This window comes from Bradyrhizobium sp., assembly GCF_030697065.1.
Lineage (GTDB): Bacteria > Pseudomonadota > Alphaproteobacteria > Rhizobiales > Xanthobacteraceae > Bradyrhizobium.
In genome coordinates this window covers 1-89,346 of record NZ_JAUYQU010000189.1, presented here as the reverse complement: position 1 = coordinate 89,346, position 89,346 = coordinate 1, and the positions used below count along the sequence as shown (strand labels likewise).

The 89,346-nt window shown below is 63.9% G+C and carries 95 protein-coding genes, 2 tRNA genes and 1 pseudogene; 42 read left to right on the top strand and 56 right to left on the bottom strand.

What is annotated here, in order from left to right; translation table 11 throughout:
• Positions 1 to 280 precede the first annotated feature (280 nt).
• From Q8R73_RS14950 to Q8R73_RS14930, 5 genes are all read left to right on the top strand, one after another.
• Positions 281 to 1,108, top strand: a complete 828-nt coding sequence (locus tag Q8R73_RS14950) for a universal stress protein (RefSeq protein ID WP_305720319.1) — start codon at positions 281 to 283, stop codon at positions 1,106 to 1,108.
• A 222-nt stretch (positions 1,109 to 1,330) separates the two neighbouring features.
• Positions 1,331 to 1,744, top strand: a complete 414-nt coding sequence (locus Q8R73_RS14945) for a translational machinery protein (protein WP_305720318.1) — start codon at positions 1,331 to 1,333, stop codon at positions 1,742 to 1,744.
• 31 nt (positions 1,745 to 1,775) lie between these two features.
• Positions 1,776 to 2,858 (top strand): efflux RND transporter periplasmic adaptor subunit, encoded by a 1,083-nt coding sequence (locus tag Q8R73_RS14940; protein ID WP_305720317.1) that lies wholly within the window; start codon positions 1,776 to 1,778, stop codon positions 2,856 to 2,858.
• Positions 2,855 to 4,090: an ABC transporter permease gene (locus Q8R73_RS14935; protein WP_305720316.1), complete on the top strand. Its 1,236-nt coding sequence runs from the start codon at positions 2,855 to 2,857 to the stop codon at positions 4,088 to 4,090. Before Q8R73_RS14940 ends, Q8R73_RS14935 begins: the two co-directional genes overlap by 4 nt.
• Positions 4,087 to 4,788 (top strand): ABC transporter ATP-binding protein, encoded by a 702-nt coding sequence (locus Q8R73_RS14930; RefSeq protein ID WP_305720315.1) that lies wholly within the window; start codon positions 4,087 to 4,089, stop codon positions 4,786 to 4,788. Before Q8R73_RS14935 ends, Q8R73_RS14930 begins: the two co-directional genes overlap by 4 nt.
• Before the next feature lie 21 nt (positions 4,789 to 4,809).
• Here Q8R73_RS14930 and Q8R73_RS14925 read toward each other — a convergent pair whose 3' ends face one another.
• The 3 genes from Q8R73_RS14925 to ftsH are packed head-to-tail and all read right to left on the bottom strand — an operon-like array spanning position 4,810 to position 7,412.
• Complete coding sequence (locus Q8R73_RS14925; protein WP_305720314.1) at positions 4,810 to 5,013, bottom strand: hypothetical protein; 204 nt, start codon at positions 5,011 to 5,013, stop codon at positions 4,810 to 4,812.
• Positions 5,014 to 5,041: 28 nt separating this feature from the next.
• Entirely contained in the window at positions 5,042 to 5,506 is a 465-nt protein-coding gene (locus Q8R73_RS14920; RefSeq protein WP_305720313.1) for a host attachment family protein, read from the bottom strand.
• Positions 5,481 to 7,412: an ATP-dependent zinc metalloprotease FtsH gene (ftsH, locus tag Q8R73_RS14915; protein WP_305720312.1), complete on the bottom strand. Its 1,932-nt coding sequence runs from the start codon at positions 7,410 to 7,412 to the stop codon at positions 5,481 to 5,483. The genes Q8R73_RS14920 and ftsH overlap by 26 nt, the downstream gene beginning before the upstream one ends.
• 256 nt (positions 7,413 to 7,668) lie before the next feature.
• Here ftsH and Q8R73_RS14910 point away from each other — a divergent pair, with 256 nt between their 5' ends.
• On the top strand, positions 7,669 to 8,355 hold the full coding sequence (locus tag Q8R73_RS14910) for a CBS domain-containing protein (RefSeq protein WP_305720311.1): 687 nt from the start codon (positions 7,669 to 7,671) through the stop codon (positions 8,353 to 8,355).
• A 5-nt stretch (positions 8,356 to 8,360) separates the two neighbouring features.
• Here the strand turns inward: Q8R73_RS14910 and Q8R73_RS14905 are convergent, their stop codons facing one another.
• The 6 genes from Q8R73_RS14905 to Q8R73_RS14880 form a co-directional block, all read right to left on the bottom strand.
• Positions 8,361 to 9,479, bottom strand: a complete 1,119-nt coding sequence (locus Q8R73_RS14905; protein ID WP_305720310.1) for an alpha/beta fold hydrolase — start codon at positions 9,477 to 9,479, stop codon at positions 8,361 to 8,363.
• 217 nt (positions 9,480 to 9,696) lie between these two features.
• The gene (locus Q8R73_RS14900) at positions 9,697 to 10,668 is read right to left on the bottom strand and encodes an oligopeptide/dipeptide ABC transporter ATP-binding protein (protein WP_305720309.1); all 972 of its coding nucleotides are present in this window, start codon (positions 10,666 to 10,668) and stop codon (positions 9,697 to 9,699) included.
• Entirely contained in the window at positions 10,665 to 11,639 is a 975-nt protein-coding gene (locus Q8R73_RS14895; protein ID WP_305720308.1) for an ABC transporter ATP-binding protein, read from the bottom strand. The genes Q8R73_RS14900 and Q8R73_RS14895 overlap by 4 nt, the downstream gene beginning before the upstream one ends.
• Positions 11,640 to 12,539, bottom strand: a complete 900-nt coding sequence (locus Q8R73_RS14890; protein WP_305720307.1) for an ABC transporter permease — start codon at positions 12,537 to 12,539, stop codon at positions 11,640 to 11,642. It abuts the gene before it with no gap.
• On the bottom strand, positions 12,536 to 13,462 hold the full coding sequence (locus tag Q8R73_RS14885; RefSeq protein ID WP_305720306.1) for an ABC transporter permease: 927 nt from the start codon (positions 13,460 to 13,462) through the stop codon (positions 12,536 to 12,538). The genes Q8R73_RS14890 and Q8R73_RS14885 overlap by 4 nt, the downstream gene beginning before the upstream one ends.
• 37 nt (positions 13,463 to 13,499) lie before the next feature.
• Positions 13,500 to 14,972, bottom strand: a complete 1,473-nt coding sequence (locus Q8R73_RS14880; protein WP_305720305.1) for an ABC transporter substrate-binding protein — start codon at positions 14,970 to 14,972, stop codon at positions 13,500 to 13,502.
• Between Q8R73_RS14880 and Q8R73_RS14875 the strand changes: the two genes are divergently transcribed.
• A complete protein-coding gene (locus tag Q8R73_RS14875; RefSeq protein WP_305720304.1) occupies positions 14,965 to 15,231 on the top strand; it encodes a hypothetical protein in 267 nt (88 codons plus the stop codon). The two genes, Q8R73_RS14880 and Q8R73_RS14875, sit on opposite strands and share 8 nt — an antisense overlap.
• 23 nt (positions 15,232 to 15,254) lie before the next feature.
• On the opposite strand, the gene Q8R73_RS14870 is transcribed toward Q8R73_RS14875, so the two are convergent.
• The 5 genes from Q8R73_RS14870 to Q8R73_RS14850 form a co-directional block, all read right to left on the bottom strand.
• Positions 15,255 to 15,331 (bottom strand) — tRNA-Pro (locus tag Q8R73_RS14870).
• Positions 15,332 to 15,397: 66 nt separating this feature from the next.
• Positions 15,398 to 15,829 (bottom strand): DUF192 domain-containing protein, encoded by a 432-nt coding sequence (locus Q8R73_RS14865; protein WP_305720323.1) that lies wholly within the window; start codon positions 15,827 to 15,829, stop codon positions 15,398 to 15,400.
• A 195-nt stretch (positions 15,830 to 16,024) separates the two neighbouring features.
• Positions 16,025 to 16,735 carry a cold-shock protein gene (locus Q8R73_RS14860; RefSeq protein ID WP_305720303.1) on the bottom strand — a complete coding sequence of 237 codons (711 nt, stop codon included), beginning with the start codon at positions 16,733 to 16,735 and terminating at the stop codon, positions 16,025 to 16,027.
• A gap of 199 nt (positions 16,736 to 16,934) precedes the next feature.
• Positions 16,935 to 17,696: a Sir2 family NAD-dependent protein deacetylase gene (locus tag Q8R73_RS14855; RefSeq protein WP_305720302.1), complete on the bottom strand. Its 762-nt coding sequence runs from the start codon at positions 17,694 to 17,696 to the stop codon at positions 16,935 to 16,937.
• A gap of 137 nt (positions 17,697 to 17,833) precedes the next feature.
• Complete coding sequence (locus Q8R73_RS14850; RefSeq protein ID WP_305720301.1) at positions 17,834 to 18,091, bottom strand: hypothetical protein; 258 nt, start codon at positions 18,089 to 18,091, stop codon at positions 17,834 to 17,836.
• Positions 18,092 to 18,276: 185 nt separating this feature from the next.
• Here Q8R73_RS14850 and Q8R73_RS14845 point away from each other — a divergent pair, with 185 nt between their 5' ends.
• Positions 18,277 to 18,474: a hypothetical protein gene (locus Q8R73_RS14845; RefSeq protein WP_305720300.1), complete on the top strand. Its 198-nt coding sequence runs from the start codon at positions 18,277 to 18,279 to the stop codon at positions 18,472 to 18,474.
• 77 nt (positions 18,475 to 18,551) lie between these two features.
• Positions 18,552 to 18,767, top strand: a complete 216-nt coding sequence (locus tag Q8R73_RS14840) for a hypothetical protein (protein WP_305720299.1) — start codon at positions 18,552 to 18,554, stop codon at positions 18,765 to 18,767.
• Between the two features lie 20 nt (positions 18,768 to 18,787).
• Here Q8R73_RS14840 and Q8R73_RS14835 read toward each other — a convergent pair whose 3' ends face one another.
• Positions 18,788 to 18,979: a hypothetical protein gene (locus Q8R73_RS14835; RefSeq protein WP_305720298.1), complete on the bottom strand. Its 192-nt coding sequence runs from the start codon at positions 18,977 to 18,979 to the stop codon at positions 18,788 to 18,790.
• A gap of 315 nt (positions 18,980 to 19,294) precedes the next feature.
• Here Q8R73_RS14835 and Q8R73_RS14830 point away from each other — a divergent pair, with 315 nt between their 5' ends.
• Complete coding sequence (locus Q8R73_RS14830; protein WP_305720297.1) at positions 19,295 to 19,558, top strand: sulfur globule protein precursor; 264 nt, start codon at positions 19,295 to 19,297, stop codon at positions 19,556 to 19,558.
• Positions 19,559 to 19,634: 76 nt separating this feature from the next.
• Here Q8R73_RS14830 and Q8R73_RS14825 read toward each other — a convergent pair whose 3' ends face one another.
• Complete coding sequence (locus tag Q8R73_RS14825) at positions 19,635 to 19,772, bottom strand: hypothetical protein (protein WP_305720296.1); 138 nt, start codon at positions 19,770 to 19,772, stop codon at positions 19,635 to 19,637.
• A 204-nt stretch (positions 19,773 to 19,976) separates the two neighbouring features.
• Between Q8R73_RS14825 and Q8R73_RS14820 the strand changes: the two genes are divergently transcribed.
• The 3 genes from Q8R73_RS14820 to Q8R73_RS14810 all read left to right on the top strand — a co-directional run bounded on the left by Q8R73_RS14820 (position 19,977) and on the right by Q8R73_RS14810 (position 21,050).
• Complete coding sequence (locus tag Q8R73_RS14820; protein ID WP_305720295.1) at positions 19,977 to 20,201, top strand: hypothetical protein; 225 nt, start codon at positions 19,977 to 19,979, stop codon at positions 20,199 to 20,201.
• An 84-nt stretch (positions 20,202 to 20,285) separates the two neighbouring features.
• Positions 20,286 to 20,471 (top strand): hypothetical protein, encoded by a 186-nt coding sequence (locus Q8R73_RS14815; protein WP_305720294.1) that lies wholly within the window; start codon positions 20,286 to 20,288, stop codon positions 20,469 to 20,471.
• Between the two features lie 126 nt (positions 20,472 to 20,597).
• The gene (locus Q8R73_RS14810; protein ID WP_305720293.1) at positions 20,598 to 21,050 is read left to right on the top strand and encodes a VOC family protein; all 453 of its coding nucleotides are present in this window, start codon (positions 20,598 to 20,600) and stop codon (positions 21,048 to 21,050) included.
• Between the two features lie 229 nt (positions 21,051 to 21,279).
• Here the strand turns inward: Q8R73_RS14810 and Q8R73_RS14805 are convergent, their stop codons facing one another.
• A complete protein-coding gene (locus tag Q8R73_RS14805) occupies positions 21,280 to 21,963 on the bottom strand; it encodes an HAD hydrolase-like protein (RefSeq protein WP_305720292.1) in 684 nt (227 codons plus the stop codon).
• A gap of 110 nt (positions 21,964 to 22,073) precedes the next feature.
• Here Q8R73_RS14805 and Q8R73_RS14800 point away from each other — a divergent pair, with 110 nt between their 5' ends.
• Entirely contained in the window at positions 22,074 to 22,721 is a 648-nt protein-coding gene (locus tag Q8R73_RS14800; RefSeq protein WP_305720291.1) for a glutathione S-transferase family protein, read from the top strand.
• A gap of 89 nt (positions 22,722 to 22,810) precedes the next feature.
• Here the strand turns inward: Q8R73_RS14800 and Q8R73_RS14795 are convergent, their stop codons facing one another.
• From Q8R73_RS14795 to Q8R73_RS14780, 4 genes are all read right to left on the bottom strand, one after another.
• Positions 22,811 to 22,963: a hypothetical protein gene (locus tag Q8R73_RS14795; protein ID WP_305720324.1), complete on the bottom strand. Its 153-nt coding sequence runs from the start codon at positions 22,961 to 22,963 to the stop codon at positions 22,811 to 22,813.
• A 29-nt stretch (positions 22,964 to 22,992) separates the two neighbouring features.
• Entirely contained in the window at positions 22,993 to 23,238 is a 246-nt protein-coding gene (locus Q8R73_RS14790) for a porin (protein WP_305720290.1), read from the bottom strand.
• Between the two features lie 96 nt (positions 23,239 to 23,334).
• On the bottom strand, positions 23,335 to 24,411 hold the full coding sequence (locus tag Q8R73_RS14785; protein ID WP_305720289.1) for a calcium/sodium antiporter: 1,077 nt from the start codon (positions 24,409 to 24,411) through the stop codon (positions 23,335 to 23,337).
• Between the two features lie 148 nt (positions 24,412 to 24,559).
• Positions 24,560 to 24,817 carry a PilZ domain-containing protein gene (locus Q8R73_RS14780; RefSeq protein WP_305720288.1) on the bottom strand — a complete coding sequence of 86 codons (258 nt, stop codon included), beginning with the start codon at positions 24,815 to 24,817 and terminating at the stop codon, positions 24,560 to 24,562.
• 304 nt (positions 24,818 to 25,121) lie between these two features.
• Between Q8R73_RS14780 and Q8R73_RS14775 the strand changes: the two genes are divergently transcribed.
• Positions 25,122 to 25,196 (top strand) — tRNA-Glu (locus Q8R73_RS14775).
• A 296-nt stretch (positions 25,197 to 25,492) separates the two neighbouring features.
• On the top strand, positions 25,493 to 26,260 hold the full coding sequence (locus tag Q8R73_RS14770; RefSeq protein ID WP_305720287.1) for an outer membrane protein: 768 nt from the start codon (positions 25,493 to 25,495) through the stop codon (positions 26,258 to 26,260).
• 462 nt (positions 26,261 to 26,722) lie between these two features.
• Here Q8R73_RS14770 and Q8R73_RS14765 read toward each other — a convergent pair whose 3' ends face one another.
• Complete coding sequence (locus Q8R73_RS14765; RefSeq protein WP_305720286.1) at positions 26,723 to 26,992, bottom strand: hypothetical protein; 270 nt, start codon at positions 26,990 to 26,992, stop codon at positions 26,723 to 26,725.
• A gap of 246 nt (positions 26,993 to 27,238) precedes the next feature.
• On the opposite strand from Q8R73_RS14765, the gene Q8R73_RS14760 reads away from it, so the two are divergent.
• Positions 27,239 to 27,583, top strand: coding sequence for a hypothetical protein (locus tag Q8R73_RS14760; RefSeq protein ID WP_305720285.1), 345 nt, complete (start codon positions 27,239 to 27,241; stop codon positions 27,581 to 27,583).
• A 156-nt stretch (positions 27,584 to 27,739) separates the two neighbouring features.
• Here Q8R73_RS14760 and Q8R73_RS14755 read toward each other — a convergent pair whose 3' ends face one another.
• On the bottom strand, positions 27,740 to 28,126 hold the full coding sequence (locus Q8R73_RS14755; protein WP_305720284.1) for a hypothetical protein: 387 nt from the start codon (positions 28,124 to 28,126) through the stop codon (positions 27,740 to 27,742).
• A 424-nt stretch (positions 28,127 to 28,550) separates the two neighbouring features.
• Between Q8R73_RS14755 and Q8R73_RS14750 the strand changes: the two genes are divergently transcribed.
• Entirely contained in the window at positions 28,551 to 29,783 is a 1,233-nt protein-coding gene (locus Q8R73_RS14750; protein ID WP_305720283.1) for a Zn-dependent hydrolase, read from the top strand.
• Between the two features lie 39 nt (positions 29,784 to 29,822).
• On the opposite strand, the gene Q8R73_RS14745 is transcribed toward Q8R73_RS14750, so the two are convergent.
• Positions 29,823 to 30,092, bottom strand: a complete 270-nt coding sequence (locus Q8R73_RS14745) for a DUF2061 domain-containing protein (protein ID WP_305720282.1) — start codon at positions 30,090 to 30,092, stop codon at positions 29,823 to 29,825.
• Positions 30,093 to 30,302: 210 nt separating this feature from the next.
• On the opposite strand from Q8R73_RS14745, the gene Q8R73_RS14740 reads away from it, so the two are divergent.
• From Q8R73_RS14740 to Q8R73_RS14730, 3 genes are all read left to right on the top strand, one after another.
• Positions 30,303 to 31,340 carry a PrsW family glutamic-type intramembrane protease gene (locus Q8R73_RS14740; RefSeq protein ID WP_305720281.1) on the top strand — a complete coding sequence of 346 codons (1,038 nt, stop codon included), beginning with the start codon at positions 30,303 to 30,305 and terminating at the stop codon, positions 31,338 to 31,340.
• A gap of 151 nt (positions 31,341 to 31,491) precedes the next feature.
• Complete coding sequence (locus tag Q8R73_RS14735; protein WP_305720280.1) at positions 31,492 to 32,064, top strand: HdeD family acid-resistance protein; 573 nt, start codon at positions 31,492 to 31,494, stop codon at positions 32,062 to 32,064.
• 254 nt (positions 32,065 to 32,318) lie between these two features.
• The gene (locus Q8R73_RS14730; protein WP_305720279.1) at positions 32,319 to 33,404 is read left to right on the top strand and encodes a 3-deoxy-7-phosphoheptulonate synthase; all 1,086 of its coding nucleotides are present in this window, start codon (positions 32,319 to 32,321) and stop codon (positions 33,402 to 33,404) included.
• 57 nt (positions 33,405 to 33,461) lie between these two features.
• On the opposite strand, the gene Q8R73_RS14725 is transcribed toward Q8R73_RS14730, so the two are convergent.
• Genes Q8R73_RS14725 through epmA form a run of 3 tightly spaced genes read right to left on the bottom strand, consistent with a single transcriptional unit; the run spans position 33,462 to position 35,932 of the window.
• Positions 33,462 to 33,713, bottom strand: coding sequence for a hypothetical protein (locus tag Q8R73_RS14725; RefSeq protein ID WP_305720278.1), 252 nt, complete (start codon positions 33,711 to 33,713; stop codon positions 33,462 to 33,464).
• Between the two features lie 54 nt (positions 33,714 to 33,767).
• Complete coding sequence (locus tag Q8R73_RS14720; protein WP_305720277.1) at positions 33,768 to 34,883, bottom strand: lysine-2,3-aminomutase-like protein; 1,116 nt, start codon at positions 34,881 to 34,883, stop codon at positions 33,768 to 33,770.
• Positions 34,880 to 35,932 (bottom strand): EF-P lysine aminoacylase EpmA, encoded by a 1,053-nt coding sequence (gene epmA, locus Q8R73_RS14715; RefSeq protein ID WP_305720276.1) that lies wholly within the window; start codon positions 35,930 to 35,932, stop codon positions 34,880 to 34,882. The genes Q8R73_RS14720 and epmA overlap by 4 nt, the downstream gene beginning before the upstream one ends.
• A gap of 138 nt (positions 35,933 to 36,070) precedes the next feature.
• On the opposite strand from epmA, the gene efp reads away from it, so the two are divergent.
• Both efp and Q8R73_RS14705 read left to right on the top strand, forming a co-directional pair.
• On the top strand, positions 36,071 to 36,637 hold the full coding sequence (gene efp / locus Q8R73_RS14710; protein ID WP_305720275.1) for an elongation factor P: 567 nt from the start codon (positions 36,071 to 36,073) through the stop codon (positions 36,635 to 36,637).
• A 16-nt stretch (positions 36,638 to 36,653) separates the two neighbouring features.
• The gene (locus tag Q8R73_RS14705; RefSeq protein WP_305720322.1) at positions 36,654 to 38,306 is read left to right on the top strand and encodes a M23 family peptidase; all 1,653 of its coding nucleotides are present in this window, start codon (positions 36,654 to 36,656) and stop codon (positions 38,304 to 38,306) included.
• A 3-nt stretch (positions 38,307 to 38,309) separates the two neighbouring features.
• Here the strand turns inward: Q8R73_RS14705 and Q8R73_RS14700 are convergent, their stop codons facing one another.
• Positions 38,310 to 38,789 (bottom strand): carboxymuconolactone decarboxylase family protein, encoded by a 480-nt coding sequence (locus Q8R73_RS14700; protein ID WP_305720274.1) that lies wholly within the window; start codon positions 38,787 to 38,789, stop codon positions 38,310 to 38,312.
• Between the two features lie 53 nt (positions 38,790 to 38,842).
• Between Q8R73_RS14700 and Q8R73_RS14695 the strand changes: the two genes are divergently transcribed.
• Positions 38,843 to 39,430 carry a MarR family winged helix-turn-helix transcriptional regulator gene (locus Q8R73_RS14695; protein WP_305720273.1) on the top strand — a complete coding sequence of 196 codons (588 nt, stop codon included), beginning with the start codon at positions 38,843 to 38,845 and terminating at the stop codon, positions 39,428 to 39,430.
• A gap of 56 nt (positions 39,431 to 39,486) precedes the next feature.
• Entirely contained in the window at positions 39,487 to 40,722 is a 1,236-nt protein-coding gene (locus Q8R73_RS14690; RefSeq protein WP_305720272.1) for a lytic murein transglycosylase, read from the top strand.
• Positions 40,723 to 40,845: 123 nt separating this feature from the next.
• Here Q8R73_RS14690 and Q8R73_RS14685 read toward each other — a convergent pair whose 3' ends face one another.
• The 4 genes from Q8R73_RS14685 to recJ form a co-directional block, all read right to left on the bottom strand.
• The gene (locus tag Q8R73_RS14685; RefSeq protein WP_305720271.1) at positions 40,846 to 41,655 is read right to left on the bottom strand and encodes an SDR family NAD(P)-dependent oxidoreductase; all 810 of its coding nucleotides are present in this window, start codon (positions 41,653 to 41,655) and stop codon (positions 40,846 to 40,848) included.
• A gap of 113 nt (positions 41,656 to 41,768) precedes the next feature.
• Complete coding sequence (locus Q8R73_RS14680) at positions 41,769 to 42,017, bottom strand: type II toxin-antitoxin system Phd/YefM family antitoxin (RefSeq protein WP_305720270.1); 249 nt, start codon at positions 42,015 to 42,017, stop codon at positions 41,769 to 41,771.
• Positions 42,014 to 42,307, bottom strand: a complete 294-nt coding sequence (locus Q8R73_RS14675) for a type II toxin-antitoxin system RelE/ParE family toxin (RefSeq protein WP_305720269.1) — start codon at positions 42,305 to 42,307, stop codon at positions 42,014 to 42,016. Before Q8R73_RS14675 ends, Q8R73_RS14680 begins: the two co-directional genes overlap by 4 nt.
• A 69-nt stretch (positions 42,308 to 42,376) precedes the next feature.
• The gene (gene recJ / locus Q8R73_RS14670; protein ID WP_305720268.1) at positions 42,377 to 44,218 is read right to left on the bottom strand and encodes a single-stranded-DNA-specific exonuclease RecJ; all 1,842 of its coding nucleotides are present in this window, start codon (positions 44,216 to 44,218) and stop codon (positions 42,377 to 42,379) included.
• A gap of 39 nt (positions 44,219 to 44,257) precedes the next feature.
• On the opposite strand from recJ, the gene Q8R73_RS14665 reads away from it, so the two are divergent.
• Positions 44,258 to 44,422, top strand: coding sequence for a hypothetical protein (locus Q8R73_RS14665; protein WP_305720267.1), 165 nt, complete (start codon positions 44,258 to 44,260; stop codon positions 44,420 to 44,422).
• A gap of 86 nt (positions 44,423 to 44,508) precedes the next feature.
• On the opposite strand, the gene Q8R73_RS14660 is transcribed toward Q8R73_RS14665, so the two are convergent.
• The 6 genes from Q8R73_RS14660 to Q8R73_RS14635 all read right to left on the bottom strand — a co-directional run bounded on the left by Q8R73_RS14660 (position 44,509) and on the right by Q8R73_RS14635 (position 49,963).
• A complete protein-coding gene (locus tag Q8R73_RS14660; RefSeq protein ID WP_305720266.1) occupies positions 44,509 to 45,228 on the bottom strand; it encodes a haloacid dehalogenase type II in 720 nt (239 codons plus the stop codon).
• Between the two features lie 107 nt (positions 45,229 to 45,335).
• Positions 45,336 to 45,785, bottom strand: a complete 450-nt coding sequence (locus Q8R73_RS14655) for a GNAT family N-acetyltransferase (RefSeq protein WP_305720265.1) — start codon at positions 45,783 to 45,785, stop codon at positions 45,336 to 45,338.
• An 8-nt stretch (positions 45,786 to 45,793) separates the two neighbouring features.
• A complete protein-coding gene (glpX, locus tag Q8R73_RS14650) occupies positions 45,794 to 46,792 on the bottom strand; it encodes a class II fructose-bisphosphatase (RefSeq protein WP_305720264.1) in 999 nt (332 codons plus the stop codon).
• Positions 46,793 to 46,869: 77 nt separating this feature from the next.
• Positions 46,870 to 48,189 (bottom strand): homoserine dehydrogenase, encoded by a 1,320-nt coding sequence (locus Q8R73_RS14645; protein ID WP_305720263.1) that lies wholly within the window; start codon positions 48,187 to 48,189, stop codon positions 46,870 to 46,872.
• A 78-nt stretch (positions 48,190 to 48,267) separates the two neighbouring features.
• Positions 48,268 to 49,488 (bottom strand): LL-diaminopimelate aminotransferase, encoded by a 1,221-nt coding sequence (locus Q8R73_RS14640; RefSeq protein WP_305720262.1) that lies wholly within the window; start codon positions 49,486 to 49,488, stop codon positions 48,268 to 48,270.
• Positions 49,489 to 49,672: 184 nt separating this feature from the next.
• A complete protein-coding gene (locus Q8R73_RS14635; RefSeq protein ID WP_305720261.1) occupies positions 49,673 to 49,963 on the bottom strand; it encodes a hypothetical protein in 291 nt (96 codons plus the stop codon).
• A gap of 269 nt (positions 49,964 to 50,232) precedes the next feature.
• Between Q8R73_RS14635 and Q8R73_RS14630 the strand changes: the two genes are divergently transcribed.
• Positions 50,233 to 52,038, top strand: coding sequence for an alpha/beta hydrolase (locus Q8R73_RS14630; protein WP_305720260.1), 1,806 nt, complete (start codon positions 50,233 to 50,235; stop codon positions 52,036 to 52,038).
• Positions 52,039 to 52,115: 77 nt separating this feature from the next.
• Positions 52,116 to 52,514 carry an MAPEG family protein gene (locus Q8R73_RS14625; protein WP_305720259.1) on the top strand — a complete coding sequence of 133 codons (399 nt, stop codon included), beginning with the start codon at positions 52,116 to 52,118 and terminating at the stop codon, positions 52,512 to 52,514.
• 52 nt (positions 52,515 to 52,566) lie between these two features.
• Here Q8R73_RS14625 and Q8R73_RS14620 read toward each other — a convergent pair whose 3' ends face one another.
• The 5 genes from Q8R73_RS14620 to Q8R73_RS14600 form a co-directional block, all read right to left on the bottom strand.
• Positions 52,567 to 53,157, bottom strand: a complete 591-nt coding sequence (locus tag Q8R73_RS14620) for a bifunctional 2-polyprenyl-6-hydroxyphenol methylase/3-demethylubiquinol 3-O-methyltransferase UbiG (RefSeq protein WP_305720258.1) — start codon at positions 53,155 to 53,157, stop codon at positions 52,567 to 52,569.
• Between the two features lie 12 nt (positions 53,158 to 53,169).
• On the bottom strand, positions 53,170 to 54,216 hold the full coding sequence (argC, locus tag Q8R73_RS14615) for an N-acetyl-gamma-glutamyl-phosphate reductase (RefSeq protein ID WP_305720257.1): 1,047 nt from the start codon (positions 54,214 to 54,216) through the stop codon (positions 53,170 to 53,172).
• Positions 54,213 to 54,899 (bottom strand): FMN-binding negative transcriptional regulator, encoded by a 687-nt coding sequence (locus Q8R73_RS14610; RefSeq protein ID WP_305720256.1) that lies wholly within the window; start codon positions 54,897 to 54,899, stop codon positions 54,213 to 54,215. Before Q8R73_RS14610 ends, argC begins: the two co-directional genes overlap by 4 nt.
• Before the next feature lie 316 nt (positions 54,900 to 55,215).
• The gene (locus Q8R73_RS14605) at positions 55,216 to 56,205 is read right to left on the bottom strand and encodes an MBL fold metallo-hydrolase (protein ID WP_305720255.1); all 990 of its coding nucleotides are present in this window, start codon (positions 56,203 to 56,205) and stop codon (positions 55,216 to 55,218) included.
• 196 nt (positions 56,206 to 56,401) lie between these two features.
• Complete coding sequence (locus Q8R73_RS14600; protein ID WP_305720254.1) at positions 56,402 to 56,932, bottom strand: DedA family protein; 531 nt, start codon at positions 56,930 to 56,932, stop codon at positions 56,402 to 56,404.
• Positions 56,933 to 57,214: 282 nt separating this feature from the next.
• Here Q8R73_RS14600 and parE point away from each other — a divergent pair, with 282 nt between their 5' ends.
• From parE to Q8R73_RS14575, 5 genes are all read left to right on the top strand, one after another.
• Positions 57,215 to 59,269: a DNA topoisomerase IV subunit B gene (gene parE, locus Q8R73_RS14595; protein WP_305720253.1), complete on the top strand. Its 2,055-nt coding sequence runs from the start codon at positions 57,215 to 57,217 to the stop codon at positions 59,267 to 59,269.
• Positions 59,270 to 59,486: 217 nt separating this feature from the next.
• Positions 59,487 to 59,945 (top strand): hypothetical protein, encoded by a 459-nt coding sequence (locus tag Q8R73_RS14590; protein ID WP_305720252.1) that lies wholly within the window; start codon positions 59,487 to 59,489, stop codon positions 59,943 to 59,945.
• 14 nt (positions 59,946 to 59,959) lie between these two features.
• Positions 59,960 to 60,322 (top strand): outer membrane protein, encoded by a 363-nt coding sequence (locus tag Q8R73_RS14585; RefSeq protein ID WP_305720251.1) that lies wholly within the window; start codon positions 59,960 to 59,962, stop codon positions 60,320 to 60,322.
• Positions 60,323 to 60,497: 175 nt separating this feature from the next.
• Positions 60,498 to 60,683, top strand: a complete 186-nt coding sequence (locus tag Q8R73_RS14580; RefSeq protein WP_305720250.1) for a hypothetical protein — start codon at positions 60,498 to 60,500, stop codon at positions 60,681 to 60,683.
• 125 nt (positions 60,684 to 60,808) lie between these two features.
• Positions 60,809 to 61,579 (top strand): SDR family NAD(P)-dependent oxidoreductase, encoded by a 771-nt coding sequence (locus tag Q8R73_RS14575; RefSeq protein WP_305720249.1) that lies wholly within the window; start codon positions 60,809 to 60,811, stop codon positions 61,577 to 61,579.
• A gap of 69 nt (positions 61,580 to 61,648) precedes the next feature.
• Here the strand turns inward: Q8R73_RS14575 and Q8R73_RS14570 are convergent, their stop codons facing one another.
• Entirely contained in the window at positions 61,649 to 62,908 is a 1,260-nt protein-coding gene (locus tag Q8R73_RS14570) for an FAD-dependent oxidoreductase (protein WP_305720248.1), read from the bottom strand.
• A 185-nt stretch (positions 62,909 to 63,093) separates the two neighbouring features.
• Positions 63,094 to 64,590 (bottom strand): caspase family protein, encoded by a 1,497-nt coding sequence (locus tag Q8R73_RS14565; RefSeq protein WP_305720321.1) that lies wholly within the window; start codon positions 64,588 to 64,590, stop codon positions 63,094 to 63,096.
• Positions 64,591 to 65,176: 586 nt separating this feature from the next.
• Between Q8R73_RS14565 and Q8R73_RS14560 the strand changes: the two genes are divergently transcribed.
• Positions 65,177 to 66,673, top strand: a complete 1,497-nt coding sequence (locus Q8R73_RS14560) for a DEAD/DEAH box helicase (RefSeq protein ID WP_305720247.1) — start codon at positions 65,177 to 65,179, stop codon at positions 66,671 to 66,673.
• A 128-nt stretch (positions 66,674 to 66,801) separates the two neighbouring features.
• Entirely contained in the window at positions 66,802 to 67,869 is a 1,068-nt protein-coding gene (locus Q8R73_RS14555) for a GGDEF domain-containing protein (protein ID WP_305720246.1), read from the top strand.
• Between the two features lie 113 nt (positions 67,870 to 67,982).
• Here Q8R73_RS14555 and Q8R73_RS14550 read toward each other — a convergent pair whose 3' ends face one another.
• The 8 genes and pseudogenes from Q8R73_RS14550 to Q8R73_RS14515 all read right to left on the bottom strand — a co-directional run bounded on the left by Q8R73_RS14550 (position 67,983) and on the right by Q8R73_RS14515 (position 75,636).
• Complete coding sequence (locus Q8R73_RS14550) at positions 67,983 to 68,402, bottom strand: TfoX/Sxy family protein (protein WP_305720245.1); 420 nt, start codon at positions 68,400 to 68,402, stop codon at positions 67,983 to 67,985.
• A gap of 164 nt (positions 68,403 to 68,566) precedes the next feature.
• On the bottom strand, positions 68,567 to 68,977 hold the full coding sequence (locus Q8R73_RS14545) for an iron-sulfur cluster assembly accessory protein (protein WP_305720244.1): 411 nt from the start codon (positions 68,975 to 68,977) through the stop codon (positions 68,567 to 68,569).
• Between the two features lie 69 nt (positions 68,978 to 69,046).
• Positions 69,047 to 69,445, bottom strand: coding sequence for an SUF system Fe-S cluster assembly protein (locus tag Q8R73_RS14540; protein ID WP_305720243.1), 399 nt, complete (start codon positions 69,443 to 69,445; stop codon positions 69,047 to 69,049).
• Complete coding sequence (locus Q8R73_RS14535; protein ID WP_305720242.1) at positions 69,442 to 70,689, bottom strand: cysteine desulfurase; 1,248 nt, start codon at positions 70,687 to 70,689, stop codon at positions 69,442 to 69,444. The genes Q8R73_RS14540 and Q8R73_RS14535 overlap by 4 nt, the downstream gene beginning before the upstream one ends.
• Positions 70,686 to 72,008: a Fe-S cluster assembly protein SufD gene (sufD, locus tag Q8R73_RS14530; protein ID WP_305720241.1), complete on the bottom strand. Its 1,323-nt coding sequence runs from the start codon at positions 72,006 to 72,008 to the stop codon at positions 70,686 to 70,688. The genes Q8R73_RS14535 and sufD overlap by 4 nt, the downstream gene beginning before the upstream one ends.
• Positions 72,009 to 72,028: 20 nt before the next feature.
• A complete protein-coding gene (gene sufC / locus Q8R73_RS14525; protein WP_305720240.1) occupies positions 72,029 to 72,781 on the bottom strand; it encodes a Fe-S cluster assembly ATPase SufC in 753 nt (250 codons plus the stop codon).
• A 122-nt stretch (positions 72,782 to 72,903) separates the two neighbouring features.
• Positions 72,904 to 74,385 (bottom strand): annotated as a pseudogene (gene sufB, locus Q8R73_RS14520) (Fe-S cluster assembly protein SufB).
• An 84-nt stretch (positions 74,386 to 74,469) separates the two neighbouring features.
• Positions 74,470 to 75,636 carry a cysteine desulfurase family protein gene (locus Q8R73_RS14515; protein WP_305720239.1) on the bottom strand — a complete coding sequence of 389 codons (1,167 nt, stop codon included), beginning with the start codon at positions 75,634 to 75,636 and terminating at the stop codon, positions 74,470 to 74,472.
• 314 nt (positions 75,637 to 75,950) lie between these two features.
• Between Q8R73_RS14515 and Q8R73_RS14510 the strand changes: the two genes are divergently transcribed.
• A complete protein-coding gene (locus Q8R73_RS14510) occupies positions 75,951 to 76,598 on the top strand; it encodes an alpha/beta hydrolase (RefSeq protein WP_159009389.1) in 648 nt (215 codons plus the stop codon).
• A 132-nt stretch (positions 76,599 to 76,730) separates the two neighbouring features.
• Here Q8R73_RS14510 and Q8R73_RS14505 read toward each other — a convergent pair whose 3' ends face one another.
• On the bottom strand, positions 76,731 to 77,432 hold the full coding sequence (locus Q8R73_RS14505) for a glutathione S-transferase family protein (RefSeq protein ID WP_305720238.1): 702 nt from the start codon (positions 77,430 to 77,432) through the stop codon (positions 76,731 to 76,733).
• An 83-nt stretch (positions 77,433 to 77,515) separates the two neighbouring features.
• On the bottom strand, positions 77,516 to 78,619 hold the full coding sequence (locus tag Q8R73_RS14500) for an anhydro-N-acetylmuramic acid kinase (RefSeq protein ID WP_305720237.1): 1,104 nt from the start codon (positions 78,617 to 78,619) through the stop codon (positions 77,516 to 77,518).
• A 164-nt stretch (positions 78,620 to 78,783) separates the two neighbouring features.
• On the opposite strand from Q8R73_RS14500, the gene tyrS reads away from it, so the two are divergent.
• Together tyrS and Q8R73_RS14490 are read left to right on the top strand one after the other, a co-directional pair.
• Entirely contained in the window at positions 78,784 to 80,037 is a 1,254-nt protein-coding gene (gene tyrS / locus Q8R73_RS14495) for a tyrosine--tRNA ligase (protein WP_305720236.1), read from the top strand.
• Positions 80,038 to 80,091: 54 nt separating this feature from the next.
• Positions 80,092 to 81,333: an MFS transporter gene (locus tag Q8R73_RS14490; RefSeq protein WP_305720235.1), complete on the top strand. Its 1,242-nt coding sequence runs from the start codon at positions 80,092 to 80,094 to the stop codon at positions 81,331 to 81,333.
• Between the two features lie 16 nt (positions 81,334 to 81,349).
• Here Q8R73_RS14490 and Q8R73_RS14485 read toward each other — a convergent pair whose 3' ends face one another.
• Entirely contained in the window at positions 81,350 to 85,072 is a 3,723-nt protein-coding gene (locus tag Q8R73_RS14485; protein ID WP_305720234.1) for a DUF3971 domain-containing protein, read from the bottom strand.
• A 202-nt stretch (positions 85,073 to 85,274) separates the two neighbouring features.
• Between Q8R73_RS14485 and Q8R73_RS14480 the strand changes: the two genes are divergently transcribed.
• From Q8R73_RS14480 to Q8R73_RS14465, 4 genes are all read left to right on the top strand, one after another.
• Entirely contained in the window at positions 85,275 to 86,138 is an 864-nt protein-coding gene (locus Q8R73_RS14480) for a redoxin domain-containing protein (protein WP_305720320.1), read from the top strand.
• Between the two features lie 104 nt (positions 86,139 to 86,242).
• On the top strand, positions 86,243 to 87,607 hold the full coding sequence (locus Q8R73_RS14475; RefSeq protein WP_305720233.1) for a M23 family metallopeptidase: 1,365 nt from the start codon (positions 86,243 to 86,245) through the stop codon (positions 87,605 to 87,607).
• 158 nt (positions 87,608 to 87,765) lie between these two features.
• Complete coding sequence (locus Q8R73_RS14470) at positions 87,766 to 88,212, top strand: SRPBCC family protein (RefSeq protein WP_305720232.1); 447 nt, start codon at positions 87,766 to 87,768, stop codon at positions 88,210 to 88,212.
• A 135-nt stretch (positions 88,213 to 88,347) separates the two neighbouring features.
• Positions 88,348 to 89,346, top strand: a 999-nt coding sequence (locus Q8R73_RS14465) for a carbamoyltransferase N-terminal domain-containing protein (protein WP_305720231.1), incomplete at its 3' end; no start/stop codon positions are given.

The window sequence follows — 89,346 nt, the reverse complement described above, 5'->3', positions numbered from 1 at the left end:
GGGGTCGTGGTTATGGCAGAGGCCGCGGCGTCATCATCGTGCCGGCGCCGATCGTGCGCCCCGGTTGCTACTATAGCCGCCGCTGGGGCCGCGTGGTCTGCCGGTACTGACAGCGGTTTGAACCGGCGTATCCGTTACGCCCGCAACGAGAGAGCAGGTGCGCCGGTCAGCCCGCGCACCTGCTTCTTTTTGAACGGATTGCGGAAGGCATGAGATAGATCAAGAACGCTTCGGTCGCAGACAGGCATGATTGGCTTCTGCAAACCGAGGGCGCTTCATCATGATGAACGATATCGCTGTCTTTCTCCCCGTCGATCGGCCTGCCGGCCCCCTGATCGATTGCGCCGCTGCGGTGGCGAGCCTGTTCGAATCTCACCTCGATGGCATCGCCTGCGCCTATCAGGCAGCCAATCCGATGATCGCATTCGAGGCCTCCGCCGTCGTCATGACCGCCCAATACGACGCCAGCCTGGAACAGGCCGCCGCCGTCCTCGACCAGTTCGAGATCACGACCAGGCGTTTGAACATTCCGCACGATGCGAGGAGCACGTTCAACGTTTCCTATGCGGCGATCCGCACCGCGACGGAACTGTCGCGGCTCTACGATCTGAACATCGTCGCCCAGCCGGACAGTTCCAACCCGAGCCAGACCGATTTCCTGGCCGAGGCAATCCTGTTCGGCTCCGGGCGGCCGATGCTGATGATCCCCTACATCAACCGCGGTACCTTCAGCCCGGATCGGGTGCTGATCGGCTGGGACGGCAAGGCGTCGGCGGCGCGGGCCGTCCACAACGCCGCGCCTTTCCTTCGGAAGGCCAAGGCCATCGACGTCGTGGCCATCAACGAGAACGAGGACGATGCCGGCGAAGCGTCGCTGTCGGCCCTGATCGCCCATCTCGCCCGGCGTGATCTGCCCGCGACCCCTCACCGGCTGACCGCCGATACCTCAAACATCCACAATGCCATCCTGTCGCTGGCTGCCGACAATAGCACCGATCTGATCGTGATGGGCGGCTACGGCCATTCCAGAGTTCGGGAATTCATCCTCGGCGGCGTCACGCGCGGCATGTTCGAGACGATCACTGTCCCTACATTGTACTCCCACTGAATTGGGACCCGGGAGCGCAGGTGCCAAACGCACCTGGCTCCGGGAAACGAACTGGCAAGCGACCTGGCAAACGACCCGCGGGTCTCGCTTCGGTTGACCTGAATCAATCGGCCAATACGCCGTTGCGGTAATCATTTTTCGGAGACGAGCCGCCCGCCTCCGCGGATCAAGCCACAACTTCAAACGACCGGCGAAGCGCTGCCGATCGATAAAGGATACGACATGCCTACCCACTTCCATGCGATCGTCTGGATCGATCATTCGCAAGCCAAGGTTTTCCACGTCGGACGATCGGGGGACGACGAGATCGTCCTGCACCCGCATTTGCCGATGCGACATCTGCATCACAAGGCCGGCTCGATCGGCAGCGGTCATGCCGCGCCCGACAAGGAGTTCATGGCCGGGGTGATGAACGCCGTGAGCGATGCCGGCGAGATCCTGATCATCGGCCCCGCCAGCGCCAAGACCGAGTTCGCCAAATATCTCCGCGAGCAACATTCGAAAATCGGCGATCGCATCGTCGCCGTCGAGGCCGCCGATCATCCCAGCGATCGGGAGATCGTCGCCTATGCCAAGCAATACTTCAAGATCGCTCCCACCCGGGTAGCCGCGGCCGGCGGGGCATCCCGGGGCTGAGGCCTCCCTGCTGCACCGGGCCTGATCGATCATGAATATGAGGGTAGCGCCAACCGAAGCGACGGAACCCGCAACCCGGCCGGCGGCGGGATATCGGCGCTCATACGCATGGAAACTGCTCGCGGCGGCGCTGGTGGCCGCCGCGCTGGCAGCAACGGCGTGGTGGCTATCGCGCGGACCGGCCATTACTGTCGCCCGGATCACGCGCGGCGCCGCCGCGGAAATCGTCTATGCAACCGGCTCGGTCGAACCCGAAACCTGGTCGCGTTCGACGCCGCTGGTACGCGGTCGCATCATCGAGCGCTGCCGGTGCGAGGGGAAGAGCGTCAGGAAGGGCGATGTGCTGGCGCGCCTCGATGACAAGGAGGCGCTGGCCACGCTGAACGATTTGCGGGCGCTGGAGGAGTTTCAGGGCCGGGAATTCGATCGTCAGTCGCAATTGCTGGCGCGCGGGGTCGCGACCTCGCAGGCCCATCAGCGCGCCGAGAGCGACCTTGCGCGGATCAAGGCGCAGATCGCCGCCCAGACCCAGCGGCTGGAATACTTCAAACTGGTTTCGCCCATGGACGGCATCGTTCTCAAGGAGGACGGCGAAGTCGGCGACATGGTCGAGCCCGGCACGATTCTCTACCGCATCGGCCTGGAAAAGCCGTTGTGGGTCGTCGCCGACGTCAACGAGGAGGATATCCCCCGCGTCCAGGTCGGCCAGAAGGCGCTGCTGCGCACCGACGCGTTCATCAACCGGGTGCTGCAGGGAGTGGTCAAGCAGATCACGCCGGCCGGAGATCCCGTCTCCAAGACCTTTCGCGTGCGGATCGGTTTGCCGGACGACACCCCTTTGCGGGTGGGAATGAGCGTCGAGGCCAATATCGTCAGCCGCGAGAAGCTGGACGTGCTTCTGGTCCCCGCCAACGCCGTGGTCAACAACAGCCTGCTGACCGTCGAAAACAATCGCGCCCGGCTGCGCAAGGTCGAGACCGGCATTCGCGGCACAGGCATGGTGGAGATCGTCGGCGGCGCCAGCGAGGGCGAACTGGTCGTCGCTCCCGCCACCACCAATATCAAGGGAGGATCGCGGGTGCGTCCGGTGCTCGCGGAGCCGGCCGTGCCGTGAACCTGATCCTGACCATAGCCTGGACCCATGTCCGCCACCGTGCCCGACAGACGCTGGTGGCGATCGCCGGCGTCATGACCGGTGTCGGATTCTCCATCATGATGGCGGCGATGATGGAGGGGTCACAGGAAGACTTCATCAGGACCCTGGTCGACGCGCTGCCGCACATCTCCATCACCGATGAACTGCGCGAGCCGACGCGGCAGCCGGCCGACATCGTCTATACCGCCGCCGAGTTCCATGGCCTGACGCCCGATATCCGGCGCCCCGGCATCAAGAATCCGATGGCCACCATCGCGTCGCTGCAAACCTGGGTGCCCGGAGCGCTGACTCCGTCGGTGCAGTCGAAGGCGGTGCTGCGGTTCGCCGGACGAAACCTGACCACCTCGATCATCGGTATCGATCCCCGCACCGAGGCCGAGGTCTCAAATCTCGCGACCCACATGAAGCAGGGAACACTGAACTCGCTGTATCGCGCCTCCAACGCCATCCTGCTCGGAGACCGGCTGGCGAACAAGATCGGCGCCCGGGTCAATTCCAATATCACGCTGGCCTCCGCCGAAGGCGCCAGCATGAACGCCACCGTCGTCGGGATCTTTCACACCGGCTTCCGCATGACCGACGAGACCACCGGCTATGTCCTGCTCAAGACCGCGCAGATCCTCGAAAGGCAGACCGGCATCGTCAACGAAATCCGCGTCCGCACCCGCGATCCGATGGCGGCGCGGCTGATCTCGGAGCGGATCGGCGAACAGACCGGTTACAAGTCGATCTCCTGGCAGGAGGCGCAGGAGGATCTGTTGTCCGCGATCACCCTGCGCAACGTGCTGATGTACACCATCGTCGGCGCCATCCTGCTGGTCGCGAGTTTCGGCACCTACAACATCATTTCCACCATCACCCACGAGAAAACCCGCGACATCGCAATACTGAAATCGCTGGGATTCCGGGACCACACCATCCGGGCAATCTTCATCGTCGAGGCACTGGCGGTCGGCCTGGCCGGCGCCGTGCTGGGCTGGATCTTCGGTTATCTCCTGACCCGGGGGCTGGCGTCGCTGGAATTCAAGACACCGTTCTCCGATTACAACCACCTCCCGGTGCTCTATTCGGTCAACCACTATCTGCTCGCTACCGGTGTCGCCCTGCTGTCGAGCATGGTGGCGGGCTACTTCCCGGCCCGTGCGGCGGCGCGGCTGCACCCTGTCGATATCATTCGGGGCGCGACATGAGTGAGGCCCTGATCGAGGCGCGCGCCGTCACCAAGGTTCTCGGCGGGATCGTGCCGGTTACGCTGGTGCAGGATATCGACCTCATCATCATGCCGCGTGAATTCATCGCCATCACCGGCCCTTCCGGCTCCGGCAAGTCCTCGTTGCTGTATCTGCTGGGCCTGCTCGATATTCCAACGTCGGGCGAAGTGCTGATCGACGGCATATCCACCAGCAGGATGACGGAGGACGCGCGCGCCGAGGTACGGCTCACCCGCCTCGGTTTCGTCTTCCAGTTCCATTTTCTGCTGCCGGAATTCTCGATCACCGAAAATGTCGCGCTGCCGATGCGGGCGCTCGGCAAGCTGCCGCCGCGCGCCATCATCGCGCGCGCCGAGGAGCTGCTGGAGTCGTTCGGGCTCGGCGATCATCGCCACAAGACCCCGGATCAATTGTCGGGCGGCCAGCGCCAGCGCGTGGCGGTGGCACGGGCGCTCGCCAACGATCCTCCCGTCATCCTCGCGGACGAACCGACCGGAAGCCTCGATTCCGTTTCCACCGCGCAGGTGTTCGGCATCCTGCGCGATCTGGTGGCGTTACGGGGCAAGACCGTGGTCGCGGTCACCCATGATCTCGATCTGGCAGCGCAGATGCATCGCCGAATTCACGTCGTCGACGGCCGGCTGGCGAACGACCATGCCGTCACCGCGCCGGCATGATCCGGCCGCCATGGCGTCCCTTCAGTTCTCGAACATTGGCGGGTCGGGCCGTTCGTGCGGCTTTGCGCCCTCGACCGGCTCGTTGTGATCCGTAGGGACCGCGCGCTCGACGTCGACCGACTCGTCTTCGATCAGGCGCCGCGCCTCGTCGACCTGTTCCGATGGCGTCGTTTTTCGCGGGGGCGATACCGCCCCGGACTGCTTGTTTCCATTCAAGTCTCGCATATTTCCCTCCGCCTGGCCGGCACAGGACTCAGGACGAATTGGCATCGCCGGTCAGATGCTTCTCGATTTCCCAGATCGGATGTTTGGTCAGGTCCTTGTTGATCTCGGCAATGATGCAGGCCTTCACATCGGAATGAAAGGCTTTGCGCAGATCGGCGAGCGTCCTCGGCGGAGCGACCACGACCATGGCCTGCACCTTCCGCGCGCGGATCACCTGTTCCAGCGCGGCGGCGACCTTCCGGGCAAATTGATGTTCCTCGATGTCGTGCCAGTCGGTCGGCTCGACCGCGCTTCGTTGACCGGTTTGCGATCCATTGCTGACACGGCCCGGCCGCTCGGTGCCTTGTTCGTGGCTGGATGGATTTTCCTCCTCAAAGACCTGCTCGGTCTTGAGATTCGGAAATTTCTCGTCGCCGTCATTACGCAGGAACAGGGCTTTGCGGCCATCGCCGACGAACACGAAAGCATTATGCGGAATCTTGAGCTTGTTCATGGTAGTTCTCCTGAAGACCTTTGTTCCCGGTGGATTCGCCCATCGATGGGGGTGGGCCTGGAATGGTTCGTCGCTCTGCCGTTTCCCGCACGACAACCGGACGCAGCGGCGCAAACTCCTCCGCGGTCAGCGTCTCCCTGGCGATCAGGAGGTCAACGCCGGCGTCGAGATCGCCGCGGCGCCTTTCGAGAATGGCCTGCGCGCTGGCGGCGCCGGCCTCGATCAGATCGCGCACCGCCAGATCGATCTCGCGCCCGGTCGCCTCCGCGGCACTGACGACCGTATCCTGCATGGATGGCAGGAAGGTCTGGGGCCGCGCCGCGTAGGTTCGTTGCCCCACTTTTGCGTCCATGCCGTATTTCGTGACCATCTCCACGGCAATTTCGGTCGCCCGCTGCAAGTCATCGGCCGCGCCCGTCGAGACGTCGCCGTCGAAAACCAGCCGCTCGGAAGCGCGGCCTCCCATCAACACGGCAATCCGATTCCTGAGCTCGCTCGCCGATAGAAGAAACCGGTCTTCGGTGGGCCGCTGCATGGTGTAGCCAAGCGCGCCGACTCCGCGCGGAATGATCGAGACCTTCTGCACGGGATCGACACCGGGCAGACTGGCCGCGACCAGGGCATGGCCCATCTCGTGGTAAGCGACCCTGCGGCGCTCCTGCTTGCCGAGCACCCGGCTTTTCTTCTCGATCCCGGCAACGATCCGCTCGATCGCAAGCGTGAAATCGCCGAACGAAACCCCATCGGCATTGCGTCTGGTAGCGGCGATCGCCGCCTCGTTGATCAGGTTGGCCAGATCGGCACCGGTGAAGCCGGTGGTGAGGGCTGCGATCTGATCCAGGTCGACATCGCCGCCGACGCGGATCTTTCGGATGTGCACCTTCAGGATGGCGACACGACCGCTCTTGTCGGGACGGTCCACCAGCACCTGCCGGTCGAACCGCCCTGCCCGCAGCAGCGCCGGATCGAGGATTTCGGGCCGGTTGGTGGCGGCCAGAAGGATAACTCCGGCACTGGGATCGAAGCCATCCAGTTCGGCGAGCAACTGGTTCAGGGTTTGCTCCTTTTCATCGTAGCCGCCGAAAGCGCCGGGCGAGCGGCTGCGGCCAAGCGCATCGAGCTCATCGATGAAGATGATGCAGGGCGCGGCCTTGCGCGCCTGTTCGAACAGATCGCGGACCCGGGCGGCGCCGACGCCGACGAACATCTCCACGAATTCAGAGCCGGAAATGGAAAAGAACGCGACCCCGGCTTCGCCGGCCACGGCGCGGGCCAGCAGGGTCTTGCCGGTGCCAGGCGGCCCTACCAGCAGGATTCCCTTGGGCACATGGGCGCCGAGCCGACCGTAACTCGTGGGATCCTGGAGGAAGGATACGACCTCCTGCAGTTCGAATTTTGCCTCATCGACGCCGGCAACGTCGGCAAAGGTCACCCTGGTGTCTTTTTCGACGTAGACCTTGGCCCGCGACTTCCCGATCGACATCAGGCCGCCGAAGCCCTGGCGATCGGCGAGCCTGCGCCCGAGGAAGACCCAGATCAAGTAGAACATCAGCCCGGGCACGACCCATGACAGCAGGGTCTGGAACAGCCCGCCCGACGGAACGCCAGTCACGACGACGCCGTTCGCCGCCAGCTTCTCGGCCAGCGCCGGATCGACCCGCGCCGTGATAAAGGCCGACTTGCCGCTCGGCAGCTTGATCTTCAGCTTGCCCTGGATGGTATCCTGGCCCACGGCGACCTCGTTGACATGCCCCTGGGCGACGAGCTGTTCGAATTCGCTATAGGGAATGGTGTCGACCGCATTATGGGTCGCCAGCACCCATTGCAGCAGCAGCATGCCGATGCTGGCGGCGAAGATATAGCCGATGGCAACGGTCTGCTTTCGTGACGACGGATCCGATTCCATTCTTTTCTCCGGTCCGCAGTTCGGAACGACGCAATGGCCGGACGAACGCCCGCATTCCAGTTAATCTAGCAAGCGCCGGGCACCGCCGATTGCTCTGGATCAATTGCGCGGGAGCCACGCGGAAGTTGGGCCGTTTCTCCCCCGGCCATCAAAACGCGGAGGGGGCCGAACGCGCCAGCATCCGCGGCTTGACCTGAATCAACGACAAGATGCGGGCTGCGGTCTTAGCTGAAATTCCAACGAGGAGAGATTTGCCATGCAAGCCCGCAATGTCATGGTTACGCCGGTCGTCACCGTCAAACCCTCCGCTACCGTTCAGGAAGTAGCGGCCCAGTTTCTCGAAAGAAACATCAGCGCCGCCCCGGTCGTTGACGACAACGGCAAGCTTGTCGGCATTGTCAGCGAAGGCGACCTGCTGCACCGCGTTGAGGCGGGTACCGAGCGACGACGCTCCTGGTGGCTGCGCGCCTTTGCCGATGCCGACACGCTCGCCGCCGAATATGTCAAGTCGCACAGCCGCAAGGTGGCGGATATCATGACCCGAACTGTCATCACGGCCGCTCCCGAGACCCCGCTGCACGAGATTGCCACCGTGCTGGAGAAAAATGCGATCAAGCGGTTGCCGATCCTGGAGAACGGTCAGATCGTCGGCATCGTCAGCCGCGCCAATCTCCTTCAGGCGGTTGCCAGCGCGCGCCAGGTGCTCGAAGCGACGCCATCCGACGAGGCCATTCGCGACCATATCCTCTCCAGCCTGCGGGCGGAGCCGTGGGCCCACACGGCGCTGTTGAACGTCACCGTATCCGACGGCGTGGTCGATCTCTGGGGACTTGCGGAATCCAAAGCCGAGCGGAAAGCCATCAAGGTCGCGGCGGAAACCGCGCCCGGCGTTCGCACCGTCAATGACAATCTGGCGACCTTCTCGGGCGGCGGGTGGGCCTGAGCTGCTCACATCACCGACGGCTGAGGCAGCGGCTCGTTCAGCCAGGCCGCGATCCTCGGCCAATATTCCTCAAGCGTCCGTTTGCCCATGAACAGGCCGAGATGATCCGAGGGGGCAACTTCCTCGCGAACGAATTCCGGCTGCGTTGACACCAACCCTGCCACTGCGAACAGTTGTTCCGCCGTGACCACTTCGTCGGCGTTTCCGGCGAGAAGGTAAATCGGCAGCCGCAGACGCGACAGTTCAATCCTTTGTCCGAGCGCGACGAATTCGCCGGCGGCAAGCTCGTTGCGCTTGTAGAACTTCTCGATGACTTCAAGGTAGTATGTCCCGGGCATGTCGATCGTCCAGGCATTCCAGCGCCGGAAGATGGCTTCGAGCCGCGCAAATTCCGGCGAACCGGCCGGCTGCGGCGTCTGCAGCGACTTCCTGATTTCGTCGGATTCAATGACGCCGCGTCGCCAGACCCTCGCAAGATTGCGGCCGATGACGCGGCCATCGCCGAGATTCACGAGGTTCTTGAAGACCGCCAGAGGAGTCGCCTCCGCCATCGCCGACAGTTTCGATTGCCGCGCCGCGACATCAACCGGCGTGCCGACCATCACCAGCTTGCGTACCTTGGTCGGGAACCGGGCCGCATAGATCAGCGACAACCAGCCGCCCTGGCAAAGCCCGATCAGGTCCACCGTCCCCCCGAGATGATCGACGAGGACGTTGAGCGCGGCAAGGTAATCGTCAATTCCGAGAAACCGCATGTCAGGGGTGGCCGACCGCCAGTCGGCCATGAACAGCCGTTCGATTCCGGCACCGCGGAGGGCGGCAACGAGGCTGTGTTCGGCGGCAAGGTCGGCAATGACGGCGCCATGCAACGCATACGGTGAACACAGAAGGGTAGGAACGCCGCATTCGACCAGGGAAAAGTCCCGGAGCCGGACGGCCTGCAGGTCGAGCACAAGCTCGCTTGCCGTCACCCCCTCCGGAGGCTGCGGCGCGCGACCGCCGTCGCCCAACATTTCCACAAACTGCGCCGACATCAACGACGCGGTCTCGCTGGCCGAGGCCGCGACAAGCGCCGGCCAGAAAAATGCCGCGTAGGGGAACTGGTCTCCGGAATCGCGCCCCATTTGCCTCTCCCCATCGTGATCGACAACGCCGTCGCATCGGGCAAGGTTCCCGTAACGGCTCGGACTGCGGAACGGGCATCGATCCCAGCACGCCTTCTATTTCAAATAAACCCAGAACGCCTCCCGCCTCCGTTGATCTATCTCACGCTGCCGTGCGCAAAAATCTCAATCTCCTCGTCTAACCGCCGAAGCGTGCGACCTTCTGACCCAGCAGGCCTCAGGCAGCCAGCTGCGTGCCACCATTGTGCAGATGGCATGCGACGAGCCCCTGCCCGTCACGGACCGGACGCGGCGGCTCGATCCGGCAGCGCGGACCCGCATCCGGACAGCGCGGATGGAAGACGCAACCCGGCGGCGGCGCCAGCGGATCGGGAAAACTGAGGCCCAACCCAACATCGGGAACGCCGAGACCAGGCTCCGGCGTAAGCACCGAAGCGAGCAGCGCGCGCGTGTAAGGGTGGCGCGGAGCATGGAACAGGTCTTCACGGCGGGCAGTCTCGACAATGCGCCCGAGATACATCACGGCGACACTGGTCGCGACATGCTCGATCACCCCGAGGTTATGACTGATGAAGATGTAGGTCAGGCCGAAATCGCGGCGCAGGTCGAGCAGGAGATTGAGGATCTGAGACTGCACCGAAACATCGAGCGCCGAGGTCGGCTCGTCGAGCAGCACGATTTCTGGTTCGACCACCAGCGCACGGGCAATCGCGACGCGCTGGCGCTGCCCGCCGGAAAGTTCATTCGGATAGACATCGGCGTGGCGCGCCGCAAGGCCGACGCGATCCAGCATCGCGATGGACCGCATCCGGCGTTCACGCGCCGTGCCGATACCCTGCACCGCGAGCGGCAGTCCGACGATCGACGCGACCGTGCGGCGCGGATTGAGCGACGAATAGGGGTCCTGGAACACCGGCTGAATACGCCGGGCGAGCGCACGGCGTCCGATCGAGGCCACGTCAGCGCCGCCGAACCGGATCAAGCCCGCACTGGGCTTGAGGATTCCAAGCAGCATTTTCGCCAGCGTGGACTTGCCGGAGCCGGACTCGCCCACGAGCCCGAGTACTTCGCCCTTTCCGACCGCAAGATTGACATCGACGACGGCGCGCAGGGTCTGGCTGGCGGCGAACAGCCCGCGCCCGACCGAAAAATTTCGCGACACACCGGAGGCTTCAAGCAACACGCTCATGCGGCCACCGCCTCGCCGAGGATACAGCGCCACTCATGCCCGCCATCGGAGCGCACCGGAACGGTCCGGGCGCATTCCGGCTGAGCGAAGTCGCAGCGGTCGCGAAACGCACAGCCTTGCACCTCTCCGATCAGGGACGGTACGATGCCTCTGATGACGCCGAGCCGGTCGCCCGGCCTGGTTGCGCCGGGCACCGGAATCGAAGCCATCAACCCGCTTGTATAGGGATGACGCGGCGCCGCGAACAGATCGGCGGCGTCAGCTGCCTCGACGATCTCCCCCGCATACATCACGGCAACCCGATGCGCGACCCGCGCGACGACGCCGAGATCGTGTGTGATCAGCACGATGGCGATGCCGAGATCCTGCTGCAGTTCGACCAGCAGCCGCAGGATCTGCGCCTGGATGGTAACGTCGAGCGCGGTGGTCGGCTCGTCGGCAATCAGCAGCGACGGTCCGCACATCAGCGCCATGGCAATCATGATGCGCTGGCGCAGGCCGCCGGAAAGCTGGTGCGGATATTGTCCCAGCCGCGCTGCGGCGTTGGTGATACCGACCATTTCGAGCAGCGCGACCGCGCGCTCACGAGCAACCGCCATCGTCGAACCCTTGTGGCGGCGATGCACTTCGGTGAGCTGATCGCCGATCGTGTAGGCCGGGTTCAGCGCCGTCATCGGCTCCTGGAACACCATGGCCATGCGCGCACCGCGCAACTCGGCGAGCCGGCCTTCCGGAAGTGCCACGAGGTCGTTGCCCTCGAACAGCATGCGGCGTGCCGTTCGTTTTGCCGCGCGCGGCAGCAGGCCCATCAAGGCGAGCGCCGTCATCGATTTGCCGCAACCGGATTCGCCGACCAGGCACAGCGTTTCGCCGCTGTGCAGCGAAAACGACACATCGCGCACCGCATGCAGCGTTCCGCGCGCAGTCGCAATATCGACCGTCAGGCCTTCGACCTCGAGCAGTGCCGCCACCTAACCTCTCCCCGCTGGCGCCGAGACGTCGCGAATGCCGTCGCCGACCATGTTCACGGCAAAGACCAGCACCGCAAGCGCGGTGCCAGGAATGGCGATCAGCCAGAACGAGAAGAACATGTAGGTCTTGGCCTCGGCGATCATCAGCCCCCAGGACGGCAGCGGCGGCTGTACGCCGAGCCCGAGGAAGGAGAGCGCGGCCTCGAGCAGGATCGCGCTGGCGGCTTCGACGGTCGCCACGACGACAAGCTGCGGCAGCACATTCGGCAGCACTTCGCCAACAATGACGCGCAGGGTCGACGCGCCGGCGGCCTCTGCCGCCGCCACATAGTCGAGCACCCGCACCTGCTGCGTCGCGGCCCGCATCACCACGGCGAAGCGGTCCCATTTGAGCAGGCCAAGCACGAGGATGACGACCCAGAGCGAGCCGCCGACCGTGGCAACGACGGCGAGCGCCACCAGAATGAGCGGAAGCGCCAGCCGCACCGTGATGAAGAAGGTCACCACCATGTCGACGCGTCCGCCGAAGAACCCTGCGGCAAGACCGAGCGCGGTGCCGATCAGGCCTGAGATCACCATCACGGCCGCGCCGATCAGGAGCGATATCTGCGCGCCATAGAGCACGCGCGAGAGGTAGTCGCGGCCGAGATTGTCGGTGCCGAACGGATGGACCCAATTGCCCTTTTCGTACCAGATCGGCGGAATCATGCGGCGGGACAGGTCCTGCGCGTAGGGATCATGCGGCGCGATCAGCGGGGCGAGCAGCGCCACCAGCACGATGAACGCCAGCAGACCGGTGCCTATCAGCAGGCCGCGATGCGCCATGATCCGGCGCCGCAACAATTTGCCCGACGACGCCGTCGTCAGGTCCAGAACGGGAATCGCGGCGACGTCGGTCATGACCCGCCCCCGACGCGGATGCGCGGATCCAGCCAGGCATTGGCAAGATCGGCGGCAAGTGTCAGACCCACATAGATCAGGGAGAGCAGCGTCACGATGGCCTGCGTGACGGGAAGATCCTTGTGGGTGATCGACTGAAAGGCGAGATAGCCGAGGCCATCGAGGGCGAACACGGTTTCGATCACGACCGAGCCGCCGAGCAGGAAACCGAGCTGCACCGCCGATAGCGCCACCACGGGAACGAGGGCATTGCGCAGCGCGTGCTTGAGCACCACGGATCTCGACGACAGCCCCTTGGCGCGTGCGGTGCGGACATAATCCGAGGCCAGCACCTCGATCATGCCGGCACGCACCAGCCGCATGATGGCGGGCGCGATATAATAGCCGAGCACGACGGTCGGCAGCACGAAGTGGGCCCAGCTGTCGCTGCCCGATACCGGAAGCCACCGGAGCATCACGGCAAACACGATCATCAGGATCAGGGCAAAAAAGAAACTCGGCAGCGCCTGCCCGATCACCGCCAGCGCAAGACAGAGGCGGTCGATCCAGCTGTTCGGATAAAGCGCCGCCAGGATGCCGAGCGGCAGCGACACGGCGAGCGCGAAGATCAGCGAGAACAACGCCAGCAGAGCCGTGGTCGGCATTTTATCGAGCACGAGCGCATGGACGTCGGTCTTGAAGAACAGCGAAGTGCCGAAATCGCCGCGTATCATTTTCGCGGCCCAGTCGAGATACTGCACGACGAGCGGACGATCGAGCCCGTAAATGCGCCTGATGTTGTCGATGTCCTCGCTGCGCGCGCCTTCCCCGGCGAGCGCGATCGCGACGTCGCCGGACGCACGTAGCAGCAGGAAGGCGAGCGCGGAGACGACCACCGCGACCAGAACGGCAAGTCCAAGACGCTTCAGGGCGTAGATCAGCATCCAATGGCCGGGTGCGCGAGGTGGCGGACGCTGCCTCTCACTTGTACGACATCTCCCAGAAGCGCGGGATCTCGTCCGGATAGGCGATGAAGACGAGATCCTTGTTGGCAACGTAGTAGGTCGTCAGCGAATAGAGCGGCAGCGAATAAGCCCGTTCCGCGATCAGGGCGAGCGCCTTGCGGTAGGCCTCCCTGCGCACCGCCGGATCGACCTGGGAGTCCCCGCGCTGCAGGAAATCGCGCACTTCCGGATCGCGCGAGACATCGTCCGGGCCGAATTTGTAGTAGACCGGCGTCGACGCCGACACGTCGTTGACCGAGAACGAACCCCAAGTCTGGTGCAGCATCGCCGCCTTGCCGGCGCGATTTGCCTCGCGCATCGCTGCATACTGCATGAAGCGCAGGTTCGCCCTGATGCCGACGGCGCGCAGATAACCGATCATCGCCTCGGTCTGGTTGCGCTCCCGGTAGGCGTAGAGATCGATGTCGAATCCATCCTTGAAGCCGGCCTCGGCGAGCAACTGCTTGGCCTTCGCCGGATCGTAGGAATAGCGGGGTGCCCCCTCGTCGCTGCACCCGAACTGCGGCGGGAAACAAAGTGTGTGCAGGACGCGCGCACCCTGGCCGACGATCTGCTTGACCATGCTTTCGCGATCGATCGCATGCATGATGGCCTGGCGCACCTTGATATCGCGCAGTTGCGGAGCGGTGCTCGTTTCCCGGGTGTCGAGGTGCAGGAATGCAATCCGCATCGTCTCGCCGGAAACGACTTGAAGGGTCGGAACGGCCTTCATCTGCGTCGCCTGATCGAGCGCGACATTCATGATCATGTCGGCGCCGCCGGCCATCATTTCGGCGACCTGGGTCTGCCGGTCGGGGATGAAGCGGATTTCGACCTTGTCGATCTTCGGCTGCGGCTTTGGCGACTCCTTGAAGTAGTCCGGGTTGCGCTCCATTCGCACGAATTTGCCGACCGAATGCTCGGTAATGCGGTACGGACCGGAACCAACCGGCTTCTCATTCATCCCCTGCGGGCCGACCTTGGCGTAATATTCATGCGGATGGATCACGACAGGTCCGGCAAGATATTCGATCGCCGCCGGAAACGGCTCCTTGCAGATGATGCGTACCTTGTAGGCGTCGATCTTCTCGGCGCGGTCGATCCAGGCCACGTTCTGGCGGGTGACGACCTTGCTGTCCGGACTCACCACGAAATTCAGCGTGTAGACCACATCATCGGCGGTGAATTCGGCGCCGTTGTGGAATTTGACGCCTTTGCGCAGGTCCAGTTCGAGAGTCTTGTCGTCGATCCACTTCCATGCGGTCGCGAGTTGCCCCTTGTATTCGGACGTCTTCGGGTCGCGATAGATCAACGTGTCCCACACCTGTTGGCCGATGATGACCCCGATGCGGACGTTGTTCATGAACGGATCGACGTTTTCCACCACCTGATCGTAGGCAAAGCGGATCGAGTTCGTTTTCTTGTCCGCCAGCGCGGGCGCTATGGCCATCGTTGCGGCAACCAACGCCGCCAATACTCCGGTCGAAAACCTGCTCATCGTCATTCCCCTCGATCAAGTCACTGCGGCGCCGTCCGACGTCAAGTGGAAAGCTGGCATGCCCGCAAGTCAAGGCTTTAAGGTTTGCAGGCATATCCGGTTTTTTGGGCAGGCCGAGGCCAACGACCCGGCCTCAGCCGTGATACCCAGGCCTTATGCCGCGCGGCCGGAACATCGCCGGCAGGCCTCGCTCAGGCCATTTTGCCAATGATCTAATATCTTTAAAGGTTTAGCTGGTCGGGGCAGCTGGATTCGAACCAACGACCTGCAGTACCCAAAACTGCCGCGCTACCAGGCTGCGCTATACCCCGATGGCTTGGGAAGCCCTGTCGTTACACGCTTCAGGCGCTGCCAGCAAGGCGGCTTCCGGCGCCTTGTCAGGGCTTGAAAAGGGGATGGGCGACCCGGTCGCCGGGCGCGATGCCGTATTTCTGCGCGGTGCCGGCGATCACTTCCAGCACCCCTTTGGCCAGTCCGCCGGACGAGATGATCTTGAGGGAATGCGGCTCGGTATTCTCGGCGATGCGCAGGATCCGGCCGTCGGCGCGGATGAAGATCATGTCGAGCGGGATGTAGGTGTTCTTCATCCACATCGAGATCTGTTGTTCCGGCGAGAAGTCGAACAGCATCCCCTTCCCGTCAGGCAATTCCTTGCGGTACATCAGCCCGGTCTCGCGCTCCTTGTCGGTGGTCGCCATCTCGACAGAGAAGACATGCACGCCGCTTTTGGTCACGATTTCGAGCGGCTGGATGCTAGCCGCCTGCGCGCCGAAGCCGGTCAATATGCAAAGCATTAGCACCGCGGCCATCGGTATCCGGAACCAGGCGCGGGCGCGGCGCCGATCGACACTCGAAGCAAAACTCATCAACGCTCACCGAAAGCCGTAAAGGATTTTGCCAATGCTAGCCCAATGATGTCTGGAAACGCCAGAGCTTCGGCAGGGCGCGAATAAGCATTTTCGCGAGCCCCGGCTAACGCTTTCGTGAGGCGGCGCCTTGGCCGATCAGTGCGACGACAGCCCGGGCGCGCCGGCTTCCGGCTGGATCTCGGCCGCCATCATTCCCTTCGAGCCGGGTCCGAACCGCACCAGCACGTACTGGCCGGGGCGCAACTCGGTCATGCCGAAGCGGCGCAGGGTTTCCATGTGCACGAAGATGTCGGGTGTCCCCTCCCCGCAGGTCAGGAAGCCGAAGCCGCGCAGCCGGTTGAACCACTTGACCTGCGCCCGCTCCAGCCCGCTGGTCGGGGTGACGCTGACATGGGTCCGCGGCGGCAGCATCTGCGCCGGGTGGATCGCGGTGGATTCGTCCATCGAGACCACCCGGAATGCCTGATAGCCTTTCTGTCGCTGCACGCATTCGCAGACGATCCGCGCGCCTTCATACGCGGTCTGATAGCCGTCGCGTCTAAGCACGGTGACGTGCAGAAGCACGTCGGGCCAGCCATTGTCCGGCACGATGAAGCCATAGCCCTTTGATGCATCGAACCATTTGATGACACCGGCGATTTCGACCAGGTTCGCGGCGCTCTCGCCGAGGCCCACCAGCGCATCGATCGCGGAATCACGTCCGGCACTGCCTGCATATTCACTCGGCCCAAGCCTGCTCGACCCAAGCCCGCTCGACCCAAGCCCGCTCGTCCCAAGCCTGTCCGGTCCGGTTCCGCCTGATGGCGGCCCGCCGAGCTTCTTGGACTCAAAACTGTCCGACCCCATGACCCCGGACCCCACACATCAGCGACGACCCCGTTACCGCTACGAAGTCGCCGGAACACGCGCCCATCTATGAGTATTCATGATGACGCCACGCGAATCTCTCGAATCAAAAGATAACACTCCCGCGTGCCGCGCATAGACAAAAAACAAAACTGGCATGAGCTATGAACAGCTTGCGCGGCCGCGAATCAATCGGCCATCAGTTGCCGACGAACGGCCCAAGCGTCTCCCCGATGTCGTGCCTGATCACGAGGTCGGCGATATCGTCCTGTTCCGTGGGCTCGTTGTTGATGATCACCAGCCGTGCGCCGCAGTTCCGCGCCATCATCGGAAATCCGGCAGCAGGCCACACCACCAGCGATGAGCCGATCGCGATGAACAGGTCGCAGTGCTGGGCGAGTTCGGTGGCGCGGCGCATGGCATCTTCCGGCATCGCCTGCCCGAACGAGATCGTCGCGGTCTTGACCGGCTCATCGCATACGGCGCAGTCCGGCGCGCCGCCGGTCTCCTCGAAGCGCAGCTTTGCCCAGGCCAGGTCATAGGCCTTTCCGCAGCCGATGCAGCGGGCGTACGTGGTGTTGCCGTGGAGTTCGACGACATGCTCGGCGGCGAAGCCGGATGCCTGGTGCAGATTGTCGATATTCTGGGTGACGATGGCGGGGATCTTGCCGGCCCTGTAGAGCGCGGCGAGCGCGCGATGACCGCGTCCCGGTTTCGCGGCGGCGAATGTCGGCTCCATCGCAAAGCGCCGCCGCCACGCCTCGTCCCGCGCGTCCGGACTGGCGACGAATTCATCGAACGGGATCGGCCGGTTGCGGCTCCACAATCCGCCGGGCGAGCGAAAATCGGGAATGCCGCATTCGGTTGAGATGCCGGCGCCGGTGAAAGGAACGATGGTGGACGCCTCGGCGATCATGTCGCCGAGCTGTTCCACGCCGCTGCGAAGATCGGTTGCGATCATGAGATTATATCCGAACGAATGGCCGCGCTGACTATAGCACGGCCGGTCGCATTGCTAAGCCGACCGCACGCCCGGATCGCGCCGCCACAGGCGCGCGCTGCGCCGCCCTTGTCAGGAGGCCTCGACAGCCTGCCTCATCAGGCTGCTTTGGCGACCGGCTCTCCGGACATCCTGGCCTCACCGGTCGCGCCGGTCTCCTGGCTCTTCCTCGGCTTGGCCGCGGGAGGTGCGACTTGCGACTTGCGCGCTGGCTTGTCGTATTGCGCGAGCTTTTCCAGTTCGGCCTCGAGTTCGGCGCGCCGCGCCGCGACCTTCTCTGCCAGCTTGTCGGTGGCGAGGTCGCGCAGGTTGGCGACCTCCTCGATGCTCATCGCGTCCAGATCGATCCTTGCCATGGCCAGCCTCCCGTTTCTCTTTGGCTACCGGCAACGCGGAGCTGCCACAAGCGCGGGATCGATTTTATCCACCGCGAAGGTCCCGACCCGACTTCGCCCGAGAGCGATCACAATCCTGCGACCTGGCGTCCCAAATGCCGCCCCAATCGCCGACGCCAATGGTCGCGGGACAAGAATCAAGAGGGATGGGCATGATCGAACAGCCGTACAACGCCGCACACGAGCGGGAAGAGATCGCCAGCCGCGTGGCGAGTTTCAAAGCCACGCAGGAAAGGTTCGAGCGCGAGCGCGAAGAATATTTCGTCGCCACGCTGCAGAATGCCCGCGGCGGATCCGAACCGCTTTCCCGCCACGCGTTGGAGGACCCGCCGTTCTGGTCGTAGCGGGAAACAGCGGAACCCTATGCTGTACGATGGAACGCGCTGGACGTTGGCGTGTTTCCGGAGCAGAGGAGCCGCTGATGCCGTACGCGCTTTACGAGAAAGAATACCGGCTCAGCCGGACCTTCCAGACCGCAACCGACGCATGGCGCTGCGCGGAGGATTGCGGGCTGGTGGTCGATGAGCCCAATGGCCGACAACGGCTCGAAGACGGCTACGTGATCAGATCCTGTCCGCCCGACGCTGACCCGGTGCTGAACGAAACTCGCCGCACCGACGATCCTTGCCTGCCTTGAGCCGCTCGCGAGGCTTTCAATTACTTGCCGACGAATACGCGCGCCCGTAGCCTGGGCCCCGGATTGAACCGCCGCAGCGGGAGTTCGCCCCGGCGCATGCGCTGCAGCGCAGCTCGAACGCTGAACGCGATCAGTACCTCATGGTGCCGCAACCCCTTGCCACCCTTCACGAGGCCGAGATCCCGGATCAGGCAGTAGTGGCCGCTGCTCATGCGGGCGAGCCGGCAATTCTTCCATCGCAACATCGCGCCAGCATGCACTGCCCCGCGATTCCGTCAATTCTTGACACGAATCGATTCCGTTTTGTTCACGGTGGAACGAACAGGGGACGCGTTTTTTCGGTCAGACAAACCTTAACGAAACGCTTCTTTCTGAGCGCGACGCGCATCGCAATGACGCCGCGTTCGCGCGCGTGTGACCCACCGCACGTCTGAACATCCGTTCAGGCGAAACTCCTGAACTATTGCCGTGCGTAAAGCGTCCCATGTGCATCGTAACCGGTGCAATGCACCCACCTGGAGAATACAATGCTTCGCAAGATCTCGTTCGCCGTCATCACCGCTATCGCGCTCGGAGCTGCCGCCATGTCGCCTGCTGCCGCGGGTGGCAAGGGTGGGCACGGTCACGGCCATGGCAAGCACATGGGCCATGGCCACGGTGGACACCATGGTCACGGGCTTCACAAGCACCGCCATGTTTACGGCGGCCCGGCCTTCTACATCGGCGGCGATTGCTACAGGTACATTCACACCCGGCGCGGTCTGCGCCTCGTGAACGTCTGCGTTTTCTGAGCGAAGCGAATACCCCGGCCGATGTGAACGGCCGGGGCGTTTTCCCGTCCGCGTCCGGCCGTCAGTGCACCGACAGTCAGGCCGCATGAGCCTCCCGTTCGGCAAGCGCCCTTTCAATCTGGCGGCGAACGGCCGCGGTGGGACGGCCTTCCCGTTCAAGCAGGCGCAGTTGATTCCACAAGCGGATGATCTGTCGCTCTTTGCCGGCGTCCATGACAATCTCCTCCGTGGCGCCATAGTGAACGAAACAGGAACAATTTTCAAGCCCTCTCGATGCGGCCGACCGATGGCCACCTGGAACACCCCACCTGTCCGTGGGTTGAGCTTCACGGGTGGGGCGATCAGGCCCCAAAGAAGCCGGCGGGGGCCTTCCGCGCCGGAGCCGACGCTATCCAGAACTACCAAAAAGAAGCAGAAAATGCCCTACATCGTAACCGGTACCGACATCCGGGGCGTCAACACCGCCCGGCGCCGGACGCCAGAAATGGCACTGAAGAAAGCACGCGAGTTCATCGCGCACGCTTGCTACAATGTCCGGATCACGACGCCGGAAGGTCGCACCTACCATTCCGCCCAGTTCGGCGATCTCCCGCACACGCCCGCGGCAACGCGCCCCTCCCGCAAGCGCGCCCCTGCCCGCTAGGCGCGCCCCGCCGCATCGTGGCGAACCCCGGGGAAACCGGCGCAAGGCAGTTCTCTTTTGTAGAAAAAACCTGCATAACGCGGCATGGCAAAAGCAAAAGTCACCTTCAAAATCGTTCGTATCGCCGAAGACAACTGGAGCATCCAGGCGGATTATCCCGGCGCCGAGCCGCGCATGATCACCGGCCTGACCAGCAAGGCAGACGCCGACGAGTGGATCAACGGCGAACGCCGCATCGGCTGGCTGCGCTCGCAAGGCTACGCGAAGTAGGCGCCGGGTAGCGGCGGACGGGGTGCTGGCATTCAGCCCTTATCGCCCCTGCACGCGTTCGCGTTTTGCTGCTATTGAACCTCCCGGACCGTCGACAGTCTCTTCAATCCAAGGGAACAGAAAACCATGCGTTACCTCCACACCATGCTGCGCGTGCGCAATCTGGATGCCGCGATGAAGTTCTATCAGGATGCCCTGGGGCTGAAGGAGGTTCGCCGCATCGACAATGACAAGGCGAAATTCACGCTGGTATTTCTGTGCGCCGCCGGGGACGAGGCGCTGCTGAAGAATACACCCAGCACGCGCGGCGCGCCGCTGGTCGAGCTCACCTATAATTGGGACGAGGAGAAATACGGCGAGGACCGCTATTTCGGCCACCTCGCCTATGAGGTCGACGACATCTACGCCACCTGCGATCGCCTGATGAAGATGGGCGTCACCATCAACCGGCCGCCGCGCGATGGCAACATGGCTTTCGTGCGCTCGCCCGATCTGCACTCGATCGAACTGCTGCAGAAGGGCGATCCCAAGCCGCCGGCCGAGCCGTGGCTGTCGATGCCGAACACCGGACACTGGTAAGCCCTGGCGCCGCCGGGCCTCCGGCGTCGGGATGCGCCGTTTCCTGACGTGTATCCGTTCACGGTCGGTGAACCTTTTTCCCTCAGTCTTGACACAGGATTCGAGGGAGTCTCATGAGCCAGTCCAGGCACTATCAATTCCAGGCAGACCAGGCCAGGCGCCTGGCCCGTCAGGTGAGCAGTGCAGAGGTTCGTGAGCGGCTGCTGGAAATGGCCGGCGAATACAGCCGCTACGCCGAGTTGATGGAAGCCCGCGAACAGCCGCGCGAGCAGGCTTCGGCCTGAGCCGGCGAAAGCAGCCGCGTAATATCCGCCACGTCATCGAACACCCGAACCGGCGAAAGCCGCCCGAGCGCCTCCGGCCAGGCATAGCCCCACGACACCGCCCCGAAATCGATCCCGGCCTGCGCTGCGGCCTCGCCGTCACGGACCTCATCGCCGATCGCAATGGCATCTCCGGCGGCGACGCCGGTGCGTTTCAGCACCGACCTGAACTTGGCGGCCTTGCCGAACATCGAGGCGCCGCAGGCAAATTGCGACATCACCGCCGCGTGGTCGCCGAGCGCCCGCCTGACATTGCTCTCGGAATCGGAACTGACCATGGCGATGGTGACGCCGGCTTGCGACAACGCCTGCAGCATCGATCCAACACCGGCGAACAGCGGGATGCTGTCGATGTTCCGGCTCTTCAGCCGGCGCATGTCCGCCGCGATGAGGGGCATTCGCCAGAGCGGCACCTCGAGCCAGGCGATGATTTCGCGGGATGATTTGCCGCGCAGCATCTCGACGTCGGCATCCTCGACGCGCCGGAAGCCGTGCTTGTCGGCCAGCGAATTCACCACCTGCCGAAACCATGGCAGGCTGTCCGACAATGTTCCGTCGAGGTCGAAGATCGCGAGCTTGTATCCGGGCATGATCCGGGCCTTATAGCATCCGGGGCGGGAATTTTTACCGGGATGGCCCGCACATCCCGCGGTGTTTTCCGCTATCAACGGCAAGAGCCGAGCAACGGGAGAGCCAACGCGTGCCAAACAGGAATCAGGCCCAGCTGACGATCTGGGGCCGGGCCAATTCGGTCAATGTGCAGAAAGTGCTGTGGTGCCTGCGCGAACTCGACCTCCCCTTCCGGCGCATCGATGCCGGCATGGCCTTCGGCCAGAACGACAAGCCCGAATATCTCGCGATGAATCCGAACGGGCGGATACCGACCCTGGTCGACGGCGACTACGTGCTGTGGGAATCCAATTCGATCATGCGCTACCTCAACCTCGCCTATGGCGAGGGATCCCCGATCTATCCGCAGGCGCCGAAGGCGCGCGCCGGGGTCGACCGCTGGCTGGACTGGACGCTGTCGACGCTGCAGCCAGTCGATCGCCCGGTTTTCTGGGGGCTGGTGCGCACCCCCGTCGAAAAACGCGACATGGTCGCGCTTCAGAAGGACGCCGACGCCGAGGCCGAGCAATGGCGCATCGTGGAGGCACAGGTGGCGACGCGGCGCTTCATCGAAGGCGACGATTTCACCATCGCCGACATCGCGCTCGGCGCCTATGCGCGGCGCTGGTTCGGAGTCGAGGGCATCGTCAAGCCGAGGCTGCCGCATCTGGAGCGCTGGTTCGCCGAATTCGCCGCGCGCCCCGGGTTTGCGGAGTTCATCGCGCCGCCGATGTCGTGAGAGGCTCCTGTCATTCCGGGATGGTCCGAAGGACCAGACCCGGAATCTCGAGATTCCGGGTTCGATGCTTCGCATCGCCCCGGAATGACCTACGGACCCGACTGCTCGAACAGCACGACGGCGACGATCACAACCAGCGTGACCGCCGTCACCGCGAGGCGCGTGGTCCAGGTCATGCCGCGGCTGACCCACCACAGCAGCGCACAACCCATGATGACGGGAACGATGATTTCGAGCTGCAAATCGGGCCTCGTGGCTGTTTGACGGAGTGCTAGCGACTGCCGCCGACCCCGATGCTGACGGCGCCGCCGATCTTCACACAGGTCTGCGTACCGTCAACCCTGACGAAGCCCGCGCCATACGCCGCGCAGGAACGGTCGGTGCCGGCGCCCTTCAGCGGAACCTGCCGGACGGTGGCGCCGGATCTATCGGTTTTTTGCTGGCGGGGCTGCTCGGCAGCCGCCGAACAGGCCGGCCACAGCGCGGCGACGGCGATCAACAGGAATACATTTCGCATCCCGCATTTTATCGCCGGCGAGCGGGAGGGACAAGGATGCCCGGGTGCCGTCGCGCAATGGCCGGCCGCATCACTGTGGAGCTGGCCCTCGCCCGGTCAGGATGATTGGTGTCTGGCGCGCCACTCACGCCACGTGATGACGCCAACCGTCAACACGCACAGCGGTAGAACGACGGTCCCGAGAACCAGGCCGTAGGTCGACAGGGCGTCGTGCTGCTGAGCTGCCATCACCAGATAGATGGTGTAACCGGCATAGAGCGCCAGAAACACCGCGCCCTCCCAGCGAGCGATCAGGTTTCCGGTGAAAAAGATCGGCAGGCAGGCGATCGCCACGGCGATCATCACGGGAATATCGAACGCCATCAGTGCGGGGGCGACGGAAAGGCCGCCCGACGCCACCGCCGAGGAAATTCCGAGCACGCCGACGATGTTGAAGATGCAGCTTCCCACCACATTGCCGACGGCAATGTCGCGCTCACCGCGGATCGCCGCCATGATCGAAGTCGCAACCTCGGGCAGCGAGGTACCCATCGCGACAATGGTCAGACCGATCACCATTTCGCTGACACCGAACAGTTTCGCAAAGGTAACGGCCGCCTGAACCAGCAAGTTGGCGCCCACCACCAGCAGGATCAAACCGGCGACGATCATCGCGATCTGCACCGGAAGTTTCGCGTTCCAGCCCGATCCAGGCTCGGCCGTCGTCTGCGCGTCCGGATCCGACGCTTCCTGGCGACGGCTCTGGACGATCAGAAATACCGTGTAGGCGGCAAACAGGCATACCAGGATCATTCCGTCGATGCGCGACAAGGCGCCATCCCAAGCCAGTGCCGCCAGCAACAAGGAGGTGCCGACCATGATCGGGACCTCCTGGCGGATCAGTTGTCGATTGACGACCAATGGCGTGATGAGCGCCGACAGCCCGAGGATGAAGAGCACATTCAGGATGTTGCTGCCGACGACGTTGCCAACCGCAATGTCGGCCTGGTTCGACATCGCGGACTGTACCGAGACCGCCAACTCCGGAGCGCTGGTCCCCACGCTCACCACGGTGAGCCCCACCACGAGCGGCGATATTCCGAACCTGAGCGCCAGGTTCGAGGCCCCTCGCACCAGCAGTTCTGCGCCGATCACGAGAGCTGCAAGTCCCGACAGAAAGCTGAGTAGCGCCACGATCTCTCTTGCCTCATTAGCGGAATTTCGGTTCGACGAAACCGCACCCTAATCGCCGGGAGTTGTCGCCGAAAGTGGCGTGCGGAATCGGAAGTGCGGCGTATCGTCCGGGAACACGGTTCGCATCCCGCCAATAATCTGGGCTTGGCTACCGGACGAACTTGACGCCGACGGTCTTGCCGCGGCGCCAGACCACTTCGCAGCTTCGCCCGGTACGCGCGTCGCGCGATAAGGCCAGCCGCAGTCTGCCCGGCAGCGCGTTGGGATCGTCGACCGTGACCTTGGCGCCGGTCGAGGACAAATCCTGCACCACGCAGGGTCGCGCGGCGAAGCCGCCGTCCAGTGTGAGCCACCCTGGCTGGTGGACGGATTTGCGGGATTCCCGCTTCTTGGCGGCTGCGGCCATATCGAGCGCTCCTGAGACGCAATCCCTAACCGGTCCGACTTTAGGAACCGTTGCGAGGTAGGGAAAAATCCCTGGGTTTCTGGCTGCGGGAAAGCATCCATCCCGCCACAAAACGCAAGTGCCGGTGGCTTGCCCGACCGCGCAAACGCCACTATACGTTCGCCCGCTGCCTCGCTCGCGTCACTGCGATCGGGGTTGCGCGAGGGCACCATCGCTCCTTCAAAGCTTTGATTTGCCTGAGCTTTTGTGCAAACTGCAGCGAACCGGCAGCTCTTGCGACCAGTTCGGTCGCAGCGACGCCTTCGCTCCCTTCGTCTATCGGTTAGGACGCCACCCTTTCACGGTGGAGAGAGCGGTTCGATTCCGCTAGGGAGCGCCATCGCCGTTGACAGGCCGCGCCCCGCTTCAACCGCAGCGATATCCTGCACGAAATCCTGCCAGTTGCGGCGGCGGCGGTGCCCGTCTGCCGCCTTCCCAGCGGAAAAACCACCGGTAGCTCCACCTCAGTGACGCAGCATAAGATGCTGTTTGACGGGGTTCCCAACGCAGAACGTGAGCAATATTGCACACTCGGTCCGCGAATGTGGCTTTTTGGCAATAGTCGAGATCGCCTGCCTCCCCGTAAAAGTACGGCCATTGGACCCGAAGTATGGGTATTAATCGAGGAGATTGGCTATGAAGACGATGATTGCGGCAAGCGCCGCCCTTCTTATTGCAACCACCGTCGCCGGCACTGCTGCCGATATGGCGCCTCGTTATGCTAAGGCACCGCCGATTATCGACACCTGGAGCTGGACCGGCTTCTATGTCGGCGCCCATGTCGGCGGTGGTTGGGGAACGACCGAGTCGACCCTCACTGGCGCTTCCGCTCCGGGTCTCGGCGCGGTCGCGTTCAATTTTCCATTCTCCCAGAACAGCCGGAGCGGCCTCCTGGGCGGCGGCCAGGTCGGGTATAACTGGCAGAGCGGCTGGGTGGTATTTGGCGTTCAGGGCGACATTGCCGGAATGGACGTCAAGGGAACCGTTCCCTGCGTGGTCGTCCTTTCCTGCACGACTGAAAGCGACTGGCTGGCCACGGTTTCGGGCCGCATCGGTGGCGTGGTCGCCGACCGCACCCTGCTTTACGTCAAGGGCGGTGGCGCCTGGATGAATTCCACGCACAGCGTAAGCGCTCCGGGCGGCGGTTTCATTGGCGGTCCCGGTGGCGGTGGCGGCTTGACGCAAATCACCAGCGCGGACAGCACTTCCTGGGGATGGCTGGTCGGCATGGGCGTCGAGTACATGTTCGCCAAGAACTGGACCGGCTTCCTCGAGTACAACTACATCGATTTCGACACGAAGAACGAGGCCTTCGGCATCGGCGCCCCTGCCGCCTTCACCATCAATGCAGACCTCAAGAACAAGCTGTCGGTTGCCAAGGCTGGCGTTAACTACAAGTTCTGAACTCTCGTTTAACGATCTCATCTCCAGCAACTAAGGCCCCGGCATGGTCCGGGGCTTTTTTTGCGTGTCGCATGTGCAACACCCTCCGACAAACCTCTTCGCCCGACGTTGGCATGCCGGATGGGCATGAACCGAAGAGCGCGTGGCGCGACGAACAGGAAACCACTGGATACTTGCCTGCATGGCCGAAGCTGATATCCGACCAGGCCTCCGCGTTCGCCTGTCTCCACTTGGGATGAAACGCTGTCCAAGGCTGGTCAGTCACAAGGGCGTCGTCGTGGGCACGAGTTCTCGTACCGGATCGGTCCGCGTACTGCTGGATGGACGAAAAATGCCCGTTACCCTGCACCCGAGTTACGTTGAGTCCGACAGTTCCCGAAATGGATTGAACCTTGGAAATTAGCCCTGGCGAAACTCTGGACGGGTGCCTGACGCCAGCCGTAATCCGGCGCGGAGCCCGACTTAGCTCCGACGTTCATCCCTGGATTCTTCGGCGTAAAGTTGCTTGGTTGACCGTTCGGTCAGTTCCTTATCCGATCGGGTCCTGCGCCTGTTGCGCATGATGCCGTAAACCAAAGCCAGTCCGAGGACGAAAGCGCCGATCCACCAGAGCGCAACCGGAATCATGGGTCCGTTTTGAACCGGCTGGCCCTGCGCAGCCAGATCGACCGGCGACAAGACCAGGGCGATCGACGCGAGAACAAGGACGGTCTTGAAGACGCCGCCGGCCAATCGGTTGCAAAGCGAGGTTGGTATGATGGTCATGCTATCCTCATTTTATCCAGCATAACCAATCGCGGCAGGCTGCCATTGTTCCGGTTCCGCCGGCCGGCCCCGGCGCGCGCCCTGCCCTTGCCGCGGCGATGCATGCATGGGACGGAATCGACGCATGAATTGCCAATCATGCGTCGCACCTATAACAGCGGCCTCTCATGGTGGCGTACCGCCACTCATCTCCGTTCCGTTTGAAAAAAGGTTATGTTCTCAATGCTCCGCTGTATCATTTCCGCACTTCTCATAACCGTTTCAAGCGCCGCTCTATCGGAAGAAAACTGCCAGTCCGAAAAATCCATCAAGTCCGCCGACAGTAACAAGGAAACAAAAGTTCAGTTCAAGAACGAGAGCAAAAGCAAGATCAAGATTTACTGGATCAACTATGACGGGAAACGCGAGTTCTACAGCGACGTGAATCCCGGACGGAGCTACACGCAAGACACCTATATGACGCATCCCTGGGTCATTACCGATATGACTGGCCAGTGCGTCCTGCTGTTTCGGCCGCTGCCTGGCGCGACCCTGGCGACCGTCAGCACCGTCGATTGATCAGCCACAACAATAATGCGGCCGCTCCCAAACGAGCGGCCGCATTATGCACGGCTGACCGGCGGGAACGCGGAACCCAATTGCATACCGTGACGGTATCGACGGATCTCCTTCACCCACGCCGAGTTTCGACGATCCAACAGTTCAACCCGCTTTTCATCCAGCGCCGATCCGGTTCCATTCTGGTGGAAAAATATTTCCGTCGGTCGAGTCGGTTTCCGGATAGACGTTCGACGGCGGCTGGCTTATTTTTTCGACGCGGTTTCCAGAACAACGGTGAGCCATGAACTCTCTGACGGATGTTCTGCTGTCGCCGATCGAACGCCCGCGTTGCGTTCGATGTGGAATGCGCATGGGCCTGACGAGCATTGAACTGCGCCGCGGCGACACCGAAAAACGGACCTTCGCCTGCTCCAGATGCGCCAGCATCGAGACCAAAATCGCTACTGACCCTCTAAAGTCCCACGAGATCGTCCGGATGGCAAGCAAAATCAGGCCACCGGGATGAAGATCGGTCTGACATTTGTTCGGGTGTTCGTCCAACTCGGCATGTCCCTCGCACTCACCACCGTGGCTGCCCTCGGCATTTTCATGATTGTCCGATATGTTGCGTGGGTTGGATGACGGCGTTAGCGGCGGTGACGACTGAGGAGTCTTTGCTCACTCGAACGACGCCAGGCGCAAAAACGATTCCACGAAGGAGGCGCGCGAAGGCTCGGATTGCATCCGCTGCTCTGTATGCTCGTATGCGTTTGTTTGTGCGAATATGCACACGAGACCGCGGGCGCAGCGCGCATCCGGCTTTCCGTGCGCCCTCTTGCTTCAGAGGTTGTCAACGACGCAAAGCGCGGACGTCAACGGGCCGAGACAATGTCGACGCTCGCCTTTCCCGAAATGGAATTTGCGCGAGGCATTCTATTTTGCGATGGTCCTTCCGGATTTTCCACCGGCTAGGGAGAGCCCGCCATTGCCTGACAATCGCTCCCACGTCGACGGCGCCCGGGTGCTTGCCGATCTCGATGCGCTGCGCCGCATCGGCGCCTACAAGACCGGGGTTCACAAGCCGACCTTCTCGGATCCGCATATGCAGTCGCTGCAGTGGCTGGCGCAGCGGCTCCCCGCGGCAGGGCTTGCGGCCGAGATCGATGGCATCGGCAACGTGATCGGCACAAGCACAAAGGCTGGTCCAAAACTGCTGGCCGGCTCCCACCTCGAAAGCCAGAACTACGCCGGCTGGCTCGACGGGCCACTCGGCGTCGTCTACGCGCTCGAAGCCGCCCGCGTGATCAACGCCGATCCGGACGCCGACGGGTCCGTCGAAGTCGCGGCATGGTGCGATGAGGAAGGTCATTTCGGCTCGTTCCTCGGCTCGAGGTCCTATGTCGGCGCGCTGACCGAGGATGACATTGACGCCGCGCGCGACCGCAGCAGCGGCCGAACCATGCGGGATGCGCTACGCGAGGTGGGACTGGCCGGACGGCCGCGCGCCGGGGCTGAACGCGGTCGCCACATCGGCTATCTGGAGGCGCATATCGAACAGGGCCAAACGCTCGAAGGCGGCGGCCTGGCGATCGGAATCGTCACCTCCATCGTCGGCATCTGGCAGTACCGGATCATTTTCGAGGGCGAACAGAATCACGCGGGCACCACGAGAATGGACGTTCGCAGGGATGCCGGTCTGGCGCTGGCGCGATTCTGCGTGGCGATCGACGACCGGTTTCCCGGGGCATGCGGACCGCGCACGGTATGGACCACCGGCCGCATCGTGCTCGATCCCGGCGCGCCCAGCATCATTCCCGGACGCGCGGAAATGCTTTTCCAGATGCGCGACGATGATGCTGCCGTGATCGATCGCCTGGAAGCCCTGCTGCGCGACATGGCCGCCAAGGCCAGCGCGCAAGGCCGCTGCACGGTCGCGGTGGAGCGAATTCGGACCGGCGCTCCCGCTTTGATGAATGCGGCTTTCCAGCAGGCCATCGAGGCAGCCAGCGTGGCCCTCGTCGGCGGCCGATCGGTCCGCATGCCCTCCGGCGCCGGACACGATGCGCAAGTACTCGCCTCCATCATGCCGGCGGGCATGCTGTTCGTGCCTTCGATCGGCGGCGTCAGCCATCACTGGAGCGAGAACACCGAGGACGCCGACATCGTCACCGGCGCCGAGGTGTTCGTCGACACCTGCCGCCGCCTGCTGGCGCGATGAACTCGCCGGTCTCCCCTCACCCGAACCGGATGGGCGCTATCAATGCGTGGCCCGGCCCCAGGCGATGGATGCCCAGACGCGCTCATGAGCGTAATACCAGCCGATCTTGGTCAGGAATTCGAGGGCGGCAATGGAACCCGCCAGCGCCACCTTGCCGGTCAGGTACCAACTGATGGCAAATGTATCGAGCGTGCCCAGTATCCGCCAGCTGATTGCCTTCAGTACCGACCTCGTATGGGTCTCTTTTCCGCTAAATAGGACCACCGATGCGCCTCGCTGCCTGACGATACCAGATCCAATCACGCTCATTCGCCCAGGTCGCCGGAAAGTCACCCATGGACCTCGCTCGCGAACGTGCATTGGCCTAGCCATATCTGAACCAAGCTGGTTTGACTGAAGAATCGCTGCCTGCGGGCACCCCGCCCGCGGGTCCGGGAATGCCGGAGGCCTGCTGCTTGCTGTCGCACTTGCGTATTTCCGGAGCGGACGGCCCGGAAAAATGGCATAGCTTCCCTTGAGATGTTCCTCCTCGAATCCCTCCCCACCGTCATCGGCACCGCGGCGATCGCGCCGGCGCTCCTGATCCTGTGGCTGGTGATCGCCGCCGGCGAACGGCCGGGCCCGCCCGCCAGGGTCTGGTCCGCGTTTCTGCTGGGCACGGCCAGTGTGTCGCTGCTCGGCGTGGTCCGGAAACCGCTGACCTCGCTGTTCGCGGTTCCGGAGCACCCCTGGCTCGCGAACGCGCTGCATGCGATCCTCGGGATTGCGGCGCCCGAGGAAATCGTCAAAATTCTCGTCATCCTCCTGGTTTCGATGCGGCGCCGGCCGGGCGCCGACCACATGGACGCGGTCGTTTATGGCGCCGCCGTCGGGCTCGGCTTTGCCGCCTACGAAAATCTCGCCTACCTCATCCAGCACCAGGAAATATGGAAATCGCTGGCCGCGCTGCGCAGCGTCCTCACCGTTCCGTTCCATGGCGCGCTCGGCATCATCGCCGGCGCCTATATCGCCATCGCCCGGTCAGGCACGGCGCTCGGCGCCAACCGGCATCACCGCGACTGGGCCCGCATCTCCAGCGGAATGCTGATCCTGCTGGCGCCGGTGACGCTGCACGCCGCGTTCGATTTCCCGCTGCTCACGCTGCAGCAAAATCCGGACATGGCATCGTCCACCCGGCTTGTTCTGGGTACCACCAGCGTGCTGATCGGGTTCGGCACGATCGGCCTTGCTGTGCGGCTGGTATGGCGGGTCGGCCGGCACCACGCTCCACGCTCCGAGGTCGCGCGCGAGCGTCTCAGCCAGTTGCGTCGAATGTGGGCGCTGCTGGTGGCCGGTGGCGGCGCCGGCTTTGCGGGGCTCGCCTTCCTGCTGACCTCGATCCATCAGTGGTTCGTCAACCCCGACCGCAATCCTGCGCTGGTTCTGGTCCCGATCGGCCTCACCTCCATCCTGATCGGCGCAGCCCTGCTGCTGGCGACCAGCGCGATCTATATTCTCGGCCGCAACCGGATGCGCACGACGGCGGAGGGATTTTCTTCGCTGTCGAGCCAGCGCTGAGGCAAGGCTGGGTCAAGGCCGAACCAGAGCGTGGATTGCGGCCGGCGTTGATCTCGCGCAAGCGGCGGCGTCAACAAATCTGATCCGCTGTCGCGTGCGCGGGTTATACTGCGCGCCTCAACACCGCGCGGCCGGCATCCGGAGACCCTCAATGACCCTTCCCCAGGACATCACCAAGCTGCAATCCGACCTGGACGCCGCCGCCCGCGTGCACTGGAAGGCCTTTCTGGCCGAAGGGATCCTGTTGGCGATCCTGGGATTGGCGGCGATCATCGTGCCGCCGCTGGCAAGCCTCGCGGTCACCATTTTTCTCGGCTGGATGTTCCTGATCGCCGGAATCGTCGGTCTCGCGCTGACATTCTGGGCCCGGCAGATGCCGGGCTTCTGGTGGTCGCTGATCTCGGCGGCGCTGGCGGTAGGTGCCGGCATCATCCTGCTGGCGAAGCCGGTGCAGGGCATCCTCACCCTCACCATCGTGGTCGGCGCCTATTTCCTGGCCGAAGGCGTCGCCACCATCATGTATGCCCTGCAGCACCGCCGCGAATTGTCGGAGCGCTGGAGCTGGATGGCGTTCGCCGGTGCCCTGGACATCCTGATTGCGGCCATGATCATCATGGGCTTGCCGGGTTCGGCCGAATGGGCGATCGGACTTCTGGTCGGCATCAACCTGCTGTTCGGCGGGGCTTCGCTGATCGGGATGGCGCTCGCCGCGCGCAAGAGCTAAGCCCGCCCCCGGACGGATCACCGCTCCCCGTCCGGTTTTTTGGGGGATGACAAGCTTCACGCCATGCGCTATCAGAGCGCCCATGATCACCGTCGCCACCAGCAACTATTGGTATTTTAGCCTCGACAGCTCGCTGGCGGTGGGAGGATCACGCGCAATCTGAAGAATTGCAGCAAAGTAGTCCGAACAGCCGCCGCCCGATCTGGCGGCTTTTTTTTGGCCGGCAGGTCCCTTGACCAACAGGAGCCCTAGCCGTGTTGAGCACCACAGACGATCTTCGGATCGAAGAAATAAAAGAGCTGATTACGCCACAGGAAGTGATGCGCGAAATCCCGCGAACCCTGACCGCGACGCGCGTGGTGACGGCGTCGCGTAACGCCATCCACACCATCCTTGATGGTGCGGACGATCGCCTTCTGGTGATCGTCGGTCCCTGTTCGGTGCACGATCCCGATGCCGCCGTGGATTACGCTACGCGCCTCGCCGCCTTGCGCGAACAGTTGTCCGACCGGCTCGAGATCGTGATGCGCGTCTATTTCGAGAAGCCGCGTACCACGGTGGGATGGAAGGGCCTGATCAACGATCCCGACCTCGACGGCAGCTTCAACATCAACAAGGGCCTGCGGCTCGCCCGCAATGTGCTTTCCGCCGTGAACAATCTCGGTCTGCCGGCCGGAACCGAATTCCTCGACCTCACGACGCCGCAATACATCGCCGATCTGGTGGCGTGGGCGGCGATCGGAGCGCGCACGACGGAAAGCCAGATCCACCGCGAACTTGCTTCCGGACTGTCCTGCCCGGTCGGCTTCAAGAACGGCACCGACGGCAATGTGCGCATCGCTGCTGACGCGGTGAAGTCGGCATCGCAGCCGCACCACTTCATCGCGGTCACCAAGCGTGGACGCTCGGCAATCGCATCGACGTCGGGCAATGAGGACTGCCACATCATTCTGCGCGGTGGCGGCCGGCCGAATTACGACCAGGCCAGCGTCGCTTCCGCCTCGGCCGAACTCGCGCGCGCCGGCGTGGCGCCGCGGATCATGATCGATGCCAGTCACGCCAACAGCGGCAAGAAGCCGGAGAATCAGCCCTTGGTCGTCGCCGATGTCGCCCGCCAGGTCGCCAGCGGAGATCAGCGCATCATCGGCGTCATGGTCGAGAGCAATCTGGTCGCGGGTCGGCAGGATGTATTGCCGGGCACGGCGCTGACCTATGGACAGAGCATTACCGACGGCTGCATCGACTGGCAGGCAACGGTTTCTGCCCTGAACCTGCTGGCCGACGCCGTCGCAGCCAGACGAAACGCACGGACGGTCCAATTGCTGGAGCGATCGGCCTAGCCAATCGGTCGTGCATGGACGGGCCGTCTGCGCCCTGCCACCCGCTCTGCCCGCGGCCTAACAGCCGCGGCAGATGCTCTTGATCTTGCGGTCGAGGATCGCGTTTTCCCTGCTCAGGGGATCGTTCGGATCGTTCAGATTCTTCTCCGAAGGCACGTCACTGGCGCGCGGCTGGCGATGGCCGATCGGCGCCTGCGGCAGCGGCCGGTCCTTCACCGCGGTCGATGATCCCCCACTATTGCCGGTTTGGGCGATCGCGGGAGCGCCGATCCAGATCAGCAGCGCCACCGCTGTAATCACTCTTCGCATCTGCCTTCTCCATCGATCTGCGCGCCCGTTCGGGAACCTCCATCCGCCATCGCATCACGGCGCCGGCGGATAGAGATGAACGTCGCCGCAATAGTCGACCACACGATAGCGTGTTTCGCCGCCCGATTCACCTTGAGAAGACGTGAAATCCGCCTGCGACAAATAGCTCGGGCCGACCGGCGATTTGCCGTGGCCGCCGGGAATATCCAGCACGTATTCCGGCTGGCACAATCCGGAGACCCGGCCCCTTAAAGTTTGCATCAATTGCTGTCCGTGCGCGAGGGTCGTGCGCAGATGCGCCGTGCCGGGCGCGAGATCGCCGTGGTGCAGGTAATAGGGCTTTATTCTGCACTCGACGAAGGCCCGCATCAGCGCCTCCAGCGTCACGGCGTCGTCATTGACGCCGCGCAGCAACACGCTCTGACTGACCATCGGAATGCCGGCATCGACGATTCCGGCGCAGGCGGAACGCGCCCTGGCGGTCAGTTCCCGCGGATGATTGGCATGCAGCGCAATCCAGGTCGCGGCACCCGCGACCTTCAGCGCCCCGATCATCTCGTCGCTGATGCGCTGCGGTTCGGCGACCGGCACCCTGGTGTGAATGCGAATGATCTTGAGGTGATCGATCGCAGCCAGATCCGCCATGATTTCGGCGAGCCGCCGCGGCGACAGCATCAGGGGATCGCCGCCGGTCAGGATCACTTCCCAGATTTCGGGATGCGCGCGGATATAGGCCAGCGCATTGTCATAGGCGCCCTGCGAGAGCGCACTCGCCTTGCCCGGCCCGACCATCTCCCGGCGAAAACAGAAACGGCAATACACCGCGCAGACATGGACGAGCTTGAACAGGACCCGATCGGGATAGCGATGCACGATGCCCGACACTGGCGAATGGCGGTGATCCCCGATCGGATCGGCGCTCTCGTTCGACTGCGCGACCAGTTCCTCGGCGTTTGGGATGTACTGCCGCGCGATCGGATCGTCGGGATCGTCGGGGTCAATCAGGGCGGCGACATCGGGCGTCACCGCCACCGCGTAGCGCGCCGCGACCTTTTCCAGATCCGCGAGAGCCTCGACGGGCACGAGGCCCTGGGCGACCAGTTCCGTTGGATCGCGCAAGGTCGCAGCCGGCTTGAAATTGATCCTGTCCCTGAAATTGATCCTGTTCATGCCTCACCTGCCGGCGGTGTCCATACCACCTGATCGATCCGTAGAGCGCCGCTGGCCAGCATCACCAGCCGGTCGAAACCGAGTGCCACGCCGCTGGCCTGCGGCATCCGCCCGACCGCGGCGAGAAAATCCTCGTCCAGCGGATAGCGTTCGCCATAGCGCCGCTGCTTTTCGTCCATCGCCTCGGTGAAGCGATGGCGCTGTTCCCGCGCGTCGGTCAATTCGCCAAAGCCATTGGCGAGTTCAACGCCGCAGGCATAAATCTCAAAGCGCTCGGCGACGCGTGGATCGGACGGTTTCGTCCGTGCCAGCGCCGCCTCCGGCGCCGGGTATTCGAACAGGACGGTCAAGCGCCCCTGCCCCAATCCCGGCTCGACATGCTGGACCAGTACTTTGCTGAAAATGTCGGACCAGGTGTCGTCATCCGATATCCGGACCCGCGCGTTTGCCGCTGCCGCCAATGCGGCGCGGTCGCCGTGGCCGTCCGTGACAGTGGCGAGCAGATCGAAGCCGGCAAAGCGTTCGAATGCCGCCGCGACGGTCAGCAATTCGGGTTCGGCAAGCGGATCGGCGGTCCTGCCGCGAAAGGAAAATTTCCCGATACCCGTCGCCTGCGCGGCATTTGCAATGATCATGATGCTGTCGGCCATCACGGCGTCGTAGCCGGCACCGGCGCGGTACCATTCCAGCATGGTGAATTCAGGCAGATGCAGGTCTCCGCGCTCGCGGTCGCGGAATACCCGCGCCAACTCGAAAATCTTTGTCTCTCCGGCCGCCAGCAATTTCTTGCAGGCGAATTCCGGCGAGGTACGCAAATAGCGGGTGGCCCGCTGGCCGTCGGCGCCCGTCAGTTCGGTGCGGGGCGCATGCAGATGGGTCTCATTCCCCGGGGAAACCTGTAGAATCCCGGTCTCGACTTCGGCAAAACCCTGCGCGTCGAACCAGTTGCGAACGGCCCGGACAATGGTGCTCCGCGCGGCGAGAAACGGCCTGACGTCGGCATGCCGCTCGGGCGTCCACCAGGGCGAAATTCGGCCGGTTTCGGGCATCAGTGGGCCACCCCGTCGGGCTGCAAACTGCTGGCATCGACCGGCAAAATCAGTATGTTGCAGCCCGAAACCGCCTCTACGGCCCCGGGACGCCCTTGTCCGGATCGGGCCGGGGCCAGAATATCGGGAAAAACAGCCTTGAAAGTCATCGCCAGTTCTATTCGCAAGGGCAACGTCATCGAGCAAGACGGCAAGCTTTACGTGGTTCTGACCGCCGAGAACATCCACCCCGGCAAGGGAACTCCGGTCAGCCAGATCGAAATGCGCCGAATCAGCGACGGGGTGAAGATTTCCGAGCGCTACAAGACCACGGACCAAGTGGAGAAGGCGACCATCGAGGACCAGAATTTCAACTACCTCTATGAAGACGCCGACGGCTTTCACTTCATGAATAACGACAATTACGATCAGGTTCAGGTGCCGAAGGATGTGATCGGCACCGCCAAGGCCTTCCTGCAGGAAAACATGACCGTCAAGCTTTCGCTTCACGGCGCCATTCCGGTCGCGATCCAGATGCCGCAGCGCGCGACGCTGGAAGTCGTGGAAACCGAACCGGTCACCAAGGGCCAGACCGCGTCGTCCTCCTACAAGCCTGCGATCCTTTCCAACGGTCTGCGCACCAACGTGCCGCCGCATATCGGCGTCGGAACCCGGATTGTGGTGATGACCGAGGACGGATCCTACGTCGAACGCGCCAAGGATTAGGCCGGGGCGCTCAATCCTGCCGGCAGGAGGCGACGCATTGGCTACGAAGGCTGTCCGGTTCGTTTCGCGTTGGCTGGCATCTTTCGTTTTGCTCCCGGCCGGCATGGCTGTTGCGATCGCCGATGAGTTCCGGACACCGGCGGTTTCAGCCGTGCCTGTCGAATGGCGCGCGGCCCTCGACCAGCTCAGAACCGAACTGAACGCCCGCCCGGCGGTTGCTTCCACCTTCACGTTCTCAGGCCAGCGTCGGTTGCCGGCCTACGATCCGCGCACCATGCCGGCGCTGGTACAGTTGAATGCGGCGATATCGCCGATCTTCGGCGGGATCGGGCGAAGCCACGTGCCGGTCCTGCTGCCATTCGACACCGCGGCGTATCTCGATGCCAGGCTGAACGGCGTGCCGCCGGGCCCGTCGCCGGCGCACTATCAGGCCGACTTCCGGCCCGTCGACCTGTTCGACGCCGGCCCCGCTGGCTACAACGCGGTGTTTTCGCTCGAGCCCGGCGCCGGCGAAGGCATGCCACAGCGGACGTTCGCCAGGCCGGTCGAAGTGCAGATCACCGGATCCAGCCTGATCTACCAGATTGGCGATCCCCTTGGCGGCAAGGGCGAGCCGGTGAAGTCGCTTGTGGCGGACTTCCCCGACCTGCGCCGTTTCATCCGGGAAGGCTATGTGCGCTATGCTTTCACGCGTTTCGGCGTGCCTTACGTGGTGTCGATCCAGTGCCTCGACTCGGTGCCGCGCGCACGGCGGCTGGCCTGCCGCGAGGCCTATCCCGTCGCCGAACGTTTCCTGAAAGCGCTGCGCCTCGCCGGCGGCCTGCCATCGCGACCGCGGCTGGACCTGCCTTCCGGTGTCGCCGAACGGCCGGCGCAACGCTCGCCGGATTTCAGCTATCGGCCGGCCGGCGACATCATCGCCAATACCGGCTTCCGCAAGCACGGCGGCCGCGCCGACTTCACAGCCTATTCGCAGATCCGCTTCCCGCTGGAGAAGGCCCCGGCCTTCGCGCATTCGCAATCCTTCATGAAGCGCAGGGCGCGCGAGACAAACGACGAGGCGGCCGGCGGCAGGACGGGCCAGAATTCAGGCTATCCCTGGCAGGATAATTTCTGCGAGGCCCGCAGTTTCGGCGTCGGCCAATGCGCCGGCGGCTTTGGCCACCAGGGGCAGGATATCCGCGCCGGCGAATGCGATGGCGCAAGCGAAGCCGGCGACAAGTGCGATCCCAGGCAGCAGGGGGTGGTCGCGGTCCGCGACAGTGCCGTGATCCGTTCGCCGAAGCAGCAGGCGGTAACGCTGCAGGTCAACAGCCGCACCGAACATGTCCGCTTTCGCTACATGCACATGGATCCGTCACGCCTCGATTCCGACGGCGTCCTGAACGGACGCATCGTCGCGGAAGGCGAACGATTCGGCGTGGTGTCGAATTACCTCGACTATCCCAACGGCACCAGTCGCCACCTGCATTTCGACGTGCAGGTGTTTACGCGCGACGGCTGGCTCTGGGTCAACCCTTACGTCACCCTGATCTCGGCCTATGAACGCCTGATCCGCGGCCGCGGGCGCCTGACCGGGCCAGGGGCGCCGTCGGCGTCCGCCGTGGCGAATGCGTCGCCGAAGGATGTTCCTCGTCAGCCGGATGCCAGGGAAGGCGGCGAGAACTGATCGCTATGATGCCGCGGCCTTCTGCACCGATGGCCGCGCCAACGGCGTCCAGCGATAGCTGGCGCCGAACCTGTTCCAGACATTGATCGACGCGATCGCGGACGTCAGGTAGGTCAGCTCCTTTTCGGAAAACTCGGCGGTCGCCTGCGCATAGACCTCGTCGCTCACGCCGCCCGCCAGCACCGTCAACGCCTCGGTCCATGCCAGAGCCGCGCGCTCCCGTGCCGAGAACAGCTGTGCTTCGCGCCATACAACGACGAGGTTCAGCTTGTCCGCCGACACACCGAATTTCTCGCCCTGCAGGGTGTGATATTGCACGCAGAAGGCGCAGCCGTTGATCTGCGAGGCCCGCAGCTTGACCAGTTCGAGCAGTTGCGTATCGAGTCCGGCGGTGGCGGCGAACTGGCCGAGCGCGAGCACCGTTTCGAAGACATCCGGCGCCAGCGCCTTGAAGTCCGCATATTCGCTGCGCGCATGTGACATCTTCATTACCTCATGTTATCAGTGTGCTGATACATTATAAGAGTACTTATATTATGCGCAAGATAAGCACACCGGCAAAATCGCGCTCCGGCCGAAAGACGGCGAAACGGCGAAAATCGGGTGCCGCGGCAAAATCCGCGCCGCGCCGGCAAAAATCCCGTCCGGCTCCCGATCCCGCCGGGGTCCGGCCACCGCAACCCGGCAAGGGCAAGCGCGGGGAACAGGGCCACCTCGCCTACCTCCTGCGGCAGGCCCAGGCCGCGACCCGGCTGACGCTGGAACGGCGGCTGGCCGATCTCGGCGTCACTCCCCCACAATTCGCCGTCCTGACCATGCTGCGGGCCTATCCCGGCCTGTCGGGCGCGGACCTCGCGCGGGTGGCGCTGCTGACCCCGCAGACCGTCGGCGTCATCATCCGCAACCTCGAACGCGACGGTGCCATCCGCAATACGCCCCACCCGGTGCACGGCCGCGTGCTGCAATGGACGCTGACCCGCCGCGGCGGCACCCTGCTCGACAAATGCCGCAGTCCGGTCCGGGCGGTGGAGCGGCAGCTGGTCTCGGGGCTCGGCGCCAGGGCGCAAACCACCGTTCGGCACTGGCTGGCCCAAATTGCCGCAGATCTGCAGCAGGATCGCTAGTTCCAGCGGCGCATTGCCCTCTGCCAAGCTGCCTTCCCGGCCGGTAGACTGTCCCGATGAAAAACTCTGATTCTCCCACCACCCCGACCCGTCGCGCCGTGCTGCTCTCGGGCCTTGGCGCAGGCGCCCTGTTCGCGCTTTCCCCTGCGGCGTTCGCCGCAGCCCCACCCGGCTTCAGCCAGTGGCGCGACGGTTTTCGCGCCCGAGCGCTGGCAAAGGGCGTTTCGGATGCGACCTACACCCGCGTCATGGGTGGCCTCGAGCCCGACATGTCCGTGTTCAAACAGATGGCGAAGCAGCCTGAATTCCACGAACAGATCTGGCAATACGTCAATCGCCGCGCCTCGGACTGGCGCATCACCGCCGGCAAGGAAGCGCTGCGCCAGCACGAGGCGCTGTTTTCCCGGATCGAACGCGATTACGGGGTCGAGCGCGGCACGCTGCTGGCGCTGTGGGGCGTCGAGTCCGCCTATGGCGATCCCCTGGTGCAGCAGAACCATATGCGCCCGGTATTTCCCTCGCTGGCGGCATTGGCCTGGAACGAGCCGCGCCGCCGCGCCTATTGGGAAACCGAGCTGATCAACGCACTGAAAATCGTCGATCGCGGCTGGGGCACGCCGGAGGAGATGCGCGGCTCATGGGCCGGCGCGATGGGCCATACCCAGTGGATGCCGGAAGTCTGGCTCAATGTCGGCACCGACTACGACAAGGACGGACGCGTGTCGCCGTTCGGCAAGCCCGACGACGCGCTCGGCTCCAGCGCGCGCTATTTGCTCAATCGCGGCAAGTATCGCCGCGGCGAGCATTGGGGCTTCGAGGTGCGGGCATCGGGCGCCGCCGCCAGCGGCAACCGAACCTACGCGGCATGGGCCAGCGCCGGCGTGAAGCGCGCCGACGGCCAGCCGTTTCCGCAGCCGAACGCTTCGGCGAAGATGTGGGTGCCGGTTGACGGCGGCCCGGCGTTCCTGCTCGGACCGAATTTCTATGCGGTGCGCAGCTACAACCCCTCGATGAATTACGCGCTGGCGATCTGCCATCTCGGCGACCGCATTTTGGGCGGCCCGCCCTTCATCCAGCCATTCCCCGGCTCCGAGCGCGTCATGACGCTCGCCGAAATACAGGAGATGCAGACCCGCCTGACCAAAGCCGGGTTCGACACCGGCGGCACCGACGGCCGCGTCGGCAACGACACCATGAAGGCGGTCAAGGCCTATCAGACCAGGATGGGACTGGTGCCGGCGGACGGTTATGGCGGGCTCAAGGTGCTCGCGCGGTTGCGGCAGGGCGGATAGATCTCATTCCAGGCTCCGTCATTCCAGGCGCGCCTTGGCGCGAACCCGGAATCTCCCTTATCTCCAGATTCCGGGTTCATCGCTGCGCGATGCCCCGGAATGACGGTGGTGCCCACCCCTGCCTCACCCTTGCCGCACCGCCCCGCCGGCATTCATGCCGCCGTCGATCACCAGCTCCGTTCCCGTGACGTAGCGGGATGCATCGGACGCCAGATACAGCACGCCGCTAGCGATTTCGATGGCGTGGCCGGCACGGCCGAGCGGCGTCGCCAGTCTGGCGCGTTCTTCCGGATCGATCGGCGCGTTTTGACCGCTGCCCGATGCTTCCGTCGGAATCTTGCCCCAGATCGGCGTGTCGATAATCCCCGGATGCACCGAGTTGACCCGGATGCCGTCGCCAAAGGACGCGCATTCCATCGCGATCGCCTTGGCAAACAGCCGCACGCCGCCCTTGGTCGCGCAATAGCCGGCCAGCGTTTGCGCGCCGCGCAGACCCGCCAGCGACGACATCAGGATAATCGAGCCGCCGCCGGTCCGGCGCATCAGCGGCAGCGAGTGCTTCACCGATAGGAATACTCCATCGAGGTTGATCGCGGTTTGCCGCCGCCAGTCCTCCAGCGACATCTGCACGATCGACGGCACCGATATTCCGATGCCGGCATTGGACACCAGGATATCGAGCCGGCCGTAGCGCTTGCCGACGTCCGCCACCACTTCCTCCCAGCGCGACTCGCTGGTGACATCCTGATGCAGGAACACCGCATCGTGTCCGGCCTTCTTGATGCCGGCGACGATTTCGGGGCCCTTGAGATCATCGATATCGGTGACAACGACCCTGGCGCCTTCGCGCGCCAGCAACCCGGCGACCGCAGCACCAATGCCGGACGAACCGCCCGTGACCAGCGCGACCTTGCCCTCAACCTGCCCTGTCATTTCCACTCCCGTTGTTATCGTTGTAGCTGGTCTTACCGGATCATCTCCGGGCCATCGTGTACTCGGTCACCGCACGGCGAGCGATCCCCGGCCTGCAGCGACTGGGCAAGTCACTATTCGGTTTCGACGTCTTCCAGACGAACTCCGCGCCCTGCTTGCAGACCAGCGCGTGCCTGTTCGATCCGGCGTAAAAATCGCGGATCATTTTCGAGCCGGTATTCAAACCAGTCCTCTTCTGACTCGAACCCGATCAGGACCCCGGCCGGTTTGCCGTGACGCGTGATGACTATCTCTTGCGTCTCCGCTTCGCGAAGATACCGGGACAAGTCATCCTTGACCTCCGAGAGCGGAACTGCCTTCACTCCGGATTTCCGAACGCTGCGAGCCATGACTGGGCCTCCGATTTGGTCACGATCGCCAAAATCTCGACGGTCGTTTCAGTTACGTCGTAGAATATTCGTACCTCGCCAACGCGAAGCCGGTATTGCGGTTTGCGCAGCCCGCGCAACTGTTTGATCCGGCTTCGGCTCACTCTTTTCGGTTCATGCCTTAGATGCGATTCGAGCGCAGCCCGGACATCGGCCCGAACGTGCGCTTTCAGGCTCTTGAGGTCCTCGACGGCCTCGGGGGCCAAAAGAATGGCGAATGGCATTCTGGCTAGAATATAGCCAGAATAGCTTGAGGTCAATGTCCGGTAATGGCCGGTAGACCGGCGCTGATTTTACCGGATCATCGCCGGGCCCTGATCGGGCACGGCGACGTCGATCACCCGAAACTGCACCCGCTCGGTGCCCTGCCAGCGATCGACCGCGAGCGATCCCGCGACATGCAGGGGCTGGCCGCGATTCTGGGTCAGCGCGTTGCCGAGCTTCTGCCCGATCGAGCGAAACGCGATGCCGTTGACGATGGCGCCGTCGCCGGATTTGAACCTCAGCCGCAGATGGGCCTGCCCGACTTCATCGGCATAAACCAGTTGATGCGACGGCAACGCGATCACCGGCTCCGGGTTGCCGCTGCCGAAAGGTCCGGCGCGATTGAGGACGGCGGCGAATTCCGGAGTCACGCTGCGCGCGCTGACGGCGCCGTCGATGAACAGTTCGTTGTCGTGCCGCGAACTGGCGACATCGGCTGCCAGCGCGCTTTCCATGTAGGCACGGAATTCCGCCAGCCGCTCCTTGCGCAGCGTGACGCCGGCGGCCATAGCGTGACCGCCGCCCTTCATCAGCAAGCCTTCCTTGACCGCCTGCCGCACCGCCTTGCCGAGGTCGACGCCGGAGATCGAGCGGCCCGACCCGGTGCCGATGCCGCCGGGCTCCAGGGCGATGGCGAAAGCGGGCCGCGAGAATTTTTCCTTCAGCCTGGAGGCGACGAGACCGACCACGCCGGGATGCCAGCCCTCGGAGGCCGTGACGATCACGGCGCCCTTGTCTTCCAGCCCGAGCGAGGCCAGCGCCTCGGCCTCGGCCTGCGCCTCGGCCATTTGCTCGATGGCGCGGCGCTCGGTGTTGAGGCGGTCGAGTTCGGCGGCGATCCGCGCGGCTTCCGAGACGTCACCCTCCAGCAGCAGCCGCACCCCGAGATCGGCGCGTCCGATCCGCCCGCCCGCATTGATGCGCGGCCCGAGCATGAAACCGAGATGCCAGGCTTCCGGCGGGCCGTTGAGCCGCGACACATCCATCAGCGCGGTGTGGCCGACATGATCGCGCCGCCGCATCGCGATCAGGCCCTTGGCCACGAAGGCGCGGTTGAGCCCGATCAGGGGGGCGACGTCGGCGACGGTGCCGAGCGCCACATGATGCAGCATGCCGAGCAGATCGGGCTCGGGCATTTCGGCGCTCCAGAAACCACGCGAACGCAATTCGCGGTTGACCGCGACCAGCGTGACCAGCACGAGGCCGACGGCCGCGAGATGGCCGAGGCCGGAGATATCGTCGGGCCGGTTCGGGTTCACCAGCGCATCGACCTCGGGCAGTTCATCGCCCGACTGATGATGATCGATCACCACCACGGACATTCCGAGCCGCCGCGCTTCCGCCAGCGGCTCGAGACTGGTGGTGCCGCAATCCACCGTCACCAGCAGCGTCGTGCCCTTGCCCGCGAGCATGCGGATGGCGTCGGTATTGGGGCCGTAGCCCTCGAATATCCGGTCGGGAATATGGATCAGGGGGTCGAGCCCGCAATGCCGCAGGTGCCACGCCAGCAGCGCCGCCGAGGTCGCGCCGTCGACATCGTAATCGCCGAATATCGCAACCTGCTCGCGGCGCGTCGCGGCATCCGCGATGCGTTTGGCGGCGGCTTCCATCCCGGTCACGGTGTAGGGATCGGGCATCAATTTGCGGATGGTCGGATCGAGAAAATCCTCGACCGCGTCGAGTTCGACGTCGCGCCCCGCCAGCACGCGCGCCAGCATTTCCGGCAACTGATAGCGCTGCGCGATCGCCAGCGCCCGCGCCGCTCCCCGCGCATCGAGCCGGTCGCGCCACAGCTTTCCCGTCGCCGAGCGCGCGACGCCGAGAAACGCGGGGGGCGCTTCGACGGGCAAGGCGGATGCAGGGAGGGTCATGATACTTTCAAGGGGTAGGCGCGAAGGGCAGGATCGGCAATGGGAATTGTTGCAGTCTGGTTGGTCTTCCCGTTCCTAGAGATGGATCGAATGGAGCAACGGACATCCCGTTTCCCATACTTCAAACGAGAAAAAATGCAGAATAATGCCGTTTTCAACGCGCTCGGCGCGGCGCTGTTTGGACGCCGCCAGCCGGAGCCATGAGATCGAGTTGTGCCGATACGGCGGCGGTTCGAGTGCTCCCGCAATCACTGGCGCCGCGGCATGGTCGCCGGCACGCGTCTCTCGATCTAGCACCCCATCCTGTCGGCGATCCCGTTGAAATCCTTGGCAACGATATCCCAGTCGCCGGTCGCTTCGAGATCGATTTTCTGCAGCGGGCCGTATTCGGTCGGCCGCGCCACGAAGGCGGTCTTCAATCCCAGTTTCTGTGCTGCCTTCAGGTCCTGGTTATGCGCGGCCACCATCATCACCTGCTCCGGCGCCAGACCAAGCAGTCTTGCGGCGCCGAGATAGGTTTCAGGATCGGGCTTGTAATGCTCGAACAGTTCAGCGGACAGGATGAGGTCCCACGGCAGGCCCGCGAACTTCGCCATGTTGGTCAGCAGCGCGACGTTGCCGTTGGAGAGCGGACCGATGATGTATTTCGTCTTGAGCCGGGTCAGGCCGGCGACGCTGTCCGGCCAGGCATGCAGCCGGTGCCAGCCCATGGTGAGGTGATGTAGGTCGGCCTCGGTCAGTCCCGAGATCCCGAGCTGCTTGACCAGCTTCTCCAGCGACTGCCGGTGCAGCGTATCCAGGATCATGTAGCCGCGTTCGGGATGTTTTCTGACCTCATCCATCGAGGCGGCATAGACCGCGCGCCAGCCGTCGACCAGGGCGGTCCAGTCGGCCGCAATGCCGCGCGTCTGCGACCATTTCGTAAAGTCCGCGATCAGGCTGGAGCGCCAATCGACGACGGTGCCGAACACGTCGAACACCAGAGCCTTCACCGCCGAAACATCAGACATTCCCACTCCTTTGTTTTCTCATTCGTCATTCCGGGGCGCGCGAAGCGCGAACCCGGAATCTCGAGATTCCGGGTTCAGCCCTGCGGGCTGTCCCGGAATGACATTGCCTACAGCACCTTGCGGTACTGGATGAATCCGAGATTGTCGGCAACCCCATCGTACAGCGCACGTGCCTGGGTGTTGTCCGATTGCGTAAGCCAGTAGACGCGGCTCGCGCTGGCCGCGCGGGCCTTGTCGTAAACCGCCTCGATCAGCGCCCGCCCCAGCCCCCGGCCCCGCGCCGTTTCCGCCACAAACAGATCCTCCAGATAGCAATAACGCTGTGGCGCCCATGTCGAACGATGGAACAGATAATGGGCGAACCCCGCCAATTGGCCGTCGACATAGCCGCCGAGCGCAAACATCGGCTCGTCCGGATCGTGAAACCGCATCCAGGTGAGATCGCTGACATCGTGTGTCAGCGCCGTCTTGTAGAAGGCGAGATAGCCCGCCCACAGCGGGTTCCACGCCTCGCGCTCGCCTTCACCAACCGGTCGTATTTGCACTTCGCCGGTCATGCCGTTGCTCAGTCGAGATGGAATTTTTCAAGCTGCCGGTGTTCGGCCTTGATGTAACGCACGGTGCCGGTGACCGAGCGCATCACAACGGTCTCGGTCTCGATCACGCCATTTCGAAACTTGACGCCCGACAGCAGCGAACCGGTGGTAACGCCGGTCGCGGCGAACAGGCAGTCGCCCTTTGCCATGTCCTCGATGCCGTAGATCATGCGGGGATCGAGCACGCCCATCTTGTGGGCGCGTTCGCGCTTCTCCTCGCTGTCGAGGATGAGACGGCATTGCATCTGGCCACCGATGCAGCGCAGCGCTGCCGCCGCCAGCACGCCCTCGGGGGCGCCGCCGGTGCCGATATACATGTCGACGCCGGTGTTATCCGGATCGGCGCAATGGATCACGCCCGCCACGTCACCGTCCGTGATCAGGCGCACCGCCGCCCCGGTGCCGCGGATGGCGGCGATGATGTCGGCGTGGCGCGGGCGATCAAGCACCAGCACGGTGATTGCGGCGGCATCGACCCCCTTCGCCTTGGCCAGCCGGCGAACATTGTCGGCGGGCGATGCGTCGAGTTCGACGACGCCCTTGGCGTAGCCCGGACCGACCGCGATCTTCTGCATGTAGACGTCGGGCGCGTGAAGCAGCGTGCCCCCATCGGCCATCGCCATGGTGGCGATCGCGCCCGGCATGTTCTTGGCGCACAGCGTGGTACCCTCGAGCGGATCGACGGCGATATCGACCTGGGGGCCGGCATTCATGCCGACCTTCTCGCCGATGAACAGCATCGGCGCCTCGTCGCGCTCGCCCTCGCCGATCACGACGGTGCCCTCGATCGGAAGCTTGTTGAGCTCGCGGCGCATCGCGTCGACCGCGGCCTGGTCGGCCTCTTTCTCCTTGCCGTGGCCGCGCAGCCTGGCCGCCGACACCGCCGCGCGCTCCGTCACCCGCACGATCTCGAGCGTCAGGATGCGCTCGAGCAGCATTTGCGGCGGAACTGAAATATGGGTCGACATTGGCAACTCCCTAAGACGTCACTGCGGGTCTGGCGACCCGTACAACCGTTTCACGCGCCGTCCATTCGGACCGCGCGCTAGTTCTTCTCGATCCGTATCACCTGCGGCCGGCCGCTGATCACCTTGTCGCGCTGCACCGCCTGCAGCGCGCGATAGACCGCGTCCTCGCTGGTGGCGTAGGTAATCAGGATGACCGGCACCGGCGAAGCTTTCTTGGTCGCGCCGCCCACGTCAACACCATCGGGATGGCGCTGCACGATCGACTCCAGCGAGATTTTCTGCTCGGCAAGCCGGGTGGCGATGGTGGCGGCGGTGCCGGCGAGATCCCGCGCCATCAGCCGGATATAATATCCGCCCTCATGGCGCTCCATCGGCGCCTTGGCGGTTGCGCGCAATTTCTTGACGGGACGGCCGAACGCGTTGGCCCGGATGCCGCGCGCGACATCGGCGATGTCGGCGACCACGGCCGAAGCGGTTGCAGCGCCCCCGGCGCCGGGGCCGACCAGCGTGATCGGCGGGATGCCCTCACCGTCGATGGTCACCGCATTGGTGACACCCATCACCTGCGCAATCGAGGACGATTTCGGCACCATGGTCGGATGTACGCGCTGTTCGATGCCCTTGGCGGTTCGCACCGCGACGCCGAGCAGCTTGACCCGGTAGCCCAGTTCTTCCGCGGCGCGCAGATCTTCCGGCGCGATCGAGGAAATGCCTTCGACGTAGACTGCGCTCTGCGCCACCTTGGTGCCGAAGGCGAGGCTGGCCAGAATGGCGAGCTTTTGTGCGGTATCATGGCCATCGACGTCGAACGACGGATTGGCCTCGGCATAACCGAGCCGTTGCGCGTCCTTCAGGCATTCGGCGAACGACAGGCCCTCCTGTTCCATCCGGGTCAGGATGTAATTGCAGGTTCCGTTGAGAATGCCGTAGACGCGGTTGATGTCGGTGCCGGCCAGCCCCTCGCGCAGGGTCTTGATCACGGGTATGGCGGCGCCGACCGCCGCCTCGAAGTTCAGCGCGCCGCCGTGCTTTTCAGCCGCTTTCGCCAGCCGCAATCCGTGCCTGGCAATCAGCGCCTTGTTGGCGGTCACCACCGATTTGCCGGATTTCAGCGCCGCCTCGATCGCTGCCAGTGCGGGATCGCCGGAGCCGCCCATCAACTCGACGAAGCAATCGATCCCGGGATCGTTGGCCAGCGCCAGCGGGCTCCTGGCCCATTCGATGCCGCGCAGGTCGAGCCCGCGCTTCTTCACCTTCGAGCGTGCGGTGACAGCGACCACCCGCACACCGCGTCCGCAGCGCGCCGACAGGATCCGGCCTTGTTGTTCGATGAGACGGACGACTTCGGCACCAACAGTCCCGAGCCCCGCAATACCCACTTTCAAGGGTGCGACCATGATCAGAAAAACCTGAAAGAGAAACTCAAACCAGGCATGACCTGACCCGAAACCGGAGATCCGCTTTCGGGGTCACGCCTATCGCCGGTTGGCGAGAGGAACCACGTTGTGCAACGTTTCAAGCCCGCTTTCAAGGAAGCGGCGCACGCCGCGTGCGGCCTGGCGGATCCGCTGCTCGTTTTCCACCATGGCGATGCGGACATAGCCCTCGCCGTGCTCGCCAAAAGCCACCCCCGGCGACACCACCACGCCCGACTTTTCGACCATCAGGGTCGCGAACTGCATGCTGCCGACATCGCGGAACGCCTTGGGCAGCGGCGCCCAGGCGAACATCGAGGCTTCCGGCGGAGGAATATCCCAGCCGGCGCGGCCGAAGGAGTCCACCAGCGCGTCCCGGCGTTTGCGGTAGGTATCGCGCATCTCGCGGATGCAATCGTCGGGACCGTTCAAGGCTGCAGTCGCCGCGACCTGGATCGGCGTGAAGGCGCCATAATCGAGGTATGATTTGACCCGCGCCAGCGCGGCGATGATGCGTTCGTTGCCGACGGCAAAGCCCATGCGCCAGCCGGCCATCGAGAAGGTCTTCGACATCGAGGTGAATTCGACCGTGACGTCGATCGCGCCGGGAATCTGCAGCACAGAGGGCGGCGGGTTGTTCTCGTCGAAATAGACCTCGGCATAAGCGAGGTCCGACAGGATGAATATCTCGTGCTTCTTCGCGAACGCCACCAAATCCCTGTAGAAATCCAGGCTCGCGACATAGGCGGTGGGATTGGAGGGATAGCAGACCACGAGCGCCAGCGGCTTCGGGATCGAATGGATGATGGCGCGCTCCACCGCTTCGAAGAATTGCGGCGTCGGCTCCGAGGGAACCGAGCGGATCACGCCGCCGGCCATCAGGAATCCGAAGGCGTGGATCGGATAGCTCGGATTGGGACAAAGAATGACGTCGCCCGGCGCGGTGATCGCCTGCGCCACGTTCGCGAAGCCCTCCTTCGAGCCCAGGGTGGCGACAATCTGGGTTTCCGGATTGAGTTTCACGCCAAACCGCCGGCCATAATAGGCCGCTTGCGCCTTGCGCAAGCCGGTAATGCCGCGCGAGGCCGAATAGCGGTCCGTCCGGGGCTTGCCCAGGGTTTCCTTGAGCTTTTCGATCACATGGGGCGGCGTCGGAAGATCGGGATTGCCCATGCCGAGATCGATGATGTCGGCCCCGGCATTCCGTGCCGCCGCCTTGGCCCGGTTGACCTGCTCGAACACATAGGGCGGCAGACGGCGAATGCGGTAAAATTCTTCCATCGGTCTCATAGCTCCGGAACCGGATCGCGGCAGGAATCGCCAACATGGCTTGCGGCGCGCGGAACGCGATTCCGCACATAAGCCTGTTCAATCAACGATTTAGAGCAAATCCCGCGCCAAACCGTTGAACCGCAGTTGTTTTACCACGCGAACCCGGCTGCGCCACCCGTAATAGCGCGCCGCATCACTTTGCGGCGGAGTTTTTGGCGACGGAAGACGCCTGGCGATCCCGGGCGGCCGCCAATTCGCGCAGCGCCTGCGCCTGCTCCGCCGGCGCCATCGCGGCTGCATCACGATCGGGAGGCAGGTCATGAACCGGAAGATAGGTGCCGGCCTCCCTGGGCCGCTCCGGGGCATCCGCGGGCGTGCCGGCCAACGGCATGTCCGCGATCGACGTCGCGCAGCCGCCGATCACCAGCGCCGACAGCAGCAGCACTGCCGTCGCAACCGTCCTGATGTGCCGATCGAGCGCCATTCCCAAAGAAATCCCATCTTGCCTGCGCCGCTGGTATGAGCCTTGCACAGGCAAATCGTCAAATTCTGCCGACCCGCTGGATGCGTTCAAACCATTGTCGCCCGAACCGACTAAAGCCGAAACACCAAAGCGGAGCGTTGGGGCCTCAATATGTCGGAACCGAGATATCTTATCGCAGTGCAGCAGGTGCAATGCGGAAGATCAACTCTTGCAGCAGCGCGCCAATTCCGCGCGGTGACGAACCCGAAATGAATCTGTAGTGTCTGCCCATGAGTGAAGTCGCCGCCGAAACCCAGGCCACGAAAAAATTCGATCCCGAAGCCTTCGCGATGAACCTTGCGAAAGCGATGGAGAACAGCGGCCAGGCGCTCGCGGCCTATCTGAAGCCGCGCGAGGACGGCGAAGCCCGGGACAAACCGCCCAACGAAATCGGCGAGGTGGTGAAGACCTTCTCCGCGGTGGCGGAATATTGGCTTTCGGACAACCAGCGATCGGCGGAGCTGCAGGCCAAGCTCGCCAAGGCCTATATCGATCTCTGGGGATCATCGGCGCGCCGGCTCGCCGGCGAAGCTGCTAAGCCCGCGATCGAACCTTCGCCGCGCGACAAGCGCTTCAAGGATCCGGAGTGGAAGTCGAACCAGTTCTTCGATTTCGTGATGCAGCTCTATCTGCTCACCACGCAGTGGGCGCAGGATCTGGTGCACAACGCCGAAGGCCTCGACGAACACACCCGCAAGAAGGCGGAATTCTACGTCCAGCAGATCAGCAACGCACTGGCGCCGTCGAATTTCGTGCTCACCAACCCGGAAGTGCTGCGCGAGACGCTGACCTCCAACGGCGACAACCTGGTTCGCGGCATGAAGATGCTGGCGGAGGACATCGAGGCCGGACACGGCTCGCTGCGGATCCGCCAGTCCGACCCTGCCAATCTCGCGGTCGGCGTCAACATGGCGACGACGCCGGGCAAGGTGATCTTCCAGAACGAGCTGATGCAGCTGATCCAGTACACGCCGTCGACGGAAACCGTGCTGCGCACGCCGCTGCTGATCGTGCCGCCATGGATCAACAAGTTCTACATTCTCGATCTCAAGCCGGAGAAATCCTACGTCAAATGGTGCGTCGATCAGGGCATCACCGTGTTCGTGATCTCGTGGGTCAACCCGGACAAGAAGCTCGGCAAGAAGACCTTCGAAGACTACATGAAGCAGGGTCCGCTGGCCGCGATGGACGTCATCGAACAGGTGACCGGCGAGATGAGGGTTCACACCGCCGGCTATTGCGTCGGCGGCACGCTGCTCGCCTCGACGCTGGCCTGGCTGGCGGAAAAGCGCAGGGTGCGCGTGACCTCCGCCACCTTCTTTGCCGCGCAAGTCGACTTCACCCATGCCGGCGACCTCTTGGTGTTCGTCGATGAAGACCAGATCTCGGCGCTGGAGCGCGACATGCAGGCGGCAGGCGTGCTGGAGGGCAGCAAGATGGCGATGGCCTTCAACATGCTGCGCTCCAACGACCTGATCTGGTCCTATGTCGTCAGCAACTACCTGAAGGGCCAGCCGCCCTCCTCGTTCGATTTGCTGCACTGGAACTCGGATGCGACGCGGATGCCGGCGGCGAACCATTCCTACTATCTGCGCAACTGCTATCTGGAGAACCGGCTGTCCACCGGCAGCATGGTGCTCGACAACACGCTGCTCGACCTGTCGAAGGTGAAGGTGCCGGTGTACAATCTGGCGACCCGCGAGGATCACATCGCGCCGGCTGAGTCGGTGCTCTACGGCTCGCAGTTCTTCGGCGGCCCGGTGCGGTACGTGCTGTCCGGGTCCGGCCATATTGCCGGCGTGGTCAACCCGCCGGCTTCGGGGAAATACCAGTACTGGACCAACGACAATATCAGGGACACCACGCTGGCGAACTGGCTCAAGGGCGCGCAGGAGCACAAGGGCTCGTGGTGGCCGGACTGGCGGCAATGGCTCGAAAGCATCGACGCAGAGACCGTTCCGGCGCGGCCGGTGGGCACCGATGCGATGCCGCCGATCGAGGACGCGCCCGGCAGCTACGTCCGGGTTCGCGCATAGCGCAATCTTCCGCGATCAGGCTATAACCATCGCGGCCCCGCGGGCCGGATTCGAACCAATCGAGTGAGGGGGACCCCATGACGCGCGAACTGTTCTGGCTGACGCTGACGGTGATCTTGACCGGCGTGATGTGGATTCCCTACGTGCTCAACCGCTGTCAGATCCGCGGCCTCAGCGGCGCGATGGCCAATCCGTCGCGCACCGACAAGCCGCACGCCGAATGGGCCAACCGCATGATGTTCGCCCATGACAACGCGGTCGAGAACCTCATCATCTTCGCGCCCCTGGTGCTGATCCTGGCTCAGATCGATTATTCGACGAAATGGACCGTTCTGGCCTGCGCGGTGTATTTCTGGTCCCGCGTCGCCCATTTGATCGTCTACACGATCGGCCTGCCGGTGTTCCGGACGCTGGCCTTCACCGTCGGCTTTTTCGCGCAGGTCGTGCTGGTGCTGGCGATTTTCCAGATCGTGTAAGTCTTTTCCCGGATGCGGTGCAGCGTACGCTGCGCCGCGTCCGCGGACGGACTCAGAGATTTTTCCGGGCCACCACGAACAGCATCTCGGCCCATTCGCCGTCGAAACCCCTGACTTCGCCCTTCTCGATCGCCAATGAACTCCAGCTGCCCGCGCTGGCATAGGTATCGCGCAGCCATTCCGGCGACGGATAATTGTAGTAGCGATTGAGCGAATCCCGCCCGTCTTGCTCGCCGGCCTTGAAGCTCGCGTAGAAGTGCCCGCCGGGCTTCAGCGCGCGCCGGATCAGCGTGAGCACCTGCGCCAGTTCCGGTCTCGGGACGTGCAGCAGGCAGGCATTGGCCCAGACGCCGTCATAGGCCTCGACCTCGTCGAGGTCATGGAACAGCAGCGTCTCCACCGGGCGGCCGAGGCGGCGCGAAGCCTCTGCAGCCAGTTCCGGCGACCCGTCGGTGGGCCGGACATCGAATCCCGCCGCCAGCATCTGCTCGGAATCGGCGCCGGCGCCGCATCCGAGTTCCAGAACGCTCGCCCCTGATGGCAGCACCGCGAGAAAGCGGGTCAGCCGGGCATGCCTGGCGATCTCGCGCGCGGCATAGGCCTGCGCGTTGCTGCGGTAGAACTGAAGCGTGGCTTCATCCACGGCGGCTCCTCGCTACGGAAACAGTGGGATCTGCTCCAGGCCGGCGGCTTCCGGGAGCCCGAACATCAGGTTCATGTTCTGGATCGCCTGCCCTGCCGAACCCTTGACCAGATTGTCGAGCACCGAAATGACGATCGCGCGGTTCTTGATGCGGTCGGCGAACACGCCGATCTGCACATAGTTCGAACCGCGCACGTTCTGGGTCTGCGGCAGTACGCCCTTTTTCGCCACATGCACGAACGGCTCGTCCTTATAGGCCGCGGCCAGCGCGGCGCGCAGATCGTCCGCGCTGGCGCCGTCGAGCTTGACGTAGGAGGTGCAGAGTTCGCCCCGGCTCATCGGAATGAGGTGCGGCGTGAAGTTGACCGTCACGGCCGCGCCCGCCGCGGCACCTATCTCCTGCTCGATCTCGGGGGCGTGCCGGTGCGTCCCGATCGAATAGGGCGAAAGCCCCTCGCCGGTTTCGCTGAACAGCGTATTCTGCTTCAGCCCGCGGCCGGCGCCGGTGACGCCGGACTTGGCATCGATGACGATGTCGTCGACGTCGATCAGTCTGGCTTTCGCGAGCGGGACCAGCGCCAGCAGCGCCGCGGTGGGATAGCAGCCGGGACAGGCGACCAGCCGCGCCGCGGCGATCTTGTCGCGGTAGAATTCGGTGAGGCCATAGACCGCCTCGCCCTGCAGCTTCGGCGCGCGGTGCTCGTGGCCGTACCATTGCGCATAGGTATTCATGTCGCGCAGGCGGAAATCCGCCGACATGTCGAGAACCTTGATGGCGGGATTGGCCGCCAGCACCGCCGCGATGATTTCCTGCGTGGTGCCGTGCGGCAGCCCGCACAGGACTGCGTCGAGGCCGCTCCAGTCGACCTTTTCCCACTCCACCAGTTTCGGTAGGTCCAGCATGAAGAAATGGGGGAACACCTCCTCCATCGCCTTGCCGGCATGGGTATTGGCGGTCAGCGCGGTGATTTCTACATTTGGATGCCGCGCCAGCAGACGCACCGCGTCGGCGCCGGTGTAGCCGGACGCACCGAGAATACCGATCTTCTTCGTGCTCATCGCATCGCTCCTTCTGGCGTCGTCTTAGCACCCAATTGTGTCGCCTGGCTCTCGAACAATTGCGGACGTACCCCGCGCATTTCGCGGGCCAGAACCGTTGCCGCCGCCTCTTCCTGCCCGGCGAGCGCGGTCGCAATGGCGACGAAGTCGACATCGGATTTGTGCTGGTTGAGCTTGAAGCTGCCCTCGACCGACTCGACCGTCATGACCAGGCCCACGATGGCTTTTTTCATCGCATCCAGTCGCCCTGCCGCCATTTTCGACGACAGCCAAGGCGGCTTCGGCGCCAGCCAGGCTTCGAACTTACCGCTCAACGCGTCGAGATGAATGCCGAGTTCGTCGTCGGACTGCCGTCGTACCGTGCCGGTGAGATGCACTGCCTGATACAGCCAGGTCGGGACCTGGTCCGGCGAGGCATACCAGTCGGGCGACACATAGGCGTCGGCGCCGTTGACGGCCATCAGCCAGGACGAGGTCCCGTCGGCAAGTCCTGCCAGCGCATTGTGACGCGCGACGTGAAACACCGCGCAGGGCGTGCCATCGTCGGCATAATCGAGGCAAAACGGCAACGCGGACGCGACCGGCTTGTTGCCGTCCCAGGCGCAGACCGTGCCGAATCCACGCGCTTGCGCAAACGCGAGGCTGGCGGCGCGATCGGGCTTGAACATCGGTGGCGTATACATCTCGACCTCCGGCTGGATGGTGGGGCCGCCGGGGTCAGATCACGCTGCAGGAAAGGAAATGCCGCGGACCGGATCCGGCGGCAGGAGCGACAATCTCAAACGCAGACGTCCGCCCATACCGCAGAGGTGCGGCGGCGGCGAGCGATCGACTTGGTCACGGCGTTGATCATGGCCGCGGGCTATAAGGCCCGCGTGCGCTGTCGTCAAGATATCCAGCGGTCATTCCGGGATGCGGCAAGGCCGCAGACCCGGAATCCGGAGGTCGTCGTTCGAAATTCCGGGGGCGCGCTGGCGCGCCCCATAATGACCGCAGGCGTCAGATCACCGGGCTCCACGGCGCCGGCACCAGCCGGTAGCCGTTGCCATCCTTCGCGACATAGCCATTGGCCGGGAACGGATAATGGAAGCCCTGGACCCGCATCTTGTCGGCCACCAGCATGTCATAGACCTTGCGGCGGGTGGCTTCCGCCATCGCCGGATCCTGGTCGAACATCAGGTGCCAGCCGGGATTGGCCACGAACAGCGCCGGGAGGTTGGTCACATCGGACTGGATGAACACCTTGTCGGAGCCGGACGCGAGAATGAACGACGTATGTCCCGGCGTGTGGCCCAGCGTGGCGACCGCCTGCAGCCCCGGCGCGACATCCTTGCCGGCTTCATAGGGCGTCACCTTCTTCTTCAGTCCCGCGTCGAAAACGCGGCGGGCATTCGCGAACACGCCCTTCATGCGATCGGTGCTCTGCTTGGCCATTTCGCCGTCGTCCATGAAATACTTCCACTCGGCGGCCGGCACCAGCACTTCGGCATTCGGGAAGGCCAGCACATTGTCCGCCGTCAGCAGGCCGTTGATGTGGTCGCCGTGAAAATGCGAGATGACCACGATATCGACGGCTTTGGGATCGAGCCCGGCGGCAGCCATGTTGCTGGCGAATTGCCCGACATTGCCCTTGCTCGACGCGAAGGCGGCGGGACCGTTGCCGGTGTCGACGACCACCAGTTTGCCGCCGGTATTGATGACCAGCGGCGCGAACTGGATGCTCATCCTGTCTTTCGGCATGAACGCCTTTTCGAGCGCGGCATTGACTTCGTCCTTTTTCGCGTTGAGCACGAAGGTGTCGCCGAGCGCAAAATTGTTGATGCCATCGGAGATGACGTTCACCTGGGCGTCGCCGACCTTGTAGCGATAGAAACTGGGTGCCTGCTTGTCGGCCACGGGCGCGGCGGCCTTGGCGGATATAGTCGGCAGCAGCGGCGTGGCGGCGAGCGCCGCGGCTCCGGCAAGTGCGTGACGTCGTGTCAGTTCCATCGTGATGTCTCCCTGTGGCTTGCTCGATGACGTGCCGGATTTCCCGGTTTCTCGGCCCAGTTTGCAGTCATGGTGTCGGGCCGACTCCTACCAGCGTACTAAATGCAATGCGATGACACCGGCGCGGGTTCAACGCTCGGCACCCAACGGGCTAACACCCATGCCCGCGGCTTATTCCGGCCGACTGTGGTAGAACTCAGACAGTCCGCCAAAGCCATGCGGCGATATGCGCCATCACGTCGCCAAACAGCAGCAGCACCGCCGACCAGACCAGCGCGGAGGAAAAATTCGCGATCTGAAACCGCCAATACGGCATCTCGAAGATGCCCGCGGCGAGCGGCACCGAGGCCCGCAACGGTCCGAAGAAACGACCGATGAAAATGCTTGGCACCCCCCAGTCTTTCACAAAAGCTTCGCCCCGAGGTAGTATCTCCGGGTAGCGCGACAGCGGCCACATCTCGGCGACGTGTTCCTTGTATTTGAAGCCGAACCAATAGGAGACCCAATCGCCAAGGGCGGCGCCCACCGCGCCGGCCAGCCAGACCGGCCAGAAACTGATGCCGCTGACGCCGATCAGCGCGCCGATGGCGACCAGCGCTCCCCAGGCAGGGACCAGCAGCGACAGGAAGGCGAGCGACTCGGCGAATGCCAGCACGAAAACGACGGGGGCTGCCCAAGCCTGATGGTCGCGCACGAAGTCTACCAGAGCGCGCGCAAAATCTTCCATGCTTAGAGAGCCTTCCCCGGCAGCCTGCCTGTTCGAGCGGCATTGAACCTTTCTGCGACTGCAATGCAAGGACAGCTAGACCCCCCCCTTGCGCGACATCAAGTCACAAAGGCGGAGACCGCGCGTGAATGGCGGTCCGGGCCAAAAGGTCCTGGTTCCATCGTCGCGGCGCACGGCGGCACGCTTTCGACCGCCGCCGCGCCGTCACTTTTTAAGCTCATCCATGGCATAGTCAGGTGACCGATTCGCTGCGCCGCGGGCGCGCGCAACACATGAAAAGCTATGGCCAAATCATTGAAATTCGCTGCAAAATCGAAGTCCGACGACCTGTTCGGGGCCGCCGAACCGAAGGGGCGCGCGCCCCTCAAGGTCGCTGCGCGCGCCACCAGCGCCGAGGCCGGCTATACCGCGGCCGACATCGAGGTGCTCGAAGGCCTGGAGCCGGTGCGGCGCCGGCCCGGCATGTATATCGGCGGCACCGACGAGAAGGCGCTGCATCATTTGTTCGCCGAAGTCATCGACAATTCGATGGATGAGGCGCTGGCGGGCCACGCCACCTTCATCGAGGTCGAACTCGGCGCCGACGGCTTCTTGACCGTGTCGGACAATGGCCGCGGCATTCCGGTCGACCCGCATCCGAAATTCCCGAAGAAATCCGCACTTGAAGTCATCATGTGCACGCTGCATTCCGGCGGCAAATTCGACTCCAAGGTCTATGAGACCTCGGGCGGGCTGCACGGCGTCGGCGTGTCCGTGGTCAATGCCCTGTCGTCGCGGCTGGAGGTCGAGGTCGCCCGCAGCCAGAAGCTCTACCGCATGTCGTTCGAGCGCGGCCATCCCAAGGGCAAGCTCGAAGACCTCGGCAAGATCAACAACCGCCGCGGCACCCGGATCCGCTTCAAGCCCGACACCGACATTTTCGGTGCCAAGGCCGCCTTCAAGCCGCAGCGGCTGTTCAAGATGGCCCGCTCCAAGGCCTATCTGTTCGGCGGCGTCGAAATCCGCTGGCGCTGCGACCCGTCCTTGCTGAAGGGCATCGACGACGTGCCGGCCGAGGACAGCTTTCATTTCGCCGGCGGCCTGAAGGATTATCTGGCCGCGGCCGTTCACGCCGACACCCTGGTGCATCCGGACATCTTCTCCGGCAAATCCGGCCGGGTCGGCGCCCACGGCGCCTGCGAATGGGCGGTGGCCTGGACCGCGGACGCGGACGGCTTCCTGTCGTCCTATTGCAACACGGTGCCGACGCAGGACGGCGGCACCCACGAATCCGGCATGCGCAGCGCGATGCTGCGCGGCCTCAAGGATCACGCCGAGCGCGTCGGCCAGGGCAAGCGCGCCGCTTCCATCGTCTCAGAAGACGTCATGGTGGGCGCCGCCGTCATGCTCTCGGTGTTCGTGCGCGAGCCCGAATTCCAGGGCCAGACCAAGGACCGCCTCGCCACCGCGGAAGCCCAGCGCATCGTCGAACAGGCCATCAAGGATCCGTTCGACCACTGGCTGTCGGGCAATCCCCTGCAGGCCAACAAGCTGCTGGACTTCGTCGTCGAGCGCGCCGACGAGCGGCTGCGCCGCCGCGCCGAGAAGGAAATCTCGCGCAAGACCGCGACCAAGAAGGCCCGCCTCCCCGGAAAACTCGCCGACTGCTCCAACAGCGCCCAGGAAGGCTCCGAACTTTTCATCGTCGAAGGCGACTCGGCGGGCGGCAGCGCCAAGCAGGCGCGCGACCGCAAGACCCAGGCCATTCTCCCCCTGCGCGGAAAAATCCTCAACGTCGCCTCCGCGACCAAGGACAAGCTGACCGCCAACGCCCAGCTGGCCGATCTGATGCAGGCGATCGGCTGCGGCACCGGCCCGCAATACCGCGAAGAGGACCTGCGCTATTCCCGCATCATCATCATGACCGATGCCGACGTCGACGGCGCGCATATCGCGTCGCTCCTGATCACCTTCTTCTACCGGACGATGCAGCCCCTGATCGACCAGGGCCATCTCTATCTCGCGGTGCCGCCGCTCTATCGGCTGACCCATGGCGCCAAGACGATCTACGCCCGCGACGACGCCCACAAGGACCAGCTCCTGAAGAGCGAATTCAACGCCAACGCCAAGGTCGATGTCGGCCGCTTCAAGGGGCTCGGCGAAATGATGCCGGCGCAGCTGAAGGAAACCACCATGGACCCGGCCAAGCGCACCCTGCTGCGCGTGGTGCTGCTGACCGAAGACCGCGAGGGCACCGCCGATTCGGTCGAGCGCCTGATGGGCACCAAAGCCGAGGCCCGCTTCGCCTTCATTTCCGACAAGGCCGAATTCGCCAGCGAGGATTTGCTGGACGTTTAGCGCCCCGGCAGCGCCGAAAACCGCCGGATTCCGCCCCGGCGCGGCGAATTCGCCGCCTTTATGGGTTTTTTCCCCCTTTTTCGTTTTCCGGCGAGTGTGTTCCCCCCGCAACAGCATTTTGCGCGGAACCGGCTATAGTTTGCAGGACGGTTTGAGATTCCTTCGAATTGGAAATTGGCGCTGGTCAGGCTTCGACCGCTTTTTACTGGGGACTAACATGAAAAGACTGGTTGTCGCACTGACAGCGATCGCGGCCTTCACCGCCCCGGCTCTCGCCGCCGACATGGCCGCCAAAGCGCCGATGAGGGCTGCTCCGGTTGCCTATGCTCCGTCCTGGACCGGCTTCTGGATTTCGGGCGGTTTCGGTTACGGCATGGCGCAGTACCAGCACTCCGAATACGATTTTTTCGCGCCGTTTGCACAGATCAGCACTGGTCAGGACGCGGGTGGCAAGGGTTGGCTGGGTAAGGTCGGCATCGGTTACGACTATCAGTTCGCTGGACCTTACGGAAACTGGGTTTTTGGCGTGTTCGCGGACGCCGACTGGTCCAACATCAGTGGCCAGTACAGCGTCAACACCTTGGCGTACCCGCTGGTCAAATCGCTGCTTCCAATATCACCGGCTCGTTCCGAAATGACTATTCCTGGGCCGTTGGCGGTCGCATCGGTTTCGTAGCCCTTCCCGGGCTTTTGACCTACTTTAACGGCGGTTACACTCAGGCTCATTTTGAGGGCAGCACCTTCCTCAATACCAATAATCCCGCCGCGCCGCTCTTGACTTCAATTTCGCTCGGAAGCCACACCCGCGACGGTTGGTTCCTCGGTGGCGGCACGGAATACGCTGTCAGCCAGCTTCCCGGACTGTTCTGGAAGAACGAAGTTCGTTTCTCTGACTTCGGCAACAAGACCCACACCCTGACCTGTTCGGCCCCGGCCGCCGGTTGTGGCCTTGGCGGTGTCTTGACCCAGACGAGCCGCGTCTACGAGCAGAAGGCGACCACCGAGCTGGTCTACCGCTTCAACTGGGGCGGCCCGGTCGTCGCCAAGTACTGATTTCTCCCGAACTGACCAACTCGAAAGCCCCGGCAAAAATGCCGGGGCTTTTTTGTGCCTTGGCGAATCGAGCCTTGGCGAATGATCAAGTCGTCGCCCGCCCCTTGTCCTGCGTGTGCAGGCACTGCACTCTGGCCGCAGCGCGAGATCCCGCGACCACCGGAAGGCATAACCCATGCGCAGAGGGCTTTCACTCATCGGCTTCCTCGCGCTCGCCATGGGGTTGCTGTGGATCGGCCAGGGCACAGGCGTGATCGCCTGGCCGGCATCGAGCTTCATGATCCAGCAGACCCAGTGGGCCTGGTACGGCGCGGCGCTGGCCGGGCTCGGGCTGATCCTGATCTGGCGCGGTAAGCGCTGACTCCGTAGGGTGGGCAAAGGCGCGCCCTTCGCGCCGCGCCCACCGCTGCGCTGATGATTGAAGCTGGTGGGCACGGCGCAAGAGCGCCTTTGCCCACCCTACCGATTCAATCGCAAGGACAACACATGGCAAACAAACTGTTCGATCTCTCCGGCAAGGTGGCTATCGTCACCGGCGGCAATGGCGGCATCGGGCTCGGCATGGCGCGGGGGCTGGCGGAAGCCGGCGCCGACGTCGCGGTGGTCGGCCGCAACGAAGCGAAATCGACGGCCGCGGCTGCCGAGCTCAGCGCATTGGGCGTCAAGGCGATCGCCGTCACCGCCGACGTCACCGACAAGGCCGCTGTCGCGGCGATGGTCGAGCGTGTCGCGAAGGAGCTCGGCCGCATCGACATTCTCGTCAACAATGCCGGCATCAACATCCGCAAGCCCCCGCACGCGCTCGAACTCGAGGAATGGGACAGCGTCATCAAGACGAACCTCACGAGCGCGTTCCTGTGCTCGAAGGCAGCCCAGCCCGCGATGAAGGCGGCCGGCGGCGGCAAGATCATCAATATCGGCTCGATGCTGTCGATCTTCGGCACCAGCTTCGCGCCGGCCTACGCCGCCAGCAAGGGCGGCATCGTGCAGTTCACCCGCTCCTGCGCGGTGGCCTGGGCCCCCGACAACATCCAGGCCAATGCCATCCTGCCGGGCTGGATCGACACCGACCTGACCAAGCGCGCCCGCGCCGAGATCGACGGCCTGCACGACAAGGTACTGGCGCGCACGCCGGCGGCGCGGTGGGGCGGCATCGCCGACTTCGCGGGCATCGCCGTGTTCCTGTCGTCGGGCGCCTCGGACTTCGTCACCGGCACCGCTATTCCGATCGATGGTGGGTTCTCGATCATGGGCTGAGGCGCGTCGGACGGAAGGCCATAACAAAAATCTTGAAAACAACCCCATGCAATGGGTGCCCCAGCGCCTCTAACGGTGCGGAGATACCGCAAATTGCACATGCTCGGGTCGCACCCCGAGTCCGATCAGCCGTGCGGTGATGCCTTGCAGCCACGGCACCGCGTTGATGAGCCGCACCGGCAACGGCGGCTCGAGCGGCTCGTTGCCGGGCTTCAGCGCGGCGCTGATCAGCCTGTTCTGCACCACCACCTGCATCCGCTGCGTCATCCGCACCGGAAATTCGCGGCGCCGCCTCACGGCGTCCAGTGCGTCCTCGGATGGACAGCCGTTCGCCAGTTTTTCAGCCAGAAGGTTCGCCGTCGCCACCGCATCCTGAACCGCCAGATTGACGCCGACACCGCCGACCGGCGACATCGCATGCGCGGCGTCGCCGATGCAGAGCAGGCCCGGCCGGGACCAACGCTTCAGGCGATTGATGGTCACCGTCAGGAGTTTCACGTCATCCCAGCTTTTCACGTCCGCCATCCCCGATTTCAGGATCGGCGCCATATCGATGATGGCACCGCGAAAAGCGTCGAGGCCGCGCGCCTTCACCGCTTCATATTGCCCCTTCGCGATCACATAGGCGCATTGCCAGTAATCGCCGCGGTCGAACGTCACCATCATCTTGCCGGGGTCGAGCCGGGCAAACAGGTTTTCGTTTTCGTCGGCGCGCTTGCCGGCGCGAAACCACAGCACGTCCATCGGCGCGCCGATGTCTTCGACCTCGAGACCGGCACGCTGCCGCACGATCGAATGGCGGCCGTCGCAGCCGATGGTGAGATCGGCGCGGATTTCGATGGGCCCCTCCGCTGTCGTCGCAGTCACGCCGGCGACCGTATCCCCCGAAATGATCAGGTCGGTCGCTTCGGCATCCATCCTCACCGTGAGCGACGGGAACCGCCTGCCGCTCTCGCGCAGGAAGTTGAGAAAATCCCATTGCGGCATGAAGGCGATGAAAGGGTACTTTGTTTTCAGACGCCTGAGATCGGCGATGCGGACCGACGCCTCGCCGAACTTGCCGTCCATCATTTGCAGCCGCTGGTGCGGAAGTTTCAGGAATCCGTCGATCAGGCCGAGTTCGTCCATCACCTGCAGCGTCGAGGGATGCACGGTGTCGCCGCGAAAATCCCGGAAGAAGTCGGCGTGTTTTTCCAGAACGATCGTATCGACGCCCGCGCGGCCCAGCAGATAGCCCAGCATCATGCCCGCGGGACCGCCACCGACGATGCAGCAGCGCGTGGCCATGCTGCGCGGAGACGATCGATCCGGAGAAGTACGCGCGTCCATGGCCTACTGCCCCGTTCGATGATGAGAAGCTGGAATTGTAGCCCGGATGGAGCCCTTGCGAAATCCGGGACTCGTCTCGCACCGTCCCGGATTACGCAGTCCGACGACGCTTCGCGCCGTCCGACTTCTCCCGGGCTACGGGCTATTGCGAAGTGTGCGGGACACGGAGATGTATTGCTTCACAATCAGCGCCTGAAACTCTTGATCTCCGACACGCTGCCGTCGCGATAGGTCAGTTCTACCGAAACCGATTTGGTCGTCGGCGCCAGCTTCAGATAAGGCTGCGCCGCATGCGGAATCGCGCTGGGATCCCTCGGGTCGCAGGGCGGCATTTTCAGGACCTTGTCCGGCACCGTGCTGTCGATGCCGACGCGCACTTCGCGGATCGCACAGCGATACGACATCAAATGGGTGTAATAGACCAAGAGTCCGTTGAACTCGCGAAACGACAACCAGCTCGTCGCGGTCATGTCGAGGATCTTGCGCTGGTCGCGGATCAGTGCCGCCTCGGGGTCGAACCTGATCGGAAACGGCCCCTGAACCTCGCCGAGCGTATCGACATAGCGGACCTGCAGGGTGGCGGCCCCGGCGTCGGCGGGAAGCTCGATCGAGGGATTGGGCATCCGCTTGCGGGTGCGCGGATCGAGCGTGTCGATGAATCCGGTCTCGCGGAATTCGCCGGTGTCGCCGATCCGCCACGAAATCCCGAGCGTCGGATCGGCGATCGAGAACACCACGGTCCAGCCACCATTGTGGCGCGAGAACGCAGCGATCGGCGCGTTGACGGACTCGTTCGAGGGCGAAAGGCGTTGCACCGGCGGCAAAGCCGCGACCTGCTGTTGCGGTTCGGCTGGCTTGGCTACCGCGTCGGCAGGCCGGCTGGCGAGACCGTTCAGGAATACGTCGTCGACCATCTGGTCGAAATAGACCGGAATCTGCTTGTGGCGCACGGTCTCCGCCAACTCACTGACCAGACGCCGGGTCCGCTGCGCCACCTGGACCAGGTTGGCGCCCGGCTCCGCGATCTGCTTTGCGAAAGTCCGCGTGAACACCGAATTGGGATTGTCGTCATTGTTGGAGAGGCGATCGAGCGCGGTCTGGCGGGGGCCGGCCGAAAAGATCGAGAACACGCCTTCCGGCAATTGAGTCATCGGCGCGAGACCACCGCCGCCGGCGACCGCTCGCGTGCCCTGGCGTTCGAACGGATTGTTGCGGCAGGCATCGAACACCAGGATCGCAGTGCGCACCTTCCTGTTCTGCAGCCGCTCGATGATGCGGTCGGCGAGAACAGAGGCGTCGCGCACCAGTTCTTCCTGCCCCTCGGTCGCGGGGGGCACGTCGGTCGGAAGCAGAAAATTTTGGCCAGCGATCTCGAAGCCGTGGCCGGCATAGAAAAAGAACGCGGTGTCGCCGGGCCCGACCGCCTTGTCGAACGCCAGCAGCGTCTGGCTGAAGGCGGCCCTCGTCTGGTTCTCCGCCACCATCACGGCAAAGCCGAGCTGCTTCAGCGTATCGCCCATGGTGCGGGCGTCGTTGACCGCCTTCTGCAGTTTCGGGACGTTACGGTAGTCGTCATTGCCGACCACCAGCGCGACCCGCTTTTCCGCCTGCGCGGGGGCGGCAAACGCCACCAGCGTGGCGGCAATGGCGGTGATTGCCGAAAATCCGGAAAGCCAGCGCATCATCGAGGTCCCTGCCCGCACGATTCATCCACGGCCCGTGCCAGCCATCCTGTGCCGTAGTCGGCATACCGGCGCCAACGGTTCAACGCCTTGGTCAGGACCGGAATCGTCCACGCGCGGAAACCGGCTGTCATTCCGGGGCGATGCCGACGGGGCCGCGAAAGGCGCCGGCCCGATGGTATCGAACCCGGAATCTCGAGATTCCGGGTTCGCGCTTGCGCGCAAATGACGAGCGGCTTAACGCATCTTGACGATCGGGGTGATAAATCTGCGTAATTCTACGTAGTCGATTCATGAACCATTAACCCGGGCGGCAAACCCTGCCGCGCACCGCACGGAGCCTGAAATCGCCGCCAATTATGCAAAAACATTAAGCTTTTTCAGCCCTTCCCGCGGCGGCTCCATTGACTTTGGGCAATTCGGCCCTATGTTCCGGCCTGACGCGGCCCGGTATCGAAACGCGATGCCTCGAGTAAGCCGCCTGTCTGCGTATCCGATAATCCCGAGCAAATTTGCGTGCCGTTCCGGGGTTGGGCGCGACAGTCTTTTTCCGAGATTCCAAGCGGCGGTTTCGACCAGAGGCTCAATGTCTTTTACCCATCTCGGCTTGTCCGACAAGGTGCTCGCCGCCGTCGCGGCCACCGGTTACACCACCCCTACCCCCATTCAGGAACAGGCGATTCCCCATGTTCTGGCCCGCCGGGACGTTCTCGGCATCGCCCAGACCGGGACCGGCAAGACCGCCGCCTTCGTCCTTCCGATGCTCACGATTCTGGAAAAGGGCCGCGCCCGGGCCCGAATGCCCCGCACCCTGATCCTGGAACCGACCCGCGAACTCGCCGCCCAGGTCAAGGAACAGTTCGATAAATACGGTGTCGGCCAGAAGCTCAACGTCGCCCTCTTGATCGGCGGCGTCTCCTTCGGCGACCAGGACACCAAGCTGACCCGCGGCGTCGACGTGCTGATCGCGACCCCGGGCCGGCTGCTCGACCACACCGAGCGCGGCGGCCTGCTGCTGACCGGCGTCGAACTGCTGGTCATCGACGAAGCCGACCGCATGCTGGACATGGGCTTCATCCCCGACATCGAACGGATCTGCAAGATGATCCCGTTCACCCGGCAGACGCTGTTCTTCACCGCGACGATGCCGCCAGAAATCCGCCGCATCACCGAAACCTTCCTGCACAATCCCGAGAAGATCGAAGTTTCCCGGCCCGCGACCACCGCCGTCGGCGTGGCCCAGTTCCAGGTCTCGGTCGGCCGCGAGCCGCATGACAAGCGCGATATGCTGCGCCGCCTGCTGCGCGATGCCAAGGACCTGCAGAACGCGATTATCTTCTGCAATCGCAAGCGCGAAGTGGCGCTGCTTTACAAGTCACTTCAGAAACACGGCTTCAGCGTCGGCGCCCTTCACGGCGACATGGACCAGTCGGCGCGCACGGCGGCGCTCGATCAGTTCCGCAAGGGTGAAATTCCGCTGCTGGTCGCCTCCGACGTCGCGGCCCGCGGCCTCGACATTCCCTCGACCAGCCACGTGTTCAATTTCGACGTGCCGCATCATGCCGACGATTACGTCCATCGCATCGGCCGCACCGGCCGCGCCGGCCGGGCCGGCACCGCGATCTCGCTGGTCACCTCGCTCGATCAGAAATCCATGGTCGCGATTGAAAAACTGATCGGACAAAGCATCCCCCAGGTCGAAGGCCTGGAGGCCGGTCCGATCGACGAATCGGCCACACCTGCCAGCACCGAAACCGAGCGGCCGCGCCAGTCACGCGGACGGCACGGCTCGAGGGAAGGTTCAAGGGGAGCCTCGCGCGAAAGCCCGCGTGACGGCGCCCAGGAAGCCCGCAAGCCGCGCCGCGAACGCGAGCCCCGGCGTGCCGCCGGCGGTCGCAATGCCAACCCACAGCCGGCCGCGCCCGCAGCCGAGTTCACCCCGCCATCGGCGCCGCCGCCCTCGCGCACGCCGTCGATCGGCCGGGCCGCCGCACCGAAAGCCCCGCAAGAGCCGGCCTCCGAGCCTGCCGATCACTCGCATCTTCCGGCGTTCCTGCTGCGGCCGGTCCGCGTCAGGGTTTAAGGAGCGACTAAGTCGGGTACCGGACGTTTACCGGTCCTTCATTATCCTCCCTTAACTTGACGGCGATAATTTTAGTTATTGCCGCCGGAAAGTGGGCATTGCCGCCCGCTATATTGGGGACGTGATCCGTGATCAAGGTGCTCGACGAACACGAACGCACGCTGGCCTTTGCCGAAGTTGCGCTGGGCCAGATCAAGTCACTTCGACAAACCGCCGTACCCCGCAATTATGAGATCTGGTACGTCTACGCGACAGGATACAACTCCCCGCTCAACCAGATCATCAACGAGACGCTGGCGCGCCACGGCAAGCTGACCGAAGCCGACCTCGAACAGATCTACGAAACCTATCTTTCGCAGATCAAGACCACCGACCGCATCGACAAGGTCGGCGCCCGCGTGATCGGCGAAATCGACGACGTCATGACGCTGATCTCCGACGCCCTCGGGATGTCGGTGAGCTACGACAACAGCCTGTCCGGCGCGGCGCAGGAGCTCTCGGTCGCGCGCGACCGCGACCAGATCAAGGCGATCGTCGAATCGCTGGTGCTGTCCACCCGCGAGATGCGCGACACCAACAAGGCGCTGGAAGACCGGCTGTCGCTTTCCAAAAACGAGATCAGCAACCTGCAGCAGAGCCTCGAGGCGATCCGGGCGGAAAGCCTGACCGATCCCCTGACCGGCCTCGGCAACCGCAAATATTTCGACCGCTCGATCGAGTCGGCGGTGCAGAATGCGCTGGCAAGCGGCGAGCCGTTATCGCTTCTGATGTTCGACATCGACCACTTCAAGTCGTTCAACGATTCCTATGGCCACCTCACCGGCGACCAGGTGCTGCGGCTGGTCGGCATGTCGCTGAAACAGACCATCAAGGGCCAGGACATCACCGCCCGCTACGGCGGCGAGGAATTCGCGGTGGTGCTGCCCAACACCGCGCTGCGCCAGGCGCTGACGGTCGCCGACCATATCCGCCGCGCCGTGATGGCGAAGGAACTGAAGAAGAAATCCACCGGCGAGATCCTGGGGCGCGTCACGATCTCGGTCGGCGTTTCCATGCTGAAACCGGGCGACGATACCGATTCGCTGATCGAACGCGCCGATGGCTGTCTCTACGCCGCCAAGCGCAACGGCCGCAACCGCGTGATCTGCGAAGTCGATCCGGAATACGCCGCCGAGGCCCACAGCCAGGTGGCGTGACCCGAGCGCGCGACACTGACGTCGTCATCCAAAGACGCCAGCCGTGCGGCGCATCGAAGATGACTTGCGCCGGTCCCTGCTGCGACCCTTCGAGGCTCGCAAGAGCTTGCACCTCAGGATGGCGGCTTTGACCGCTTTGATGTCTTTTTGACCGCGCTCGTCGGTTTCGCCGCAACCTTTTTCTTCGTCGCCTTCTTCCCCTTCGGCCGCTTGCGCAACGCCGCGCGCTGGGCTGCGGCCAGGGCCGCTCTCGCCCATACGCTCAGTTCCTCCGAATCATCGAACAGCCGCGCCGGAAGCTGCCAGTAGGAGTTGACGACAACGGTCTTCGCCCGCGTCTGATACTGAAACGGCGTCGAGCCTTCCGCCTCGAACTGCGGAATGGTCTGCTCGTCGGCGCGAAAGTAGAGACCGGCACGCAGCGCCAGCGCGAAGTTGGTGCCGTCGGCGGAAATGCCGAAACCGGAAAACATCGGGCGGATCGTCACCGGACCGAAGTCGGAAAACAGGTCGGTCAGGAAATCGCGGTCCATGGCGTAGGTCCATGCCGGGTATGGCCGCTATACCGAATTCGTCATTGCGAGCGAAGCGACGCCTTGCATGCCACAGCATGCTGTCTTGCTTCGCATGCCACAGCATGCTGTCTTGCTTCGTCGCTTACGTTCCTCGCAATGACGACCGAGGGTAGCAGCAACGTCTAGCCATCCACCTTCGCGGCGGTCAACTGCACCGATTCGCCGCAGCCGCAGGCGCCGGTCTGGTTCGGGTTGTTGAAGATGAACTGCGACTGCATCTTGTCGGCCTTGTAGTCCATTTCGGTACCGAGCAGGAACAGCACCGCCTTGGGATCGATCAGGATCTTGACGCCCTTGTCCTCGACGACCTCGTCGGTGGGACGGACCTCGTGGGCGTATTCCACCGTGTAGGATTGCCCGGCGCAGCCGCCGTTCTTGATCCCGACGCGAAGTCCGACGATCTCGGAATCGGCGCGCTTCGTCAGTTCGGTAATCCGAAGCGCCGCGGCCTCGGTCAGCTTCATGACCTGCGGCCGGGGCCGCGGCTTCGGCTTGGTGCCCGGTGTCGGTGAGGCGGGTGTCATCTCGGTCATGTGGTCAATCCCAGCGGCAAATCAATGCCGGTTAACGTGCCGTGTGCAGCTTAGGTCCGATCCAACGCTTCACCACATATTGAGGACGAGGCGCGCCTCGTCGGTCATGCGGTCCGGCGTCCACGCCGGCTCCCAGACCAGATTGACATTGACCACGCCGACGCCGGGAACGCTGGCGACCGCGTTCTCCACCATCTGCGGCAGTTCGCCCGCCGCCGGGCAGTTCGGCGTCGTCAGCGTCATCATGACGTCGACCGAGCGGTCGTCCTTGATGTCGACCTTGTAGATCAGGCCGAGCTCGTAGATATCAGCCGGAATTTCCGGATCGAACACCGTCTTCAGCGCGGACACGATCTCGCCGCCGAGCCGCTCGGTCTCTTCAGGCGGCAGCGCCGAGATGGTTTCCATGTTGCTGGATGTCGCTTCGCTATTCTTGGCTTCGTTCTTGGCTTCGATCGTGTCGGTCATGAAAACAGTTCCCGCGCCTTGATCAGCGCCTGTGCCAGATGGTCGACTTCTTCACGGGTATTATACATGCCGAACGAGGCGCGGCACGTCGCCGTCACGTTGAACCGCTCTAAAAGCGGCATCGCGCAGTGCGTGCCGGCGCGCACCGCGATGCCCTGCCGGTCGATCACGGTGGCGACGTCGTGGGCGTGCGCACCCTTCAATTCGAACGAGATCACCGGGCCCTTGTCGCGCGCTGTGCCGATCAGCCGCAGCGAATTGATCTCGCGCAGACGGTCCTGGGCGTAGGTCAGCAGGTCGTGCTCGTACGCGGCGATGCGTTCTTTGCCGATCGAATTGACGTAGTCTATCGCAGCGCCGAGCCCGATCGATTCCACGATCGGCGGCGTTCCCGCCTCGAATTTGTGCGGCGGATCGCCGTAGCTGACCCAGTCTCTCGCCACCTCGCGGATCATCTCGCCGCCGCCATTGAAGGGGCGCATCGCCACCAGATGCTCGTGTTTGGCATAGAGCACGCCGATGCCGGTCGGTCCGTACAGCTTGTGGCCGGTGAACACGTAGAAATCGGCGTCGATATCCTGCACGTCGATCGCCAGATGCACCGCGGCCTGGCTGCCGTCGACCAGCACCTTGATTCCGCGCTCATGCGCCAGCCTGACGATTTCCTTGACCGGAACGAGGGTGCCGAGCGCGTTCGACATCTGCGTGATCGCGACCAATTTCGTGCGGTCGGTCAGCAGCTTCTCGAATTCGTCGATCAGGAAATTGCCTTCGTCGTCGACCCCGGCCCACTTGATTACGGCACCGTGGCGTTCCCTGAGGAAATGCCAGGGCACGATGTTGGAATGATGCTCCATGATCGAGAGCACGATCTCGTCGCCCGCCCCAATGTTGGGAACGCCCCAGGACGACGCCACGAGGTTGATCGCCTCGGTGGCGTTGCGGGTGAAGATGATCTCCTCGGTGCGGCCGGCGTTGAGGAACTTCGCCACTTTTTCGCGGCCGCCCTCATAAGCTTCGGTCGCCGCATTGGCGAGGTAGTGCAGCCCGCGATGCACGTTGGCGTATTCGCTTCTGTAAGCTTGCGTCATCCGGTCGAGTACCGCGTTGGGCTTCTGCGCCGACGCGGCGTTGTCGAGATAGACCAGCGGCTTGCCGTAGACCTGCATGGCCAGCGCGGGGAAATCCTCCCGCACCCTCGCCACATCGTATGAACCGTTCAGGACTGCCGGATGCATGGTCAACCCCGTGCCGCCAGCCAGCGCTGGGCCGCCGCTATCGCGAGGTCGCGCAAGCCGTCATGGGCGATCTGCTCGATCGCCTCGCCGACGAACGCCTGGATCAGCAGCGCCTGGGCTTCCTTTTCCGAAAGTCCGCGCGCGCGCAGGTAAAACAGCAGGCTGTCGTCGAGCGCGCCGGTGGTGGCGCCATGTCCACATGTCACGTCGTCGGCGAAGATTTCGAGCTCCGGCTTGTTGTCGGCCTCGGCCTCGTCGGACAGCAGCAGCGCCCGCGTCATCATCTTCGCGTCGGTCTTCTGCGCCCCGGGTCGGACGATGATGCGGCCCTGGAATACCGAATGGCCGCGGTCGTCGATCACCGCACGGAAAATCTCGCGGCTCGAGCAGTTCGGCACCGCATGGTCGAGGAACAGCGTGGTGTCGGCGTGCTGGCGGCCATTGAGCAGATTGACGCCGTTAGTCTCGACCCGGGAGCCCTCGCCCGCTACCGCGATGACGGCCTGGTAGCGGCTGACCAGCGAGCCGGTATTCATCCCGAACGTGTTGAAATGCGCGTTGGCGCCGAGCGTCACGACCGCGGAGGAAATATTGAAGGCCTCGCGGCTGTCCTCGATCAGGCGGACATGGTCGAGCCGCGCGCCATCGCCGATCGCAACAACAAGGGAATCATGGACCTGATAGGTTTTCGCGCCCTCGGCGCCGATGTAGCTTTCCACCAGCGTCACGCTGGCGTGCTTGCCGACCCGGATCAACGAGCGCGTGAACATCGCCGCGGGCGCGCCGCTGGCGATATGGACGATATGCAGCGGCAGCGGGACGACGGCATTGTCGGCGATCTCGATCACGAGCCCATCGGTCATCAGCGCGCTGTTGAGCGCCACCATGGAATCGGCATTGTCGGGCGCGAACAGTTGCGCCTGCAGCGCGGCATCGCCGGTCTCCAGCGCTTCGCGCAGCGTGCGGATGCCTACGTCTTTTCCGAGATCCGATGTCTCTGACAGGTCCGGCGCGAACACGCCGTCCACCAGCACGACCCTGCGCACGCCTGCGATGGCGTGGAGCTTCAGGGCGGCGGCCGCGCGCTGCAGCGCCGCGGCGTCCGGCGCCGCCGCCAGCGGCAGCACTTCGCGCATCAGCACGCGCAGGTCGGTGTATTTCCAGTCCTCGACCCGCCGGTGCGGCAGTCCCAGCCGCTCATGGGCCTCCAGCGCCTGCCGCCGGAGGTCGGCGATCTTGCCTGTGCCGGGCAGCCGGTCACGCGCAACGGCGAGGATCTCGCTGTTGGCGCGGGCGGTGTCGGTCTTGGCCAGTACTACATTCATCACAAAATCCGTATCCCGCTTCAGGCCGCGGCTTCGAACTGGGCGTAGCCGGACGCTTCCAGCTCCAGCGCCAGTTCCTTGCCGCCGCTCTTCACGACCTTGCCCTTCGACATCACGTGGACGAAATCGGGCACGATATAGTTCAGCAGCCGCTGGTAATGGGTGATCACCACCATGGCGCGATCCGGCGAACGCAGCGCATTGACGCCGTCGGCGGCGACCCTGAGCGCGTCGATGTCGAGCCCGGAATCCATCTCGTCGAGGATGCACAGGCTGGGCTCGAACAGCGCCATCTGCAGGATCTCGTTGCGCTTCTTCTCGCCGCCGGAGAACCCGACATTGACGCCACGGCGCAGCATCTCCTGGGGAATGTTGAGGGAGGCGGCGACGCTGCGCACTTTCTTGAGAAAGTCGGGCGTGGAGAATTCGCTCTCGCCGCGCGCCTTGCGCTGGGCGTTCAGCGCGGTGCGCAGGAACGTCATGGTGGCGACGCCGGGAATTTCCACCGGGTACTGGAACGCCAGGAACACGCCCTTGGACGAGCGCTGGTCCGGCGACATCTCCAGGAGGTTCTCGCCCTTGAACAGGATCTCGCCGCCGGTGACTTCATAGCCCGGCTTGCCGGCGATGACGTGGCTCAGCGTCGACTTGCCGGAGCCGTTCGGCCCCATGATGGCGTGCACTTCGCCGGGGTTAACCGTGAGCGACAGCCCGTGGAGAATCTCACGCTCCTCGACACGGACCTGCAGATTTTTGACTTCAAGTAGTGACATTCTCATCCATCCTTCTCGTCATCCTGAGGTGCGAGCCGTTCTTCGGCGAGCCTCGAAGGATGATCTTTCGTTTGCAATCATCCTCCGAGGCTTGCTTTCGCAGGCACCTCAGGATGACGACCCTATCCAACCGATCCTTCCAGGCTGATCGAGATCAGCTTCTGCGCTTCGACCGCGAATTCCATCGGCAGCTGCTGCAGCACGTCCTTGACGAAACCGTTGACGACGAGGCCAACGGCTTCTTCCTGGCTCAGCCCGCGCTGCACGCAGTAGAACAGCACATCCTCGGAGATCTTCGAGGTGGTGGCCTCATGCTCGAACAGCGCGGAGGAATTCTTCGCCTCGATATAGGGCACGGTGTGCGCGCCGCATTTGTCGCCGATCAGCAGGGAATCGCAGGCGGTGAAGTTGCGCGCGCCGGTAGCCTTGCGATGGGCGGTGACGAGGCCGCGATAGGTGTTTTGCGAGACGCCGGCGGCGATACCCTTGGAAATGATCCGGCTCGTCGTGTTCTTGCCGAGATGGATCATCTTGGTGCCGGAATCGACCTGCTGGTGGCCGTTCGAGATCGCGATCGAGTAGAACTCGCCGCGCGAATTGTCGCCGCGCAGGATGCAGCTCGGATATTTCCAGGTGATGGCCGAACCGGTCTCGACCTGGGTCCAGGAAATCTTCGAATTGTTGCCGCGGCAGTCGCCCCGCTTGGTGACGAAATTGTAGATGCCGCCGACGCCTTCGGAGTTGCCGGGATACCAGTTCTGAACCGTCGAGTATTTGATCTCGGCGTCGTCGAGCGTGACCAGTTCGACCACGGCGGCATGCAGCTGGTTCTCGTCGCGCTGCGGCGCGGTGCAGCCCTCGAGATAGCTGACGTAAGCGCCCTTGTCGGCGATGATCAGGGTACGCTCGAACTGTCCGGTGTTGCGCTCGTTGATGCGGAAATAGGTCGACAGTTCCATCGGGCAGCGCACGCCCGGCGGCACGTAGACGAACGAGCCGTCGGAAAACACCGCGGAGTTCAGCGTCGCAAAGTAATTATCCGAGGTCGGCACCACCGTGCCGAGATATTTTCGCACCAATTCTGGATGCACGCGGATCGCCTCCGAGATCGGCATGAAGATCACGCCGGCCTGCTTCAGTTCCTACTGGAAGGTGGTCGCTACCGAAACCGAATCGAACACGGCATCGACCGCGATGCGGCGCTCGCCTTCCGGGCGCACCACGCCTTCCAGCACCTCGACCTCGCGCAGCGGTATGCCGAGCTTCTCATAGGTTTTCAGGATTTCCGGATCGATCTCGTCGAGCGAGCCGATCTGCTTCTTCGGCTTCGGCGCCGAATAGTAATAGAGATCCTGGTAGTCGATCCTGGGGTAGTCGACCTTGGCCCATGTCGGCTCCGTCATGGTCAGCCAGCGGCGATACGCCTCCAGGCGCCATTCCAGCATCCACTCAGGTTCGTTCTTTTTCGCGGATATGAAGCGGACGGTATCTTCCGACAGCCCCTTGGGGGCCTTGTCGGACTCGATGAGCGTCTCGAATCCATAGCGATATTGATCGACGTCGATCTGGCGAACCCGATCAACGGTCTCTTGTACGGCCGCCATTCCATCCTCCGCTCGCGGTTTCAAGGACCGCGGTGTGGATCACTTCAGAAGCTTTACGATGTTTCTTCGAGGAAATCACCTGCTTTAGAACCGTTCAAGCAGTGTTTCGTCGTACCCTCTAAGTAGTGTACCGGAGAGCGTTCGCCAAGCCTCCAGGCAGCGGTCAATGTCCCGGGATGTGGTTGACCAGCCCAAACTGATCCGCACGGCCCCCTGAGCGAGTTCGGGGCCGAATCCCATGGCTTCCAGCACGTGTGACGGCTGAACCTTGCCGGAGGAACAGGCGGAACCCGAGGATACCGCGATACCGGCGAGGTCGAAGCCGATCACCGCAGTCTCGGCCTTCAGGCCGGGGACCGTAAAAAGGGCGGTATTGGGCAATCGCGCAACCCGATCGGAAAACACGATAACCCCGGGAGTCCGCCGCAGGCCGCTTTCCAGCCGGTCTCGCAGGCCTTGGATACGGGCTGCATCCTGCGCCAGCGTCTTCATGGCGGCCTCCGCGGCCACGCCGAACCCGGCTATTCCCGCGACATTCTCGGTTCCCGCCCGGCGGCCGAGTTCCTGCCCGCCACCGCGCAGCACCGGCTCAAACCCCAGCACACCGTCCGCCAAAATCAACGCGCCGACGCCCTTCGGGCCACCGAGCTTGTGCGCAGAAACTGTCACCAGATCGGCAGCCAACCCTTTGAAATCGAGAGCCATCTTGCCAAAGGCCTGGATCGCGTCGACGTGCAGCAGGCCGCCAGCTTCATGTACAATCTCAGCGGCCTCATTTACCGGCTGAAGGGCGCCGGTTTCGTTATTGGCCAGCATCACCGACACCAGCGCTGGAGCGCCGCCCGCCAGCATCGCGCGCAGACGGTCGAGGTCGAGCAGGCCCGAACCGGTGACGCCAATCTGTTCGATCGCTGCAGCCGGGAATCGCCCCCCCGACAGCACGGATGCGTGCTCGATGGCCGATATCATCAGCCGCTCAGCGGGAGGCCCCGGCCCTCGCCGCAACCCGGGCGTCAGAGCCAGCGCATTGGCCTCGGTTCCTCCCGACGTAAAGACGAGGTTGCGCGGCGCGATGCCGACGGCGCCCGCAATCCTCGCCCTCGCCTCCTCGACCAGCCTGCGGGCCTGGCGGCCCTCGGCGTGGACCGAGGACGGATTGCCGCTGAGTTCCCACGCCGCAGCCATCGCCTCCCTGGCCTCGGGACGCAGCGGGGTGGTCGCATTCCAGTCGAGATAAATCCGATCAGGCATACTGTATCATATTACCCTTGATGCCCAGGCTGCGGCCGCCGTAGCCAAAACCTGCTTCAAAACCTTTATCGCAAGTGGGGATCACGCCGTCCCCTGACAATCGCAAACGCTAACGCGTTGAACGCACTGCGAGATGGTTCAAGAAGCTTGCTTTTGGCCCCTCGCCTCATGCTAGAACGCGGCCTCCACTTCACCGAGCGCCGTTCGCATCGCGCCAAACGACGCCTGATCCGCCCCCTTACTCTGCGAGGCTTCATTGGCGAACGCGCCGGATGGGGCCGCCCAAAGGCGGTTGATTTTGCCAAGGAATCAAAATGCCTGAAGTCATCTTCACCGGCCCCGCAGGCCGCCTCGAAGGCCGTTATCATCCGGCCAAGCAGAAGAACGCGCCGATCGCGATGGTGCTGCATCCGCACCCGCAGTTTCACGGCACGATGAATCACCAGATCATCTACCAGTGCTATTACGCCTTCGCGCATCGCGGCTTCTCGGTGCTGCGCTTCAATTTCCGCGGCGTCGGCCGCAGCCAGGGCTCGTTCGATCACGGCACCGGCGAATTGTCGGATGCCGCGTCCGCGCTCGACTGGGCGCAGACCATCAATCCCGAGGCGCGCGCCTGCTGGGTCGCCGGCTTCTCGTTCGGCGCCTGGATCGGCATGCAACTCCTGATGCGCCGTCCCGAGGTCGAGGGTTTTATCTCCATCGCGCCGCCCGCCAATCTGTACGACTTCTCGTTCCTCGCGCCCTGCCCGTCCTCGGGTCTGATCGTGCATGGCGAGAAGGATGCGGTGGTGCCGCCCAAGGACGTCAACACCCTGGTCGAGAAACTCAAGACCCAGAAGGGCATCGTGATCGATCAGCAGATCATCCCGGGCGCCAACCATTTCTTCGACGGCAAGCTGCAGCCGCTGATGGAGACGGTAACCGGCTATCTCGACATGCGGCTCGCCAACGTTCGCTGAGGTAGCGCGGCCGCGTAGGGTAGGCAAAGATTCCGCCGTAGCTCGAAGCGCGAAGGCGGAAGCGTGCCCACCAACATTCCCTACTTTGCGTGTAATGGTGGGCACGGCGCGAAGAGCGCGCCTTTGCCCACCCTACGCGCCGGACGCTGACATGGCCTTGCGCGCGCGTTTCAGCAGATGCGCATCGTGACGGACCAGAAACGCGCGCAGCAGTTTCGGATAGTCAGCGCCCACTGCGGCCTGAACGCTGGGCCGCTTCGCGAGTTTAGCCCGCCACATCCGCAGCTTCGGCGTTCCCGCGAAGACTGCGAGATCGGTGAGTTCATCGAACACGTCGAAATAGCGGAAGATCGGCGCAAACAACGCGTCCACCAGACTGAAATTCTGGCCTGCGAAGAACGGGCCTGAGCCCAGCGCTGCCTCGACCCGCGCGAACTTCGCGACGATCGCCTCGCGTTTGCTCTCGAAGACCGCCGCATCGGCGGTGGTTTCGAGACCCCACAGGTCGCTCAGAATGGCGGAGCCGAATTCCATCCATGCCCGGTGCTGGGCGCGCTGCAGAGGATCCTGCGGATGCAGCTTTGCGCCGCCCAGCGTCTCCTCAATGTACTCACAGATGACATTGCTCTCGAACAACGCCACCTCGCCCTTGTCGGAGTTAACGGTCAGCACCGGCACCTTGCCGAGCGGCGAGACCCTCAGGAACCAGTCCGGCTTGTCGGCGAGATCGATATCTATCCGCTCGAACGCAACGCCCTTCTCGTTCAGCGCAATCACCGCACGCTGCACGTAGGGACAGAGCTTGTGACTGATGAGTTTGAGGCGCGTCGCCATCGTCATTCTCGCAGTTACATGCAGATGCATCCATTTTCATGCATATGCATGTAACTGTCAAGATCGGTGCAATCGCATCCTGATCACGGCCGCGCGATCACCCCGCCGGTCATCGGGATCGGCACGCCCGTGGTGGTCGGGTAGCTCAGCGGCAGGCCCTTGAGTCCCCGCGCGGCCAGAAAGCCGAACGCCTGTGCCTCGATGGCGTCGGCCGACCAGCCCAGCGTGCCGGCGGTCTCGACGGTGGCCGGCGCGAGGCGTTCGCGCAGCATCCTGAGCATGGTGAGGTTGCGGGCGCCGCCCCCGGCGACGATCCAGCTCTGCGGCTCCTTCGGCAGCAGCGGCACGATGCGGGCGATGGCTTCCGCCGTGAACGCGGTCAGGGTCGCCGCGCCATCGGCCGGCGGCATTTCGCGCAGCACCAGGGAAGCAAAATCATTGCGGTCGAGCGATTTCGGCGGTGGCAGCGCAAAGAACGGATGCTGCAACGCCCGGATCACCCAGGCCACATCGACCGCGCCCTGGGCCGCCAACCGCCCTTCGCAGTCGAACGGCTGGCCCATGTTGCGGAACATGTAATCGTCGACCAACGCGTTGCCGGGTCCGGTATCGCAGGCGATCAGGACGTCATTGCCGTCGATGTAGGTTATGTTGGAGACGCCGCCGATATTGACCACGACGATCGGGCCTTCGCGGTCCAACGATTGCGCCAGCGCGCGGTGATAGACCGGCACGAACGGCGCGCCCTGCCCGCCGGCTTCGACGTCGGCGGCGCGGAAATCGTACATCACCGGGATTTGGATGGCCCTCGCCAGCGCCGTGGCGTCGCCGATCTGCACGGTCATTTTCTGCGCCGGCCGGTGCAGCACGGTCTGGCCGTGGAAGCCGACAATATCGATGTTTTCCCTGACGATGCGGTGTTGCGCGGTGAAGGAGGCGACCGCCTCGGCATGGGCCTGCGTCACGGCGCGCTCGGCCTCGCGCAGGATCCCCGGCCGCGCGTCGCGCTGCGACAGGTTGACGGCCTCGGCCAGCGCCTGGCGCAACAACCCGCGCTCGTGGGCGGTATACGCCCGGTAGCCGGACGGGCCGAACGACTTCACCCGCTTGCCGTCGGTTTCGATCAGGGCGACGTCGACCCCGTCGAGCGAGGTGCCGCTCATCAGACCGACTGCCGTCAGCATCATCGCCTTCGTGCCTGATTGGGCACCCCTGCCGGAGAAGCCCTGCTTGTGTCAAACCTGCACATCTTATAATGCCACAGCGCACGCGCTTGCGGCAGCCTAATCCGTCCGGGTTCCGCAAACAGTTACAATTACCGTGAAATAAGAATGATCAGAGTCGCACACAAATGACTGCATTTAAATCTGATTTTCTGAACATCCTGCAGCAACGTGGCTTCGTACACCAATGCTCGGATTTCGATGGCCTCGACGCGCTCGCCGCGAAGGGACAGGCGACGGCCTATGTCGGCTATGACTGCACCGCGCCGTCGCTGCATATCGGCAACTTCCTCACCATGATGATGCTGTACTGGCTGCAGCAGAGCGGCAACAAGCCGATCACGCTGATGGGCGGCGGCACCACCATGGTCGGCGATCCCTCCGGCAAGGACGAATCGCGCGCGCTGCGCACCGTCGAGGAGATCGAAGCCAACAAGGCCAGCATCCGCGGCGTGTTCGCCAAGGTGCTGCGCTATGGCTCCGGCCCCGGCGATGCCGTCATGCTCGACAACGCCGATTGGCTCACGAAACTGAACTGGATCGAGATGCTGCGCGACATCGGCCGGCACTTCTCGGTCAACCGCATGCTGACGATGGACTCGGTGCGGCTGCGCCTCGAGCGCGAGCAGGAGATGAGCTTCATCGAATTCAACTACATGGTCTGCCAGGCCTACGATTTCGTCGAACTGTCGCGCCGGGTGGACTGCCGGCTGCAGATGGGCGGATCGGACCAGTGGGGCAACATCGTCAATGGCGTCGACCTCGGCCGCCGCATGGGAACGCCGCAATTGTTCGCGCTGACCACGCCGCTGCTGACGACGGCATCGGGCGAAAAGATGGGCAAGACCGCCCAGGGCGCGGTCTGGCTCAATGCCGACCGGTTCAGCCCGTACGATTTCTGGCAATACTGGCGCAACGCCGAAGACGCCGATGTGGTGAAATTCCTCAAGCTGTTCACAATCCTGCCGATGGACGAGATCGCCAGGCTTGCGGCCTTGCAGGGCGGCGAGATCAACGAAGCCAAGAAGGTGCTGGCGACGGAAGCGACCGCGCTGCTGCATGGCCGCGACGCCGCCGACACCGCGGCCCGGACTGCGCGACAGACCTTCGAGGAAGGCGCGTTTGCCGAAAACCTGCCGACGATCGAAGTTTCGCGCGGCGAGATCGAGGCCGGACTCGGCGTGCTGGCGGCATTCGTCAAGGCGGGCCTGGTCGCGTCCAACGGCGAGGCACGGCGCCAGATCAAGGGTGGCGGCTTGCGCGTCAACGACGCCCCGGTCGGCGACGAGAAGATGCTGCTGACGCCGAGGGACCTGACCCCCGAAGGCGTGATCAAGCTTTCAATGGGCCGCAAGCGCCACGTCCTGCTCAAGCCTGCATAGGCGTATTCGCTTTACGCGCTTGCTAGGAGCGTCGGAAACGCGCTCCCTGCCCCGATGGATCAGAATGCGCCCGACACGCCGACCAAACCGCCGAAGCCGGCGCGTGTCGCGCTGAACGTGCTCGCTTTGTGCTTTGCACTCTCGGTGCTCGGACGCGGCCTCGGCGAGAGCTTTACCGTTTTCCTCAAGCCGATCTCGGAGGATTTCGGCTGGGACCGCGCGCAGGTGGTCTCGGTCTATTCGCTGACCTGGCTGGCGGGAGGACTGACCGCGCCACTGATCGGCCGCCTGTTCGACCGCTCGGGGCCACGCATGGTCTACTCGCTCGGCCTGTTCCTGCTCGGCGCCGCCTTCCTGACCGCGGCACACGCCCGCGAACTCTGGCAATTCCAGTTGAGCGTCGGGCTCTGCGTCGGGCTCGGTATCGCCCTGATCGGCAACGTGCCGAACTCGATCCTGCTCGGCCGCTGGTTCGGCCCGCGGCTACCGACCGCGATGGCGATCGTGTATTCGGCGACCGGCGCCGGAATCCTGGTGCTGTTGCCGGCGTCGCAGATCCTGATCGATCGGATCGGCTGGCGCGACTCCTACCAGTTGTTCGGCATTGTGGCGCTGTGCCTGCTGCTGCCGCTGCTGGTGCTGCCATGGCGGCTGTTCGCCACCGGCTCGCCGCACATCGCCGGCAAGAACGATGCGGGCTTCGTCGACCACGGCTGGACGCTGGGCAGCGCTATCCGCCATCATGCCTTCTGGGCCCTGTTTGCGACTTTCTTCTTCACTGCCGTGGCGATGTACGCAATTACGGCGCAGATCGTCGCCTATCTGATCGACGCCGGATTTCCGCCGCTGCAGGCGGCAACCGCCTGGGGCTTTTCCGGCATCCTGACCCTGTTCGGCATGCTCGGCATCTCGACTCTCGACGGCATCATCGGTCGCCGTCCGTCGGTGCTGTTCAGCTACGGCGTCTCGATCGTCGGATTGATCCTGCTGTGGCTCATTCAGTATTACCCGAACTACTGGCTGCTGACCGGCTTCATCATCTGCTTCGGCAGCATGATCGGCTCGCGCGGGCCGCTGATCACGGCGACCGCGCTGAACATCTTTCGCGGCGAGCGGGTCGGCACCATCTTCGGCACGATTTCGATCGGCAGCGGGCTCGGCTCCGGACTGGGCTCCTGGGCCGGTGGCCTGATCCACGACTGGACCCAGGGCTACAACTGGCTGATCGTTTTCGCGCTGGTCAATGTGGTGCTGGGACTGATCCCGTTCCTGGTGGTGCCGGCGCTGAGAAGGTAGCGGCGGGGAACGCCGATCAATTGTTCGGCGGAAATTCGATAGGCCGGTTCTCCTTGCCGGTGCCGAACTCGAATATCTTGCGGAGCACGCCGGGCGCCATCGCCGAAATCGGGTTGATCCGCAGCACCGGGGCGCCGGGTGTGCCGACGACTTCGTAGGTGACGCCGATCAGGCCCTCATTGCTGCCGCCGCCGAGGAAGAGGCCGACGATGGGAATCTGGCCGAACATATTGTTCAGCCCGTACATCGGCACGAAGGTGCCGCTCATGCGCACCTGATTGGCGGGATAATTGATGTTACCCTCGATGGTGGCGCCGATGATCGGACCCTTCACGACGCCCTCGCGAACCGTGAGTTGTCCGTTGTTGCGGGTAAACTCCGCGCGCAGCCGGGAGAAGGTAACGGAGCTTTGCGTGCCGGCCGGCCCGCCGGCAGCCGCGCGCTCCAGCGCGGCTTCCCCCTTGACGGAGAAATCGCGGATATTGACTAGGCCTTCCTTGGCGCCGGGATCGGCCGTCGGAGGATCCATCGCCAAAGAGAGCTGGCCGCCGATCACCTTGGAATAGGTGTCGGTGAAACGCAGAAAGGCGCCGGCGTCGGCTGTCTCGAGATAGATCACCTCGCGACCCTGCGCCCGGCCGCGCAAATCCGCCGTCAGCGGCGTATCGCGGCCGAGCTTGCCGCTGAGCGCAAAACTCCTGATCAGGCCGTTGCGTCGTGACAGCTTGACGTCGACGCTGCGCACCGCCTCGCCGTAAAATCCCGCCACCGCGCCCAGTTTGAGATCAACGTCGAAATCGATGCTCTTGGCCTTGCTCTTGGCGTCGGCTTCCCTGCCGGAAATGGCGGATTTGAGAAAAGCGCGGCCGTCGAACACATCGCCGCGCATCGTCACCTTCAGGCTGCCATCCGGGCTGCGCTCGGCCTTGAGCGAACTCTTGTCGCCTTCGGATGGCGAATAGGTCGGGAAACTGGCATTGACCAGGTCGCCATTCTGGTCGACCTCAAGCGATCCCTTGATCGACACGCCGCCGCCGTCGATGACGATGTCTTCGAGTCGGGTTGATTGCTGTTTCTGCACCACGTTGAAAACCGCGCGGCTCGACTTGCCCGGCAATTTGATCCAGCCGGGCAGGATGTTGTCGAGCTTCAGCGCGGTGAGATCGGCCTCGATTCCCATGCGGCTGGTTTCACCGATCTTGCCCGACAGTTTGAGCGGAATGGCGCCGGTGACCGCGGGCCCGAGATCGAACCCCAGCCGCGCACGGCTGGCGTCGTCGAGCGTCGCCTGCATTTTGATGTCGGCATCGCCCTCGTTCGGCTTGCGATAATCCAGCGAGGCCGATTGACCGTTGATCTTGACCTCGCCCTTGACCTGATAGCCGGCGTTGTTGGCCATCACTTTCAGCGCATTCGACTCAAGCTTCTGGTTCATCACCAGTTTGTCGGCGGAAAAACCCGACAGGTCGGCTGTGATGGCGAAGGTGGTGTCGGCCTTGCTGAGGGCGCCCTTGACCGGCAGGCCGAGCGTGACCAGCGCGCTGACCGTACCCTTGCTCGAATTGGGATCGATCAGGGTGCCGGAAAACTCGCTGAGGCGATCGGAGGCGAGAATTTCGGCCATCGCAGGCACCGGGCCATCAATCCTGAACCGGATCTTCGCCGGCGACGGTTTCGGTGCCATGTCCGGCACCTCGAACACGAAATCGGAGATGGTCAGCTTGCGGCCCGCCGGCGTATCGGACGCAGCCTGCCCGATAGTCACGGTCGCGGTGCGGCCGGTGACAACAGCTTTCAGATCGGCGTCACGTACCAGCGGCATTTCGTCCACCGGCCGTAAGGTCACACCCGATGCGACGATGTTGACTGAAAGGCCATCGTCGGGAATCGGCGGGCCACGCCGCGACAGGTTTCGAACCGGTGAGTTGACGCCGACCTCGATGCGCTGCATCGAGCCGCGTTCGACGCGCTCGATCACCCATTCGCGGACTTCGGGCACGATCAGGATCGGCCACATCCGCTTCAGCGCCGACGCCGACATCGGCGTCCCCGCAAACCCCAGGGTCAGGCGCGGCTCGCCCGAATATTCGACACTGCCGGTGCCGGCGACGCCGATCTCGCCATTGCTGATATCCGCCTGCGTCAGCAGCACCCGCTTTCTGTCGGTGTCGAAGCGCAGACCGATGGCGATGCGATTGAAGATCAGGGGTGGTTCGTTGTCAGCCCCTGCGAGCACGATGGTGCCGCCGGAAAATCCCAGCTGCCATTCGGCGATGTTGCCGTTCGGCGGCTCGAGATGAGCCAGAAGCGTTACCCGGTTCGAGCCGGAAATGATCTTGAACGGCGCCACCAGCACGCGCCGGCCGGAATCCCATTCGAGGTTGATATCGGCCGAATCGATCGCCATCGGATAATCCGGCGTATCGCTGTCGATGATGTGCCCGGCGCCCGCGGTGACCTTGCCGCGGAAATAGGTCGGCAAACCGTCGCGGCCGAGTTCGCCCTTGAGCTCGCCGGTCAGCGGCAGGTCGGCGCTGTAGGTCAGATCCTTCACCCGCATCGCCAGCAGGATATTGGCGGCCGGGACGTTGGTGGCGCGGATGTCGACCGATCGCACCCCGTTGGCGGGGGCTCCGACCAGGACCCGAAGCGACCAGGCACGGCTGCCTTCTTCGCCGAGGCTGAGCGCCACTCCGCCGTCACTTGGCCGGCGCAGACTGAGGCTGATATTCTCGAACGTCCATTTGTTGCCGCGCTGCTGGTCGTCGACAACGAGGTTGCCGTTCTTCAGGCCGATCTCGTTGAGGTTTTGCCCGTCGAGTCCGGTCAGGCTCAGGCTGTCGAGCCAGTCGAGACCGGCGAGCAGACCGCTCTGGGCACTATCGCCAACCGGCGCCGCAGGCGTGGTCGTGGTGCCGGGCGTGGACGAGGGCGCCCCTCCGGGCGGCGGCATCGCGGCCGTCGGGCGCGGAAATGTCGGCGGCAGCCCTGCTTCCTTTTTCGAGGCCACGCCGGTGGCGAGCGGCTTGTCGGTGTCGCCGGCGGAAACCGTGACGGTGCCATCGGGCGCAATTCGAACCGCGAGTTCGGCATCGACCAGATTGAGGCTCTCGGCCCGAAGCCGCCCCATCAACAGCGCGCTGCCGGAAAGCTTCACCTCGGCTTTCGGCGCGGTCGCGACGATGACGCTGTCGCTGTCCCTGACCACGATATCGCGGATGCGGACGGCGACACGGATTCGACCGGCGCGCTCGATCTGGGTGCCACCGATTTCGACGGTATTGCCGTGGCCGATATTTTCCTCGATCGCCGACGCCAGCCAGGGCGTGGCCATGTCGAGATTGATCGGACCGGCACCGAGCCGCCACCAGAGCCCGCCGAAACAGCCGGCGAAGATCACCAACAGAACCGCCATCACGACGGCGAGACGTTTGACCCACCGCTCGCCCGAGGCCCAGCGTCGCAAACGGACGAAACGGTCGCCCAGCCGGTGAAGGCCGGAATTCGACCGCTTCAACAGCCGGCGCGCGCGGCGGACTGCCGCCTCGTCAAGGTCCTGATCCCAGCCGGCATCATCCCACTGCGAGGGCTGCATGTCAGCACGTGGACCGGCCCCCTGGGGCGACGTTTTGGGCGACGTTTTACTGGCCATTGCCTCTCGGTGCTGGCGCTGATTGTAAGATGGATCGCCGTCAAGGCCGCGCCCGTCCACATGGTACGCGCGCTCCCGTGCCGGCATTGCTGCCAATCCTCGATTAATACTGTTACTCGTCATCAGGCCCAAGGAGCCAATTCAACGAGGGCCGGAGCTTGCGTCGAATTCCCTGTCACCATACTCCGGGGTCATCAGATTAGCCCAGCTGCAGGACGTTCCCGCATCCCGGGACAACCACCCGCAACACCCCATGATTGATCCGCCGAAAGCGACGAAAGGAAGGCGTATGTCCAAGAAAACGCGCAAGAAATCCCCCAAAACCCCCGCCGCGAAGCCAGCCCGCGCCAAGACCGCTGGCAGGACCGCTGGCAAGACCGCCGGCAAGACCGCCGGCAAGCCCAAGAACACACCCAAGAACACGTCCAAGAGCGCGTCCAGCAAACCGGCCGGCACGTCGGCCAGGACCGGTCAGGCGAAAACCAAAAAGGCGACGGCCAAAGTATCAGCCAGCGCCAGCAAGAAACCCGTCAAAGCATTGCACAAGGCCCCATCGAAACCGTTAAAGCCGACCGGCCTCAGCGAATCGGTTGCGCATCGCATGGCCGCATCAAAGGCGCCGGCCCCAAAACCGGCGGTGGTGTCCCCTGCGGCCGACAAAACGCCGGATCAAAAAACCGGCGCGCCGCGTCAGCTCAGCGAAGGGGCCAAGGCGCCGGCCTTCCGGCTGCCCCGCGACGGCGGCGATTCGGTCTCGCTCGGCGACTTCAAGGGCAGGAATCTGGTGCTGTTCTTCTATCCGCGCGCGGACACCCCGGGCTGCACCAAGGAAGCCATCGACTTCAGCCGGCTGTCGGGCGCGTTTGCCGAAGCCGGCACTGCCGTGTTGGGCGTGTCCGCCGACCCGCCGAAGGCCCAGGAAGCCTTTCGCGACAAGCATGAACTGGTCACTCCCCTGGTTTCGGATGAGCAACATGAGATGCTGGATGCGTATGGCGTATGGGGTGAAAAATCGATGTATGGCAGGACCTTCCTGGGTATTTCTCGCACAACGGTTCTGGTTGGCGCCGACGGCCGGATCATCCGGATCTGGCGCAACGTGAAGGTCGACGGCCATGCCGACGAGGTGCTCGCAGCGGTGCGTGACCTCTAAAGATTTTCCGGTTCCCTTCTCTGAAAATTAACCATGAGACGGTCAAATCACCCCGCGCCAATCAGCCCTTACGGAACTCATTTCCGATCGGCGCGGGAGTGCCGATGTCGAATCGTTCCGGTCATTATTCCGAGTATCCCCAGCATCACGCGCATGACCACGGCAGGGGTTCCCCTCGCCGCCCGGCATCGAGCCGCACGCCGGTGGCCCCGGCGCAGCAGGCGGAGGACGGCTACACGCTGGTGCACGCCGGCAAGCAGGTTCGCTTTGGTCCGGTAGCGTTCTGGATCGTGGTCGGCACGGTGACCGTGCTCGGGATGTGGTCGGCGGCCACCGCGACCTATTTCGCCTTCCGCGACGATGTGCTGACCCGGCTGATCGCCCGCCAGGCGGAGATGCAATACGCCTATGAAGACCGGATCGCCGAACTGCGCGCGAAGGTCGACCGCACCACCAGCCGCCAGTTGCTGGATCAGGAGCAATTCGACCAGAAGCTCGACCAGATCATGCGCCGCCAGACCACGCTGGAAACGCGCGCCACCGCGCTCGGCGCCATTCCGGACGCCACCGTCACCGGATCGATCCGGTCGCCGGCGCGCGGCGCCGCCAGTGATGCGGCTCCTTCGGGAGCGCCGAAGCCGTCGCCGATCAGCGATACCGTGATCTTCGTGGCGCCGCCGGACCGCGAAGCGCGGCTGGAATCCCGCGCGCCCGTGGTCGCCAAAGCCCAGCCGAACCAGTTCGCCAAGGTCCAGGGTTTCGACAATGTCTTGCTCCGCCTGCAGTCCTCGCTCGACAAGGTCGAGGGCCGCCAGATGGCCGCGCTCTCTTCGGTCGAGGAAAGCATGGAATCGCGCATGCGCCGGATGCGCGGCGTCATCACCGATCTCGGCCTCAACATGGCGCAGCTGGAAGCGGCCACTCCGCGCTCCGGCGTCGGCGGCCCGTTCGTTCCGGTCAAGCTGCCGCCCGATGCAGGCACGTTCGAACGCCAGCTCTCCCGGATCAACGTCGCCCGTGCCCAGGTCGAGCGCCTCAACCGCACGCTGGCGCTGGTGCCGTATCGCAAGCCGGTGATCGGCGCGGTCGAGTTCAGCTCAGGCTTCGGAATTCGCAGCGATCCGTTCCTCGGCCGCCCCGCCATGCATACCGGCCTCGATTTCCGTGCCGCCACGGGCGACCCGGTACGCGCTACCGCCAGCGGCAAGGTGGTTACATCGGGCTGGCAGGGCGGCTATGGCCGCATGATCGAGATCAACCACGGCAACGGGCTGTCGACCCGCTACGGCCATCTGTCCGAAATCCACGTCAAGGTCGGCGACCTCATCAGGATCGGCCAAGTGATCGGCGCCGTCGGCTCGACCGGCCGTTCGACCGGTCCCCACCTGCACTACGAAACACGAATCGACGGCGACCCCGTCGACCCGCAGAAGTTTTTGCGCGCGGGTGTGCGATTGGGTTCCGGCTAGAGTCCGGTATCCCGGCACTCATCGAACATCCTCTCTTCCAGGATTCCCGGCGTCCTAAATTCTTGACTGCGATGTCGGCGGCCGGGGCGGTCGAACGTCCTTGCAGCAGAAGCCGGGCCACCGTCGCCCACGCCGCCCGGCCAGGGAGTGCCAACATCATGTCCGGAAATACCGTCCGTCTGCACCGTGTCCTCGCCACCACGCCGGAGAAGGTGTTTCGCGCCTTCCTCGATGCGGACGCCATGGCGAAATGGCTGCCGCCGCACGGCTTCACCTGCAAGGTCCACCATCTTGACGCCAGGGTCGGCGGCACCTTCCGGATGTCGTTCGCCAACTTCACGACAAAAGCCGGCCATTCCTTCGGCGGCGAATATCGGGAGATCGTGCCCAACGAGCGTATCCACTACACCGACCGCTTCGACGATCCCAATCTACCCGGCGTCATGGAGGTCACTGTGATCCTGACGCAGGTCTCGGTCGGCACCGAAATCAACATCGAACAGTCAAACCTGCCTGAAGTGATCCCGGTCGAAGCCTGCTATCTCGGCTGGCAACAGTCGCTCAATCAACTCGCCTCGCTCGTGGAGCCGGAAATTACGGAATAGTCCCCGGCACGTCCTCCAGCCTGTTTCATCGCGTTCGGAGCGGGCCTGTTCCGGAGGATGAAACAGGCATTGTTGCGCTGCGCCGATTGTGATTGATGCCTCACAAACGATCCCGCAGCGCCCCGAGGCCGCCCGTTGAGCCCGCCGAACAAGCGAATTGGTCCCAGGCACCAGCGACTCGGCGCGGCCGGATTCCGCGCCGCGCGATGGCTCGGCGCGCGGCTGTTCGCGGCCGCGGGCTTTCATCAGCTCGGCTCGGAGTTTGCCGACAATCGGATCGCGCAGGTCCGCGACAAACTGCAGCGCGGCCAGACCGTCTACCTGGCCGGGCTGGGACCGCCCGGCACGCACAATTCAGGCGTGGCGCTGGTCGAGGTGACGCAGGTGGACGGGCCGCGCCTGATCGTCAACAACGAAGAAGAGCGCTTTTCCGGCAACAAGCACACCACCGAATACCCTCGCCAGTCGATCGACGCCATGGCGGCCACGCTGCGCGGCATCGGCCGCGATATCGGGGACATCGACGCCTGGCTCACCAGCTGGGACTATCCCACCCTGGCCGGCACTATTGCGCGCTCGGTGCTGGAGGAAGTGCCGCAGAGCCTGAAATTGCTCCGCACCACCGAAGCCGCCGGCTTCGACGGTCGCCGGCTCGACCAGATGACCCGAACGCCGAAGATTCTGGGCCGGCAACTCGGGCTTGCCGAACGCGTGCCGCTGATCTGCCTGCCGCACCATGACAACCACGCCTGGTTCTCGTTCGCGGCCTCGCCGTTCGCGGAGGATGCCGAGCCCGTCGCCATCGCGGTGCTCGACGGCACCGGCGACCGGGGATCGATCTCGCTCTATGTCGCCGAACACGGCGCAATGCGGCAGCTTTACTGCAACGACAGCATGTTCGACTCGCTCGGCGCCTTCTACAGCGTGATTTCATCGACCCAAGGCGGCTGGACCTGGCTGTCCAGCGAGGGGCGCTACATGGGCGCCGCCGCCTGGGGCGACATGAACCGCGCCAGCAATCCCTATTACGCGCGGCTGCGGGAGGTGCTGGATTTCGGTGCCGATGGCGAGATCCGGCTCAACCGCGCGCTGGCCAATTGGTACTGCGACCCGTTCGATCATCCCTACAAGGCC

What these genes read in the sequence shown, in the direction of transcription:
- Q8R73_RS14950 (WP_305720319.1), top strand. Translation starts at nt 281, where the DNA reads ATGATGAACGATATCGCTGTCTTTCTCCCCGTCGATCGGCCTGCCGGC.
- Q8R73_RS14945 (WP_305720318.1), top strand. Translation starts at nt 1,331, where the DNA reads ATGCCTACCCACTTCCATGCGATCGTCTGGATCGATCATTCGCAAGCC.
- Q8R73_RS14940 (WP_305720317.1), top strand. Translation starts at nt 1,776, where the DNA reads ATGAATATGAGGGTAGCGCCAACCGAAGCGACGGAACCCGCAACCCGG.
- Q8R73_RS14930 (WP_305720315.1), top strand. Translation starts at nt 4,087, where the DNA reads ATGAGTGAGGCCCTGATCGAGGCGCGCGCCGTCACCAAGGTTCTCGGC.
- Q8R73_RS14925 (WP_305720314.1), bottom strand. Translation starts at nt 5,013, where the DNA reads ATGCGAGACTTGAATGGAAACAAGCAGTCCGGGGCGGTATCGCCCCCG.
- Q8R73_RS14920 (WP_305720313.1), bottom strand. Translation starts at nt 5,506, where the DNA reads ATGAACAAGCTCAAGATTCCGCATAATGCTTTCGTGTTCGTCGGCGAT.
- ftsH (WP_305720312.1), bottom strand. Translation starts at nt 7,412, where the DNA reads ATGGAATCGGATCCGTCGTCACGAAAGCAGACCGTTGCCATCGGCTAT.
- Q8R73_RS14910 (WP_305720311.1), top strand. Translation starts at nt 7,669, where the DNA reads ATGCAAGCCCGCAATGTCATGGTTACGCCGGTCGTCACCGTCAAACCC.
- Q8R73_RS14905 (WP_305720310.1), bottom strand. Translation starts at nt 9,479, where the DNA reads ATGGGGCGCGATTCCGGAGACCAGTTCCCCTACGCGGCATTTTTCTGG.
- Q8R73_RS14900 (WP_305720309.1), bottom strand. Translation starts at nt 10,668, where the DNA reads ATGAGCGTGTTGCTTGAAGCCTCCGGTGTGTCGCGAAATTTTTCGGTC.
- Q8R73_RS14890 (WP_305720307.1), bottom strand. Translation starts at nt 12,539, where the DNA reads ATGACCGACGTCGCCGCGATTCCCGTTCTGGACCTGACGACGGCGTCG.
- Q8R73_RS14885 (WP_305720306.1), bottom strand. Translation starts at nt 13,462, where the DNA reads ATGCTGATCTACGCCCTGAAGCGTCTTGGACTTGCCGTTCTGGTCGCG.
- Q8R73_RS14875 (WP_305720304.1), top strand. Translation starts at nt 14,965, where the DNA reads ATGGCCATCGTTGCGGCAACCAACGCCGCCAATACTCCGGTCGAAAAC.
- Q8R73_RS14880 (WP_305720305.1), bottom strand. Translation starts at nt 14,972, where the DNA reads ATGGCCATAGCGCCCGCGCTGGCGGACAAGAAAACGAACTCGATCCGC.
- Q8R73_RS14865 (WP_305720323.1), bottom strand. Translation starts at nt 15,829, where the DNA reads ATGGCCGCGGTGCTAATGCTTTGCATATTGACCGGCTTCGGCGCGCAG.
- Q8R73_RS14860 (WP_305720303.1), bottom strand. Translation starts at nt 16,735, where the DNA reads ATGGGGTCGGACAGTTTTGAGTCCAAGAAGCTCGGCGGGCCGCCATCA.
- Q8R73_RS14855 (WP_305720302.1), bottom strand. Translation starts at nt 17,696, where the DNA reads ATGATCGCAACCGATCTTCGCAGCGGCGTGGAACAGCTCGGCGACATG.
- Q8R73_RS14850 (WP_305720301.1), bottom strand. Translation starts at nt 18,091, where the DNA reads ATGGCAAGGATCGATCTGGACGCGATGAGCATCGAGGAGGTCGCCAAC.
- Q8R73_RS14845 (WP_305720300.1), top strand. Translation starts at nt 18,277, where the DNA reads ATGGGCATGATCGAACAGCCGTACAACGCCGCACACGAGCGGGAAGAG.
- Q8R73_RS14840 (WP_305720299.1), top strand. Translation starts at nt 18,552, where the DNA reads ATGCCGTACGCGCTTTACGAGAAAGAATACCGGCTCAGCCGGACCTTC.
- Q8R73_RS14835 (WP_305720298.1), bottom strand. Translation starts at nt 18,979, where the DNA reads ATGAGCAGCGGCCACTACTGCCTGATCCGGGATCTCGGCCTCGTGAAG.
- Q8R73_RS14830 (WP_305720297.1), top strand. Translation starts at nt 19,295, where the DNA reads ATGCTTCGCAAGATCTCGTTCGCCGTCATCACCGCTATCGCGCTCGGA.
- Q8R73_RS14825 (WP_305720296.1), bottom strand. Translation starts at nt 19,772, where the DNA reads ATGGACGCCGGCAAAGAGCGACAGATCATCCGCTTGTGGAATCAACTG.
- Q8R73_RS14820 (WP_305720295.1), top strand. Translation starts at nt 19,977, where the DNA reads ATGCCCTACATCGTAACCGGTACCGACATCCGGGGCGTCAACACCGCC.
- Q8R73_RS14815 (WP_305720294.1), top strand. Translation starts at nt 20,286, where the DNA reads ATGGCAAAAGCAAAAGTCACCTTCAAAATCGTTCGTATCGCCGAAGAC.
- Q8R73_RS14810 (WP_305720293.1), top strand. Translation starts at nt 20,598, where the DNA reads ATGCGTTACCTCCACACCATGCTGCGCGTGCGCAATCTGGATGCCGCG.
- Q8R73_RS14805 (WP_305720292.1), bottom strand. Translation starts at nt 21,963, where the DNA reads ATGCCCGGATACAAGCTCGCGATCTTCGACCTCGACGGAACATTGTCG.
- Q8R73_RS14790 (WP_305720290.1), bottom strand. Translation starts at nt 23,238, where the DNA reads ATGCGAAATGTATTCCTGTTGATCGCCGTCGCCGCGCTGTGGCCGGCC.
- Q8R73_RS14780 (WP_305720288.1), bottom strand. Translation starts at nt 24,817, where the DNA reads ATGGCCGCAGCCGCCAAGAAGCGGGAATCCCGCAAATCCGTCCACCAG.
- Q8R73_RS14770 (WP_305720287.1), top strand. Translation starts at nt 25,493, where the DNA reads ATGAAGACGATGATTGCGGCAAGCGCCGCCCTTCTTATTGCAACCACC.
- Q8R73_RS14760 (WP_305720285.1), top strand. Translation starts at nt 27,239, where the DNA reads ATGTTCTCAATGCTCCGCTGTATCATTTCCGCACTTCTCATAACCGTT.
- Q8R73_RS14745 (WP_305720282.1), bottom strand. Translation starts at nt 30,092, where the DNA reads ATGAGCGTGATTGGATCTGGTATCGTCAGGCAGCGAGGCGCATCGGTG.
- Q8R73_RS14740 (WP_305720281.1), top strand. Translation starts at nt 30,303, where the DNA reads ATGTTCCTCCTCGAATCCCTCCCCACCGTCATCGGCACCGCGGCGATC.
- Q8R73_RS14735 (WP_305720280.1), top strand. Translation starts at nt 31,492, where the DNA reads ATGACCCTTCCCCAGGACATCACCAAGCTGCAATCCGACCTGGACGCC.
- Q8R73_RS14725 (WP_305720278.1), bottom strand. Translation starts at nt 33,713, where the DNA reads ATGCGAAGAGTGATTACAGCGGTGGCGCTGCTGATCTGGATCGGCGCT.
- Q8R73_RS14720 (WP_305720277.1), bottom strand. Translation starts at nt 34,883, where the DNA reads ATGAACAGGATCAATTTCAGGGACAGGATCAATTTCAAGCCGGCTGCG.
- epmA (WP_305720276.1), bottom strand. Translation starts at nt 35,932, where the DNA reads ATGCCCGAAACCGGCCGAATTTCGCCCTGGTGGACGCCCGAGCGGCAT.
- Q8R73_RS14700 (WP_305720274.1), bottom strand. Translation starts at nt 38,789, where the DNA reads ATGTCACATGCGCGCAGCGAATATGCGGACTTCAAGGCGCTGGCGCCG.
- Q8R73_RS14695 (WP_305720273.1), top strand. Translation starts at nt 38,843, where the DNA reads ATGCGCAAGATAAGCACACCGGCAAAATCGCGCTCCGGCCGAAAGACG.
- Q8R73_RS14690 (WP_305720272.1), top strand. Translation starts at nt 39,487, where the DNA reads ATGAAAAACTCTGATTCTCCCACCACCCCGACCCGTCGCGCCGTGCTG.
- Q8R73_RS14685 (WP_305720271.1), bottom strand. Translation starts at nt 41,655, where the DNA reads ATGACAGGGCAGGTTGAGGGCAAGGTCGCGCTGGTCACGGGCGGTTCG.
- Q8R73_RS14675 (WP_305720269.1), bottom strand. Translation starts at nt 42,307, where the DNA reads ATGCCATTCGCCATTCTTTTGGCCCCCGAGGCCGTCGAGGACCTCAAG.
- recJ (WP_305720268.1), bottom strand. Translation starts at nt 44,218, where the DNA reads ATGACCCTCCCTGCATCCGCCTTGCCCGTCGAAGCGCCCCCCGCGTTT.
- Q8R73_RS14665 (WP_305720267.1), top strand. Translation starts at nt 44,258, where the DNA reads ATGGGAATTGTTGCAGTCTGGTTGGTCTTCCCGTTCCTAGAGATGGAT.
- Q8R73_RS14660 (WP_305720266.1), bottom strand. Translation starts at nt 45,228, where the DNA reads ATGTCTGATGTTTCGGCGGTGAAGGCTCTGGTGTTCGACGTGTTCGGC.
- Q8R73_RS14655 (WP_305720265.1), bottom strand. Translation starts at nt 45,785, where the DNA reads ATGACCGGCGAAGTGCAAATACGACCGGTTGGTGAAGGCGAGCGCGAG.
- glpX (WP_305720264.1), bottom strand. Translation starts at nt 46,792, where the DNA reads ATGTCGACCCATATTTCAGTTCCGCCGCAAATGCTGCTCGAGCGCATC.
- Q8R73_RS14645 (WP_305720263.1), bottom strand. Translation starts at nt 48,189, where the DNA reads ATGGTCGCACCCTTGAAAGTGGGTATTGCGGGGCTCGGGACTGTTGGT.
- Q8R73_RS14640 (WP_305720262.1), bottom strand. Translation starts at nt 49,488, where the DNA reads ATGGAAGAATTTTACCGCATTCGCCGTCTGCCGCCCTATGTGTTCGAG.
- Q8R73_RS14635 (WP_305720261.1), bottom strand. Translation starts at nt 49,963, where the DNA reads ATGGCGCTCGATCGGCACATCAGGACGGTTGCGACGGCAGTGCTGCTG.
- Q8R73_RS14630 (WP_305720260.1), top strand. Translation starts at nt 50,233, where the DNA reads ATGAGTGAAGTCGCCGCCGAAACCCAGGCCACGAAAAAATTCGATCCC.
- Q8R73_RS14625 (WP_305720259.1), top strand. Translation starts at nt 52,116, where the DNA reads ATGACGCGCGAACTGTTCTGGCTGACGCTGACGGTGATCTTGACCGGC.
- argC (WP_305720257.1), bottom strand. Translation starts at nt 54,216, where the DNA reads ATGAGCACGAAGAAGATCGGTATTCTCGGTGCGTCCGGCTACACCGGC.
- Q8R73_RS14610 (WP_305720256.1), bottom strand. Translation starts at nt 54,899, where the DNA reads ATGTATACGCCACCGATGTTCAAGCCCGATCGCGCCGCCAGCCTCGCG.
- Q8R73_RS14605 (WP_305720255.1), bottom strand. Translation starts at nt 56,205, where the DNA reads ATGGAACTGACACGACGTCACGCACTTGCCGGAGCCGCGGCGCTCGCC.
- Q8R73_RS14600 (WP_305720254.1), bottom strand. Translation starts at nt 56,932, where the DNA reads ATGGAAGATTTTGCGCGCGCTCTGGTAGACTTCGTGCGCGACCATCAG.
- parE (WP_305720253.1), top strand. Translation starts at nt 57,215, where the DNA reads ATGGCCAAATCATTGAAATTCGCTGCAAAATCGAAGTCCGACGACCTG.
- Q8R73_RS14590 (WP_305720252.1), top strand. Translation starts at nt 59,487, where the DNA reads ATGAAAAGACTGGTTGTCGCACTGACAGCGATCGCGGCCTTCACCGCC.
- Q8R73_RS14580 (WP_305720250.1), top strand. Translation starts at nt 60,498, where the DNA reads ATGCGCAGAGGGCTTTCACTCATCGGCTTCCTCGCGCTCGCCATGGGG.
- Q8R73_RS14575 (WP_305720249.1), top strand. Translation starts at nt 60,809, where the DNA reads ATGGCAAACAAACTGTTCGATCTCTCCGGCAAGGTGGCTATCGTCACC.
- Q8R73_RS14570 (WP_305720248.1), bottom strand. Translation starts at nt 62,908, where the DNA reads ATGGACGCGCGTACTTCTCCGGATCGATCGTCTCCGCGCAGCATGGCC.
- Q8R73_RS14565 (WP_305720321.1), bottom strand. Translation starts at nt 64,590, where the DNA reads ATGCGCTGGCTTTCCGGATTTTCGGCAATCACCGCCATTGCCGCCACG.
- Q8R73_RS14560 (WP_305720247.1), top strand. Translation starts at nt 65,177, where the DNA reads ATGTCTTTTACCCATCTCGGCTTGTCCGACAAGGTGCTCGCCGCCGTC.
- Q8R73_RS14550 (WP_305720245.1), bottom strand. Translation starts at nt 68,402, where the DNA reads ATGGACCGCGATTTCCTGACCGACCTGTTTTCCGACTTCGGTCCGGTG.
- Q8R73_RS14545 (WP_305720244.1), bottom strand. Translation starts at nt 68,977, where the DNA reads ATGACCGAGATGACACCCGCCTCACCGACACCGGGCACCAAGCCGAAG.
- Q8R73_RS14540 (WP_305720243.1), bottom strand. Translation starts at nt 69,445, where the DNA reads ATGACCGACACGATCGAAGCCAAGAACGAAGCCAAGAATAGCGAAGCG.
- sufD (WP_305720241.1), bottom strand. Translation starts at nt 72,008, where the DNA reads ATGAATGTAGTACTGGCCAAGACCGACACCGCCCGCGCCAACAGCGAG.
- sufC (WP_305720240.1), bottom strand. Translation starts at nt 72,781, where the DNA reads ATGTCACTACTTGAAGTCAAAAATCTGCAGGTCCGTGTCGAGGAGCGT.
- Q8R73_RS14515 (WP_305720239.1), bottom strand. Translation starts at nt 75,636, where the DNA reads ATGCCTGATCGGATTTATCTCGACTGGAATGCGACCACCCCGCTGCGT.
- Q8R73_RS14510 (WP_159009389.1), top strand. Translation starts at nt 75,951, where the DNA reads ATGCCTGAAGTCATCTTCACCGGCCCCGCAGGCCGCCTCGAAGGCCGT.
- Q8R73_RS14505 (WP_305720238.1), bottom strand. Translation starts at nt 77,432, where the DNA reads ATGGCGACGCGCCTCAAACTCATCAGTCACAAGCTCTGTCCCTACGTG.
- Q8R73_RS14500 (WP_305720237.1), bottom strand. Translation starts at nt 78,619, where the DNA reads ATGATGCTGACGGCAGTCGGTCTGATGAGCGGCACCTCGCTCGACGGG.
- tyrS (WP_305720236.1), top strand. Translation starts at nt 78,784, where the DNA reads ATGACTGCATTTAAATCTGATTTTCTGAACATCCTGCAGCAACGTGGC.
- Q8R73_RS14490 (WP_305720235.1), top strand. Translation starts at nt 80,092, where the DNA reads ATGGATCAGAATGCGCCCGACACGCCGACCAAACCGCCGAAGCCGGCG.
- Q8R73_RS14485 (WP_305720234.1), bottom strand. Translation starts at nt 85,072, where the DNA reads ATGCCGGCACGGGAGCGCGCGTACCATGTGGACGGGCGCGGCCTTGAC.
- Q8R73_RS14480 (WP_305720320.1), top strand. Translation starts at nt 85,275, where the DNA reads ATGTCCAAGAAAACGCGCAAGAAATCCCCCAAAACCCCCGCCGCGAAG.
- Q8R73_RS14475 (WP_305720233.1), top strand. Translation starts at nt 86,243, where the DNA reads ATGTCGAATCGTTCCGGTCATTATTCCGAGTATCCCCAGCATCACGCG.
- Q8R73_RS14470 (WP_305720232.1), top strand. Translation starts at nt 87,766, where the DNA reads ATGTCCGGAAATACCGTCCGTCTGCACCGTGTCCTCGCCACCACGCCG.